Consider the following 115343-nt stretch of genomic DNA (forward strand, 5'->3'; position numbering starts at 1 on the left):
GCTGGCCTCCGGCATGGCCAAACCAGCCGGGGTCTTCCGGTTGGACGTCGCCAACTGGGTCGAGGTGATGTCCGAGCTGCCCACCGACGCGCTCTGGGGAGTCGGCGGCAAGACCGCCAAGAAGCTGGCCGCTCGCGGGATCGCGACCGTCGCCGAGCTGGCGCGCACCCCGATGGACGACCTGGCCGGGGAGTTCGGTCCGAACATCGGCCCGTGGCTGGTCGCCCTCGCCCACGGCTACGACTCCAGCCCGGTCACCGACGAACCGTTCCGCGCTCGTTCGCACGGCAGGGAGGTCACCTTCCAGCGCGATCTCCACGAGAAGGAGCCGATGCGCGCCGAGGTCACCCGCCTTGCCCGGCAGGTGTGCGACGACCTCGCGGCCGACGAAACCCTCGCCCGCAGGGTGGTGGTCAAGGTCCGGGACTCCCGCTTCGGGACGCACACCCACGGCGTCACGCTCGGCGAGCCGACCCGGGACTTCGAGCCGATCGAAACTGCGGCGCAGCAGGCGCTCGGGCGGTTCCCGCTGGACCGCCCGGTCCGGCTGCTCGGCGTGCGCGCGGAGCTCACTCGGGACTGAGGGTGCTTGCAGTGGCTGCTCAAGTCGCGGATCCCACAGCCCGACGGCGTCCGAGGTTCCGCTCCCGGCGCTGCCCGCAACCCCAAACTGAAGTCACCCCTAAGGAGATACTCCTGTTTGGAGCTTGCGTGGCGGTGCGGGTTCTGACCGCCGCGTAGCTGCGGGATCCGCTCCTTGAGCAGTGGCACGCGGCTCCGACGCGTACTGCAAGGACCCCTAGGCGTCCTCGACCGCCCGGCGCATCAGCGGGGTGAGGCGGAAGTCGACGAGGGTGTGCATGGACAGCGAGAAGTGGGTGCGCTCCACGCCCGGGGTGTTCAGGATCTGACCCGCGATCCGGTAGAGGTCGTCGGCGTCCACCGCGACCACCCGGACCAGCAGGTCCGACTCGCCGGTGAGGCCGAAGACCTCCACGACCTCCGGAATCTCGGCCATCGAGTCGGCCAGCGCGTCGAGCATCTGCTGGGTGACCCGCACGGTGATGAACGCCGACAGCGGGTAGCCCAGGCTCGCCGGGTCGATGCGGCGCTCGAAGGAACCGAGGCGCGGCTCCAGCTTCGCGAGCCTGGACTGAACGGTGTTCCGCGACAGGCCCACCTTCTCGGCCAGGGCCACCACGGTGGCCCGCGGGTCCTCGCGCAGCGCGAGCAGCAGCCGCACATCGACGTCGTCGAGGGCCTGCGCACTGGGCAATTTGTCCACCTCCGCGCGGCGCATCGGCACCGCTAGTGTGCAGATTGCGCAAATCCGCATCCGGTACTTGTGCAGACATTGTCTTCTTGGTCTTCTGCTTGGCGCAATGTGGCAACGCGAGGAGGCGTGATGACGAGCGTGGTGCCTGCGCGCACGGAGCAAGCGGATCTGCGCGAGGTCGAGCAGCGGGTGCTGTGGCTGTCGACCGCGATGATCGACCACGCGAACCGGGTGCGGCCGAACAACTCCGGGCTCAAGGTCGGTGGGCACCAGGCGTCCTGCGCCTCGTTGGTGTCGATCATGACTGCGCTGTACTTCGAACATCTCACCGCTGCGGACCGGGTCTCGGTCAAACCGCACGCCTCCCCGGTCTGGCACGCGATCAACTACCTGCTGGGCAGCCTCGACGAGCAGCACCTGACCACGTTGCGCGAGTTCGGCGGCCTGCAGAGCTATCCGAGCCGCACCAAGGACCCGGACCCGGCCGACTACTCGACGGGCTCGGTGGGCATCGGCGCGACCGCCCCGATCTGGGGCGCCATCGCCCGCCGCTACGTCGACACGCACGGCGGTGGAGCGGGCACCGGACGCCAGTACTCGCTGCTCGGTGACGCCGAGCTCGACGAAGGCGCCTGCTGGGAGGCGATCCTCGATCCCACCGTCGCCGACCTCGGTGAGGTGGTGTGGATCGTCGACCTCAACCGGCAGTCGCTGGACCGCGTGGTTCCCGGCATCGCCGCGCACCGGCTGCAGGGCATGTTCGAATCCGCGGGCTGGCAGGTGCTGACCCTCAAGTACGGGCAGCTGCTCGAGGAGCTGTTCTCCCGTCCCGGCGGGCAGGCGCTGCGCGAGCGCATCGACTCGATGAGCAATCCCGAGTATCAGCGGCTGCTGCGCTGCGGTGCCTCCGAACTGCGCGAACGGCTTCCGGGGGACAGCGCCGAGCTGGCCGGGCTGGTGTCCGATCTGGACGACGAGACCCTGGTCGCGGCCATCCGCAACCTCGGCGGGCACGACCTGGGTGCGCTGGACGGGGCGTTCAAGGCCATCGACGACACCCGGCCCACGGTCGTCTTCGCCTACACGATCAAGGGCTACGGCCTGGCCACCGAAGGCCACCCGCAGAACCACGGATCGTTGCTGAGCGGCGAGCAGATGCAGCAGCTGGCCGCGGGCGTCGGTGCCGATCCGGCGGACCCGTGGCGCAAGTTCGCCCCCGGGAGCGCAGCCGCGCGCCGCTGCTCCGACGCGGCCTCGCGGTTGCGCCGCCGCGAGCGCGCGCGGGTCAAGCCGCCCCGGCTGCCGGCCGATGTCGGCCGCACGCCCACCGGCACCACGACGACGCAGGCCGCGCTCGGACGCACCCTGCTGGACTTGACCCGCTCCGCGCCGGAGGCCGCCGAGCGGGTCGTGACGCTGTGCCCGGACGTGAGCTCCACGACCAACCTCGGCGGCTGGCTGAACAAGGTCGGCGTGTGGTCGCCGACCGAGCGGCCCGACTGGTTCGCCGACGACGCCGAGACGATCCTGCACTGGAAGGAACGCCCGGCGGGCCAGCACATCGAGCTGGGCATCGCGGAGACGAACCTGGTCGGCCTGCTCGGCGAGCTGGGCTCCACCTGGAGCCGCTGGGGCCAGCCGCTGCTGCCGATCGGCGTGGTCTACGACTGCTTCCTGGGACGTGCGCTGGAGCCTTGGTCGTTCGGGGTCTACGGCGGCGGTCAATCGATCCTGGTGGGCACTCCTTCCGGTGTGAGCCTGGCCCCGGAGGGCGGCGCGCACCAGTCCGTGCACACGCCGTCGATCGGTCTGGAACAGCCCGGCGTGACCACCTACGAACCCGCCTTCGCCCAGGACACCGAGTGGTGCCTGCTGGCATCGATGGCCCAGCTCGGCAAGCCGGGCGGCTCTTCGGCCTACCTGCGGCTGTCCACCCGGCCGGTGGAGCAGTCGCTGGCCGAGGTGCCCACCGACCCGGCTGCCAGGGAACGCCGCCGCAACCAGGTGATCGGTGGCGCTTACCCGCTGCGCAGGCACGACGAGCCGCAGGTGACGCTGGCGGCGATGGGCGCGGTGGTGCCGGAAGCGGTCGCGGCCGCGCATCGCCTGGCCGAGCAGGGCATCGGCGCCGACGTGGTGTGCGTGACCAGTCCGGACCTGCTCTTCCGCGCGGTGCGGGCCAGGCAGGGCGCCGGGGGAGACGCGGGTGTGCTGGATCAGGTGTTCCCGGCGCACCGGGCGACGCCGCTGGTCACCGTCCTCGACGGCCACCCGCACACGTTGGCCTTCCTGGCGGGCATCAACGGCGTGCGCGCGAGTCACCTCGGGGTCACCGGATTCGGGCAGTCCGGTTCGCTGGAGGATGTCTACCGCCATCACGGCATCGACGCCGACGCCATCGTCGGTGCGGCCCTGGACGTGACCGACTCCTGATCTCCGGCTGTTGTCGTCCGTTCGCCCGCTGGTCACCCGAATCGAGGTGTGCGGCCTCCGGAAAACATGAAAAGGTTTCTGATCGACTGATCGGAAATCGAAACCGGGGCGGACATGGCGGGTATCAGCAGGCGCGGCTTCCTGGCCGCGGCGGGGCTCACCGGAACGGCCATCGGCAGCGGGTTGCTCGGTGGCGCGGCGTGGGCGCGCTCGGCGCGGTTCGACGCGGCGGGCACGACGCTGGAGGCGGCGGCCCGGCCCGCCGCGGGCGACGGGTACCGGCGGCTGACGGCCGGTGCCGGCTGGCCGCAGGTGGTGCGCACCGAACTGGCCCGGGCCGCGGCCGGGCGCGCGGACCGCAGGCGCTCGCTCGCGGCGTTCACCCAGTTCACCGACCTGCACCTGACCGATGCGCAGAGCCCGGCCCGGTTCGAGTACCTGCACCCGTTGGCCGGCGGCGCCTTCCGCCCGCAGGAGGCGCTCGGCGGGCTGGCCGCCGCGCACCTGGTGCGACGGGTCAACGCGCTGCGCAGGGCCCCGGTCACCGGACGCCCGATGGACTTCGCGATCACCACCGGGGACAGCACCGACAACCACGAGCTCGCCGAGCTGGACTGGTACTTCTCCGTCCTCAACGGCGGCCGGTTCACCCAGAACACCGGCGATCCGAGCGCCTACGAAGGCGTGCAGAACTCCGGCGACCCGTTGTACTGGCATCCCGAGGGCGGCGTCGCGGACGACTTCCGCGGGCGGGGATTCCCGGTGCTGGACGGCTTCTTCGCCGACGCGCTGCGACCGGTCGACAGCCCTGGGCTGCAGATCCCCTGGTACGCGGTGTTCGGCAACCACGACAACAGCGTCATGGGGACCATCGCCGACGAGGCGATCCCGCGCCTCGCCGATTGGTACACCGGCGATCGCAAGATCATGGGCCGCGACGAGCGGGAGTCCCGGGCGGTCGCCGAGATGCTCGACGGGCGGCGCGAGGTATCACCCGCGCTGCTGCTGGGCGGCAACGGCATCGGGCGCACCGTGACCCCGGACGAGCGCCGTCATCCGTTCACCACCGAGGAGTTCATCCGAGCGCACCTCGACCCGGACAACACCGGTCCGGGGCCGGCCGGGCACGGCTTCGACGCCGACGACCCCGCGCCGCACTACACCTTCGGCATCGCGCCGGGCGTGACCGGCATCGCGCTGGACAGCACCAACACGGCGGGCTTCGCCGAGGGGTCGCTGGGGCTGCGGCAGTACGAGTGGTTGAAGCGGGTGCTCACCCGCGGCAGCTCGCGCTACTACGACCTGGTGGGACGAGAGCAGCGCCGATCGGTCGACGACGAGCTGTTCGTGCTGTTCAGCCACCACACCAGCGGGACCATGACCGCCCTGCTGCCGGACTTCCGCGATCCGGGCGAGCCGCGGGTCGACGGCGCGGCGGTGGTGCGGCTGCTCAACCGCTTCCCGAACGTGCTGGCCTGGGTCAACGGCCACACGCACAGCAACGCCATCACCCCGCATCCGGCGAACGACCCGGCCTGCGGCTTCTGGGAGATCAACACCGCCTCGCACGTGGACTTCCCGCAACTGGCCAGGGTGATCGAGGTCGCGGACAACCGCGACGGCACGTTGTCCCTGCTGACCACCCTGATCGAGGCGGACAGCCCGTACCGGGCGGACTACGACGATCGTTCCCCGGAGGCGCTGGCCGCCCTCTACCGCGAGTTGTCCTTCAACGACCCGCACACCGACCTCGCCCAGCTCGGCGGCTACCCGGACCGCAACGCCGAACTGCTGGTCCCGGGCCGCCTGCCCGGCTAGGCGCGGACTCCTCCGGGGAGCGGGCCGAGCTCCGGCCGCGCGAGCACGCCGCGCGTCGACGACCCTGGTGGGGTGGCGACCACACCGGGAGGTTCGGGCATGAGCGGCGTCGTGGTGGGCATCGACGGATCCGCGGTCGCGCGCAACGCCGCGGCGTGGGCGGCGGGGGAGGCCGCGCGCCGCGGCTGCGAGCTGCGGATCGTCTACGCCGATCAGACCGCGCAACCGGTGCTGACCGGTATCACGGGGTTGCACTGGCCGCAGGAGAACGCGAATCGGGTTCGCGAGCAGGTGCGCAGCTGGCTGGACCAGGCCGAAGCCGCAGCCCGCGAGTTCGCCGGGGTGCGGGTGGTCACGGCCTCGCAGCCGGGAACGCCGGAGAAGGTGCTCATCGACGAGTCCGCCGAGGCGGACCTGCTGGTGGTCGGCGACCGCGGCTTCGGCGGATTCGCGGGCCTGCTCGCCGGTTCGGTGGCGGTCAAGGTGGTCGCGCACGCCTGGTCATCGGTGGTCGTGGTGCCCGACGTCGGCGATCCGCCGCGGTTTCCGATCTCCGGCCCGGTGGTGGCGGGTGTCGACGATCCGTTCTCGGCCGTCCCGGTGCTCGACCGGGCGTTCGCCATCGCCGACGGTCTCGGCGTGACGCTGCGCGCCGTGCACGCCTGGGAGATCGTCGGGCTGGATCTGAAGTGGTTGCGCTCGCGGCTCCCCGAGGGGGAACTCGCGGAGGTCGAGCAGCGCTTCCTCGCCGATGCTCTCGCGGGCGGGGCCGAACGGTTCCCGGACGTGACGGTCGAGCGGGTCGTGCGCCGCGGCGCGGCCGTTCCCGAGCTCCTCGCGCAGGCCGCGGACGCCCAGCTCGTGGTCGTCGGCGCGCACGGCAGGGGCGGAGTCGCGGGCGCCCACCTCGGCTCGACCAGTCACAAGCTCATCCACCACGCGCCGTGCCCGCTGCTCATCGTGCGCCGGTAGAGCCTTGCCCCGATCGTGCCCGCTTCCTTGACTTCGATGTGAGCGGCTTCTCATGCTCAGCTGGCGATGCGTTCTTCCCCATTCAGCGAGGAGTGGCAATGAAGACGAAGGCCGCGATTCTGCACGGGCCCGGCGAGGACTGGGAGATCGAAGAAGTCGACCTGGGCGATCCGATCGCCGGGGAAGTGCAAGTCAAGCTCGCGGCCTCCGGCCTGTGCCACTCCGACGAACATCTGCGCACAGGGGCCACGCCGATCGCTCTCTACCCCGCTCTCGGTGGTCACGAGGGTGCCGGGGTGGTCACCAAGGTCGGGCCCGGTGTCTCCGGGATCGAAGAGGGCGACCACGTGGTGCTGGCATTCATCCCCGGTTGCGGTACCTGCCGGGCGTGCGCGCGGGGGCAGCAGAACCTCTGCGATGCCGGTGCGAACCTGCTGACCGGCCAGTCCATCTCGGGCGGCGACTACCGGATCACGACCTCGGGTGGGGACCCGGTCGCCCCGATGTGCCTGCTGGGGACCTTCGCGCCGCACGTGACGGTCAACCAGGCATCGGTGATCAAGATCGAGCACGACATCCCGCTCGACAAGGCCGCGCTGCTGGGCTGCGGGGTCTCCACCGGCTGGGGTTCGGCCACCGAGATCGGCGGGGTCAAGGCGGGCTCCACCGTCGTCGTGGTGGGCATCGGCGGCGTGGGGATCAACTCCGTGCAGGGCGCGGCGGCGGCGGGCGCGCGCTACGTGGTGGCCATCGATCCGGTCGAGTTCAAGCGGGACAAGGCCGTGGAGTTCGGAGCCACCCACACCTTCGCCTCGATGGAGGAGGCGCAGGAAACCGTCGCGGAGCTGACCTGGGGTCAGTTGGCAGATCCGGTCATCATCACCGTCGGCGACACGACCGGTGAGCACCTGCAGCCGGCGTTGTCGATGACCGCCAAGGGCGGCCAGACCGTGGTCACCGGAATGGGCCACTTCGAACAGGTCGACGCGAAGGTGGCCTTGTTCGAGCTGACCCTGCTGCAGAAGCGGCTGCAGGGAGCCATCTTCGGCGGGATCAGCCCGCGCACCCAGATCCCGCGGCTGCTCGAGCTCTACCGCCACGGCGTGCTCAAGCTCGACGAACTCGTGACCACGACCTACAAGCTCGAGGACATCAACCAGGGCTACCAGGACATGCGGGACGGCAAGAACCTGCGCGGGCTGATCGTCTACGGCGACCAGGACTACTGACCGTTCGGCGGCGATGCGTGGGCTGCGAGCTCGCGCATCGCCGTGTCCAGCAGCTGCGAGAGCTCCAGCTCGGGCCGGGCGAGCCACTGGTGGTAGGCCGCCACCGCCACGCCCAGGGTCGCGTGCGCGATCGTCTGCGGTGTCAGCGAATCCTGCGGCACGTTCAGCCGGTCGGCCACGAACTCGGCCACCACCTCCCGCCACGACTGGAACCGCAGCGTCGAATGCGCCTGCAGCGCGGGCACTCCCAGGATCAGACGCATCCTCCTGCGGTGCCCCGCCAGCTGCTCGTCCGGCACCCGGTTGAACTCGACCACGCAGTGCCGCACCGCGTCCAGCAGCGGCAGGTCGCGCGGCAGCGCGCGGAATTCGGCGCGCATCCGCTCCAGTCCCGCGTCGAAATCGCCCCACGGGATGTCGTTCTTGGACGGGAAGTAGTGGAAGAACGTGCGGCGCGCGATGCCGGCCGCCGCGGTGATGTCGGCGATCGTGGTGTGCTCGAAGCCGTGCTCGTCGAACAGTTCGAAGGCGGTCTCCTCCAGCTCGGCCGCGCTGGTGATGTTGCGCCGACCTGCGCGCGGCATTGGTCCGGATGTGTCACTTCGCAACGGGTTTCGCTCCAGGTCTTTAAAAATGCACTCGGTGCAAATACTGTGTCGAGGGTAGCTCGAACTGTGAGGAGCATCGCATGGCTGACGAACAGAACGAACTGAGCACCACCACCGAACCCGCCGTCGAGGAGGAGCTCCTCGTCGAAGAGGTCTCCATCGACGGGATGTGCGGGGTCTACTGATCGTGGCCGCACCGGTGGAATTCGACGCGAGCGTCGGCTACCGGCTCAACCCGCAGGTGGCGCTGCGCCCCGAGCCCTTCGGGGCGCTCGCCTACCACTTCGGGAACCGGAAGCTGTCGTTCCTCAAAGTGCCCGAACTGGTGGAACTCGTGCGCGAGCTGGAGGACCACCCCAGTGTCGAGGACGCCCTGCAGGGCTTTCCCGAACAGCGACGTCCGCAGTTCCGGAACGCGTTGGCGTCCCTGGCCGCCTCCGACATGATCCGGCCGCAGGCGGAGTGACCGTCTCCGGCTTCCGCTCGCCCGGCCGATTCCGCCGGGCGGTTCCGAAGCACCGCGCGGCCGCAGGATCCGAAACTCGAACAAGGGGACACCAGTGCGGGCTTTGATCCGCGATTTGAGCAGCGGCCCGCGCGGCGCTGCGGCTGTCCTCGCCCGGCGACGCCTGAAAGCCCGCGGCGGTGCAGGCTGAATCCCGCACCGCGTGCGGCGGGCGCCGCATCCTGAAAGGACCCCTGAGGCACCTAGCTGACAACGACGTCCCGTGGAGCCGAAATGACCAGCACAGCACCGGTACCTTCGCTGGTGGAGCAATTCAAGGGCGGCCTGGACGCCCCCATCTGCCTGACCTGGGAATGGACCTACGCCTGCAACCTGGCCTGCGAGCACTGCCTGTCCTCGTCCGGTCGGCGCGACCCGGACGAGCTGTCCACCGCGGAGATGAAGGCGGTCATCGACGAGCTGCAGCGGATGCAGGTCTTCTACGTCAACGTCGGCGGCGGCGAACCGACCGTGCGCCCGGACTTCTGGGAACTGCTGGACTACGCCATCGACCACCAGGTCGGCGTGAAGTTCTCCACCAACGGTTTCCGCATCGACGCCGAGAACGCCCGCAGGCTGGCCGCGACGGACTACGTCGACGTGCAGATCTCGCTGGACGGCGCCACGCGCGAGGTCAACGACGCGGTGCGCGGGCCCGGTTCCTACGACATGGCGATGAGCGCGCTGCGGAACCTCGCGGACGCGGGCATGCCGGAGATCAAGATCTCGGTGGTGATGACCAGCCAGAACGTCGACCAGCTGGACGACTTCAAGGCCATCGCGGATCACTTCGGCGCGCAGCTGCGAATCACCCGGTTGCGGCCCTCCGGGCGCGGCGCTGACGTGTGGGACGAGCTGCACCCCAGCGACGAGCAGCAGCGCCAGATCTACGACTGGTTGGTGCGGCACGGCGATCAGGTGCTGACGGGCGACTCGTTCTTCCACCTCAACGCGCTGGGCTCCACACCGCTGCAGGGGCTGAACCTCTGCGGCGCGGGCCGGGTGGTGTGCCTGATCGATCCGGTCGGCGACGTCTACGCCTGCCCGTTCGCGATCCACGACGTGTTCAAGGGCGGAAACGTCCGCGAGGAGGGCGGTTTCACCCACGTGTGGCAGGAGTCCGAGCTGTTCACCGAACTGCGGGAACCGCAGTCGGCCGGGGCGTGCGCCTCCTGCTCGGCCTTCGACGCGTGCCAGGGCGGGTGCATGGCGGCCAAGTTCTTCACCGGCCTTCCGCTCGACGGCCCGGATCCCGAGTGCGTGAAGGGCCACGGGCAAACCGCTCTGTCCCTCGTGGACAAGGGCGACCTGCCCAAGGCGGGGCAGGACCACTCGCGCGGCTCGCAGAAGCGCCAGGTCGGGCTCGGAATGCCGACCGTTCCGGCGAAGCCGTGCGACTCCAGCCCGCTGGTGGGTTGACCGTGGCCCTGACCGAGGGCATCGGGATCGGTACGAGTCGCGCACCGTCGCGCGTCCTCTTCGGGCCGCACGAGACGAATCTCGCGCGCGAACGCGACATCTCGGACCGGCACGTCGCCTACTACGCCGCGCGCGCGGCGGGTGGCGCGGGCGTGCTGGTCACCGAGACCGCGAGCGTGCACGATTCCGACCGCCCCTACGAACGCGCACCGCTGGCCCGCGACTGCGGCCCGGGCTGGGCCGCGGTCGCCGAGGCCTGCCGGCCGCACGGGACCGTGGTGCTCGCCGGGCTCGGGCATTCCGGTTCGCAGGGATCCTCGGCGTTCTCCCAGCGCGCGCTGTGGGCACCTTCGAGGGTGCCGGACGTGGCCTCGCGGGAACTGCCGATGGAGATGGACCAGCGGCACGTCGACGCGCTGGTCGCGGGCTTCGGCGCCGGTGCGGAGGCGGCGATGCGCAGCGGCCTGCACGGCGTCGAGGTGCAGGCGGGGCAGTTCTCGCTGGTGCGGCAGTTCCTGTCCGGGCTGACCAACCAGCGCGGCGACGAGTACGGCAGCGACCGCACGCGGCTGCTGCGCGAGGTGCTGGCCGCGGTTCGCGAGGCCGCGGGAACCGGGATCGTGGGACTGCGCCTGTCCTGCGATGAGCTCGCCCCCTGGGCGGGCATCACCCCGGAGGCCGCGCCGGAGATCGTGGAAGCCGCTGTCGAGTGGATCGACTACCTGGTCGTGGTCCGCGGCTCGGCGATGGGCGCTTCGGCGACCCACCCCGACCTGCACACCGAACCGGGCTTCAACATCGACCTGTGCCGGGACGTGCGGGCGGCGGTCGCCGGCCGGGTCCCGGTGGTCCTGCAGGGCAGCGTGGTCGACCCGGACCAGGCCCAACGGGTCCTGGACGACGGGGCCGCCGACCTCGTCGAGATGACCCGGGCGCAGATCGCCGAACCGGACCTGGTCGCCCTGCTGCGCGCGGGCGAGCGCGAGCGCATCCGCCCCTGCGTGCTGTGCAATCAGAAGTGCCGCGTCCGGGACAACCGGAATCCGCTGGTCAGCTGCGTGGCGAATCCGGTAGCGGGGCACGAGACCGAAGAACCCCCGATGATCGGGCTTCCGGACTCGCGGAGCCCGGCCGAAGCCGACCCGGTGCTGGTGGTCGGGGGAGGCCCCGCCGGTATGGAGGCCGCCCGGGTGCTGGCCTCGCAGGGGCGGCCGGTCGAGCTCGTCGAGCGCGCGGATCGGCTCGGCGGCATGGCGTCGCGCGCCGCCGAGGTCGGCGGCCGGGGAAGGCTCCGGGAACTGGTCGACTGGCAGAGCGCCGAACTGCGGCGGCTCGGCGTGCGGGTCCGCCTCGGCGTCGAGGCGGGCGAGAACGACCTCACCGACCGCGAGGTGCTGGTGGCGACCGGTTCGGCACCCGGGCCGCGAAGCTACGAGATCCGCGGCGGCACCGTCCTCGACGTCACCGAACTGCTCGACGGCGCGGAGACCGCCGATCCGGTGCTCGTGTTCGACCCGGTCGGCGACGCCGTCGGCGTGGGGATCGCCGAGCTGCTGGCCGGACGGGGTTCCGCGACCGCGATCGTCACCCAGGACCAGGTCGTGGGAACGCAGCTGGCCATCACCGGCGATCTGGCCGATGCCAACGCGCGGTTGCAGCGGGCGGGCGTCGCCCTGCAGAAGCGCTCGCTGCTGCGCGAGGTGCACGCCGACCACGTGGTGCTGGAGGACGTGTTCACCGCGGAACGCCGCGAGGTGCCCGCCGCCACCGTCGTCCACTGCGGACACCGGCTGCCGGACACGAGCCTGCCGGCGGAGCGACGCGCGGGCGACAACGTGGCGCCGCGGACCGTGCACGAGGCGATCCTGGAAGGTCGGCGCGCCGCGCAGCGGATGTCGGTACCGGTGGGAGGGCCGCGATGACGCGCTACCTGTTCTCCCCGTTGCGCCTGGGCCCGGTGACCGTGCCCAACCGGATCGTCTTCTCGGCGCACCTGACCAACTACGCCCGCGACGGCCACCCGACCGAACAGCACGCGGCCTACTACGCCGCTCGCGCCGAGGGCGGGTCCGGTCTGGTGATCACCGAGGAGCACTCCACCCACCCCACGGACTGGCCCTACGAGAAGCTCATCCACGGGTTCCAGCCGAGCGTGGTCGCCGGCTACCGGCGCATCACCGAGGCGGTGCACGCGCACGGCGTGCCGGTCTTCGCGCAGCTCAACCACAACGGCGGCCAGGCCTCGTCGATGTACTCGCGGCTGCCGGTGTGGGCGCCCTCGCCGGTGCCGGACCCGATGTTCCGCGAGGTGCCCAAGGCCATCGACGCCCGCGAGATCGCCGAGGTGGTGGCCGGTTACGGCACGGTCGCCGGGCACTGCGCCGAGGGCGGTTTCGACGGCGTGGAGCTGCAGTGCTCGCACTCGTCGATCGTGCGCGGTTTCCTCTCCCCGGCCACGAACCTGCGCACCGACGAGTACGGCGGTTCGCTGCGCAATCGCGCGCGCGTCCTGCTGGAGATCGTCGACGCGGTCCGCGAGGCCATCGGGCCGGACCGGGCGCTGGGCGTGCGGATCTGCGGGGACGAGCTCATCGAGGGCGGTACCACCATCGACGAGGCGGTCGAGGTTGCCCGCATGGCCGAGGCCACCGGCGAGGTCGACTACATCAACACCTCGATCGGCGTGGCCACCTCCACGCTCTACATGATCGAGGCGTCGATGGCGATCCCGCCCGGATACGCCCTTTTCATCTCCAACGCGATCCGGCGCGCCGTGGACCTCCCGGTCGTCGGCGTCGGCCGCATCAAGGACCCGCTGCAGGCCGAACGCGCCCTGGAGGAGGGGCACTGCGACCTGGTGGGGGTGGTGCGCGGCCAGATCGCCGACGCCGACTTCGCGGCCAAGGCCCGCTCCGGGCACTCCACCGACATCCGCACCTGCCTGTCCTGCAACCAGGAGTGCGTCGGCCGGATGGGGCTCAACCGCTGGCTCGGCTGCATCGAGAACCCCCGCACCGGAAAGGAATCCGTTCCGCTGCCCGCACCGAGGGCGCGCAAGCGGGTGCTGGTCGTCGGTGGCGGGCCCGCCGGGTTGCAGGCGGCCTCCACGGCCGCCGAGCGCGGGCATCACGTGACCTTGTTCGAGCGGAGCCCGCACACCGGCGGGCAGGTCGCGCAGGCCGCGAGCGTGCCGAGCCGGGCGGAGTTCCTCGACGTGGTGCGCAATCTGCGCGCCGAATGCGAGCGCTACGGCGTGGATCTCAAGACCGGCACCGAGGCGACGGCGCGGCTGCTCCGCGACGAGCGCCCGGACGCGGTGGTGCTGGCCACCGGCGCACGTCCGCAATCGCCCTGGTGGGCGGGGGACCTGGAGCGCGTCGTCGACGTCCGCGAGGTGCTCGCCGGAGACGCCGAACCCAGCGGACGGGTGCTGGTGGTCGACGAGCTCGGTTTTCACCAGGCCACCTCGGTCGCCGAACTGCTCGCCGACCGGGGCTGCTCGGTGTCGATCAGCACCCCGGGGATGGTGGTCGGCCAGGACCTCGGCATCACGCTGGACCTGGAGACCTTCAACGTTCGTGCGCACGCCAGGGAAATCGGGCAGCGCACGGACGAGGTCGTCCTGGGAGCCGCGGCCGACGGCGGCGGGGTCTCGGTGCAGATCCTCAAGCACACCACCGGCGAGCACACCGAGGAGACCTTCGACTGGGTGGTGTGCGCGGTGCACCAGAGCCCCGTCGAGGAGCTCTGGCACGAACTGGCCGAGGCGCCGTTCCCGGTGCACCGGGTCGGCGACTGCCTCACGCCCCGCCGCGCGCACGCCGCTGTGATCGAGGGGCATCGAGCGGCGGTGGAACTATGACCGAGCACCCCGAGCTGCCCGAGCTGCTGGCCGTGGTCGTGGTCCGCGACGGAACGCTGCCGCGGGGCGCCGACGAAGCGGTCGCCGAGGCCCGCGGGGCGGTCCTGCTCGCGGGCACCGGAACCACCGCCGCCGCGGGCGAGCTGATCGCGGCCACCAGCACCTGGACGCTCGAGGCACCGGTCGCACCGGGATCGCTGGCGGCGACGCTCGCGCCGCTGCTGGAGCGGGTGCGGGTCGTGCTGCTGCCGGCAACACCCGATGGCCGCGACCTGGCCCCCAGACTGGCCTTCGCCGCGGGGCGGGAGCTGTACGCGAGCGCCACCCGCTGCGACGCCGGCACGGCCGACCTCGCCAGGCTCGACGACGCGCTGGAAATCCGCGTCCGCCTCCCCGCGGCGGCAGTGGTCACCCTGATCCCGGGGTTGCGGGGCGTGGAGCACTCCCGGCAGCCACCCGAACCCGTGGCGCTGACCGGAGCGCACGAGGGCCCCGCTCCGCCACGGGTGCACGACGCCGAGGTCGTGGAGGTCGTCGCCGCCGAGCCCGAGAGCGTCGAGCTCGAGGAGGCCGAGCGCATCTTCGGCGGGGGCGCTGGTCTGGTGGGCGCCGACGCGGACGGCGCCGCCGCGCTGCGGACCTTGACCGAGGTGGCCGCCGCTCTCGGGGCATCCGCCGGGGCGACCCGAGTGGTCACCGACGCGGGCTGGGCCGGGCACGACCGCCAGATCGGCACCACCGGTGCGATGGTCGAGCCCCGGTTGTACGTGGCGTTCGGCGTCTCCGGGGCGACCCAGCACACCGGTGGCCTCGGCAGACCGGAGCACGTGGTCAGTATCAACACCGATCCGTCCTGCCCGATGACCGCGATGGCCGACCTCGGGATCGTCGCCGATGCGCCCGAGGTGCTGGCCGAGCTGGCACGCCGATTGCTACGGAGCCGAGATGGCTGAACGCACCGACGCCGTGGTGGTCGGCGCCGGCCCCGCCGGATCCGCCGCCGCGCTCGAACTCGCCCGCGCGGGGCGCGAGGTGATCCTGCTCGAACGCGGCCCGTTCCCGGGATCGAAGAACGTCTACGGCGGCGTGGTCTACGGGCGGGTGCTCGACGACGTCCTGCCCGAGTGGTGGCGCGAGGTCCCGGTGCAGCGCTGGGTCACGCGCCGCAGCACCATGATGCTCACCGACAAGCAGGCGCTCACAGTCGATTTCCGCACCGAGGACTGGGGATCGGCCCCGTACAACGGGATGACGACCTACCGCGCCGAGTTCGACTCCTGGCTGGCGGGCAAGGCCGTCCAGGCCGGGGCGAAGCTGGTGACCTCCACGGTGGCCACCGAGCTCATCCGGGAGAGCGGGCGAGTGGTCGGGGTGCGCACCGATCGGCCGGATGGCGACATCCGGGCCGACGTGGTCATCGCCTGCGACGGGGTGAACTCGTTCCTGGCCAAGCAGGCCGGACTGCTGCCGGAAACCGACCCGGGAAACCAGACGCTGGGGGTCAAGGAAACCCTCGCGCTGCCGCGCACGACGATCGAGGAGCGCTTCGGGCTCACCGGCGCGCACGGAGCCGATTTCGAGATCCTCGGCTGCACCGGCGACATCCCGGGAGGCGGGTTCCTCTACACCAACCGGGAGACGATCAGCGTCGGCGTCGTGCTCTCGCTGACCGGTCTGACCGAATCGGGGCGGCGTCCCGAGGAGGTGCTGGCCGGGCTCAAGGAACACCCGGCCATCGCGCCCTACCTGCGCGGTGCCGAGCTCAAGGAGTACTCCGCGCATCTCATCCCTGAAGGCGGATACCGCAGCATGCCGAAGCTCTCCGCGCCGGGACTGCTCATCGCGGGTGATGCGGCGAGCATGTGCCTGGCCGCCGGGATCTGGCTGGAGGGGGTCAACTTCGCCATCGGCTCGGGCCTCGCCGCGGGACGCGCGGTGGCCGAGGGGCGTCCCGACGGCTACCGCGAGCGCCTGGAGAACGACTTCGTGCTCATCGACCACAAGAACCTGCAGCGCGCACCGCACCTGGTGCTGTCCGACCGCGTCCAGCAGCAGTACCCCAAGTTGCTGTGCGACTTCGCCCAGGGCGTGTTCACCGTCGGCAACCCGAAACCGAAACCCGGTATGCGCAAGCTTTTCCGCGACACCGCAGCCCGCCACGGGGTGAAGCTGCGGCAGCTGGCCGCGGACGCCTGGGCGGGACTGCGCACCTTCGGCTGAGGAGCGAACATGACCTACCGCGACATCGCCTTCGACGACCGGATGGACACCGTCGACTTCGACGTCGGCGACCGCCCGCACATCACCGTCGACACCGACATCTGCCGCTCCTGCACCACCAAGGCGTGCGTGCCGGCGTGCCCGGCGAAGCTGTTCATCCCCACCGGGGACGGCGGCATCCTGTTCAACTACGAGCAGTGCTTCGAGTGCGGGACGTGCTACCAGGTGTGCAACTCCGAAGGGGCCATCAGCTGGACCTACCCCGATGGCGGGCACGGCGTGGTGTTCCGGAAGGGCTGACATGGGACCGCAGATAGTCGTGGCGCTGAGCCACTCCCACCGCCGGGTCGAGGTCGACCCGCTGACGGCGCAGCTCGAGGGCGGCCACCGAGGCGCTGGCGCTGCCGAACTCGCCGCGCTGGAGCACGCCCTGCGCCTCGCCGAGCACTTCGACGGCCGCGTGCTCGCGATCACCGCGGGTCCACCGGAAGCGGAGCAGGGTCTGCGGGAGGCGCTGGCGGCCGGTGCCGACCGGGCGATCCGGGTGGATCACGATCCGCCGCTGGATCCGAACTCGTTGGCGCGCAACGGTTCCGAGACGGCACGAGCGCTGCTGACGGCCCTCCCGCAACGACCGGACCTGGTGCTGTGCGGCGATCGTTCCGCCGATGGCGGGACGGGCAGCACACCGGCCTTCCTGGCAGCGGAACTCGGCGCGGCGCAAGCTCTCGGCGCGGTCCGGCTGGACGCCGACGGGGAGGCACTGCTCGCTCAGCGCCGCCTCGACGGCGGATCCCGCGAGGTCCTCCGCCTGCGCTGGCCCGCGGTCGTGTCCGTCGAAGGCGGCCTCCGGCCACGGCGCGCGAGCCTGCCCGCGGTCCTGGCCGCCCGGGAAGCGGACATCCCCGTCGTGCGGCACCGCGCGAGCACTTCCTCGCCCGCTGTCATGTCGACGCGCCCGCGCCGCCCGCGCCCCCGCGCGCTGCCGCCGCCGGCCGGGGCGGCTCCGCACCAGCGCGTCCTCGAGCTCACCGGCGCGCTGGCGAACCGCACCCCGGCCAAGGTGGTCGGACCGCTGTCCGCGTCCGAGGCCGCCGACGAGCTCCTCGGCTACCTCGAGACTCGCGGCTATCGGACGGAACACCGATGACCACCGGCGGTGCCATACTCGTGGTCGCCGCCGGGGCCAGCACCCGGCGGGATGTGCCAAGTGTTCCCATCGATGACGCGGAGGCGGTGCGATGAGCCGGGTTGCGGTGGTCACCGGGGCCGCTCGCGGGGTCGGGGCTGCTGCGGTGCGGCAGCTCGCAGCGGACGGCTGGCGGGTCGTCGCCGCGGACATCTGCGCCGACGATCCCGGGGTCGGATATCCGCTCGGCACCCGCGAGCAGCTGCGGCAGCTGGCGGGCGAGTGGCCGGACTCGGTGCGCGACGTGGTGGCCGACGTCCGCGACCAGGCTCAGCTGCGGAACGCGGTCGAGACAGCCGAGCGGGAGTTCGGGGGAGTGGACGCGGCGGTCGCGGCCGCCGCGGTGATGGCGGGCGGGCGCCCGCTGTGGCAGACCACCGACGCGGAGCTGGACGCGTTGTTCGACACCGGTTTTCGCGGCGTGGCGAACCTCGCGCGGACCGCGGTGCCCGCGATGCTGCGGAGAGCGGAACCGCGGTCCGGCCGGTTCGTGGCGCTGGCCTCGGCGGCCGGGCACACCGGCCTCTACCACCTGGCGGGCTACAACGCGGCCAAGCACGCCGTGGTCGGGCTGATCAAGGGCCTGGCCACCGACCTGCGCGGTACCGGCGTCAACGCCACGGCCGTGTCGCCCGGCTCGACCCGCACCGAGATGCTCGCCGCCACGGCCGCCTACTACGACCTCGACGACGTCGATCAGTTCGGGCCGCACCAGTTGCTGGACCGGATCCTGGAGCCGGAAGAGGTCGCCGCGGCCGTGTGCTGGCTCTGCGACGAGCGCTCCTCGGCGGTGACCGGGACCGTGGTGCACGCCGATGGGGGGTTCACGGCGTGAGCCTGCACCTGGAACCGGACCCCGGCCTGCAGCGCTGGGACGAGGGCCGCACCGTCGCGGGCGGCTCCCCGTTCCGCATCTCGCGCCTGAGCCCGAAGGGCAGCGAACTCCTCGACCGCTGGATCGCGGGCGAGGCCGTGACCGAGGGGCACTCCCTGGCGAGCAGGCTCGTCCGGTCCGGTGCGCTGCATCCCCGCTACGACCGCAGCCCGTTCGGCCCCGCGGACGTCACGGTCGTGATCCCCGTCCACGGCCCGGACCCCGCCGAGCTGCGCAGCGCGCTGGAAGGCCTCCGGGTGATCGTCGTCGACGACGGTTCGCCGGAACCGATCCCCGGCGCCGTGCGCCACGAGACACCCCGCGGACCGGGCGCGGCCCGCAACACCGGCTGGCGGTTGGCCGAAACCCCGCTGGTGTGCTTCCTCGATGCGGACACCGCGCCGCAACCCGGCTGGCTCGACCCGCTGCTGAAGCACTTTGCCGACCCCGAGGTCGCCGCCGCGGCCCCGCGGGTCCGCAGCGCCCCCGGTACTTCGACGCAGGCGAGCTACGAGGCCACCGAGTCCCCGCTGGATCTGGGTCCGCAGCCCGGACCGGTGCGGCCCGGTTGCCGGATCGCCTACGTGCCCACGGCCGCGCTGCTGGTCCGCACCGAGACGCTTTCCGAACTGGGCGGTTTCGACGAGAGCATGCGCTTCGGCGAGGACGTCGACCTGGTGTGGCGGCTCACCGAATCCCACCAGGCCCGCTACGAACCCGAAGCCGTGGTCCGGCACGCCCCGAGAACCGGTTGGCCGGCCCTGCTGCGGCAGCGGTTCGGCTACGGCTCCTCGGCGGGGCCGCTGGGCAGCAGGCACGGCGAACGCGTCGCACCGGTGCGGATGTCGCTGTGGAGCGTGGTGACCTGGCTGCTGGTCCTGCTCGGCCGCACCCGGCTCGCCGCCGTCGTCACCGGCGCTGCCGCGTTCCTGCTGGCCCGCAAGCTGGACGCGGTCGGTGCGCCGGTCACCGCCTCCCTGAAGCTGGCCGTGCACGGCAACCTCGGTGCCGTCCGGTTGCTGCTCCAGGTCTGCGGTCGTGATTGGGCGCCCCTGGCCGTCCCGCTCCTGCTGTGCACCCGCCGCGGCCGCCGGGTGCTCGCCCTGGTGGCCGCGCGCCACCTGCTGGACTGGCACCACCGGCGCCCGGCGCTGGATCCGCTGCGGTTCGCGCTGGCGCGCATCGCCGAGGACGCGGCCTACGGCTGCGGCGTGCTGCGCGGTGCGATCGCCGCGCGCGACGGGTCGGCGCTGCTGCCGGTGCTCACCGACTTCGGCGGTCGCAGCAGCGTCCCGGTGGGCGATCGAACGTGAACCTGGCCGGACTCGCCTGGACCGACCTGCGGGAGCCGCGGCTGCTGGCGGTCCCGGTCGGTGCCACCGAGCAGCACGGCCCGCACCTGCCGTGCACCGTCGACACCGATATCGCGGTGGCGCTGTGCGAGCGGCTGGCGCAGCGGCGCGACGTGGTGGTCGCCCCGCCGGTGGCCTACGGCTCCAGCGGCGAGCACGCGGGTTTCCCCGGGACGCTGTCCATCGGGCAGCGGGCGGTGGAACTCCTGCTCACCGAGCTCGGTCGTTCGGCCGACGCCTTCGCGGGCGTGGTGCTGGTGTCCTGCCACGGCGGCAACGCGGGCCCGGTTCGCCGCGCGGTCGCCACGCTGCGCGCGGAGAGCCGCCGGGTGCTGGCCTGGTCGCCGAGCGGGCCACCGGACGACAGCCACGCCGGACGCACCGAAACGGCGGCCATGCTGGCCCTGCGCCCGGAGGCGGTCCGGCCGGAACGCGCCGAGCGCGGCAACACCGAGCCGCTGCCCGAGCTCGTCGATCGACTACGGGCCGGGGGCGTGGCCGCCGTCAGCGGCAACGGCGTGCTCGGAGATCCCGTACCGGCGACCGCCGAGGAGGGCCACCTCGTCCTCGAGTCCTGGACCGGTTCGCTCGTCGCGGCCGTCGACGGCTGGGCCTGAGCGGAGTTCACGTCAGGCGCCGACGGATTCATGCCTTCGGTGCGATCCCCGCGCCACGAGATGCCGCGGGCGTCCGATTTCTCCATGATGACCACTGCTGGCAACGCGGGCCGGGGCGCGAGCGTGTCTGAACCGGGGGCCGCGCGGGCTCCGCCTGGGGAGATCGTCGAAGGGACTTCCGGTGGCCGTCGAGCTGGAGATGACCAGGACCGAAGCCGGTGACGAGCGCACCGAGCCGGGGCGGCGCGCCGACGTCGTCGCATGGCTGGTCGCGGCAGCGGCCTTGGTGGGCGGGCTGTGCTTCGTGCTGGTCAACGCGTACTACAACGGCGGCCGCCTCATCCCGGCGCTCGACGACGCCTACATCCACATGCAGTACGGCGCGCAGATCGGGCGCGGCGAGTTCCTGCGGTTCAACGATGGCGACCCGATCAGCACCGGCGCGAGCAGCCTGCTCTACGTCACGATCCTCGGCGCGATGTACTTCCTGGGTGCGCAGGGCGGCCTGCTGTTGCCCGCGGCGGTGCTGCTGAACATCATCTGCCACGCGCTGACGGCGGTCGGCGTCGTGCTGCTCGGCAGGCGACTGTCCGGCCCGGTCGCCGGAGCGTGGGCCGGGGCGCTGGTCGCGCTCAGCGGCCCGCTGCTGTGGTCGGCGACCACCGGGATGGAAGTCTCGCTCATCGCCTTCCTGCTGGTAGCGACGCTGCTGGTGTTCGTCCGCGAGAGCGAGCGCGGCAGCTTCCCGATCACCCCGGTGCTGGTCTCGCTGGCTGCCCTGGGCCGCCTGGAAGCGCTGATCTTCTTCCTCCTGCTCCCGCCGCTGATGATCCGCCGGATCTGGCGGCGCCCCGGCAAGACGGCGGCGCGGCTCGGCGCCACGGCCTGGAGCCTGCTGCCGTTCGCGCTGATCGCCGCGCAGCTGGTGTTCTACAAGATCGTCACCGGCAGCGCCTCGCCGAACGGTTCGCAGGCCAAGTCGCACCTGAACATGCCGAACTTCAACCTCGGTGAACTGCTCGGCGGGATGGCGGACAACTACGCGGCGCTGCTGGAGATCCTCGCCGGGATCTCCAGGCAGGACTTCACCTTCCCCGGAGCCCTGCTGTTCGCGGGCATCGGCGTGGTCTACCTGGTCGGCGAGCCGGGAGTGCACCGCCAGGTCGGTCTGATCATCGGCGCGGGCACCGTGCTCGCCCTCGGAGCGGTGTCCACGATGGCCACCGCGCTGTGGCAGCAGGTCCGCTACCTGCACCCGTTCCTGCCGCTGTTCCTGCTGCTCGTCGTGCTCGGCGTCGGGGCGGTGGTCGGGTGGCTGCGCCTGCCCGCCCGAGCGGCGACCGCGTTGCTGGTGGTGGCCGCGCTGTTCACCGCGGTGTCCGTTCCGCTGTGGGCGCACGTGGCCATCCAGGACTCGGCGAGCATCCGGGCACGCCTGGTCAAGGTCGCCACCTGGGCGAACGGGAACCTGCCCGCCGATGCGCGTCTCGGCGTGCACGACGTCGGCGCGGCCGCTTACCTCGGCGACAACAAGACCGTCGACCTCATCGGGCTGACCACCAACGGATTGGCCGAGCCCGCGATCAACGGGATGGGAAGCCTCTACGAGGCGCTGCGCGAGATGGCGCCCGAGCAGCGGCCCGACTACATCGCCACGTACAACTCGATGCCCAACGGCGTCGACCTGGCCCGGCTCGCGAACGCCTCGATCTACGCCGAGCCGATGCTCAGCACCCCGCAGATGACTGTGTGGCGCTGCGACTGGAGCCTGCTGAACAGCGGCGACCGGCCCACCATCCCGGTGGACGGGCAGGTCCGCGACCACTTCGACATCGCCTCGATGCGCTCGGAGGAGGCGCACGACCACGAGTTCCGCGCGGCTCGCTCGGACTTCCAGCCGATGACCGAAGTGCGCACCGTGGAGACGGGCGGCCGCGAGGTCGTCGACAGCGCCCGGCACATCTGGGGCGAGCAGGAGTTCACCCTGCACGACCTGGAGCCCGGCCGAGACCTGCGGCTGGTCGCCCGCTACGACTCCCGGGGCCCGGTTCCCGGTCGCTACACCGGCACGCGGCAGGTGCGGGTCTACGCCGATGGTCACGAGATCGGCAAGCACCGGTTGGCCCCGGACCCCAAGGGCTGGTCGGAGTCGGTGATCGAGATCCCGGCGGAGCGGGTCACCGGTTCGGAACTGACCGTCCGGCTGGCCGCCACCCAGGAGTTCGTCGGTCCCTACCCGGACTACAAGTCCTTCGGGTTCTGGGCCGTGCAATAGCTGTGACCTGCTCGTTGCTGCGGTGCGACTCGGGCGGGCAGGCGCATTTGCCCCATTCGTCTTGGATATAGTCGCCCGGTCCGGGGCCTCGTCCTCGATGGACGGCGGATCCGGAGTCGCAGCGCGGTGCGGGGGACCGGCAGGCGACGTTCCCCCGGTAGTAGCGGCCACACCGTTGCCGGAACGAGCGAGGGCCGAACGCGGCGCACCCGCGCGCGTCGGCTGCAGGAAAGGACCCGCTGGGTGACTGTGACGAAGGATGTCGCCGAGGTTCGCCTCGACGACGAGGTGGTGCCGGTTTCCGAACCCGCGAGACCGCGCGAGCGGCGCTGGACGGCATGGCTCGTCGGCGCCGGGGCGCTGCTGGCCGGACTGTGCTTCGTGCTGGTCGACATCTACTACAACCACGGCCGCTACGTCCCGCCGCTCGACGACGCCTACATCCACATGCAGTACGGCGCGCAGATCGGGCGCGGCGAGTTCTTGCGCTACAACGACGGCGACCCGATCAGCACCGGCGCGAGCAGCCTGCTCTACGTCCTGCTGCTCGGCTCGTTCTACGCGGTCGGGTTCAACGGGCCGCTGCTGCTGCCGGCCGCGGTGATCTTCGGCGTGGTCTGCCACGCGCTGACCGCGGCGGGAGTCGTGGTGCTCGGCCGGCGTCTCGCCGGCCCGGTGGTGGGCGCGTGGTCCGGTGCGCTCACCGCGTTCAGCGGACCGCTGCTGTGGGGCGCCGCCAGCGGTATGGAGATCTCGGCCACCGCGTTGCTGCTGGTCTCGACGCTGCTCGTGCTCACTCGCGAAGTACCGCACGGCGTGTTCCGGTTCACCCCGGTGCTGGTCGCGCTGGCCGCGCTCGCCCGGATCGAGGCGATGGTCTTCCTGGTGGCGGTACCGGTGCTGATGATCTGCAGCATCTGGCGTCGCCCGGGCCGCAAGGTGGCCGCCAGGATCGGTGCGACCGCCTGGAGCGCGCTGCCGTTCGTGGTCGTCGCCGCGCAGCTGCTGTTCTACAAGATCGCCACCGGCAGCGCCTCGCCGAACGGCTCGCAGGCCAAGTCCCACCTGAACATGCCGAACCTGACCATCAGCGAGCTGGCGGGCGAGGTCTCGGACAACTTCGCCGCCTTCATGCAGATCCTCTCGGGCATCGAGCGGCAGGACTTCACCTTCCCGGGGGCGTTGTTGCTGGCCGCGGTCGGTGCGGCGGTGCTGGCGCGCGACCGCGGCCCGCGCCGCTGGGTCGGCTGGACTCTGGGCGTCGGCACCGTGCTGGCGCTCGGTGCGATCTCCACGCTGGGCACCGCGCTGTGGCAGGAGGTCCGCTACCTGCAGCCGTTCCTGCCGCTGTTCACGCTGGTCGCCGTGATCGGCCTGGCCGATCTCGGCGGGCGGCTGCGGGCCGGGTCCCGCGGCCCGGTCGCCCTGCTGGCGGTCGCGGCGCTGTTCACCGCGCTGTCGGTGCCGCAGTGGGTGCACCGCACCGTGCAGGACTCCGGCGGCATCCGCGAACGCGTCGTGGCGCTGGCGAGCTGGATGAACGGCGCGCTGCCGCCGGGCACCCGGGTCGGGGTGCACGACGTCGGCGCGGCCGCCTACCTCAGCGATCACCCCACCGTCGACCTGGTCGGCCTGACCACCAACGGCCTGGCCAAGCCCGCGCTCAACGGCATGGGCGCGCTCTACGAGGAGCTGCGCGAGATGCCGGTCGATCAGCGCCCGGAGTACGTCGCCATCTACGACCGGATGCCCGAGGGCGTGCAGCTCGACCAGCTGGCCGACGCCCAGCTGTTCGGCGTTCCGGTGCTGGCGCTGCCCACGATGACGGTCTACGAGGCCGACTGGAGCCTGATCGACACCGGCGACCGGCCGATGTCGCCGGTGCGCGGTGAGATCCGCGACTACGTCAACGTCGGGTCGATGGCCTCCGAGGAGGCCCACGACCACGACGTCGCCCCGGCGGACGCCTCCTTCCAGCCGTTGACCGCGGTCCGCACCGTCGAGGAGGGCGGTCACCAGGTCGTGGACAGCTCCCGGCACGTGCGCGGCGAGGAGGAGTTCGTCCTGCACGACCTCGTGCCGGGCGAGTCGGTGCGCCTGGTGGCGCGCACCGACTCGTCCTCGCCCAAGCCGGGGATGTACACCGGCGCGCGGCTGGTCCGGGTCTTCGCCGACGACACCGAGGTGACCACGCACTACCTCGAGCCCGACCCGAAGGGCTGGTCGGAGACCACCATCACGATCCCCGCCGAGCTGGTCACGGACTCGGAGCTGACCATCCGGATGGGCTCCGCGCAGGGCTACGGCGGTCCGTACCCGGACTACCAATCCTTCGGCTACTGGGCGATCCAGTAACGACGAGTCGCGCAGCGCAGGCGAACGATATCGGCCCGGGGTTCGGGGCACCGGTGGGTGCTCGGAACCCCGGGCCTTCTCGTCCGGGACCCGGCCGGAAGAGGTCTGCGGGCAACGCTTCCGGGCAACCGCAGCGGCACCGCGCTCCCGTCGGTCACCGCACGAGTGGCCGGTTCCGCCCGGCCCGCGGCGCATCGGCATCGCCTCCGGACGACGAGCGGCCCCCTCCCGAACGGGAAGGGGCCGCGCATCGTCCTTCGAGTCGCCCGCCGTCGCGGATCGTCAGTCCGCTACTTCCTCCGGAATGGTGGCGTAGACCATCCGCTTCGTCGGGTGCTCGGCGACCGTCCACATGGTGCCGAGGTTGGTGCCGCCACGTCCGTTCTCCCAGTGCGAGAGGTCTTCCGGACCGATGGCGGCGTTCTGGGACGTCGCACTTCGCAGCATCTCGGTCGAGGAGGACGCCTTCGCGGTCTGGTACAGCGTGCCGTTGTTGTTCTGCCCGTGGCTCTGGCTCAGGTACCAGCGATCGTTGAACCGGGCAGCTCCCTGGACGTTGCTGACCGGGAGCTTGTGCGCGACGTCGGCCTGCCAGCGGTACCCGGTGTCGGTGATCTGCTCACCGTCGGCGTCGACGGCGCCGGCCATCGGCCAAGCGGCCACCCGGCCCCATCGCGTGACCTGGTCGTTCGCCTTGTTGCAGTACTCGCCGGCGAGCATGTGGTCGAGGCCGCTGCGATCCAGCCCCGCGTACGAGAACTTCAGACCCGCGGCGTTCGGCGTGCAGCGGTCCTCCGCGTTCGAGGTGGTCAGGGTCCAGGAGGCGACCTGCGGCATGACGTAGCGGTAGCCGTGCCCGTAGTAGGTCCCGCTCCGCCTGCCGATCTCCTGCGGGTCCTGGGTGGTGCCGTTGGAGGCGGCGCCCAGGTCGTAGATGTGCCTCATGTCGAACACCCGGAACCCGCGCCCGGTGTCGGCGACGTACAGGAAGTTGCCGTACCAGACCATCCCGCCCGCGTGCAGCGAGCAGTTGTCGTCCCTGCTGTCCCCGCCCACCTGCGTGCTGCGCACGCTCATGTAGCTCGGGTTGTCGTAGGAGTTGATGGTCGGATAGACGAGCAGGACGTGGCGGTACTCGCCGGTGTGCGGATCCATGAAGGACACTCGGACGCCCTTCTCGGGATCTTGGTCCTCGTCCTTGTCTTCGCACGCGATGTCGTCCGCGTCGCCGGGGCCCCGCTTCCTGGTGTGGTCGTACCAGGAGACCAGAACGGGCTGGTTGTTCTTCGCCGGATCGCCCCAGTACTTGTCGTCCTGCGCATCGGCGACCGTGGTCACGCCCTGCGGGTACCAGAGACGAGTGTCGTTGTCACCGTCGTTGAAGCAGACGTTGTCGGACACCCTGTCCAGGCGAGTTCCCACGGCCTCGTCGTTGCACGGGTCGTAGGCGTTGCCCACCTGGCCGGTGCGGTTGGCGTCGGCCAGGATCCTGCCCACCCCGGCGTTGGGCAGCTGCTCGTCGAGCTTGGCGACCCTGTTGCTGAGCTCGTCTCCCATGTTGTTGGGGCGAAGTTCGAAGTTGGCCAGGTTCAAGGTGGGGTCGTCGGCCGGGCTCGGTGCCGTGTGCGCCGGCACTGACGTTGCCAGCAGCCCGAGCGTGACCAGACCGGCCACGGCCATGCCGCGCGGTCGTGTGCGCATCGAGATTCCCTCCGGTGTTCTGTTGTGCTCCGGGCCGTCCCCTCCAGCCGGAGATCTCACGAGGCTCAGTCTGGCCGCGATCGCGCTACCGCGATGCGAAACCGGTGGAACTCACCTGAACGGCCCAGTTCGACGTCGTCCCGGCGCACCTCGACGGACGGCGCCGGCCCTCTTGCCGACCTCGTGCGAAGCGGAATCCCGTTCGCGCTCAGCCCAGTTCGATGGCAAGACCGAGGTGCGAAGCGGAATCGCTCCGCACCTCGGCCCGCTCGGTCGTGCTGCCGAACGACGAGCGCTCGCGAGGAGCGCGCCTGCTACTCGGTGGTGCTGGTCTTCCAAGCGGAGCGGCGCAGCAGCCGAAGTCCGTTGAGCGCGACCAGGATCGTCGAGCCCTCGTGCCCCGCAACGCCCAGCGGCAGCGGGAGATGGCCGAACAGGTCCCAGCACACCAGCACGGCGATGAACGTTCCCGCGATGACCAGGTTGGCCATCATCACCCGGCGGGCGCGCTGTGCCAGGGCCAGCGTCCCGGGAATGGTGCCCAGGTCGTCGCGCACGACGACCGCGTCGGCGGTCTGCAAGGTCAGGTCTGCGCCGGCGACGCCCATTCCGATACCGACGTTGGAGGCGGCCAGGGCGGGTGCGTCGTTGATCCCGTCGCCGACCGCGGCCACGCGCTTGCCCTCGGCCTGCAGCTCCTGCACGGCTTCGAGCTTCTGGTCCGGCAGCAGTCCGGCGCGCACGTCGCTGATCCCGACGCGCTCGGCCAGCTGCATCGCGCTGGAGTGGTTGTCCCCGGTGAGCAGGATCGGATCGTTGCCGGTCAGCGCTCCGGTGGCTGCCACCGCGCTGGCAGCTTCCGGGCGCGGTTGGTCGGTGATGCCCAGCAGCCCGATCGGCCTGCCGTCGCAGAGCACGGCAACCGGGGTGTGCCCGTGCGGGGCGTCCGGCAGCCACGAGGTGTCGCCGACCAGCGAGGTGGGCGAGCCCAGTTGCACGTGGTACCCGTCGACCTTCGCCGACACGCCGCGCCCCGGCAACGCCGAGAACTCCTCGGCTGCCGACAGGCTCAGCCCGCGCTCGCGCGCCTTGCGCACCACCGCGCGCGCCAGCGGGTGTTCGCTCGGGTGCTCCGCCGCTGCGGCCAGTTGCAGCAACCGCTGCTCGGTGTAGCCGGACAGCGGGCGGATCTCGGCGAGCTCCGGGGTGCCGCGGGTCAGCGTGCCGGTCTTGTCGAAGGCCACCTGGTCGGCCGAGCCCAGCTGCTCCATCACGACCGCCGACTTCACCAGCACGCCGTGGCGACCGGCGTTGGCGATGGCGGCCAGCAGCGGCGGCATCGTGGCCAGCACCACCGCGCACGGCGAGGCCACGATCATGAACGTCATCGCGCGCAGCAGCGACTCGTGCAGGTCCGCGCCCCACAGCAGCGGGACCGCGAACAGCAGCACGGTGCACGCGACCATGCCGACCGAGTAGCGCTGCTCGACCTTCTCGATGAAGAGCTGGGTGCGCGCCTTGGTCTGACCGGCCTGCTCGACCAGCGAGGCGATCCGCGCCACGACCGAATCCTCGGCGCGCCGGGCCACCCGCACGCGCAGCGATCCGACGCCGTTGAGCGTCCCCGCGAACACCTCGTCGCCCTCGGACTTGTCCGCCGGGATGGACTCGCCGGTGATGGTGGCCTGATCGACATCGCTGGCCCCGGTCAGGACCACGCCGTCGGCCGCGACCCGTTCGCCCGGGCGGACCTGCACCACGTCGCCGACCTGCAGCGCGGAGGCGGCCACCGCGCGCTCCCCGCCGTCCTCGGTGAGCACCGTCGCGGTCACCGGGGCGAGGTCCAGCAGGCCGCGCACCGAGTCCTCGGTCCGCGCGGTGGCGAGCGCTTCGAGCGCGCCCGAGGTGGCGAAGATGACGATCAGCAGCGCGCCGTCGGTGATCTCGCCGATGGATGCCGCACCGATCGCGGCGAGCACCATCAGCAGGTCCACGTCCAGGGTCTTCTCGCGCAGCGCGCGCAGTCCTGTGAGCCCGGGTTCCCAGCCGCCGGTGACGTAGCAGGCGAGGTAGAGGGCCCACCAGCTCCAGGGCGGTGCGCCGAGCAGCTGCAGGGCGAGCCCGGCCAGGAAGAGCACCAGAGCGGCGGCGGCCCACCGGACCTCGGGCAGCGCGAACAGCCGCTTCCGCCCAGGTGACGCTTGCTGCGTCGGACGGCTCGGCGGGGCAGTGGACGTGACCACGGGAAACAACCTCCGCAGGGAGTGGCGGGCTAACCGAAAGATAGCAGAACACGTGAAGAGGTGTTCATGCAAACAACGGACTAGAATGTGCTGCATGGGACACGGGGTGCAGGGACGCGACCGGCAGGTGACCAGCCTCGACGCGGAAGCCGCCGCGCACGTGGCGACCACGCTGCAGGCCCTGGCCACGCCGAGCCGGTTGCTGATCCTCGCCGAGCTCCGGCAGGGGCCGTTGCCGGTCACCGAGCTGGCCGAAGCGGTGGGCATGGAGCAGTCCGCCGTGTCCCACCAGCTGCGCCTGCTGCGCAACCTCGGCTTGGTGAGCGGTTCGCGGTCCGGGCGCAGCATCGTCTACAGCCTCTACGACAACCACGTGGCCCAGCTGCTCGACGAGGCCGTCTACCACAGCGAGCACCTCCGGCTCGGGTTGGTGGACCGCTCCGGCGACTGACGTCCGGGTTCGCGCCGCGTGGAACGTCCGAGGGGTGGACGGCCGCGGGCTCGCGCTCGCGATGCGTCTCATGGCGCCGGGTGCCGGTCAGCTCGTCCGGGGCGGGCGCAATCCGAGGGCGCTCAGCCGCAGCCCGGCCAGCTTCGCGATCACTTCGGAATCGCCGGCGCGCCAAGCCGCCGCGGGATCGCTGCTCGCCGTCTTGAGCTCGCGGTGCGGGAGTTCGGCGAGCGCGCGCAGCGCCAGCACGTCGACGGCGTGCTCGCGCATGTTCACCGCACGGGAGGCGGTGCGGGCGTAGCGGATTCGTCGCGGCAGCCACAGCGCCAGCAGCGGGAGCAGCGCGAGCGCGCCGACCAGGACGGCCGTCGCGGAAGCCGACAGCTCGACGATCTCCAGCATGCGGTGGCCGCTGTCGGTGAGCACGTCGCCCGCTGCGGTTCCGCGGCCGAGGACGTCGGCGAGCCGATCACCGGCGAAGGGCACGGTCGAGGCGGTGCGGGAGGCGTCGGCGAAGGTGCCGCCGAGTTGCGCGCCCGCGTCGATCATCCGGTACCCGGGGGAGCGCAGTTCGAGCACGGCGGCCTCGGTTCGAACTGAGAGCTGATATCCGAGGTAGATCCAGGCCAACGCGGCGAGGTCGAACAGCACCTGAGCGGTTAAGCGAACGGGGCGTTCGGCGTATAAGCGCATGCCGGATTCTTGCATCGGCGCGCGCGGCCGATCACCCGGGTGCTATGAGTCCAGTGTGGACGCCATGCGGTGGTTGTTCGGTAATCGCACGGTATTTCGCCGTTCATCCGGCCGTCTTCCGCTGCACTCGGAGCAGCGGGTCGAGGACGTCGGGAGATGCTCAACACCCGGTGTCCGGCGCGGTCGGACACAGAAGTGCCCGCCCGGCGCGCCGCACCGGGCGGGCACCGCACCCCCCGTTCCCCCGTCCACCCGGGGGTCTCATCAGCCCGACAGTTCGGGCGGCTCCTGCGCGTGGCTGAGCGCGAGTCCGGTGCCCCAGCAGTTCGGGCACAACCTGCGCGAGGTGGTGATCTGCGGGCCGTCCGACTCGTCGCGGTGCACCTGCTTGGCGGCGACCTCGCGCGCGCCCTCGCAGTGCGCGCACTGGGCGCGCGGTAGCTGCTCCGCGGGCAGATCCTCGGCCTGCCCGATGAGCTGCGCCCGCAGCCTGCGAAGCTCCTGCGGTTCGTCGGCCGGGTGCGAGTGCCTGCCGAGGAGTCCCGCCTCGGCCAGCGCCGTCTCGTACTCGAGCAGCAGCCGTTCCACTTCGTCGCCGAGGCTTCCCTGGCGGGAGTTCGCCTGCATCACCCGGCTCGCAATCCGCGCGCCGGGTTCGCGGCCAGTCGTCGGGGAATCATCGCGCCATCCGAATTGTAGTGCAACAGGATCCGGCCGGGATAATACATTGGCTTGAACGGATAGATCCAGGTCGTTTTCCGTAGGGATGTCATCCGGAAAATGGGCGTGGAAAGCGGATCTGTCAATTCCGGTTGTCCGTCGGAAGATTTCGGGGCTGGGCGGAACTCGCAGAGGGGGGATTAGCGGTTCCGCCCAGCCGACCGCGAGACGACAAGGGGGATGTCGACGCTCGCGGCGGCGGCGCAGGGGAATAGAGGGGGCGCCGCCGCGAAAGTGATCATAGGCGCGAAAGATGGTGGCGGTCAACGAAAATCCGGCGGATTTCGATTGCGCGAACAACCACGCGCGCGAATTGTCAGGCGGAGGCCGCTCATCCGCAAATACCATTTCGGTCAGCGGATTCCCGCGCCCTGCGGTGTTCGCGCAGGGCGCGGAGCGCGAGGGCGTCGCCGAACGAGCGCCGTCGCACGCGAAAGGTGGAATCCGGTGCCGCGACGTCGAACCGCCCGCGAAAGCGGATGTTCAACGGCGTCGCGGCGCTCAGCGCACCGGGCGCAGTGCGTCCCGGGTGAGTTCGGCCGGTGTCGAGTAGCCGTCGACGGCCATCAGCAGGTCGGTCTCGGCCAGGATGCTGCGCAGCACGTGCACCACGCCGTCGGTGCCGCCGAGCGCGAGGCCGTAGGAGTAGGGGCGGCCGATGCCGACCGCGCTGGCGCCCAAGGCCAGGGCCTTGACCACGTCCGAGCCGCTGCGGACCCCGGAGTCGAACAGCACCGGCAGGTCACCGGCAGCCTCGACGACCTCGGGCAGCATGTCCAGCGCGGGCAGACCTCCGTCGGCCTGGCGGCCGCCGTGGTTGGAGCAGTAGATGCCGTCGACGCCGAGGTCCTTGGCCTGCCGGGCGTCGTCGGGGTGGCAGATGCCCTTGACGATCAGCGGCAGGTCCGTCAGCGATCGCAACCACGGCAGGTCGTCCCAGGTCAAGGAGTTTCCGAAGATCCGCACCCAGTTCAGCACCGCGGAGTTGAGGTCCTCCTCCGGCGACTTTTCCAAGCTCGCCCGGAAAACCGGGTCGCTGGTGTAGTTGCTCAGGCAGTGACCGCGCAGCTGCGGGAAGTTCGACGTGGCCAGGTCGCGCGGCCGCCAGCCGGGAATCCAGGTGTCCAGGGTGACGACGATGCCCCGGTAGCCCGCCTTCTCCGCGCGGTGCACCAGGCTCTCGGCCAGGTCGCGGTCGGTGGGCGTGTAGAGCTGGAAGAATCCCGGGGTCTCGCCGAACTCGCCCGCCACGTCCTCCAACGGGTCGTTCGACAGCGTCGAGGCGACCATCGGCACCCCGGTGCGCGCCGCCGCGCGGGCGGTGGCGAGATCACCGCGGTCGTCCTGCGCGCAGATGCCGAGGACCCCGATCGGCGCCATGAACACCGGGGAGGGGAAGCGCATCCCGAACATCTCGACCGAGAGGTCGCGGTCGGTGGCACCGCGGAACATGCGGGGGAGCAGGCCCCAGCCGTCGAAGGCCTCGACGTTGGCGCGCTGGGTGCGCTCGGATCCGGCACCTCCGCGCACGTAGGACCACACCGACGGCGGGAGCGCCTGCTCCGCACGACGTTCCAGCTCCTGGAACTCCATCGGGAGGTCGGGGACGACCCCGGACAGACCGTTCAGGTAGATCTCGAGCTGGTAATCACCGTAGGACATCATCGGCCTCCCCGGGTCGTGCGGTTGTGCCCGGCACCGTAGTTCACCGCACGCGCTCGCGGGCCGCGGGTCAGACGAGGGCGGCGAAGCGCTCGTCGACCTGCTCGTCGGACAGGCCGAAATCGGCCAGGCTGTAGCGGTGCGCGGGCTTGGCGACTCCGGTGGTGCTCCGCTGCTGCAGCTCGTGCATCGCCGAGCGAGCCGCGTCGTCCAGCGGCAGCCCGAAGTGCTCGTAGATGCGCTCGACGGTGCCCACCGGCTCGGCCACGAAGTCGTCGTAGTGCACGTCGTAGAACCGCGCGCCGGGGTGGCGGTCGCGGGCCGCGTTGAACTTCCGCAGGCCGCGCGACCACAGATCCAGCTGGTCGGTGCCGAGCGTGCGGCCCTGGAAGGTCGTGGACCAGCCCTCGGTCGCCTTGGCAGCGAGACTGCACATGGAGGCCATGGCGGTCTTGGGGTCCCGATGGGTCTGGATCACGATGGCGTCCGGGTAGACCTCGAGCAGGGCGTCCAGCGCGAACAGGTGGCTCGGGTTCTTCAGCACCCAGCGCCGGTTCCGATCCGGCATGCCGATCAGCTGCAGGTTCCGCTTGTGCCTGCGGTAGGCGGGCGTCCAGTCCTGACCGGCCAGCCAGCTCGAGTAGCTGGGGATGTGGGCCAGGCACTCGTAGGAGACCGACCGGATCGACTGGCGGAGCAGCTGCCAGCACTCCTCGACCTGCTCGGCGGACATGTAGTGCAGGCCCATGAACTCCGGGCGCTCGACGTGCTGCTGCGCGTAGGCCTCCTGGATCGCCCGGAACACCGGGTCGTCGGCCCAGGCATCCCGCGGCGGGCGCGGTTGCGGGACCTCGGTGAGCCAGACCTCCAGCCCCTGGTGCGCGGGGTCGGCGGTGAGCAACCGGTGCAGCGCGGTGGTGCCGGTGCGGGGCAGGCCGGTCACGAAGATCGGCTGCTCGATCGGCACGTCGGCGTGCTCCGGGTGCTGCTTCCAGGCCTGTTCGCTCAGCAGCCGCGCGGTGAGCGCGCCGCGGAGGAAGGTGCGCTTCATCTTGTTGCCGTGCGGCGTCAGGTTCGCCTCGCGCCGGTAGGACTCCAGCAGCATGGCGAGGCCTTCGCGGTGATCGTCCGGGCCGAAGTCCTCCAGACCGGTGATCCGGGTCGCCGAGGCGTGCAGGTCCTCGACCGTTCCCACGGTGTCGCGTCCGTTGCTCATCCAGTCCCCTCAGTGGTGGAACTCGCCGGCGTTGACGTCCAGGCATTGACCGGTGACCGCGCGGGCCAGCGTCGAGAGCAGGAACACCGCCGAGTCGGCGATGTCGTCCGGCTCCGGGAGCCTGCGCAAGTCGGTGCTCTCGGCGGTCTCGGCGTAGACCTCGTCGCGGGTGACGCCGCGCTGCTCGGCGAGGTGGCCCAGGTACCACTTCAGCGCATCCGCCCAGATGTAGCCGGGGGCGAGGGTGTTGACCCGAACACCTCGCGGACCCAGCTCGCTGGAGAGGCTCTGCGCCATCGACAGCAGCGCCGACTTGGTCATCTTGTAGGCCCCGTAGGGCTGCCGGGAGTGCCGCAGCACCGCCGAATTGATCATGACCACAGAGCCTCCGGAATCGACCAGCGCCGGGGTCAGCGATCGGGTCAGCCGCAGCGTGCCGAGCACCGTGGTCTCGAAACCCGCGCGGATGCCGGCCAGGTCCGCGTCGGACAGGTCGGCCAGCGGCGGCAGCGCGAACGCGTTGTTCACCAGCCCGTCCACCCGGCCGAAGGTCTCCGCGCACCGGGAGGCCAGCTCGTCGGCCGCCGCCTCGTCGCTGATGTCGGTGGGCACCACCAGGGCCTCGCGTCCGAGCTCGGCGACCTCGTCGGCCACCGCGCGCAGCCGCTTCTCGGTTCGAGCGGCCAGCACCACGTCGGCGCCCGCCGCGGCGCAGCGCAGCGCCAGGGAACGTCCCAGTCCCGGCCCGACGCCGGAGACCACGACGACCTTGTCCCGCAACAGCATCCCGCTCACCCCAGCATCCGGTCGCCGATCGCGGCCTGGCGCGCGGCGATGCGTTCCCGCCACCGCTCGGGGCCGATGCGCGCTTGCTCGTAGTAGGGGAGCCGCTGCGGCAGCTGGTCGAAGTTCACGACCTCGACCTCGGGTCCGTCGGCCGCGGTGAGCTCGCGGGAGAGGCGTTGCCAGCGGAACTGCATGTAGCCGCGCCGATGTCCGGTCAGCTCCATCCAATTGGCGAGGCCGGGATCGCGCTCTGCCAGCACCAGCCGGATTCGACCGTCCGGGTCGTGCTGCGCCTGGTCGGTGGTGAGGCTGGTCTGGTGGTTGATGTAGTCGGTGGAGATGTACCACATGCTGCCGAGCTGGAAGCCCTGGTACGGCGCCTCCGAGACCGGCACGCTGAGGATCAGCGCTTGGTCGTCGGTCAGCTCGTAGTGCCCGGCCGAGGAGAACTGCGTGCTCAGACCACCCGGTGTGCTGCGGGGTTCGGTCATCGTGTTGACCGGCAGGTTGAGGTAGAACCACTCCGGGAACGCCAGGAAGGTGCGCAGCCGCGACAGCAGGATCTTTCCGGCCACTCCGTAGCGCTTGGTCACCAGATCCATGGTGTGCGGCGGCGGGGCGCCGCCCGCGGTGTCGGCGCGGCGGATGCGGATCAGCCCGCGCCGCTCGGAGTTCCAGTCGCTGTAGACCTCGCGCACCACCAGGATCGCGGAACCGGGTGCGAGCGTGAAGTAACCAGGTCCGCGGGCCGGTCCGGGCCCGAAGCGCACCTCGAAACAACCGTTCTCGTCGATCTCCAGCTCGCGGTCGTCGAACGCGGCGAGGCTGTCCGGCACCTCGACAGGGGAGTAGTCGCCGTTGAGCACCTGGAAGCTCAGGTCCGCGGTGCTGCCGCGGCGGCCGGAGACCACGTACTCGGCGTCATCGCGGATGTAGGAGTGGAAGTACACCGCGTCCGGGTTGTCCAGGCCCATCTTGGTGAAGGGGCCGGTGGACTGCACGAAGTGGGGGAAGTCCCGCTCGTAGGCCCGGGCCAGCATGATCGACGCCTGGATGCCGCCCGCGAGGTAGTCGTGGCCCTCGGCGAGGTCCTGTTCATCTCGGATGTGCGGCGCGTCGGCGATGACCTTCTCGGCTTCCTGCACCGCCTCCGCGAACGGCTGCGTCAGCATGGAAAGACTCCTAGAACGTGTTATAGGTCGTTGGCCCAGCGGTTGGCGGTGAGCGTGAACCCCGGCAGCGAATCGAAGGTGTAGAGGAACTCGTAGGTGCGGATGTAGCCGGTCTTCGAGATCCGCCACCGCCCGTCGTCCTCCCGGCGGTACTCGTCCTCGTAGAACGCCGCGCCCTGCACGATGGTGCTGAACTCGGTGGCGATCACCATGTCCTGGAAACCCCAGGTGCCGGTCGCCGCGTCGCCGTCGATCTCGATCTCCGGCTGGCCCGCGGCGTGCGTGGTGATGATCCCGGGGCCGAGGTTGTCCCGCATGAACGCCAGAATCGCCTCGCGCCCCTCGAGTTTCAGCGGTGCTCCGGTGGCCTCGGTGCCGTAGTCGGCCACCGCGTCCGCGGTCACGGTGTCCGCGAGTTCGTGCCAGAGCTTCAAGTCGACCGCGCGCAGGTAGCGGTACTTGAGCTGCTTGATGTCCTCCAGTGCGGCCAGGTCCACGACGCCTCCTCGCCTCTCGACTGTCCCCAGCTTTCCGCTTGCCTTGACCGAGCGCAATAACTTGTTCTACTTTTTTCTGAAACGCGTTCTAGTGAAGGTGGGGACGGACGTGTTGCCGAACCTGGAGTGGCACGCGAGCGCGGTTCGCCGCGAGCAACGGGTCGGCCGCGGGTCAACCGTGTGGCTCACCGGGTTGTCCGCGTCCGGCAAGTCCAGCGTGGCGGCGGAACTCGAGCGCAGGCTGATCGCGGGCGGCAGGCCCGCCTATCGGCTCGACGGCGACAACCTGCGGCACGGGCTCAACTCCGACCTCGGCTTCGCCGCCGACGACCGGACCGAGAACGTGCGCCGGGTCGGGGAAGTGGCGTGCCTGTTCGCCGATGCGGGCCTGGTCGCCGTGGTGTCGCTGATCAGCCCGTACCGCGCGGATCGCGCCCGCGCGCGGGAACGTCACCGCGCGACCGGGCTGCGCTTCGTCGAGGTCTTCGTCGACACCCCGCTGGAGATCTGCGAGTCACGCGATCCCAAGGGCATGTACGCCAAGGCCCGCGCGGGAGAGCTGACCGGATTCACCGGCGTCGACGCTCCCTACGAGCCACCGCTCTCGGCGGAGCTGGTGCTGCGGCCGGGCATGGGCGACTCGGCGGCCATGGCCGGGCTCATCGAGGAGGCGCTGGGACGGGCGTAGTGCTCACACCGGATGCGCGGCCGTGAGCGGGGTTTCACGCCGGGCCGGTGGCGGCGTCTTGCGCGACACCAACGGGTGGTGGGGATACGGTCCGCCAGTACCGGAACCGCAGTGCACCTGGAGCCACCCGTGTCCTACGTCAGTCCGCCGGAGTTCGTCACCAAGATGATCGACGCCGGCGAATCGAAGATCTTCATGTCCGCCAGGGACGCTCTGATCCGCGCCTACATGGCCGGTGCCATCCTGGCGCTGGCCGCAGCCTTCGCCGTGACCGTCACCGTGCAGACCGGTAGTGCGCTGGTCGGGGCATTGCTGTTCCCGGTCGGCTTCTGCATGCTCTACCTGCTCGGTTTCGACCTGCTCACCGGTGTGTTCACCTTGACCCCGCTGGCCTGGCTGGACAAGCGGCCGGGTGTGCGGCTCAGCGGTGTGCTGCGCAACTGGGGCCTCGTGTTCATCGGCAACTTCGCGGGCGCGCTGACCGTGGCGGTGCTGATGGCGATCACGTTCACCTTCGCCTTCTCGGTCGACCCGAACGAGGTCGGCCAGAAGATCGGCACCATCGGCACCGGCCGTACCGTCGGCTACGCCGAGCACGGTGCCGCCGGGATGCTGACGTTGTTCGTGCGCGCCGTGCTGTGCAACTGGATGGTCTCCACCGGTGTGGTCGCCGCGATGATGTCGAACTCGGTCTCCGGCAAAGTGATCGGTATGTGGATGCCCATCCTGGTGTTCTTCTACATGGGCTTCGAGCACTCCGTGGTCAACATGTTCCTCTTCCCGTCCGGGCTCATGCTCGGCGGGGACTTCACCTTCGGCGACTACCTGCTGTGGAACGAGCTCCCGACGGTGGTGGGCAACCTCGTCGGCGGGGTCACCTTCGTCGGTCTGACCCTCTACGCCACCCACAACCGCACCAAGACGCCGCACGCGCTCCAGCGGGAGCCCGGTGATCCGGTGGGCGCGAGCTAGCCGGTCCCACGAAAGCGCCCTTGCCGTCGCCCGGTGACGGCAAGGGCGCTCGTCGCCGATGCGGTTGCGATCGCTGTGCTCTCGCTGATCAGCCCGATTCGGTTCGGATGGCGGCGCGGGTCGGGGAACTGCTCGGATGATCGGCCCGCGCTAGGTCTTGCGGCCGACGCCCGCCCAGCAGCCCGAGTCCGAAGGGTCGGTGAAGTCGACCTTCGGCGAGCTCGGGGCGTCGTCCTCCGGGTGCCACAACGAGGTCCAGGTCATGCCGGGATCGAGCAGCTCGAAGTCGCCGAAGAGCGCGGCGGTCTCCTCCTTGCTGCGCCAGGTCAGCTTGCTGGCCCAGTCGTCGTACATCTGCTTGACCTTGGTGACGCCCTCTCGGGTCGGTTCGCCGATCCCGTCATCGGTGGCGTGCGAGATTGCCAGGTAGGAGCCCGCGGGCAGGAGCTCGCGGTAGTGGTGGAGCGCCTGCGGCGTGAGATCGGTGCCGTCCGGCCCTTCCTGCCGGATGTGCAGCACGGCGAGGAACAGCAGCGCGATCGGTCTGGTCGGGTCGAGCACTCCGCTGCCCACGACCTGCTTCCAGAGCCCGCCGGGATCGCGCAGATCGGCTTGCAGGACCGCGTGGCGCTCGAGATCGCCGTGCTCCTCCAGCAGCATGCGCAGGTGCGCGACCGCCACCGGTTCGTGGTCGATGTAGACGACCCGCGAGCCGGGATCGACCTCGTCGGCGATGGCGTGCGTGTTGCCCGGGGAGGGCACGCCGGCGCCGACGTCGACGAACTGGTCGATGCCGAGTTTGGACAGCCGCCGCACCACCCGGTGCAGGAATCTCCGGTTGCTCATGGCCATCGCGCGGACCAGCGGAGTCTCCCGGAGCACGCGCTGGCCGAATCGGCGGTCGATCGCCCAGTTCGTGCTGCCGCCGAGATACCAGTCGTAGACCCGTGCGATGTTCGGCCTGCCCAGCTCGACCCTCATCGGCGGAAACGGGTTCTCCTCGCTCATCGGCGCGCGGGCCTCCCGGATGGATGGACTAGCGGTTCGACCGGATTGTAGTCATCCAATTCCGCTGGGTGATCGACCAACGGTGTTAATCCAAGGCCGAGGCGTATTGCGGAGGCTTCTCGGTTCGGGGTTTGCGCGGCGGTGCGGCCGCGAAACCTCAGAAATCGATCTGCTCGCGGTACTTCTCACCCAGCTTGCGCAGGAAGTCCGCGGTGTCGTGCTGCTCGAGGGCGGCACCGCGGATGCGGTCCCAGGCGTCGTTGAACACGTTGAAGTCCTCTTCGTCGTCCAGGTAGAGGCCGCCCGCGACGTGCTCGACGAACACGAAGTCCCTGGTGCCGTCGTTGAACTTCATCATCGTGAAGTCGTTCGGGACGTAGGGCAGCCGGACCTCGAACGGCAGGACGTGGATGTAGACCTTGTTGTAGCGCTGCTGCAGGTCCAGCAGGTGCTCCACCTGGTCCAGCGCCACCGACGGGTTCGCTCCGCCGGGCATCCGGTGAAAGGCCGCTTCGCTGAGCACGAACCGGTAGTAGGGCGGCCGCGGCAGGTCGAAGACCTGCTTGCGGTCCAGCCGGTTGCGCACCAGCGCGGTCACGTCCGGAACCCGGTCCTCGGAGAACTGGGTGAGCATGTAGTGCTCGGACTGCAGCGGGCCGGGAATCCGCTCGCCGTGCCAGCTGAGGATCTCGGTGGCGGCGGGCTCGAGGTCGGTGAAGGTCCGGAACCACTGCGGCACCGCCGAGCGGTACCCGGACCACTGGCCGCGCGCGGCCGTACCGGAGCGCGCCAGATCCAGCATCAGGTCGGATTCGGACTTGCCGGTGTTGAACGCCTCCAGCATCTTCTGCAGCTCGGCGTTCTTGACCGCCACGGTGCCGGTCTCGATCTTGTTGATCTTGCCTTGGCTGCACCCGAGCAATTCCGCGACCTCTTGCTGGGTCAGCCGTGCGGCTGTCCGTGCGCGGCGGATCTCGTTCCCGAGTTGCCTGCGTCGCGAGGTTACCGTGCTCGGCACCAGTTCTCCGCTCGTTTCCCTGCTTCGCCGTACCGCGTCTGACGGGCCCAAACGCTGCTGTCAAGACCAACACTGTAATGCACTCGGCGGGGTGAGTGCTGCTGCTGGTCCGGCCGAGTCGGCCGCAAAGCGTTACGGATTATTCCAAGACGCGGTGTGCGCAGCGGAAACCTACTCCCGGTCGAACGTTCCAGCGCGCATGCCGGTCAGGAAGCGCGTCCAGGCCGACGCGTCGAACTGGAGGATGACCTCGCCGGTGAGCCGCTTGCTGTCGCGGACACCCACGTATCCGGGGTTTTTCGCGTTCACCTCGACGCAGTTTCCTCCGTTCGGGCCGCATAACGAGGCCCTCCGCCAGCCCGTTGCGCCGAAGACCTGCTGGCTTGCCGGGTTCTCGTGTCGCATCTCGATGCTTCCCCTTCTGGACGTCTCGACTCCGGGTTGGGCGTACTCTAAGATTAATCGAAGGGTATCCGCGAAGGGGGTCGTTGGTGAGGGATGCCAGCCGATCGAGCGAATATCGAGGTTACGCAGGGCGTTCCGCGATGGTTTGCGCAGCTCTTGCGTCCGCTTCCGCGTGTTACTCCTTGCAAGGGCCAGGTAATCTCTATGCTGCGCCTGGGCAGGAAGGCCGGTGCGCACGACTCGCGAGTCGGCGCGTCGGGGGAGTGAATCAGGAATATTCCTGAAGGGCGGCGCGGCACCCGCGTGCGCTGACCGGCCTCGAACCTGGCTACGCAGGCGTGGGGTTCGCGCTGATGCACTGAGTTCGTACCGAGAGAGGAGACTGCGGATGCATCCGTTCCATTGGGTCCCCGCCCAAGAGGAGCGTCATGCCAGCGCCGACCCTCGGCCTTCCGGGGGGTATCCGGCGGGGTTGACCGTCAAGACTCTGTGCGATCAGGAGGTCTCCGCCGAGGTCGGTGAAGTCGCTTGGCTGTGGACCACCTGCATGGCGTGCAACGCCGAAGCGCGTCGCCTCGTGGGCGCCGCCTGACGGCAGCCCCCGAAGCGCTTCACGCCTGGGCTTCGTTGAGCTCCCCGGTCGAGGGGCCGTCCTCGACCGGTGCCAGCGGGCTGCGCCTGCGCGGAATCCGCTCGTCGGCATCGTCCAGCGGGTGATACCGGTAGGTGCCGGCCCGGGATGACTTCGCCCGGTACATCGCCTTGTCCGCGGCGGTGAGCAGGTGGTGCATCCGGTGCGCCGGCATCGCCGCGACGCCGGCGCTGGCGGTGCACCGGATCGGCATCCCCGAGACGAGCTCGGATCGCGCGATTCTCGCGCACATCCGCTCGGCGAGGAGCTCGGCGTCCCGCGTCGCCTTGACGTTGCTGGTCTCGGCGTGCAGCAGGACGACGAACTCGTCGCCGCCGAGCCGCGCGGTGCAGGCCGCGTGCCCGGCGACCCGTTCGATGCGCTGCGAGACCTCGACGATCACGCTGTCGCCGAAGTCGTGGCCGTAGCGGTCGTTGGTCCGCTTGAGTCCGTCGAGGTCGAGCAGGATCACCGCGATGTGGTCGCCGGGGCGCGCCAGTTCGCGCTGCTTTTCCAACTCCCTGTGGAGTCCGGCGCGGTTGGACATTCCGGTCAGGGGATCGGTGTGCGCCGCGCGTTCGGCTTCCGCCAGCCGCTCTTCCAGTTGGCGTCTCTTGCGCTGCGCGTTCAGGTTGGTGGTCAATAACGCCACCGCGAGCACGACCGAGGTGGCCAGCGCCGCGGCTGTGACCAGCCCGCTCACCGTAGCCTGCTCCATTCGTGCGAGTCCGGGAGCGTGCCCGGACGAACGCCGACGCGGCGCACCGGTTCTCGCCGCGGTAAGCCGTTCATCCCCCAGGCCTCCTCCCGATGCCGGGTCCGCCACGGCCGTTTGACCACGCAACGGTTCGTGATCATGGGCTCGACCGCTGCTGCTACTGTCCCGAAACGGATGTACAGATGCAAGAACGTTTGCAAGAACGCTTGCGAGGACGGGCGGTATTTCGCCCGAATGATGGAGGGCGTCGATGCCGGAGGTCGTGGCGGCCGAGACCGCGGGCAACGTTGATCTGCGCTGGCGCAAGAGCGAGCGCAGCAACCCCAGCGGGAACTGCGTGGAGCTGGCGGAGCTGGATCGCGGCTCGATCGCGGTGCGCAACTCCCGGTTCCTGGACGGGCCGGTGCTGGTTTACACACGCGAAGAACTGGCCGCTTTTCTCGAAGGGGTCAAAGCGGGAGACTTCGATGATCTAATCTGCTGAGGACCGTTCGCCAGGTCGAAGTCGTGCTGCTCCGGACAGGGGTACCCATCATGATGAGCATTGAGCCGGAAAGACCCGGGAACCAAACCGGGGGGTCGCGCGCGGGCAAGTCGAGCGGGCCGACAGCCGGCCCGACGGTGCGCCGCATCGCGCTCGGCGGGCAGCTGCGGCGGTTGCGCGAGAGCTGCGGCATCAGCAGGGAAGCCGCCGGGGACGCGATCCGGGGCTCGCACGCCAAGATCAGCAGACTGGAGCTGGGCCGGGTCAGCTTCCGCGAGCGCGACATCAGCGACCTGCTGACCTTCTACGGCGTGCAGGACCCGCAGGAGCGGGAGCAGTTCTTATCGCTGGCCAGGCAGGCCAACGAGCCGGGATGGTGGCATCAGTACGGCGATCTGCTGCCGTCCTGGTTCGAGACGTACCTGGGCCTGGAGCAGGCCGCCGCGATCATCCGCACCTACGAGGCGCAGTTCGTTCCGGGGCTGGTGCAGACCCCCGACTACGCTCGTGCGGTCATCAATCTGGGGCACGGCCACGAGGAGGCCGCCGAAGTCGATCGGCGGGTCGCGTTGCGGACCCGCCGCCAGGACATCCTCACCCGCTCCGAGCCCTCGACGCTGTGGGCCGTGGTCGACGAAGCCGCGCTGCGCCGCCCGATCGGGGGTGACGAGGTGATGCGAGGGCAGATCGAGCACCTCATCCGCGTCACCGAACTTCCCAACGTCACGGTCCAGGTGCTGCCCTACAGCGCGGGCGGGCACGCCGCGGCGGGCGGACCGTTCTCGATCCTGCGCTTCCCCGAGTCGGATCTGCCCGACGTCGTCTACCTCGAGCAGCTCACCAGCGCGCTCTACCTGGACAAGCGGCACGACCTGGACCAGTACCAGGCGGTCATGGACAAGCTCAGCGTCCAGGCGGTGACCCCGGGCGACACTCCTGAGCTGCTCCGCGAGATCGCCGAGACCTACTAGCTTTCCCGCGCGCGGCGCGCGAGGCCGAATCCGCGGTCGTCCGGCTGCTCGAGCGGTTCCCGATGTTCCCGGCGCGATCTCGCCGGGATCGGCCCCGGCCGCGCCACTCGCGCCGGAGCCGATCGACGTTCCCGCACCACCCGTCAAGATTCCCGTCGCGGAGAGGAACGAGCATGCCCGAGAACCGGCCGCTGTCGGCGGAGATCGACACGACCGTCGCGCACGAGGCCCGCGTCTACGACTACTGGCTCGGCGGCAAGGACCACTACGAGGCGGATCGGGCGCTGGGCGATGCCATCGCCGAGCAGATCCCGACGGTCGCCACGATGGCGCGCGCCAACCGGGCCTTCGTCGGCCGCGCGGTGCGGTACCTGGTCAAGGAGGCCGGGATCCGGCAGTTCCTGGACATCGGCACCGGCATTCCCACCAGCGGCAACGTGCACGAGGTGGCGCAGCTCGAGGATCCCTCGGTCCGCGTGGTCTACGTCGACAACGATCCGATCGTCCTCGCGCACGCCCGCGCGCTGATGACCAGCACGCCGGAAGGGGCCACCAGGTTCGTCTTCGCCGATCTGCGCGAACCGGACGCGATCCTGTCCGAGCAGGCGGTGTCCGAGACCTTGGACCTGACGCAGCCGGTCGCGGTCATGCTCGTCGCGGTGCTGATGTACTTCCGCGAGGAGTCCGAGGTGCGCCGGGTGCTGTCCGCGCTCGTGGACGCGGTGCCCGCGGGCAGCTATCTGACGCTGACCCACCCCACGGCGGACTTCGATCCGGAGGCCGTGGCCGGGGTGGTCGCGGCCGCCGAGCGATCCGGGATCGCCTTCCAGCCGCGCAGCCGCACCGAGGTGGCGAACCTGTTCGCCGGCATGGACCTGGTCGAGCCGGGCATCGTGCCCGTCATGGCCTGGCGGCCCGACGAACCCGGTGCGGACGCGGCCCGGCTGCACCCGGGAATCGAGCCGGATCCCGCGAGTGCCTACTACTGGGCGGGCATGGCGCGCAAGCGCTGAGCCGCGCTCGGGCGCGCGGTCGACGAAGCAAGAGATCGCCGCGAACCGGACGTGGCGGTGGCGGGGCGATCCCCGGCCGTGCCGGACGTCCGATCCGCGGCGATCTCTCGAGCGGCCGGTGGTTATGGGGCTGTTTCAGCGCGGGGTTCGCGCGGCGGTGCGGGCTGAGTCCCGCACTTGAACCAGCGGCTCCCGCTGCACGCTGAAACGACCCCCGATGTCAGGACAGGTCGGGCGGGTTGTCCTCGCTGACCAGCTGGGCGATCACGTCGAACTCGTTGAACAGCGACCACTCCTCGACGATCCGCCCGCCCACGACGTAGATCTGGGACATGCCCCAGAGGTGCGCGCGCTTGCCGGTGGGCTTGCCGTAGAGGCCGTAGCCGCGGTGGGTGCCCATGCCGGACCAGCGAGCCGAGATGCTGTACCCGTCGGCGTCGTTGCCCATCCAGTACACCTCGTCGACCTGCACGCCCAGGTCCGGGAAGGTGGCCAGCAGGCTGCGGGCCATCGCGCGCACGTCGGAGCGGCCGTAGCCGGTCCGGTTGGTGGCACCGTGCCAGCGGACGTTCTCCGCGTAGACCCGGTCGATGGTGCTCAGATCGCGCCGGTTGTAGACGTTGTGGAACAGCGCCCGGACGGTGCCCTCCACGTCGAACCCGGCGGTGTTGTCCGGTTCGGGCAGCGCCACGGGCTTGCGCCCGCCGGACAGCCGCAGCGCCTCCGACGAGGGACGTTCGGTCACCGGGGTCACGCCGCCCTCGCGGGCGTAGGTGCGCGCGGCGTCGGCAACGTCGATGCCCAGCTGCTGGAGCTTGGCGGCGGTGTTGTAGAGGACCCACTCCTCGTAGATCTCGTTCTGCCACACCACGCAGTTGGCCATCACCCAGGTCTCGAGCTTGCGGCCGGTGGGCGGGCCCCAGCGCCAGGGCCCGGTGTGGTGGCCGATGTTGATGGCGCGGTGCGAGGTGACGAAGCCTTCGGTGTCGGAACCGGCCCAGATCACGTCGTCGGCGTAGTGGCGGCAGTCCGGCAGCGCGTTGATGCTCTGCATCGTGCCGTCGACCAGGCGCTCGACGCCGAACTTCACACCGCTGTCGTCGTAGAGGCGGCAACCCTGCGCGTAGGTGTCGTAGATGTAGCCGACGTCCTGGTCCTCCCAGATGCGGTGGGTGATCCGGACGATGTAGTCGACGATGTCGGTGTAGGTGTCCTCGAACCCCTCCATCGACTGCCTGCGCTCCCCGCCGTAGTTCGCCTCGGCCAGCGTGACGCCCGCGCCTGGCCGGACCGCGATGGAGAAGTCCGGCGGCATGGTGCGCTTGCCCGACGTCATGGTGCCGCCCGGTGAACCCGCGGGCTGTGCCGAGATCTCGCTCAACGGTTCTCTCCTTCGCGCAGGCGCTGCAGTCGCATGGTGGCGGTGGCCTCGTGCGCCGCCATGCCTTCGTAGTCGGAAATGGTCTCCACGGCCTCGGCCAGCAGCGGTGTGGCATCCCGGGAGACCCGCTGGTAGGTCAGCGGCTTGAGGAATCGCGAGACCGACAGCCCGGCGCTGTGCCGGGCGCCCCCGGCGGTGGGCAGCACGTGGTTCGTGCCCGCCATGCCCTTGTCCGAGTAGGCCACCGTGCTCCACTGGCCGAGGAAGATGGACCCGTAGTTGCGCAGCGCCGAGTGGTAGTGCTCGTCGTCCGCGGTGTGCACCTCCAGGTGCTCGGGCGCGAGGTCGTCCATCAAGGCGACCGCGGTCTCGGCGTCCTGGGCCCAGGTGACGCTGCCGAAGTCGTGCCAGGCGGGGCCCGCGATGTCCGAGGTGGACAGGTTCGCCAGCTGCTTGTCGGCCGCCTCGATGACGGCTTCGCCGAGAGCGCGGGAGGTGGTGACCAGCGCGGCGGGGGAGTTGACGCCGTGCTCGGCCTGGCCGAGCAGGTCGGCCGCGACCAGTTCCGGGTCGGCGGTCTCGTCGGCGAGCACCGCGACCTCGGAAGGACCGGCCATCAGGTCGATGGCCACCCGGCCGAACAGCTGGCGCTTGGCCTCGGCGACGAACGCGTTGCCCGCGCCGACGATCATGTCCACGGGTTCCTCGCCGAGCAGCCCGAACGCCATTCCGGCCAGCGCCTGCACCCCGCCGAGCACGAACACCCGGTCCGCACCGGACAGGTAGGCCGAGTGCAGAACGGCCGGGTCGGGGCCGTTCTTGCCCGGGGGCAGGCAGCACACCACGGTGTCCACGCCTGCGGCCTTGGCCACGCCGACGGTCATGAACGCGCCTGCCGTAAGCGGGAACTTCCCGGCCGGCAGGTAGGCGCCGACTCGCTGCACCGGAACGTAGCGGTACCCGGTGGTCAACCCGGGGGCGAGCTCGATCTCGGCGTCCTGCAGGCCGGCGCGCTGCAGCTCGGCGAAGCGCCGGGTGCGTTCCGCGCCGAGTTCCAGCGCCTGGCGGTGCTCGGGCGTGAGGGCGTCCCCGGCGGTGCGGATGTCGGCCGCGCCGAGTTCGACGTCCGGCCGGTCCCAGCCGTCGAGCTCGCGGGCGTAGCGCAGGATCGCGTCGCTGCCGTCGCGCTCGATCTCGAGCAGCATCTCCGAGACGCGCTCGACCACGCGCGGATCCTGCTGGGCGGCAGGTGCATCCGATCCCGGTGATTTGAGGTGTGCGTAGCGCCCGGACAGTGCGCCGAGTCGCCGAGGGGTGAATCGCATGCCGGCAAGTTAAGCCCGCCGAAACCTGAAGGACAAGGGTGGAGTTTCTTGTGGAAACCATCGGAAGATCCTATATCTGCTCGGGCAGCCATGCGTATGCACATAAGGAGGTGGTCAGCCGAGATGCGCGTCCATCACAATTTCATCCGTATGCATCTCGGGGTTGACACCCCGAACAGCCCGCTGCAACTCTCTTGCCCGGCGTCGGCCCGACACGGTGATTCGGCGACGCGGTTCTCCGGCGATGCCGACGCGGTGCGCGGCCGGTCCGCCGGACTCACCCGGTAATTCCCTCAGCAGCGCATTCGCGGACAACGATGTTCGCCCGGACCACGGAGCAGCCTTTGACCACCACATCCACGGCGCCGGAAGGCCAGGGGCCGGAGCAGGTACCGATGCGCAGAGCCGTAACGGCGGGCGTGATCGGCAATTTCGTCGAGCAGTTCGACTTCGGTATCTACGGATACCTGGCGCCGGTGATGGCGCCCGTCTTCTTCCCCTCGCAAGATCCGCTCGTCGCGGTGCTTTCCACCTACGCGATCCTCGCGATCGGCACGATCATCCGCCCGCTGGGCGGGATGATCCTCGGTCGCTGGGGCGACAGGTGGGGGCGGCGCACGGTCCTGCTCTGGACGATCCTGATGATGGGCGTGGGCACCGCCCTGATCGGGATGCTGCCCACTTATCAGCAGGTCGGGGTGCTTGCTCCGTGCCTGCTGCTGTTGCTGCGCTGCGCGCAGAGCTTGATCTCCGGCGGTGAGTACGTCGGCGCGATCGCCTTCGTGGTCGAGTGGGCCGAACCCACCCGGCGCGCGTATCGAACCTCGTTCGTCTCGATGAGCGTGTTCTTCGGGATCCTCGGCGGTGCGGGCATCTCCGCGCTGACCGCCACGCTGTTCGACCCGGCCGCGATGCAGAGCTACGGCTGGCGCATCCCGTTCCTGCTCGCCCTGCCGCTGTCCCTGGTCGGCCTGTGGGTGCGCAGCCGGGTCGGGGAGACCCCGGAGTTCCAGCGGGCCACCAACGAGGGAGCCGAGGTCACCAAGGCGCCGCTGACCGAGGCCTTCAAGTCGCAGTGGCAGTCGATGCTGGTCTTCTGCGGGGCCTCGATCACGCTGGCGATCCTCTCCTACACCTGGGTCACCTATCTGCCGGAGTACCTCAGCACCAACATCGGGCTCTCCCGAGCCGAAGCCCTCGGTTCGAACGCGATCTCGGTCGCGGCGATCATCCCGCTGCTCCCGCTGGCCGGAGCGCTGTCGGATCGCATCGGCAGGCGTCCGATGCTCATCACCGGTTACGCCTCGGCGATCGCGTTCGTGCCGCTGGCGTTCGCGGTGGCGCAGTGGGGGACGTTCACCGGTGCGGTCATCGCGCAGCTGATCTACGTGATCCCGGAGTTCTTCCTGACCGGCATCGTCACGGTCTGCGTCTCGGAGATGTTCGCGACCAAGACCCGGTTCAGCGCGGGCGGCGTCGCCTACAACTGCTCCTTCGCGGTGTTCGCGGGGATCACGCCCTTCGTCTCCACGCTGCTGGTCAGCCAGACCGGAACCATCTACGCGGTCTGGGCGTTCCTGGCCACGGCCGCGGTGATCTCCTTGGTGGTCGTCGCGAAGTGGATGACCGAGACCTATCGCGTGGACCTGTCGACGGGAAGGCCCGCCGAGCCAGCGGAGCAACCCGTGCGGGTGTGACCGCTCGGTAGTGCGTGGTGGCGGCCCCCGCGGTCGTCACCGCGCGCTCGTCGGTCACTCGCAGGGCGTCGCGGGTCCGGATCGGGTCGTGCTCAGCAGCGCGTTCTGCGCGAGCCGGGCCAGCTCCGTGGTGGCCGGTGACAGCGGGCGGTCCCGGCGGCGGATCAGCGCGATCGTGTCGTGCAGCGGTGGTGCGAACGGTGTCGTCCGCAGGCCTCGCGGAAATCGGGGGCTCTGGACCACCGCTCGGCAGGCGATGCTGTCGCCGATCCCGTCCGCGGCCAGGCGCAGGGCCGATTCGACGTGCTCCACCTCGATGCGCGGGTCGAGGGTGACGCCCGCCAGCTGCGCCCGTTCGGCCAGCTGCCTGCGCGTGGGATCGGTCCAGCCGTAGCGGGCGTCGTAGAGGATCAGGGAAGCGGCGGCGACGTCCTCGATCGCGATCGGCTCGCGGGTCCGCTGCGGGTCGGCGCTGATGTAGTGCACCTCGTCGCGGATCAGCGGGGTGACCGCGAGCCCTTCGTCGTCGATGGGCAGCACGACCAGCCCGGCTTCCAGATCGCCGTCGCGGACCGCGGCGGCGGTCTCGGCGGAGTTCTGGCCGACCAGCCGGACCCGGACGTCCGGGTAGCGGTCGTGGAACTGCCGGACGAGGTCGGAGAGCAGGTAGTAGTCGGCGTTGCGCAGCAGGCCGAAGGTGGCGGTGCCCCCGCGCAGCGAGTTCAGCGCGCGCACCGCGGCGCCGCCGTGGTCGGCGGCGGCCAGGGCCTGCTCGGCGTAGGGGAGCAGCTCGTACCCCGCGGCCGACAGGGTCAGCCGCCTGCTGCCGCGAACGAACAGCGCGGCGTCCAGCTCTTCCTCGAGCCGGCGGACCAGTTCGGATACCGAGGGTTGGGCCATGTCCAGTTCGGCGGCCACCGCGGTGAACGTGCCGAGCCGGTGCGCCAGCGCGAAGGCGCGGAGTTGGTTGAGGGTCACGGGGGCAGCGTAGGCAACCCGCTCCCGACCGCGAAAGCGGTTGCCCGAATGGTCTTGACACCGGTGCTCGGCAACGGTTTCTATCGTGACATACGTATTCACAAGCGGAGGGAAGTGCAAATGTCCTCGGATCAGGTCACCCGCGAGGAGCTCGACCGCCGGACGATCCGCCGGGGCGACTTCGTGTCGTGCAACAAGGCGTTCATCGACTGCCGCACGCCTGGCTCGGACCAGAAGGAGAACTACTCCATGATCGGCCCGGGCGTGACCCAGAGCGCCGATCAAGTGGTCAACCTTCGCGAGGCGCACGGCTACAACATCGGTGCCGCCGCGATGCCCCACGGCATCACCAACAACCTGCACCTGCACTACACCGCCGAGGTCTTCCTGTGCTTCCGCGGTGAGTTCCTGCTCCGCTGGGGCGCGGACGGCCAGGAGGGCGAGCTGGTGCTGCGGGAGGGCGACATCGCCTCCATCCCGACCTGGATCTTCCGCGGTTTCGACAACATCGGCCCGGACGACGGCTGGCTGTTCACCGTTCTCGGTCATGACGAGACCGGTGGGATCATCTGGGGCCCGAACGTGCTGCGCGAGGCGGAGGGACACGGGCTGTTCCTCACCGAGGACAACCGGCTCGTCGACACCGTCGCAGGTGACTCGCCCCCGCAGGACGTCGAGCTCAAGCGCCCGATGGCGCCGGAGGACATCGGAGCGCTGCCCTCCTACCCGGTGGAGAAGATGCGCGGGCGCATCGCCAAGCCCGAGGACCTGGAGTGGTCGGATCACGCCCTGCTCGGCTCGGTGCTGCCCGGCGGGCGCGCGGAGCTGGCGCTGGTCATCGGGTTCGGCATGACCGAGGACCGCATGCAGGAACCGCGGGTGTGCAACCCGCACGGGCACAACATCGCCTGGCTGCGCGCGGCTCCCGGCGAGGGCATGCTCACCCACCGGCACGCCGAGACGCAGGTGCTGATGGTCAAGGACGGCGAGTGGGAGGTCACGCTCAACCGCCACGACGAGGTCTCGGTGCGCCTCGGGCCGGACGACATGGTCTCGATCCCGCGCAACGCCTGGCGCTCGGTGCGCAACGTCTCCGAGGAGACCGGCAACCTGCTGGTGGTCAACAGCGGCGATGGGCGGGTGCGCCTGGAGTGGGACGACGAGGTCGCCAAGGCCGCTGCGGACGCCGGTGTCGGCACGGATCACAACGGTTACCTGGCGCCGTTCCACCTGATCCCGAGGCCGGTGGGCCAATGATCGTCCTGGTGCCCGGAATGCTCTGCGACGCGGACCTGTGGACCGACCTCGTCGCGGGGCTGCCCGGCCCGGTGGTGCACGCCGAGATCACCGCCGACAGCATCGGTGGCATGGCCGAGCAGGTGCTGTCCGCTGTGGAGGGAGAGTTCGCCCTGGTCGGCCTGAGCCTGGGCGCCATCGTGGGTTTCGAGGTGGCCCGCCGCGCGCCGGAACGGCTGAACGCGCTGTGCGCGCTGTCGACCAACGCCGGCGCGCCGAGTCCCGAGCAGCTGGCCGGTTGGGCGGACCTCGGTGAGCGCACCCGCGCGGGGGGATTCGAAGAGATCGTCGGCGAGCTCCTGCCGACCATGTTCGCCGGGTCGGCACCGCATGCGATGCGCGACCGGTTCGTCCGGATGGCCCACCGGGTCGGTCCCGAGGTCTTCCAGGCGCAGCTGACCGCGCAGGCCACCCGCGTCGAAGCCTTCGACGCCATCGGCGCGCTACCGGCGCCCGTCCAGGCGATCTGCGGTGACCGGGACGCGTTGTGCCCGCCTCGGTTCCACGAGGACATCGTCCGGCACGCGGCCCCGGGCAGCAGCAGGCACGTGCTGGACGGGGCCGGTCACCTGCTGACCATCGAACGCCCGGGGGTGGTCGGCGCCCTGCTGCGCAACAGGCTGAGTTCGCCGGGCGCCGAATCACCGGTCGAGCGCACCGCTCCGATCGCGCGCGAGAAATCGAGCACTCGAGGAGAGAGATGACCGAATCGCTCGTCGGCCGGACGGCCGTGGTGACCGGGGGCGGCAACGGACTCGGGCGCGCGATGTGCCGCTCGTTGTCCGTCGCGGGCGCCCGGGTCATCGCCGTCGGCCGCAAGAAGTCCACTGTGGAGGAAACGCTGGCCGGGTTGCAGGGGCCGGGGCGGGCGGCCGTCTGCGACGTCGCCGACCCGGACTCGGTGCGTGCGCTCGTCGAAGAGCTCGTCGGCGAGGACGTCTCGATCCTGGTCAACAACGCGGGCGTCGCCGGGCCGGTGAAGCCGCTGATCGATGTCGAACCCGGCGAGTGGGACGGGGTCTTCGACATCAACGTGCGCGGCGTCTACCAGATGTGCCGGGCGTTCCTGCCCGCGATGATCGAGCGCGGCAGCGGCGATGTCGTCAACCTGGCCTCGGTCTCCGGCAAGCGCCCGCTGCTGAACCGGACTCCCTACACCGCCTCGAAGATGGCCGTGATCGGTCTGACCACGACGCTGGCGGGCGAGGTCGGGCCTGCCGGTGTCGCGGTGAACTCGTTGTCGCCCGGACCGGTGGCCGGGCCGCGGATGCAGCGCAACTTCCGGTTGGAAGCCGAGCGCACCGGCACCACCGAGGCCGAGGCCGAGCGGGAGTTCGTGTCGAGGTCCCTGATGAAGCGAATGGTCACCGAGGAAGAGGTCGGGGACGCGCTGGTGCGGATGCTGGGAATGTCGGGACTGTGCGGAGCCGATATCGACCTGTCGGCGGGAATGGTGGCGCGATGACGCTGAAAGAACGCTTGCACGCGGGGGAGCGAATCCAGGGATGCCTGCTGCGGTTGCCCTCGGAGACGCTGCTCGAGATGACCGCCGTCGCCGGATTCGACTACGCCGTCGTCGACTGCGAGCACGGACCCGCCGATCTGGTGTCCCTGCAACAGCACGTCCGTGCTGCGGACGCGTACGGGATGCCGGTGCTCGTGCGAGTCGGCGAGAACGAGCCCGCGCTGATCCTGCGAGTGCTGGACCTGGGGGCCGAGGGCGTCATCGTGCCGCACGTCGACACCGCCGAGCAGGCTCGCGCCGTGGTCGCCGCCGCGCACTACCCGCCCACCGGTGAGCGCGGTTTCGCCACCTACAGCCGGGCGGGTCGGTTCGGCCGCGGCATCGCCGAACACCTCGCCGACGCCGAGCGCACGACGCTGGTGATCCCGATGCTGGAAACGGCGCGGGCGTGCGACAACGCGGCCGATATCCTCGCGGTGTCCGGTGTGGACAGCGTGCTGGTCGGGCCCGCGGACCTGTCGGTCGCCATGAACAGGTCCGGCCCCGCGGATCCGGAGGTCGTCGAGCGCATCGGCGGCGTGGTGCGCGCGGCCGCATCCGGCGGGCACCCGATGACGACCATCGTCGGATCTGCTGACAAGGCCGCCGAGGCGCCGGCCGGAGCAGTGCTCTACAACCTCACGCACGTCCTGATGGAGACGCTGCGCGGTTTGGCGAAGTGACTCAGCGGCCGGGGGAGGCGTGCGTGCTGCGCAGGACGAGCGAGGGCTCGAAGAGCGTGCGCCGCGCCTCCGCCCGGCCGTCGGACTCGATGCGCTCCACCAGCAGTCGAGCGGAGGTCTGCGCCAGCGCCGCCAGGTCGTAGTGCACGGTCGTCAGGTCGAAGGTCTCCCAGGACGCCATCGGGATGTCGTCGAACCCGATCAACGTCAGGTCCTCCGGGATGCGCACCCCGAGTCTGCGCGCCGCGTTGAACGCCCCGATGGCGATCACGTCGTTGCCGCAGAACACTGCGGTCGGGCGGGCTTCGAGGAGTTCTTCGAGCGCGCGGTAGCCGGTGTCGAAGTCGAACGGGCCGCGTCGCACCGAGGTCTCCGGCAGCGCGATCCCGGCCTCGGACAGTCCCAGGCGGAAGCCCATCTCCCGGTCCCGTCCGGTGGTGGTCTCCGATGGGCCACCGATGCAGGCGATGTCGCGATGTCCCAGGCGTGCCAGCTCCTGGGCCACCAGGCGTCCGCCGAGCTCGTTGTCCACCACGGCGGCATCGCCGCTCTGCCCGCCGCCCTCCCGGTTGAGGAACACGAACGGGAGCTCGCGGCGCTGCAGTTCCTCCGGGAGCCGGGAGCTCACGGTCGCGGTCGCCAGCACCACCCCGTCGATCGAGCGGTCCAGCAGCCGCTGGCTGGTCACCGCGGTCTCGTCCCGCTCGGTGAACAGCATCATCCGGTAGCCGTGCCGCTCCAGCTCGTCGTGCAGCGGCCCGATCAGGTGCGGGTAGAACGGGTTGGTGAGGTCGGTGACGACGACCCCGATGCGGTTGGTCGTCCTGGTAGACAGACTGCGGCCGGTCTCGCTGGGCACGTAGCTCAGCGCTTCGGCCGCGCGCCGCACCTTCTCCCGGGTATCCTCGGACACGCGCTGATCGCCCCGCAGCGCGCGGGAGACGGTCGGCTGCGACACTCCCGCGAGCCGCGCCACGTCACGACTGGTGATCAACGCATCCTCCCTCCATTGCCTGCATGCGGATGGTACAGCAGGACACTTTTCGCTGTGGCCGGACTTGATTCGTCGCTGAATACGTATGATCAACTCGACTGCGGACCGGCTGCTGCCGCGGCCGGAGTCGCGGTCGACGCGGCCCGCCGATAAGCCCGGTGCGGCAACGCTTCCCAGCCTTCCCGAAGTGATTCCGCCCCGTTCCGCACGCCTGGTGGACTGCTTGACACCCGGCGTTTCGGACAGCTAGAAAGCGCTTACCACAACATTTGCTCGACGCTTCTTGCCCGGCCCCAACGGCATCACAACGAGGTGAGTTCGTTGCCCGTCACGTTCGAGTCGAAAGCCCCATCGTCAGCCCGAGGAAAGCCGTTGCGCAGGGCCGGAGCGCTGGCCGCCGCGCTCATGCTGCTGGTCGCCGGATGCGGGGGTTCCGCCGGCGATGACGGGAAGGTCGCGCTGCGCGTGCTGTGGTGGGGCAGCGACACCCGCCACCGGATGACGCAGGAGATGATCGCCGAGTTCGAGAAGACCCACCCGAACATCGATGTCCAGCCGGAGTTCACCGGCTGGAACGACTACTGGGATCGGCTGGCCACCAACACCGCGGGCGGGGACATGCCCGACATCGTTCAGCACGATGCGGACTACCTGCGCGAGTACGCCGAGCGAGGTGCGCTGCTGGACCTGGGCGAGTACATGCCGGGTGTCATCGACCCGTCGAAGCTGGACGAGTCGGTGCTGCGCACCGGCGAGGTGGAGGGCAAGACCTACGCGATTCCCACCGGGGTGAACGCCTATTCGATCGTGGCCGACCCGGCGGTGTTCCAGCAGGCCGGCGTTGCGATGCCGGACGACCGGACGTGGACCTGGCAGCAGTTCATCGACACCGCTGCGCAGATCACCCGGAACACACCGGACGGCGTCTACGGGTTGCAGGACGTCGGGTTCGTCGACGCGGGAATCAAGGTCTTCGCCCGTCAGCGCGGGGAGTCGCTCTACGGCGAGGAGGGCGAGCTCGGCGTCTCGGACAAGACGCTGCGCGACTGGTTCCAGCTGATCGTCAACGCGCGGGACAGCGGTGCCGAGCCACCGCCCTCGCGCAGCGTCGAGGTGCACGCGGGCAACGTGGACCAGTCGCTGACGGCGACCCGCTCCGGCGCGCTGGGGGCGTGGTGGACCAACCAGTTCCCCACTCTCGCCGAGCTGAACGGGCGCGACCTGCGGCTCCTGCGCTTCCCTGGTGAATCGGAACGACCGGGGATGTATCTCAAGCCCGGGATGTTCTGGACGGTCTCGGCCGAGACCGAACATCCGGAGGCGGCGGCCGAATTCATCAACTGGATGGTGAACGACCCGCGTCCGGCCGAGATTCAGCTCACCGACCGGGGCCTACCGATCAACACCGAGGTCCGGGAGCACATCGTCTCCCAGCTCTCGCCCGCGGACCAGCAGGCCCGCAGGTTCCTGGAGGAGGTCACCCCCGATCTGTCCCAGCCGCCGAAGCTCCCGCCCCCGGGCTCCCCGGAGGTCCAGGACATCCTCGTCCAGATCAACCAGGCGGTCCTCTTCAACCGGATGACCCCGGCCCAAGCCGCCGAGAACTTCCGAACCCAAGCCAACAGCGCCATCAACTAACCCCCGAATTCCCTGGAAATCAGGGTCACGTTTTCGAGGGTTTTCCAGCCCAGTAACCGAACAGGTGACACCAACACCGGCGCGTCGACCTCGCATGTTGCCAACCAACCCCAACCTCGCGCATCCCGTTGGTTCCCCACCCGGAAATTCCAGGGAATTCGGTACCCCGATTTCCCTGGAATTCCGGGTGGGGGTGGGGAGGGGTCAGGATTCGGTGAGGCCTGGTTTGGCGTTCTGGATGGTGAAGGTCTTGCGGTTGGAGATGCCGGCCCCGGGGCTGGTGACGTAGTCGACCACGCGGTAGTCCGCGGTCCACTCGTCCGGCGTGATGGTGTTGCGAACGTAGCCGCGCTGCCGGTTGAGGAACTTGATGTGCGGGTTCTCCTGCAACTGGACGAGGTCGTCCGGGTTCTGGTCGCGCCCGTCCCCACCCGAGGCGATCGAGGTGCCGACCAGCTCGGTGGCGACCGTCTCGGACTCGGGGCGGTCGAAGTCGGCCTTGACCTCGGCCGCGTAGTTGGCGTGCACGTCACCGGTGATCACGACCGGGTTGGACGCGGTCTTGAGGTGGTCGCGCACCAGATCGCGTTCGACGGGGTAGTTGTCCCAGGCGTCATCGCTGAACGACTCGTCATCACCCGCGGCGAAGTCCCGCTGGCTGAAGAACACCTGCTGCGCCAGGACGTTCCAGCGCGCGGTCGGACCGGCGAGGTTGTTGAGCAGCCAGTTGCGCTGGTCGGCGCCCAGCATCGTGCGTTTCGGGTCCTGGACCACCTCCGGCGGCACCTCCTGGTCGTCCCGGTACTGCCGGGTGTCGAGCAGGTGGACGTCGACCAGATCACCGAAGGTCAACCTGCGGTGGATGCGGATGTCCGGTCCGCTCGGACGTTGCGCGCGACGCAGCGGCATGTGCTCCCAGTAGGCCTGGAACGCCTGCGCGCGTCGCTTCCGGAACACCTCCCGGTCCTGGTCGGGCTCGTCGTCCGGCTGCGAGATGTCGCTCGCCCAGTTGTTCTCGACCTCGTGGTCGTCGAAGACCACGGCCCAGGGGAACGCGGCGTGCGCGGCTTGCAGGTGCTCGTCGGCCTTGTACTGGCCGAGCCGGGTGCGGTAGTCCGCCAGGTCGGTGATCTCGCGCGCGGGCACGTGCGGGCGCCCGATCGAGCCCGCGGCGCCGCTCTCGTAGATGTAATCGCCGAGGAACGCCACCAGGTCGAGGTCCTCCTCGGCCATGTGCCGGTAGGCGGTGTAGTGCCCGGACGCGTAGTGCTGGCAGCTCGCGAAGGCGAATGCGAACCGGTCCAGCCGCGATCCGGGTGCCGGCGCGGTCTTGGTGCGGCCCGCCGGACTGATCTGGCCGTCGACGCGGAAGCGGTAGAAGTACTGGGCGCCGGGCCGCAGGCCGGAGACCTCGACGTGCACCGAGTGCGCGGACTCGCGCGCGGCGTGCTCGGTTCCCTCCGCCACGACGTCGGTGAACTTCTCATCGGTGGCGACCTGCCACTGCACCGGCACGATCCGGTCCGGCATCCCGCCGAAACCGTCCTCGGTCAGCGGCTCCGGGGCTAATCGGGTCCACAGCACCACACCGTCGGGCAGCGGGTCGCCGGAAGCCACGCCCAGCTGGAAGGGCTCGCGGATGACGCCGCGACCGGCTCCGGCGGCCTGCGCCGCAGTGCCGCCGACCGCCGCCGCGCCGATCGCCGCGGTTCCGGCCAGCAGCACTTGGCGGCGAGTGGGTTTGAAGGGGTTCTCCGACATGCTTCACCTCTCGGCAGTGCTCGCGAGCTCGGTCAGGATCGGTGCGCGCGAGCGGTTCGGGGGAAATGCCGGTTGACCCTATGCCGGGGAGGTGAAGGGCGGGAGAACCCGCGTTGAGGCCCGACCATCGGCGAAACGAATCAGAACGGGCTGAGCCGCTCGCCGAAGTGGATCTCGGCGAGCCGCTGCGCGGTCCAGCGGTACTGCGCGGCGACGTGCCCGCGATACATCGACACGTCCCGGAAGTAGCGCTCCATCGGATGTCCGCGCTTGCCCGCCGATGACCCGGCGGAGCGGTAGAGCATGCCGACGGCCTCGCTGGCCATCTCGCCGGCGCGCTGGATCATGCCGTACATTCGCACGTCCTTCTCCATGGTGAACGGGATGCCGCGCTCGGTCAGGTCCGCGCAGTGCTCCAGGTACTGCTCGCAGACGCGCACCACGATGGCTTCCGCGGTGTCGGCCATGGTCATCGCCATGCCGAGATCGGCCTTGTGGTGCGGGTCTGCGCGGCGCAACGCGAACGGCGGGAACGTCGTGGGCCGGGTGGTGATGATCTCCTCGTACTGGTCGATCGCGGCCTTGGCCGCCCCGACCATCGGAGTCACCAGCGCGAGGTGGAAGAAGCTCGCGACCGGGCCCAGGTACATCGGGTTCCCGTGCAGCAGGTTTCCCACCGACGGCTCGGTGTAGTCGTGGTCGGTCCAGTCGAACGCGCAGGTTCGGTGCGCGGGAACGAACACATCGGACAGCGCGACGGTGCTCGATCCGCTGGCCCGCAATCCGAGCACGCCGTCGCCGTGCCAGTCGTCGAGCACCTCGACCTCGTCCTTCGGCACGATCGCGGCGATGCGCACCGGCGCGCCGTCCGGTCCTTCGCTGCCCGCGACCACCGCGTTGACCGTGGCGAACACCGAATAGGGAATGCCCGACTGGTACGGCGAGGTGCCGGTGAGCCGGTAACCTCCGTCGACCCCGATGGCCTCGATGGCGCCCGCGACGCTGTGCGAGGCGCGGAAGTACCCGGTGTCGTTGTTGAAGACCTCGTCCTGCGCGGCCGTCGAGAAGTGCGCCGCGGTGGTGAGGTTGTGGTTGTGCCCGAGGCTGTAGCACCAGCCGGTCGCGGGGTCGCCGCGGGAGATCTCCATGACCACCTTCGCGTAGGCGTCGAGGTCGAACTCCAGGCCGCCGTAGCGCTTCGGCGTGAGCACGCGGTACAGATCGGCCTCGATCAGGGCCCGGTGCACGTCTTCGCCGTAGTGCCCGCGGGCCTCGGCCGCGTCCTGCTCGGCGCGCAGCACGGGGCGCAGCTCTTCGGCCCGCCGGATTAGTTCGCTCGGAGTCGGGTCGGTACGGGCGGCCTGCTCTGTCACGTCCACGGTGGCTCACCTTCGACGTCGTCGTCCCCGCGAGGGGCTGCGGCGGCGGTGAGGTCGCGCCGGACCGAAGGTCCCTCGCCGCCAGCCTTCCCGTGGTATCACCGCGAAGACATCGGTCGATAGACGACTTCCGCCAGGTGACGATCGCCAGGTCGGGCTCGCGGGGAAGGCGGCGCGCGCCGCATCAGGCCATCCACGCGTCGCGGCCGCGCAGCTTCGGGCCGCGGCCGGACGCGGCGGCGCTGGGACGTCCGGACGGCGGAGTCGGGGCCGAAGAGCTACAGCCCGGCGACCGAGCCCGCGTCGACGGGCATCGCCGCGCCGGTGACGAAGGAGGATCCCGCCGAGCACAGCCAGGCGACCGCGGCTGCCACGTCCGTGGGCTCGCCGACGCGCTTGATGGCCTGCGGCGCGCAAATCTCGGCTTGGCGTTCTTCGCTGAGCCGGGTGGTCAGCGGCGTCCGGATCACGCCGGGGCAGACCGCGTTGACGCGGATGCCCTGCTCGCCGTACTCGACGGCGGCGGTGCTGGTCAGTCCGATGACGCCGTGCTTGGTGGCCGCGTAGGCACCGATCTGGGGTGCGCCGCGCAGGCACGCGTTGGACGAGGTGTTGACGATGGATCCGCCGCCGTCGCGCAGCATCTGCCGGAACTGGTGCTTCATGACCAGGAAGGTGCCGCGGAGGTTGACCCGGACGGTCCGGTCGAAGTCCTCGGCGGAGGTGTCGGCGAGCAGCGCGTGCGGCCCGATCCCGGCGTTGTTGTGCGCGAAGTCGAGGCGGCCGTAGGTGCGCACGACGTGATCGACCAGGTCCTGCTGCTCCTGCTCGTCGGCGACGTCGCAGGCGACGAACTCGGCGGGCCCGCCGGCCTGGGCGATCTCGCGCGCGGTCTGCTGACAGCGATCGCGGGCGGATTCGAGGTCGGAGACGACCACGGCAGCGTCCTCGGTGGCGAGGCGGAGCGCGCAGGCCCGCCCGATCCCGCTGGCGGCTCCGGTCACGAGTCCTGCCTTGTCGCGCAACATGGATCCGGACTCTAGGCGCGTTGCTACCGGCCCGTCGCGCCGGTAGCGTCGGGAAAACCCAATCAGGCCAACGATTTTGGTGTTCCGTCTCATGAAAGGGGATGGCGTTGCGTGCTGGTGTGTTTCGCGGTGCCGGACGGATGCCGATCGAGCGAGTGCCCGATCCGGAGGCCGGACCGGCCGATGTCGTGGTCGATGTGCACGCCTGCGGGGTGTGCGGGTCGGACCTGCACGCCTTCACCGAGGGCATGTTCGCCGCCCCGGGGCAGGTCATGGGACACGAGTTCGCGGGCGAGATCGCGAAGGTCGGCGCGGAGGTCACCGGATTGACGGTGGGCGACCGGGTGACCGGGGTGCCGATCCAGCCTTGCGGGCGCTGCAGGCGCTGCGCCGAATCCTGCGGTCACCTCTGCGAGGTGTGGGGGACCCGCAGCATCGCGTTCGGGTTGCCCGGTGCGTTCGCCGAGCGGGTGCGCATCCCGGACGCCGTCGCGGGGCGCAACGTGCACCGACTGCCGGAATCGCTGAGCTGCGAGGACGGTGCGCTGGTGGAACCGCTGTCGGTGGCGGTGCACGCGGTGCGGAGGGCAGACCCGCTGCCCGGTCAGCAGGCGGTGGTGCTCGGGCTCGGGACGATCGGGCTGCACGTCGCGCAAGTGCTGTTGGCGCAGGGGATTTCGGTGCTCGGGGTGGATCGCTCGCCGCTGCGCCGGGCGATCGCGGGCGAGCTCGGTGTGGCCGCGTCGTCCTGTGTCGCCGAGGTGAGCGGCGAAACCGAGGTGGATCTGGTCTTCGAGGCCACCGGGGTTAGCGGGCTCGTCGCGCAGGCCGCCGAGGTGGTCCGGCCGCGCGGCACCGTCCTCGTGCTTGCCTTGTACGAGAGCCCTGCGGAGCTCGATCCCACTCGGTGGGTGCACAAGGAGATCACCTTGCGGGGCAGCGCGATGGTCACCCCGGAGGACTTCCACTACGCGATAGAGCTGTTGTCCAGCGGGCGCGCGAAGGCACAACCTCTGATCACGCACCGCATGCCGCTGGCCGAGCTGGGCGCGGCGTTCGAGACGCAGCGCGATGCCGAACACGCGGTCAAAGTCCTGGTGGTGCGCGACTGAACGGGGGCCGGGATTGGACGTTTCCTTCGGCACGATCTGGGAAGCAGTAGCCGAACGCCTCCCGCACGCGGTCGCGGTGTCCGAACCCGGTGTCGAGCGCGACTACGCCGAGTTCGAACGCCGCTCGGCCAAGCTGGCCTGCGCCCTGGAACGGGCCGGGATACGCGCGGGCGATCGAGTGGGCTGCTACCTCTACAACGGTTCCGCCTACCTGGAGACCGTCTTCGCCGCGTTCAAGATCGGTGCCGTCCCGGTCAACGTCAACTACCGCTACACCCGCGCCGAACTCACCGGGCTGCTGGCCGATGCCGAGGCGTCCGCGCTGGTGTTCAGCAGCGCGCTCGGCGACCAGGTGACCCACGCCGCCGCGCACCTGCCCGCACTGCGGTTGCTGGTGCGGGTCGGGCCGGGTGCCGGCGGACCGGACGCACCGGAGCTCGAGGAGCTGCTGGCCCGCACCCCAGCGCGCCCGGCCGGACCGCGCCCGGGAACCGATCGGCTGTTCATGTACACCGGCGGGACGACCGGCAAGCCCAAGGGCGTGATCTGGCGGCTCTCGGATCTGCTGAACTCGTTGCTGGTGCCGGTTTTCCGGCCGCTCGGGGTGCCGGAGCCGCCGAAGACGCTGGAGGAGGCGGTCGGGATCGCCGCGCGGGTGCAGGACCGCGCGCCACGGATCATGCCGGTGGTGCCGTTGATGCACGGAACCGGGTTGTTCAACTCGATGGGCGCGCTGCTGGTCGGTGGTCGGGTGGTCACCGCCCGGGTGGGTGGTCTGGACGCCGGGCACGTGTGGCGCCGGGTGGCCGAGCAGCGCGTGAGCACCGTGGTCGTCGCGGGCACCGCGACGACCCGGCCGCTGGTGGACGAGCTGCGCGCCGCGGAATGCGCTGGAACGCCGCACGATCTGCGCACGCTGCGTTCGATGATCTCCTCCGGTACGGCATTCGACGACGAGTTGAAGCGAGCGCTGCACGAGCGGGCCGAGGTGAACATCTTCGACGCGATCGCCTCGAGCGAAGGCGGCCCGTTCGCCTTCGCGGTCACCGCCGCGGCCGAGGACCTGCCGTCGAGGTTCTTCCCGGTCCCGGGCACCGAGGTGCGCACCGCGGACGGCACCGCGGTGGCGGAGGTCGGGGAGACCGGTGTGCTGGCCTACTCCGGCCCGATGCCGCTCGGTTACCACGACGACCCGGCGAAGACGGCGGAAACGTTCCGCGAGGTCCGCGGACGCCGCTACGCGATCCCGGGGGACCTGGCCCGGCTGGAACCCGACGGGTCGATCAGCTTCCTGGGCAGGAGCTCGACGGTGATCAACACCGGCGGGGAGAAGGTGCACCCGCCGGAGGTGGAGGAGGCGCTGCTCGGCCATCCCGATGTCACCGACTGCGCCGTCGTCGGGCTGCCGGACGAGCGTTGGGGCGAGGTGGTCGCGGCTCTCGTCGCCACCACCGCCGAGATCACCGAGACCGACCTCCAGGACTGGGCCCGCCGCGCCCTCGCCGGGTACAAGATCCCCCGCCGGATCTCGCTGCGCGGCCAACTCCCCAGAAGTCCAACGGGAAAGATCGAGCTCGCACGGGTTCGCGAACTGCTCGACCGCCCGCCGCGCGAGTAGCCCGGAGTTCCACCGAACCCGCTTCGGACCGGCGGATTCGGTGGAACCGCTCGAGCGCTAGCGATGCGGGAAGAGCCGCGACTCGGCCCGGTCCCAGGCGGCCGTGGTACCGCGCGGGGTGTAGTGAGCGAGGTCGTGCGAGGCGGCCACCACCTCGCGCAGCTGTTCCAGATCGCCCAGCTGCCCCGCTGCTCTGGCCTGCACGAGCAGGTTGCCGATGGCGGTCGCCTCGGTGGGGCCCGCGACGACCGGAGCACCCAGCGCGTCCGCCGTGAGCTGGCAGAGCAGTTCGTTGTGCGCACCGCCGCCGACCAGGTGGACCACCTCGACGTCCCGCCCCGACAGCTCGGCCGCCGCGCGAATGGCCCTGCGGTGGGCGAGGGCGAGGCTCTCCAGGACGCAGCGGACCACCGCCCCACGGTTCTCCGGCACGGGCTGCGCGGTCTCCCGGCAGCTCTCGGCGATCCGGGTGGGCATGTCGCCGGGCGCGAAGAAGCGGGTGTCCTCGGCGTCGACCACCGCGGCCAGCGGTTCGGCCCGCGCCGCCTCGGCCAGCAACGCGGGCAGGTCCTGCGGGCCCAGACCCCAGGTCCGCAGGCTCTCCTGCAACAACCACAGGCCCATGATGTTGCGCAGGAACCGCACCGTGCCGTCGACGCCGACCTCGTTGGTGAAGTTCGCCGCCCGCGCCTCCTCGGTCAGCACCGGCCCGGGCAGCTCCACGCCGGTCAACGACCACGTCCCGGTGCACACGTAGGCGAAGTTCGGTGAGCGCGCCGGCACCCCGACCACCGCCGATGCGGTGTCGTGCGAACCGACCGCCACCACCGAGGTCTCCGCCAGCCCGGTCTCCTCGGTCACGTGCGGCAGCAGCTTGCCGAGCACCGCGCCGGGCCGATGCAGCGGGGGCAGCAGGGACGGATCGAACCCGACCGCCCGCGCCAGCTCCGGGCACCACTCGTGGGTGCGCGCGTCCAGCAGGCCGGTGGTCGAGGCGTTGGTCAGTTCGGCGCCCTGCCGCCCCGTCAGCCAGTAGCCCATCAGGTCCGGCATCAGCAGCAACGACCGCGCCGCGGCCAGTCGCGCACCACCCGCCGCTGCCGCCAGCTGGAAGATGGTGTTGAACTGCAGGAACTGCAGGCCGTTTCGCGCGAACAGCTCGGCGGAACCGATGGATTCCACGACCTGCCGGGCTGCGGAGTCGGTGCGCGAGTCCCGGTAGCAGAACGGCTCACCAAGCAAACCACCGCTCTCGTCGAGCAGCCCGTAGTCCACCGCCCAGGAATCCACCCCGACGGAGACCGGCGCGTCCGGCGCGGCCAGCCGCAGCCCGGTAAGGATCTCCCGGAACAACCCGACCGCGTCCCAGTGCAACCCGTCGGTCAGCCGCACGGCGCCGTTGCCGAAGCGGTGGACCTCCCGGGTCCGCAGCCGCCCGTCGGCGATGTGCCCGAGAACCACCCGGCCGCTGGACGCACCGAGGTCCACCGCGGCGAACGACATCTCCATCCCTCCTCAGCGCAGGAACGCCGCGGGCACGCCCGCGTCGACCGGCACGTGCGTGCCCGTGGTGTGGGTCAGATCCCCGCCGCAGAGCGCGAAGACCGCGTTGGCGACGTTCTCCGGCAGCACCTCGCGCTTGAGCAGGGTGCGCTGCGCGTAGAACTCGCCCAGCTTCTCCTCCTCAACGCCGTAGACCTTGGCGCGCTGCGCGCCCCAGCCGCCCGCGAAGATCCCGGATCCGCGCACCACGCCGTCGGGGTTGACGCCGTTGACCCGGATCCCGTGCTCGCCGAGCTCGGCGGCCAGCAACCGCACCTGGTGGGCCTGATCTGCCTTGGTGGCGCCGTAGGCGACGTTGTTCGGGCCGGCGAACACCGCGTTCTTGCTGGCGATGTAGACGATGTCACCGCCCATGCCCTGCGCGGTCATCACCCGCGCGGCCTCCCGCGAGGTCAGGAAGGAGCCGCGCGCCATCACGTCGTGCTGCAGGTCCCAGTCCGCGGCGCTGGTCTCCAGCAGCGGCTTGGAGACCGACAGGCCAGCGTTGTTGACCACCAGGTCCACGCCGCCGAAGGCCAGTGCGGCGCTTCGGAAGGCCTCCGCGATCTGCTCCTCCTCGGTGACGTCCACCTGCGCGGCCACGGCCTTGTCCGGCCCGCCCAGCTCGTCGGCGACCTGCTGCGCGTCGTCGATGTTGCGGTCGGCGACCACCACGCAGGCGCCCTCGGCCGAAAGCCGTTGCGCGGTGGCCTTGCCGATGCCCGAGGCGGCTCCGGTCACCAGTGCCACCCGGGTTGCCAGCGGCTTGGGCCGGGGCATCCGCGCCAGCTTGGCCTCTTCCAGCGCCCAGTACTCGATGCGGAACTTCTCCGACTCGTCGATGGGCGAGTAGGACGAGACGGCCTCGGCGCCGCGCATCACGTTGATGGCGTTGCGGTAGAACTCGGCGGCCACCCGCGCGGTCTGCTTGTCCTTGCCGAAGGAGAACATGCCGATGCCCGGTACCAGCACGATCGCCGGGTCGGCCCCGCGCATGGCCGGGGAGTCGGCGGTGGCGTGGCGCTCGTAGTAGGCGCGGTAGTCCTCGCGGTAGGACGCGTGCAGCTCCCGGAGCCGTGCCACCACGTCGTCGAGCTCGGCGTTGGGCGGCAGGTCGAGGACCAGCGGCCGCACCTTGGTGCGCAGGAAGTGGTCCGGGCACGAGGTGCCCAGCGCGGCCAGCCGCGGGTGCTCGGCGCGGGACAGGAACTCCAGCACCTCGGGGGCGTCGTCGAAGTGCCCGACCTGCGTCCTGTCGGTGGAGGCCAGCCCGCGGATCACCGGTGCCAGCTCGGCGGCCCGCAGGCGCCGCTGCCGCTCCGGCAGCGGTTGGTACCCGTCGACGACCGGGCCGAACGGCTCGGCCTTGCCGCGCTCGGCCAGGAACTTCTCGGCGGTGCGAATGATGTGCAGCGAGTTGGCTTGGCACTCCTCGCTCGTCGCACCCCAGGCGGTGATCCCGTGCCCACCGAGGATGACTCCGATGGCTCGCGGGTTCCGCTGCTTGATCGCGGCGATGTCGAGACCGAGCTGGAAGCCGGGGCGCCGCCAGGGCACCCACGCGACGTCGTCGCCGAAGCATTCCGCGGTCAGCTCCGCGCCGTCGGCGGCCGTGGCCAGCGAGATCCCGGCATCCGGGTGCAGGTGGTCGATGTGCGCTGCTTCGACGAGACCGTGCATGGCGGTGTCGATCGACGGTGCCGCACCGCCCTTGCCGTGCAGGCAGTAGTCGAAGGCCTCGACCATCTCATCCTCGCGCTCGACGCCGGGGTAGACGTCGACCAGGGCGCGCAGCCGGTCGATCCGCAGCACGGCCAGTCCGGACTCGGTCAGCGTGCCCAGGTCTCCGCCGGAACCCTTCACCCACATTAGGGGTACCGGCGAGCCGGTGACGGGATCGGTGTCGTCGGCCTTGGCCGAGGCGTTCCCCCCGGCGTAGTTGGTGTTGCGCGGGTCGGACCCCAGTTCGTGCGAACGCGCCAACAGCGCCTCGACCTCGGCGTGCGTCATGACCGTCGGTTCCTTTCCCAGATGTCTCTGCGCTCGTGTTGCTTCGCGGTGGATGGGCGAATCCGACACGTCGTCGGCTGCGGCGCCGGTGCCCGCCGCCAGCCGATCGCCCGGCGCTGCCGGACGACGTGTCGTGATCCCCGGGATGCGTGTTGCCGGCCGAGAAGCCGTTGGCAGCGGGTTGATCCGGGCCGGTCCGCCAACAGCGGTGCGGATCAGCCCCAGCCGGCCGGGGTTCCGTCCTTGCGGCCCTCGATGATCTTCTGGGCGTAGCCGGAGCGGTGGTAGGCCGCGATGGGATCGGGGTCGATTCCCATGTCCTCGCGGAGTTCGGCCAGCAGCGGGCGAACATCGGTGTTGTAGGCGTCCATCAGGACCGCGTTGGCGGTGAGGACGTCACCCTCGCGCTGCGCCTCGGCCAGGGCCTCGGAGTCGACCAGCAGCGCCTTGGCGGTGGCCTCCTGGACGTTGAGCACCGAGCGGATCAGGGCCGGGATCTTGGGTTCGAGGTTGTGGCACTGGTCGAGCATGAAGGCCACGTTCGCCGAGGCGTCCAGCGCTCCGGCGGCCACGATCTCGTGCATGATCCGGAACAGCTGGAACGGGTCGGCCGCACCGACCATCAGGTCGTCATCGGCGTAGAAGCGGCTGTTGAAGTGGAAACCGCCGAGGCGGCCGCGGCCGAGCAGGAAGGCCACGATGAACTCGATGTTCGTCCCCGGCGCGTGGTGCCCGGTGTCGACCAGCACCTGCGCCTTGTCGCCGAGGTCCACGCAGTGCGCGTACGAGGTGCCCCAGTCGGGCACGTCGGTGGAGTAGAACGCGGGCTCGAAGAACTTGTACTCCAGCAGCATCCGCTGGTCCGGGCCGAGGCGGTCGTAGGCCCTGCGCAGCGCTTCGGAAAGCCGCTGCTGACGCTCGGCCAGCGAGTCCTGGCCCGGGTAGTTCAGGCCGTCGGCGAACCACAGGCTCAGGATGTCCGAGCCGGTCGCGTCCATGATGTCGACGCACTCGAGCAGGTGCCCCACCGCCTTCTCGCGCACGGCCGGGTCGGGGTTGCAGATGCTGCCGAGCTTGTACTCGGGTTCCTGGAAGGTGTTCGGGTTGATGGCCCCGAGGCGCAGTCCCACCGAGCGGGCGTGCTCGTCGAGCGCGGAGTAGTCCTCGACCCGGTCCCACGGGATGTGCAGCGCGACGCTCGGCGCGACACCGGTGAAAGCGTGCACCTGGGCGGCGTCATCGAGCTTCTCGAACGGGTCGCGCGGGATTCCGTCCTGCAGAAAGGTCTTGAACCGGGTTCCGGAGTTTCCGTACGCCCACGAGGGCGTTTCGATCTGCTGCTTGCGCAGGGCGTCTTTGACGGTCTGCTGGTCGGGCATCGCTGGCTCCAGTGGACGCGTTGGAACGGTGGATCTTTGAAACGTTTAAACAGTTTGCGCTGAAGCCTAGGTCGTCGAAGAGCGACGAGTCAACGTTTCCGGTTCTTGACGGTGATGTCGCACCTGACTAATGTGCTCGCCACATTAAACGTTTCAGGACCGCACGAGCATGAAGGACGACGATGACTTCATCCGCGGCCGAGGTCGGGCAGGGCGCGTCGCCCGAGCAGCACTGGAAATGGTCGTTCGTAGCGGCGATGGCCTGCTACACGCCGTACCTGCTGCAGGCCATCGGAAGTCAGAGCCGGGTTCCAGAACCTGGCCTACATCCTCACCGCGTTCATCGTGATCAGCGGCGTGCTCGGGGTGATCTGGGGGCCGCGTACCGAGGGGCTGCCGCTGGAGGAGATCGAGCAGAAACAAGGCTGGGCCGAGACCGCGAAGTGAGGCGAGAATGCGGCGAATTTGCTTCATCCTGCACGTCAAACCCGACCGGGTCGAGGAGTACAAGGCCAGGCACCGCGACGTTTGGCCGGAGATGCGCCGGGCCTTGCAGGACGCGGGCTGGCGGAACTACTCGTTGTTCCTGCGTCCCGACGGCACGCTGGTGGGCTACCTGGAGTGCGAGGACTTCGACGCCTGCCGCGCGGCGATGGCCGAGAAGGGCGTCAACGCGCGCTGGCAAGCGGAGATGGGCGATCTCTTCGCCGACGACGGCCTCGCCCCGGACGAGGCGATGCAACCGATCGAAGAGGTCTTCCACCTGGACTAGCAAGGGTGCCGCCCGGAATTCCCTTCGCAGCGCCAGTAGCGGCAGCCGTGACAGTTTTGCCTAAAACTGCAAGCCCCGTCGTGCCCGAAATGTCCGGACAGTTTTGGGAGATGTTTCAGTTTTGCCGTGTGCGTGGCGGTGCGGGTGGCGGAACCTGACGCGTCGTGTGGCTGCGGGATCCGCTCCTTGAGTAGCGGCCTACGCGGCGTCGCGACTGTCCTCGCCGCACGGCGCGTCAGAACCTGCGGCGGCACGGGTTGAGTCCCGCACCTGAAACAGCGGCTCCGCCGCACACTGCAAGGATCGGGGCAGGTCTGTCAATCGGAGGGTCTGGCGGGGAGACTGTGCGGGTGAGTTCTGGGTTGCAGCGGGGTGCGATCGCCCTGGTTCAGGTCTTCGGGCTGGCGGTGTGGTTCTCGGTCTCGGCGGTGGTGCCGACCTTGCGCGAGGAATGGGGGATCAGCTCCGCGGCGGCGGTGTGGCTGACCGGATCGGTGCAGCTGGGATTCGTCGCGGGCGCGATCACTTCCGCCGCGTTCAACCTGCCCGATCGCATCCGCCCGCACGTCCTGCTCGCGGCGAGCGCGACGCTCGCGGCCGGGTGGACGCTGCTGCTGGCCGGTTTCGTCGACGGCATGACCGCGGCGATCCCGCTGCGCTTCCTCACCGGGGTGTGCTTGGCCGGGGTGTACCCCGTCGGGATGAAGCTGATGGCTTCCTGGTCGCAGAGCCGCGGGCGCGGCATGGCCATGGGGGTGCTCATCGCCGCTCTCACCCTCGGATCCACGCTCCCGCACCTCATCGGCGGGCTCGGCGCGCTGCCGTGGCGGGAGGTCCTGGTGACGGCGGCGTGCCTCGGCCTGCTCGGTTCGGTGATCGCCTTCTCCCTGGTCCGCCCGGGGCCGCACCTGGCAGCGGGCGCGCCCGCGCGCAATCCGCGCTACGCGCTGACCATGTTCGCCGAACGTGGGCCGCGGTTGGCCAACCTCGGCTACTTCGGGCACATGTGGGAGCTCTACGCGCTGTGGACGTGGATCCCGCTGTTCCTGCTGGCCACGCCCACCGGCGAGACGCTTCCCGGCACGACCGGGATCGTGGTGTTCGCGACCATCGGGATCGCCGGTGCCATCGGCTGCCTGCTCGGTGGCTGGGGTGCGGATCGCTACGGACGCTCGCCCGCCGCCGTGACCGCCATGGTGATCAGCGGCGCGTGCTGCGCTCTCTCACCGCTCGCCTTCGACGCGGGGCCGTGGCTGCTCATCGGGTTCTGCGTGATCTGGGGTGCCTCGGTCATCGCCGACTCCGGGGTGTTCTCCACCGCGCTGAGCGAGACCGCCGATCCCCGCTACATCGGCACCGCGCTGACCGCGCAGACCGCGATCGGTTTCGGCCTGACGGTGGTGAGCATCCAGCTCGTGCCGCTGCTCGCCGCCGGTGTGGGCTGGCGCTTCGCGTTCCTGCTGCTGGCCCCGGGGCCGCTCATCGGCGCGGTGGCGATGAAGTCCCTCGGCGCCAAGCGGGCTTAGGGGACGGTTCTCAGACGCCGTCGGGCGAGGACAGCGTCGCTGCTGGAGCCGGGTATCCCCCAACCCGACGACGTCCGAGGCTCCGCTACCCGCACCGCCACGTCCACCGCGAACTGAAAGATCTCCCTAGGAGCGGCTACCGCGCGACGGCGCGGTAGCCGGAATTCCAGCGGCCCGGAGCGCGTCGATGCGCGGTGCCGCTGCGCACTCGCCGTGCGGTCCGCGACCGCAGGATCGTCGAACACCCCCTAGGACGGATGTCCTAGCCGCTGCGGGTCGTCGCTCCGAGGCCCGGTGGCAGGCGCTGATGTTTTGATCGTCGAGCGGACAAGCGCTCCGGCCTGGCCGGACGAATCGACCGAGATGGGAAACATCGTGACACGACCGGATGCACCGGACGCCAAGCCACCCTTCCGCGCCGATCACGTCGGCAGCCTGCTGCGCCCGCAGCGGTTGCACCAGGCCAGGCAGGACCGCAGCGACGGCGAGATCACCGCTGCGGAGCTGCAGCAGATCGAGGACGAGGCGATCGCCGAGGTGGTGCGAGCGCAGCAGCAGGCCGGGTTGCGGTCTGCCACCGACGGCGAGTTCCGCCGCGCGTACTGGCACCAGGACTTCATCCTTCAGCTCGAGGGCATCGAGCCGGGGGAGGGGACCACGACGGTGCAGTTCCAGAACGCCGACGGGGTGGTCGAGTGGAAACCGGCCGGGATGAAGATCACCGACAAGGTGCGGCTCGGTGAACCGATCTTCCTGGACGCCTTCAACTACCTCAAATCCGTTGCGGGCGAGGGCATCACGCCGAAGCTGACGATTCCGTCGCCGAGCATGGTGCACTACCGGGGCGGTAGCACCGCGCTGGACCCGCAGATCTACCCGGACGTCGAGGAGTTCTGGAGCGATCTGTCCGCGGCCTACGCCGACGAGGTCAATGCGCTGACCGGAGCCGGTTGCCGCTACCTGCAGCTCGACGACACCAGCCTCGCCTACCTCAACGACGAGAAGCAGCGCGCGGCGATCGCGGCGCGCGGTGAGGACGCCGAGCACCAGCACCTGCGCTACATCAAGCAGATCAACGCCGCACTGGCCGACCGGCCCGCCGACCTGTCGGTGACCACCCACCTGTGCCGCGGGAACTACCGCTCCTCCTGGGTGGCCGAGGGTGGTTACGACTTCGTGGCCGAGGCGCTGTTCGGCGAGCTCGACGTGGACGGGTTCTTCCTGGAGTTCGACGACGAGCGTTCCGGCGGCTTCGAACCGCTGCGCTTCGTGCCGAAGGGCAAGCGGGTGGTGCTGGGCCTGGTCACCACCAAGCGCGGCGAGCTCGAGTCCAAGGATCGGCTCAAGCGCCGCATCGAGGAAGCCACCGAGTACATCGACCTCGATCAGCTGTGCCTGTCCCCGCAGTGCGGCTTCTCGTCCACAGTGGAGGGAAACGCGCTCACCCACGACGATCAGATGGCCAAGCTCGACCTCGTCGTCGAAACCGCCGCCGAGGTCTGGGGATAGCCGTTCCGGTGCACGCCGCTCCGGCGGTTTCTCGCCGGGGCGGGTCGTGCGGCGCGGTCCGTCAGCGGCGCTTCGAAACCGGGACCACGGGTACCGCCAGCAGCGCGCACAGCCCGGAGACAGCGAAAGCCGCCGGGTAGCCCGCCACCGCGATCAGGGCGCCGATTACCGGTGGGACCGAGGTGGCGGTGAGGAACTGCCCGGTGTTCTGCGTGCCCATGGCTCGGCCGCTCCAGTGCGGCCCCGCGATCTCGGCGACGGCGGTGAACGCGAGCCCGTTGTGTGCCACCGCCACGATCGAGGCGACGACCATGAAGGTGACCGCCAGCGGCGTTCCCGCCAGCACGGCGAGTCCGCCCATGGCGATCGCCGAGCCGAGCGCGATGTAGCGGATCGGTCGAAGCCTGCTGCCGATGCGGTCCGACCACGCACCCGCGCCGACGCGAGCGAGCGCGCTGCAGACCTGGGACCCGCCGACCAGTCCGCTCGCCGCGGCGGTGCTCCAGTGCTGTTCGGCGATGAGCCAGACCAGCATGAAGGTCCAGGCCGTCTGCTGCGGCACGGTCAGCGCGATGGACACGCCGTGAATGCGCAGCAGCCTGCGGTCGCCGCGGTAGGGGTTGTCGGTGTGTCCCGCGAGCCGCGATTCGGCCTTGGACGGCCGCGGTGGGTCCACGATCAGCGCCGCCACGAGGACGGCGGCCGCGGCGCAGATGCTCGCCACCGCCAGCAGCGTGATCAGCAAACCCTGCGCCTTGGCGAGGTTGGGCACCAGCAACGCGGTCGCGCCCACGCCCAGGGGCTGCGCCGCCTGCCGGATGCCCATCGCGATGCCGCGCCGGTGCGGCGGGAACCAGCCGGAGACGACCCGGCCGCTGGCGGAGTTCGTGCTGGCGCCGGCCGCGCCGCCGAGGAACAGGAAGACCGCCAGCAGCACCAGCGAACCCGATACGGCTGCGGCCGCCGCGCTCAGCGCGAGCATGCTCAGCCCGATGATCAGCGATACGCGCTCGCCGATGCGGTCGACGATCGCGCCCCAGATGATCAGCGTGCAGAGCGTGCCCGCCAGCGGCGCCGCGGCGATCAGGCCGGCCTGCGACAGCGCGAGCCCGTACTGGAAGTGCAGGTTCGGGATCAGCGCGGGGCCCGAGTTGACGAACACCGTCGCCGCGAGTTGCGCGAACAGCGACAGGGCCAGCATCAGCCAGCGATTCGGCTGGTGCACCCGAGCGGTCGGCGGAGAGGTCACGGCTGAACGGTAAACGATCAGAAGATGTTCCAGATCGCGGTTGGCTTGGTGCTGCTGCTGTCCTCGCCCGGCGACGTCCGAGGACCCCGCGGCGGTGCCTGCTGAGCCCCGCACCGCACGCGGCCACCTCCGCACGCCGAGAGGGCCCCTCAGGCGGGGAGGCGAGAGGTGCTGCGGGCTAGGTCACAGCACCCCGGGACGTCGCATATCAGTCAGTTGCTTTAAAGTTGCTTTCGGCAACTTTTATTTCTAGGAGGTTCCCTGGGATGAGCACGACACCCGACGCGGCGGAGCATCCCGCCAAGGCGGCGAGCCTCGTGGTCGCCGTGCTCGCCTTCGCGGGCATCACCGTCTCGCTGACGCAGACCGTGGTGATCCCGCTGGTGCCGATGCTGCCCCGGGCGCTGGGCGCCTCCGCGGCGGACACCGCGTGGGCGGTCACCGCCACCCTGCTCGCCGGAGCCGTCGCCACCCCGGTGATGGGCAGGCTCGGCGACATGTTCGGCAAGCGTCGGATGCTGCTCATCTGCACCGGTTCCCTGGTGGTGGGATCGGTGATCTGCGCGCTGAGCTTCTCGCTGCCGCTGCTGGTAGTCGGCCGCATCCTGCAGGGCCTGGCCGCAGGCGTCATCGCGCTGGGCATCAGCATCATGCGCGACGAAGTCCCGGCCGACCGACTGCCCGGAGCGACCGCGCTGATGAGCGCCTCGCTCGGCGTCGGCGGCGCGCTGGGGCTGCCCGCGGCGGCCTTCCTCGCCGAGCGCACCGATTGGCACGTGCTGTTCTGGGCCTCGGCCGGGATGGGCGCGCTGACGACGCTGCTCGTGGTCGGGTTCGTGCCGGAATCGGCGGTGCGCTCGGGCGGGCGTTTCGACCCGGTCGGCGCGGTGGGGTTGTCGGCGGGGTTGCTGTCCCTGCTGCTGGTGATCTCCAAGGGCGCCGACTGGGGCTGGAGCAGCGCCACCACGCTGAGCCTGCTGGTCGCTGCCGTCGTGGTGCTCGCGGTCTGGGGCCGCTGGGAGCTGCGCATCGAGCACCCGCTGGTCGACCTGCGCACCACCGTGCGGCGCCAGGTGCTGCTGACCAACATCGCCTCCGTGATGTTCGGCTTCGCCATGTTCGCCCAGTCCCTGGTGTTCCCGCAGGTGCTGCAGCTGCCGACCGCCACCGGTTACGGCCTCGGTCAGTCCCTGCTGGTCGTCGGTCTGGTGATGGCGCCGTCCGGTCTGGTGATGATGGCGATGTCGCCGGTGTCGGCGCGGATCTCGAAGGCCAAGGGGCCCAAGGTGACCCTGATGGTCGGCGCGATCGTGGTCGCCTCGGGCTACGGTCTCGGAGTCGTGCTGCTGTCGGCGATCTGGCAGCTGGTGCTGGTCTCCTGCGTCATCGGTGCGGGCATCGGCCTGTCCTACGGCGCGATGCCCGCCCTGATCATGGCGGCGGTCCCGCGCTCGGAGACCGCGGCGGCCAACAGCCTCAACACGCTGATGCGCTCGGTCGGCACCTCCACCTCGAGCGCGGTCTCCGGTGCGGTGCTGGCGCAGCTGACGCTGCAGTTCGCCGGGCGGGCGGTACCCGCGCACGGTGGATTCCAGGTGATCATGGGCATCGCCTGCGCGGCGGCTCTGGTCGCGCTGTCCATCGCGGCGTTCCTGCCCGCGCGCGCCAAGCCCGGGCACGAGCCCGCCGCAGCACCGGCCACCGCCACGCGCTGAGGCGCGGCGGTGTCTCCGCGCGGACGAATTCCGCAAGATCCTCGGAGGGTTTCGAGGCGACGCGCCGGTGCCGTTCGATGCGGATTTCGCGTCCGTGCTGGAGGGGTTCCCGCAGAGCTTCGGACGGGGCGCCGAACTGTCCGGCCGCGTTGCGAGGCGCGAAGCGGCCACCACCGGGCCCTCCGATGAGACGCTGCGCGCGGCCGGATTCACCGTGGAGCAGACGAAGCGCCCGGTCCCAACGACGCGCCGAACGTGCCGCTGCTGATCGTGCGGCCCGCCGAACTGGAAGGCCGGCTGCCGGTGATCTAGGCCGATGAAGTCGTGATCGAACGTCGCGAACGAGCCGTGGTCCAGCTCCCAGGGGTTGCGGTAGTAGTCCTCGATGGACGGTGAGACGAAGCTGCCCGCGAGCGCGTTGGCGGCCTCGTAGCTGTTCGCTCCGCGCCGCTCGCGATAGCCGCGCAGTTCGGCGCCGGTGTGCACGGCGGGCAGCGGGGGAGGGGAGCCCGACTCCAGGGTGTGGGAGGCGTACGCGCGGGAACCGCAGGGTTCCAGCCCGACCTCCGCGACGACCGGGTGATCCGGGACGGAGCCACCACGGTGGTGTTCCTTGCGCGCTGCTGGCCGAGCGCTGTCGTGTCCGTTTTCTGGCGAATTCGGTTCCTGTGGCGGAAAGTTGGTTCCGAGCGGGTTCAACGGTCTTGCAGCGACGGGTAGTTTGGGCCAATGGCGGGACGGGATTCCTTCAACGCTTGGAAGGTGGACGTGCCAGAGGTGGACTCGAAAACACCCAACGCGGCTCGGATCTACGATTACGACCTGGGTGGGGACCACAACTTCGAGGTGGACCGCGCGGCTTCCGAGGAGATCCAGCGCAGCGTGGCTCCGACGGGTCCGTTCATCGCGCGCGCCAACCGCGCCTTCCTGCAGCGCGCGGTGCGCTACTGCCTGGACCAGGGCATCGACCAGTTCCTCGACCTGGGGTCGGGCATTCCCACCAAGGGGAACGTGCACGAGATCGCTCAGGAGCGCGACCCGAGCGCTCGGGTGCTCTACGTCGACGTCGAACCCGTCGCGGTCGCGCACACTCGTCAGCTGCTGGCGGGCAACGAGAGGGCCGACATCGTGCACGCCGATGTTCGGGAACCGGAGAAGGTGCTCGAATCCCGGCAAGCCCAGCAGTTGCTGGACTTCTCGCGGCCGGTGGCGCTGCTGATGGTTGCGGTCCTGCACTACGTGGATCCCGCCGAGATGCCCGCGCTGCGCCGCTACCGGGACGAGCTCGTCGCGGGCAGTCCGGTGGTGATCTCCACCCTCACCGCCGACGAGCGCGCCGAGGAGGCGCAGCGAGTCGAGCGGTTCTTCGCCGAGAACGCGGGCACCTCTATCACGTTCCGCACCAAGGAGGAGGTCCGCAGCCTGTTCGACGGCGCCGATCTCGTCGATCCGGGCGTGGTGTGGACACCGCAGTGGCGCCCCGATCCGGGTGCGACGACCGGCGAGTGGGACGTCTCGCGCGCCGGTTGCTGGTGCGGCGTCGCGATCACCCGCTGAGGAGCCGGGGCCACCGGCCCGCTCGACGATCGGCCAGCGGTTCGGCGAGCGCGCGGCGGGCTCGGCGATCGGCCGGGTGTTCGAGGATCGCCCGGGTGCTCGGAGGGTCGCGACTGGCGCGACCACCTGCCCACCGCGGTCCGGGCAGCGCCGCACGCGGTGCCGGTCCGGTGCTCGGCAGCGTCCAGCCCGATGCCCGTCATGCCTGATCGCGCGGCCCCGGGAGATCGCTCCGCCCTTGGCACCAACCCCACGAGGTCGTGCCGTAGCGCCAGCAGTCGTCCGGCGGCGGGTACCGGCCGTGCAGCACCCAGGTATCGCCCTGCCACGACCAGTGCAGCACCGATTCCTCCCACGGTCGCTGCAGCAGCTGCCTGCGCTCTTCGGCTTCGACGCAGACTTCCCACGTCCGGACGGCACCGCGCAGCAGGCGCAGCATCCATCTGCTGAGTCCGGCTGTTCCCACGACATCCTCCGAGGCCGGGCCGAGGCCATGCCGCCAGCCTCGGCACACCTCGATGATGTGCCGCCCCGCCACCGAACCTAAAGCTCCACTCCGGTACTCCTGGACCTCCTCCCACGCGCACAACGCACCCGAACCACGCCCGTCCCCCCGAAAACCCTCGAAAACGAACCCCCGATTTCCAGGGAATTCGGGGATGTCGGGTGGTCGGGGTGCGTTCGGGGTTCTAGGTTCGGGTGGGTTCTGCGGTGCGGAGGAAGGAGTCGGGATGGATCTCGGCGGGAAGCGTGCCCTGGTCACGGCGGGAGCGCGAGGGATCGGCCGGGCCATCGCGGAGCGGTTCCGGGAGATGGGCGCGAGGGTTCTGGTGACCGACGTCGACCCGGCGGCCGTGGCCGAGGCCGAAGGGGCCGGGTTGCTCGCGCGGGTGTCCGACGCCTCCGACGAGGGCCAGGTGCGCGAACTCGTCGGCGAGGTCGACGCGGAGCTCGGCGGGCTGGACGTCCTGGTGAACAACGCCGGGATCGCCGGGCCGACCGGACCGGTCGAGGAGATCGACGGCGCCGAGTGGGCCAGGACCTTCGAGGTCAACGCGCACAGCCAGTTCTACTGCGTCAAGCACGCGCTGAGCCTGCTGCGCGCCGGCTCGGAACCCTCGATCATCAACCTGTCCTCGGCAGCGGGCCGGCTCGGCATGGCCGGGCGCAGCGCCTACTCGTCGTCGAAGTGGGCGGTCGTCGGGTTCACCAAGACGCTCGCGATCGAACTCGGCCCGGAGGGCATCCGGGCCAACGCGATCTGCCCCGGCGCGGTGGACGGGCCCCGCATCCGCGCGGTCATCGAGGCCAAGGCGCGAATGCTGCAACGCCCGGTGGAGGAGGTCACCGCGCTCTACGAGGACCAGTCCTCGCTGCGGCGCATGGTCGAACCCGGCGACATCGCGGACATGGCGGCGTTCCTCGCCGGTCCGATGTCGCGCAACGTCAACGGCCAGGTGATGGCCGTCGACGGCAACACCGAGAAGCTCTACTAGGAGGTTCGAACGTGGCTCGCAAGGTCATCATCACCTGCGCCGTCACCGGCGCCATCCACACGCCGTCGATGTCCGAGCACCTCCCGGTCTCCCCGGAGGAGATCACCGAGGCCGCGCTGGGAGCCGCCGAGGCCGGAGCCGCGGTGGTGCACCTGCACGCCCGGGACCCGCGGGACGGCAGGCCGTCGCAGAACCCGGACCACTTCGCGCCGATCCTCTCCGGGCTCAAGGGCCGCACGGACGCGATCATCAACATCACCACTGGCGGGTCACCGCACATGAGCGTGCGCGAGCGCATGAAGCCCGCAGAGGTGTTCCAGCCGGAGCTGGCCTCGTTGAACATGGGCTCGATGAACTTCGGGCTCTACCCGATGCTGGACCGCTTCCAGGAGTTCGAGCACGACTGGGAGCGCGAGGCCCTGGTCAACAGCCGCGACCTGGTCTTCAAGAACACCTTCGCCGACATCGAGACGATCCTGGGAATCGGCGCGCAGAACGACACCCGGTTCGAGTTCGAGTGCTACGACATCGCGCACCTGAACAACCTCGCGCACTTCCGCGACCGGGGGCTGGTGCACGGCCCGATGTTCGTGCAGTCGGTCTTCGGCCTGCTCGGCGGCATCGGAGCCGACCCCGAAGACCTCATGCACATGCGTCGCACGGCCAACCGGCTGCTCGGCCACGACTACGAGTGGTCCATCCTCGGAGCCGGGCGCAACCAGATCCCGCTGGCCACCATCGGAGCGGCCCAGGGCTCGCACGTGCGGGTGGGGCTGGAGGACTCGCTCTGGATCGGACCGGGCGAGCTGGCCAAGACCAACGCCGACCAGGTCACCCGGATCCGCACCGTGCTCGAGGCCCTCAACCTCGAGATCGCCACGCCCGCCGAGGCCCGCGAGGTCCTCCGGCTCAAGGGCGGCGACCGGGTCGGCTTCTGAGGAGATGCTTCAGTTCGTGGTTTCGTGGGGAACCTCGGACGCCGCCGGGTTGCGGGATCCGCGAGTCGAGCAGCGGCCTGCGCGGCGCCGCGGCTGTCCTCGCCCGGAGGTGTCCGAGAACCCGCGGCGCGGGCTGAGTCGCCCACCGCACCCGGCTAAGCCGCATATCGGGGCCTTCCCAAACGGATGCATCTCCCAACGCGACGTGCCACCGGGTGACGGCGCCCCGCGGCGACCGTCACCCGGTCTCGCTCAGAGCGACTGGACCGTGTCGGTGTACATCCGGGCCACGGCGTCGCCGTGGTTCTCCGCGACGGCCTTTCGCTTGATCTTGAGGCTCGGCGTGACCTCGTTGTTCTCCACAGTGAGGTCGCGGCCGAGGATGGTGAACCGCTTGATGGTCTCGTGGCGGTCCAGGCCTCGGTTGAGCACGTCGATCGCCTCGCCGATCAGCTCGGTCACCTTGGGGTGCGCGGTCAGCTCCTCGTAGGTCAGCTCACCGAGCTCGTTCTCCCGCGCCCACGGGACGATGGCCTCCTCGTCCAGGGTGATCAGCGCCGTGCAGTAGGGCCGCTGGTCGCCGAAGACCACCACGTTGCCCACGTACGGGGTCAGCGCCTTGAGCTTGCCCTCCACCGACTGCGGGGCGACGTACTTGCCCCCGGAGGTCTTGATCAGGTCCTTCTTGCGGTCGGTGATGCGCAGGAAGTCGCCGTCGAGCTCACCGATGTCGCCGGTGTGCAACCAGCCCTCGTCGTCGATCGTCTCGGCCGTCTCCTCCGGCAGGTTGTGATACCCCCGCATGACGCCACCGCCGCGAAGCAGGACTTCTCCGTCGGAGGCGATCCGGACCTCGGTGCCGGGGAACGGTTTTCCGACCGTTCCGAGCCGGTAGTCGTCGTGCCGGTTGACGAAGCTGGCCGCGCTGGTCTCGGTGAGCCCGTAGCCCTCGACGATGAGAATGCCCGCGGCGTGGAAGAACTCGGCGATGTCCGGGGCGAGCGCGGCGCTGCCGGAGATGAAGTAGCGGAGCCTGCCGCCGAACTTCTCGCGCAGCTGCCGGAAGACCAGCTTGTCGGCGATCGCGTACTGCACCTTCAGCGCGATGCCGGGCCGCTTGCCCGCTCGCTGCAGGCGAGACGCCTGGAGGCCGACGTCGCAGGCCCAGCGGAAGATCCGGTACTTCGCCGCGCCGCCTTCCTTGGCCTGCAGGACGACCTTGTTGTAGACCTTCTCGAAGATCCGCGGCGCCCCGGCGACGAACGTCGGGCGCACGGCCGCCAGGTTCTCCACGATCTTCTCGACGCGCCCGTCGACCGCGGTCGGGAAGCCCTCCCGCAGCTGCCCGACCTGCAGCACCTTGCCGAACACGTGGGACAGCGGTAGCCACAGGTACTGCACGTCGTCGATGGTGAGCTCGCCGACCTGGTGGATCGCCTCGGCCTCGTACAGCCAGTTGGCGTGCACCAGGCGGACGCCCTTGGGGTTTCCGGTGGTACCGGAGGTGTAGATCAGGGTGGCCAGCTGTTCGGGTTCGACCCGATCGATGATCCGCTCGAACAGCTCCGCTTCGGATGCGGCCAGCCTGCGACCGCGTTCCTCGAGCTCGTCCAGGGTGATGACCCAGTTGCCGTCGGAGGTTCCGTCGAAGGTGACGACCTTGCGCAGGTTCGGGAGCTGGTCGCGCATCGAGCGCAGCTTCTCGACCTGCTCGTCGTTCTCGGCGAAGACCACGGTCGAATCGGAGTCGGCGACGATGTAGGCGCAGCCCTCGGCCGTGGTGGTCGGATAGATCGTGGTCGTGGCCCCGCCAGCGCACAGGATGCCCAGGTCGGCGAGGATCCAGTCGACCCTGGTGCTCGCGAGTATTCCGCACGGCTGCTCGGCCTCCACGCCGAGCGAGTGCAGGCCGAGCGCGATCGCTCGTGCCCGTTCCCACACCTGGCCCCAGGTCAGCGTGTGCCATTGGCCGTCGACGGGGAAGCGAAATGCCTCGCCGGCTTCCGATTGCCGGACGCGATACCGGAGGAGGTCGGGGATCGAGCGGAATTCGGAACTGATTTCGGCACCCATGGCGGGAAGTTAACCGAGCCGGTGTGCAGGTGCAACGGCGACGAGACGATTTCCGGTCCGGAGTTGAAAACGTAATCTGCCCGTTCGGGCCAACGCTTTCATCCAGTGGGAGCCGGTGGGTGGCCGGGGCACCTCCCTGCGGCGCCGTCCTGGCCCGTGACCAGCGCGCGCAAGGATCGAGCGCGAGCTGGAGCGGCTTCGGGCGAGTGGCTGAATCCGGCCTCAGCGGTTTCGGCGGAACGGGTGGATTTCTGGCGCTTCATCGACGGTGGGCCGACCCGCACCGCGACCGGCGAGCTCGCCAAGCAGGCGATGCCGTCCACCGCTTCGATCGAGGACCGACTACGAGCAATGGCCGGGTCCGAGATGAGACCGTCCGCGGGGGCGAATCCCGCGAGATCGCGGGCGACCGCCCGAAACCGCTCGAACCGGTGTTCCACGACCGGATCCTGATCGAGGACGTCGGCATGGCGGCGCCGATCTCGAATCCGAACGAATCCGCCGCACCCGGCCATCTGCGGCGGTGTGCTCACCTGCGGCTGGGCGTCGCGCGGCGGCCGACCGATCCGAGCACGTCACTGGCCGGCTCGCGGAAGCGGTGAACTGCGGCTCGGTGCTGCGGATTCCGCTGATCAACCAGACCGCCGGCACCCCCGATCTGCAGGACCCGGCCGCGTGGTCGCACGAGCGGCGTCCGGTCACCTGGTGTCACGGCTGGCGATCGGCGTGTAGCGGGGGCGGTGATCGACTCGGTGCGCCGGTTTCTAGACTTGGCGCGGTCAGTAGCCGGGGTGTGAGGGAGCAGCTTTGCAGACGGAGCGCGTGAACATCGCGGAGTCGGCGTGGATCGCCTCCACGGCCAGGGTGGGCGAGCCGTTCCGGCCAGGCCGCGAGTGGGACCGCCTCGACCGGCTGGCCGCGGTCGGTGAGCGCTGCGAGGTCGCGCACTTCAGCCTCATCGGGGAGGAATCGCGGCTCGGCGACGACAGCACCCTCGACGCCTACTGCTGGATCGAGGACGGCGCGACCGTGGGCGAGCGCGTCGTGCTCACCCACCGCGCCTCGGTCGGCGCCAACGCCGTCATCGGCGACGATTGCGCGATCAGCGCGGCCACGATCGCCGCGCGCAGCAAGATCGGTTCGAACTGCCAGGTCTACGGCGACCTGGTGCACCGGCGACTGGAGCCGGGCGTGCCGCTGGCGCAGGACGCCGCGCCGGTGCTCGAGGACCACGTGTTCGTCGGCTGGGGCGCGAAGGTCATCGGCGGGGTCACCGTCGGCCGCGGCAGCTACGTCTGCGCCGGTGCGACCGTGACCAAGGACGTCGCTCCCGGCGTGATCGTCACCGGTATCAACGAATTCCGGGAGCCGGCCGCCTGGCGGGGCGCCCTGGCGAAGTCCGATTTCTTCGGTGCGGCCGATGCGCCCGAGGTCGTGGCGGAGCCCGCGGCCGCGCGCGGGCCCGAGCAGGCGGGCGGACTCGATCAGACGGGCGAGACCGGTGCTCATCAATCCGCGCCCGCGCCCGAGGAGACCGGGCTCGTCGAGATGCCCAAGACTTCGGCGGCCGCCGCGCGAGCCCGGGAGCGCAGCCGGCTCGGGGACTGATTATCCGGCGACTGTCGGTGCGCATGACTACCGTCCCAGGTGAGAGCAACCAAGGGGGTACGTCATGCCAGAACTGAGCCAGGCACAACCCGAAGGCACGCCGACCTGGATCGATCTCGCGATCCCGGACCTGGACCGGGCGATCGACTTCTACGGGACCGTCTTCGGCTGGGAGTTCGCCAGGGGGTCCGCCGAGGTGGGCTACTACACGATGTGCCTGCTGCGCGGCAAGCCGGTCGCGGCGCTGATGCAGAACGTCGAACCCGATCCGGTGGACTACTGGTGGAATCTGTTCTTCGCCGTCGACGACTGCGAGGCCACCGCGAACACGGCCAAGTCCGCCGGCGGCGAGGTGCTGCAGGACACCATGCAGGTGATGGAGCACGGCCGGATGGCCGTGTTCAAGGACCCGACCGGCGGCCACTTCGCGCTCTGGGAAGCGGGCGAGCACATCGGCGCCGAGATCGTCAACGAGCCGAACGCCATGCTGCGCAACGACCTGGTGACGGCGCAGCCGGGGCGGGCGCGCGAGTTCTACGCGGAGGTCTTCGGCTTCACCCTGGACGGCGATTCGCAGCTCGAGGGCGCCGATTTCACCTTCCTGCGGCGTCCGGACGGTCACGAGATCGGCGGAATCCTCGGCGATCCGTCGGCGCAGAAGTCGGAGTGGGGCGTGCTGTTCATGGTCGACGACGCCGACGCGACCGTCGCCCGCATCCGCGAGGCGGGTGGCAGTGCCGACGACGCCTTCGACATGGCCTACGGCCGGTTGGCCAACGCGCGCGATCCGTTCGGCGCGCGATTCAGCGTGGGATCCGGCCCGGCCTCCGGGTGATCGAGATCCCCGCCGCGGGGGACTGTTCGGGACCGGCCTGCCGGGTTAGCCTGGCGCCGCTGGTGGTTCACCGGGACGCACGAGACGCGGCCCGGTGAGGCAAGAGGGAACCTGGTGCGAGTCCAGGACTGCCCCGCAGCGGTGAGCGGGAACGAAAGCCGTCATGAGCACTGGACACCACGTCCGGGAAGCGACGGCCGGTAGGAGAACCGGCGATGGCCGGACGAGCCCGCGAGTCCGAAGACCTGCCACCGGTACGCACACCGCCGGTGTGCGTGGTCCGAGGTCTCGCGGGAGGACCTGGCGGACGTTCCAGCGGCCTGCGTCGCTGGTCCGCGCCCTCGCGATGCCTCGGCTGACGTCTAGCTCGCGAGGAGAGAGCGTTGACCTTCATCGGATCCACCGTGCTCGGATTTCCCCGGATCGGCCCCGACCGGGAGCTCAAACGAGCCCTGGAGAGCTACTGGGCAGGCCGAAGCGCGGAAGCGGACCTGCGCGAGGTGGCCCGGCGGTTGCGCGCGGACACCTGGCGCGATCTCGCCGCCGCCGGGCTCGACTCGGTCCCCGGCAACACGTTTTCCTACTACGACCAGGTGCTCGACACCGCGGTCACCTTCGGCGCCGTCCCGTCCCGGCACGCCGAGCTGGGGCTGAGCCCGATGGACACCTACTTCGCCATGGCCCGCGGGACGGCCTCCGCGCCGCCGCTGGAGATGACGAAGTGGTTCGACACCAACTACCACTACCTCGTCCCCGAGATCGGCCCGGAGACGCGGTTCGCGCTGTCCGACCGGACCGCTGTCGAGGACTTCCGGGAGGCCCGCAAGCTCGGCGTGGAAACCCGGCCGGTGCTGATCGGACCGCTGACGTTCCTGCTGCTGGCCAAGCCCGCCGATGGAGCGCCGGACGATTTCCGGCCGATCGACAAGCTCCCGGAGCTGCTCGACGCCTACGAGGAGCTGCTGGCCGAGCTGCGCAAGGCCGGTGCCGAGTGGGTCCAGCTCGACGAGCCCGCGCTGGCGGCCGACCGCGCGCCCGCCGAGCTGGAGGCGCTGCGCAACACCTACCGCAGGCTCGGTGATCGTTCCGACCGCCCGAAAATGCTGGTCGCGGGCTACTTCGGCGATCTCGGTGACGCGCTGCCGATCTTGGCGGCGGCGCAGATCGAGGCCGTCGGCGTCGACCTCGTCGCCGGAGCCTCGGCGATCGACCGGCTGCCTGCGCTGAGCGGATTGCGGGACAAGACGCTCGTCGCGGGACTCGTGGACGGCCGCAACGTCTGGCGCACCGACCTGGACCGGGCGTTGACCACCGCGGCCACCCTGCTCGGACTGGCCGGCGACGTCGCCGTGTCGACCTCGTGCTCGCTGCTGCACGTGCCCTACGACGTGGACGCCGAGAACGACCTGGACCCGCAGGTCAGGCAGTGGCTGGCGTTCGCGCGCCAGAAGGTCGGCGAGGTCGTGGCGCTCGGCCGGGCGCTGCGCGTGGGTCGCGAGAGCGTGCGCGGGGAACTGGAGAACGCTCGCGCGGCGGTGGCCTCCCGGGCGAGCGCGAACCGGGACCAGCGCGTGCGGGCGCGCGTGGACTCGCTGCGTCCCGAGCACTCCCGTCGCGGCGACTACCGGGAGCGGGCTGAGGCGCAGCAGAAGTCGTTGCGGCTGCCGCCGCTGCCGACCACCACGATCGGTTCGTTCCCGCAGACCACCGACGTGCGCAAGGCCCGCGCAGCGCACCGCGCGGGCCGCATCGGCCTGGCCGAGTACCAGCGGCGGATGCGCGACGAGATCGAACGGGTGGTGCGGCTGCAGGAGAAGCTGGGGCTGGACGTGCTGGTGCACGGCGAACCCGAGCGCAACGACATGGTCCAGTACTTCGCCGAGCAGCTGGCCGGTTTCGCCACCACCGAGCACGGCTGGGTGCAGTCCTACGGTTCGCGCTGCGTGCGCCCGCCGATCCTGTTCGGCGACGTGCACCGGCCGGAGTCGATGACCGTCGAGTGGGCCCGGTGCGCGCAGCGGCTGACCGACAAGCCGGTCAAGGGCATGTTGACCGGTCCGGTGACGATGCTGTCCTGGTCGTTCGTCCGCGACGACCAGCCCGAGGCCGACACCGCTCGGCAGGTCGCGCTGGCCATCCGCGACGAGGTCCGCGACCTGGAGGCGGCAGGCATCCGCGTGGTGCAGGTCGACGAGCCGGCGCTGCGCGAGCTGCTGCCGCTGCGCGCGGCGGACCGGCCTGCGTACCTGGAGTGGGCGGTGGAGTCGTTCCGCCTGGCCACCTCCGGGATCTCCGACGGCACGCAGATCCACACCCACCTGTGCTACTCGGAGTTCGGTGATGTCATCGACGCGATCGTGGCTCTCGACGCGGACGTGACCAGCATCGAGGCGGCCCGCTCGCGGATGGAGGTGCTCGACGACCTCAACGCGGTCGGCTACGCGCGCGGCGTCGGCCCGGGTGTTTACGACATCCACTCGCCGCGCGTGCCCCAGCCGGACGAGGTGGCCGACCTGCTGCGCGCCGCCTTGGCGGCGGTTCCCGCGGAACGGCTGTGGGTCAACCCGGATTGCGGGCTCAAGACCCGCGACTACCCGGAGACCGAAGCGGCGCTGAGCAACCTCGTCGCCGCCACGCAGCGGCTGCGCGACGGGCTCTGAGAAGACCGCGGAGCTGTCCCGCAGGGCGCGCTGCGGGACAGCTCCGCGCGAGCCGCGCTCAGTCCCACGTCAGCGCGGCTCCGGTCTGGTACTCGGTGACCCGGGTTTCGAAGAAGTTCTTCTCCTTCTTCAGATCCATCGCCTCGGACATCCACGGGAACGGGTTCTCGGTGGGCTCGAAGACCGGCTCCAGGCCGAGCTGGGTGCAGCGGCGGTTGGTGATGAACCGCATGTACTGCTCGCACAGCTCGGCATTGAGCCCGAGCATCCCGCGCGGCAACGTGTCCCGCCCGTAGGCGGTCTCCAGTTCGCAGGCTTCGCGCAGCATGGTGCGGGCCTCCTGCTGGAACTCCGGGCTCCACAGGTGCGGGTTCTCCAGCTTGATCTGGTTGACGCAGTCGATGCCGAAGTTCAGGTGGATCGACTCGTCGCGCAGGATGTACTGGTACTGCTCGGCGATGCCGACCATCTTGTTGCGCCTGCCGAGCGAGAGGATCTGCGCGAAACCGGTGTAGAACCACATCCCCTCGAAGATCACGTAGAAGGCGATGAGGTCGCGCAGGAACGCCTGGTCGGCTTCCGGGGTTCCGGTGGCGAAGTCCGGATCCTCCAGGTTCTGCGTGTAGCGCAGCGCCCACGCGTCCTTGTCCGCGATCGACGGGATCTCCCGGTAGGCGTTGAACAGCTCGCCCTCGTCGAGCCCGAGACTCTCGCAGATGTACTGGAAGGTGTGCGTGTGCACCGCTTCCTCGAACGCCTGCCGCAGCAGGTACTGCCTGCACTCCGGGTTGGTGAGGTGGCGGTAGACGGCGAGCACGATGTTGTTGGCCACCAGCGATTCCGCGGTGGCGAAGAATCCCAGGTTGCGCTTGAGCATGGTGCGCTCGTCGTCGGTGAGGCCGTCGCGGGACTTCCACAGCGCGATGTCGGCCTGCATGGACACCTCGGTGGGCATCCAGTGGTTGTTGCAGCCGTTGAGGTACTTGTCCCAGGCCCACCCGTACTTCAGCGGCAGCAGCTGGTTGACGTCGGCGCGGGAGTTGATCATCGCCTTGTCGGCGACGTCGACGCGACCGGCCCCGCGGTCGATCTCGCCGAGTCCGGTCGTGGCGTTCGGCGGGTTGGTCTCCGCAGTCACTGGCAGGCTTCGCAATCGGTGTCGTCGACGGAACAGGAGGCGGCGGGCACGGCGTTGAGCTTGCCGTCGGTGCCGCGCAGCGTGCTCTTCTCCACGTGCGTGGCGCTGGAGGAGCGCAGGTAGTAGGTGGTCTTGAGGCCCTTGCGCCAGGCCAGCCGGTAGAGCTCGTCGAGCTTGCGGCCGCTGGGCGTGGCCAGGTACAGGTTCAGCGACTGGGCCTGGTCGATCCACTTCTGCCTGCGCGCGGCGGCCTCGACCAGCCATTGCGGTTCGATCTCGAAAGCCGTGGCGTAGCGGGTCTTCAACTCGTCGGGCACCCGGTCGATGGGGCCGAGGGAACCGTCGAAGAACTTCAGCTCGGCGACCATCGCCTCGTCCCAGAGCCCGGCGCGCTTGAGGTCCTCGACCAGGTACGGGTTCACCACGGTGAAATCGCCGGACATGTTCGACTTCACGTACAGGTTGCGGTACAGCGGTTCGATGGATTGGCCGACGCCGCAGATGTTGGCGATGGTCGCGGTCGGGGCGATCGCCATCACGTTCGAGTTGCGCATCCCGTTGGCGCGCAACGATTCTCGCAGCGGATCCCAGTCCAACGCGGTCGATCGGTCGAACTCGTCACCGCCCCGCGAACGACCGAGCAGGTCCAGCGAGTCGATGGGCAGCACGCCCCGGCTCCACAGCGACCCCTCGAAGGACTCGTAGCTCCCCCGCTCCTCGGCGAGCGCGGACGACGCCGAGATCGCGTGGTAGGAGATCTCCTCCATGCTGCGGTCGGCGAACTCCACCGCCTGCGGCGAGGCCATCGCGATGCCCTGGCGCAGCAGCGCATCGGAGAAGCCCATCAAGCCGAGACCCACCGGGCGGTGCCGCAGGTTGGAATCGCGGGCCTCGTCGATGGTGTAGAGGTTGATGTCGATGACGTTGTCGAGCATGCGCACCGCGGTGCGCGTGGTGGCGGCCAGGCGCTCGCGATCCAGGCCGTCGGGGGTGACGTGCCGGGCGAGGTTGATCGAGCCCAGGTTGCACACCGCGACCTCGTCGGCGCTGGTGTTGAGCGTGATCTCGGTGCACAGGTTCGACGAGTGCACCACGCCCGCGTGCTGCTGCGGGGAACGCAGGTTGCACGGGTCCTTGAAGGTGATCCACGGGTGCCCGGTCTCGAAGAGCAGGGTCAGCATCCGCCGCCACAGGTCCACGGCCCGCACCTGCTTGTGCACGCGGATCTCGCCGCGCTCGGCGGCTGCCTCGTACTCGCGGTAGCGCTCGGCGAACGCGCTGCCGTACAGATCGTGCAGGTCAGGCGTCTCGTCGGGGGAGAACAGGGTCCACTGCTCGTCGGCCTCGACTCGGCGCACGAACTCGTCGGGAACCCAGTTGGCGGTGTTCATGTCGTGCGTGCGACGCCGGTCGTCACCGGTGTTCTTGCGCAGGTCGAGGAACTCCTCGACGTCGATGTGCCAGGTCTCCAGGTACGCGCACACGGCCCCCTTGCGCTTGCCGCCCTGGTTGACCGCCACCGCGGTGTCGTTGGCGATCTTGAGGAACGGCACGACGCCCTGCGATTCGCCGTTGGTGCCGCGGATGTGCGCACCGATTCCCCGCACGGGGGTCCAGTCGTTGCCCAGGCCGCCGGAGTACTTGGCCAGCAGCGCGTTGTTCTGGTAGGAGCGGAAGATCGCTCCGAGATCATCGTCCACAGTGGTCAGGAAGCACGAGGACAGCTGGGAGCGAGTGGTTCCCGCGTTGAACAGCGTCGGGGTCGAGCACATGAAGTCGAACGACGAGAGCAGCCGGTAGAACTCGATGGCGCGACCCTCGCGGTCGTCCTCGCGCAGCGCGAGCCCCATCGCGACTCGCAGGAAGAACGCCTGCGGCAGTTCGTAGCGGATGCCGTCGTGGTGCAGCAGGTACCGGTCGTAGAGCGTCTGCAGGCCCAGGAAGTCGAACGCCAGATCGCGGTCGGGTTCGATCTCCGCACCGATCCTGGTGAGGTCGAAAGCGGCCAGTTCGGGGTCCAGCTGCCCCAGCTCGACCCCGCGACGCACGTAATCGGCGAAGTACTCCGCATAGCGCGTGCGCATCTGATCCTGATCGGCTTCCTGCTGCCTGCCCGCCAGCGAGGTCAGCGCCTCGCCGCGCAGGTTGTCCAGCAGAAGCCGTGCGGTGACCTGCGAGTAGTTCGGCTCGGTCTCGACCAGCGTGCGCGCCGACAACGTCAGCGCCTCGGCGAGCTCCGCACGAGCGATGCCGTCGTAGATGTTGCGGCGCACCTCGGCCAGCACGGATTCGGGGCGCACGTCCGCGAGGCCTGCGCAGGCCTGCTCGACCACTGTGGACACCCGATGCCAGTCCAGCGGGGCGAACTCGCCGCCGGGGTATCGGACGGTGATCGGGGGAGCGGTTGGTGTTGCGGTGGGCGACTCGGTCACCGGGACTCTCTCCTCGCGAGCTCGGAAGGCACGCCCGGAACCGGCGGCGAGCACGCGAGCACGACGGCGCGATCCGCCGTCGTGCGTCCGCGCGGACCCTCCCGCGAGGTCCCGGACTGGCGCGCACCTCTCGTGCGCGCGCCGGTGGCAGGTCTTCGGACTCACGGGCGGCCGGCCGAATGGCCGGTCCTACTGGCCGTCGCTTCCCAGGCGCATCGCGCCCAGTGCCGTTGACGGCGGTCGTTCCCGTTCACCGCTGCGGGGCAGTCCCGGAATCGCACCGGGTTCCCTGTTGCCACACCGAGCCCGTTCGGCCCGGTGAACCACCAGCACGCATCACTCTACATGTTGGGGGTAGAGATGCCCCGGATGCCTATATGCGCGTGTCGCGATGCGGCATTGGTGAGTTCCCGAGTGCCGGGCGGGGGCGGAGATGGCGGCCCCGCATCGTCGTCAAGGCGGCGCGTTTCGACGCATGCCGTGTTGGATGCTCGGGTGAATCGACGCTCCAGGGCGAAGAGGAGCCCACCGCCCGCGCCGCTCTTGCGGGCTGTGCTCTTGCAGCTACTCGTTACAACGACCGTCCCCGTCGCCGTCGATGTCATTTGGGGCCGCAGAATGACCGGCCGTGGTGTCGGATGTACCGGCTCGTCGCGGGAGGTCGGCATCCCGAGGTGGAGCCGGATGAAGCCAGCGCGTGGTGGTCTTTCGGACCGCTGAGCGCCGAACACGACGCGTGCTCGGCGGGATGGGTGCGCGTTCAGCTCCGGGCGCTCTGGTGGAGCTGTGCGGTTCGCTCCTCGGCGGCGCGGTCGTGGCCGACGAACGGGGCGATGGCGCAGTAGAGCAGGTCGGGGAGCAGTTCGGGGAGCTGCCGGGCCTCGCCGCGGCGCACGCGGTTGTACAGCACCTCGAGGACCGCGCCCACCACGACTTCGGCCGTGAAGTTCGGGCCGGGCGCGGATTCCGGCAGATCTTTGGTCTGCTCGGTCATCAGGTCGGTCAGGCGGCCGAGGATCTCGCTGCGCCGCTCCAGCGCCTTGGGGCCTGCGGCGAAGACCTCGACGATGCCGAGCACGGCCGCGTCGGGGTCCGCCGCGAGTTCGCGCAGCGTGCACTCGAGGGCGGCGCGAGCGCTGGCCACCAGATCGTCCTGGGCGGAGTAGGCCTTCTGCGCGGCCGAGGTGACCCGCTCGGCCACTTCGTCGTAGGCGGCGAGGAAGGCCGCTTCCCTGTTGGCGAAGTGCTGGTAGAAGGTCTTCCGCGAAACGCCGGCGCGGCCGATGAAGTCCTCGACGGTGGCCTTGGCGTAACCGGACTCGCCGACGCAGGAGACGACCGCGGCGAGTATTCGTCCCCGCTGGTCGCCCGCGACCTCGTCCGCCGGGATCCCGTGCCTGCCCGGCGGCAACTTCCGCGGCTCCCGCGGAACCCTGGCGCTCACCTGCCTGCTACCTCGCTCGTCATCGAAGGGCAAGTCCTTTCGACGAGGCTACCGGCCCGCTACCGTGCCCGCGTGCACCTTCCGGAAAGCGAACGCGATCACTCGATTTCGGATTCCTCGACCTCGTTTCGCTCGGCGATCGAGGAGTGGTATCGAGCCTGCAGCCGGGCGTGTTCGGAGAATCGCGATTGCGCGGATCGGTACGCGGCCGTCGTCGAGGCGCTAATCACCTGGCTGGCCGAGAATCCGGCAGCGGCGCGGATCTACTTCGGCGGCGGGGAGAACTGCGCCCATCCCGAGTTGGAAAGCCTTGCCTTGGCCGCCAGGCAGCGGATGACCAGCACCATCACCGAGCTCATCGTGGTCTGCGGCGAGCCGGAACATCGCACCAAGATCGAATTCGTGGTCGGCGCCGTGCGCGAGATCATTCGCGAGGAGCTACGCAGGGAAACCGTCGACCACACTCGTTTGGCCCATAAGCTCACTCGCTTGACCCCGCTTTTGTCCGCAGCCGCTCGCGCACGGCACGCATAGCCGGCTCGAGGCTTCGTTGCGCTTTGGAAACATACGTGTTTCTATAACTTTCACCCGGCGCGGCCTCGAATCGGCGACGAACACCGAAACCATTCCGCGGCAGGCGCGAATTGCGCTGCCGCCGGGCGAGGCGTGCCTCGACGACAGGAGGACGGGATGAACACCGGTCGATACAGGACCCTCGGCGCGGCGATGATCGCGGCGTTTGCCCTCGCGGGCGGCTCGGTCGCGCAGGCCGCGACGACCCAGGCCGTGCAGTGGAATCCGCAGGACACCGTGGAGCCGGTCGCGTTGGCGAGCGGATCGGAACTGGTCATGCGCTCGAACAGCGGCACCGAGGTCAGATGCGGCACCGTCGACGGAAACGTCCTCGCGCCCACCGGTGGTGACCCGGCGGTCGCGGGCACGGTGGACTCCGCGGGCAACCCGGCACCGCCGACCATCACCAACTGCACCAACACGCTGATGCCCTCGGCCACCACCACGGTCACCGCGTCCGGTCAGTGGCTGGCGGCGGCGACCGGCACCACCAGCGTGGACATCAGCCAGGCCAGCGCGACCGTCGACATCGGCGGGGTCTGCGAGATCACGGTGGACAACGTCGCGGTGCCCGGCAACGGCTGGGACAACGGGACGCATCAGCTGACCGCCAACTCGAACGAGTCGTTCCCGATCAGCGAGAGCGGTTTCTGCGATGGCGGCACCAGCGCGACGCTCAGCGGCACGCTGCAACTGCCCAGCGAGGTGACCATCTCCTGATCCGGCGTCCAGTGGCCCGGTCGCTTCCCGGAAGCGACCGGGCCACTCCTTTTTGGGGCCGCGAAGGCGTCGACTTGCGCCGCTTGACGTGCAGCCGGAAGGCTGCCTATATTTAGGCAGCCGGATGGTTGCATATTGGAGTTGTCGCGTGGACGAGGTGTTCAAGGCGCTGGCTGATCCGAACCGGAGGCGGTTGCTCGACAGCCTGAACGCCCGGAACGGGCAGACCCTGCGCGAGTTGTGCCAGGAGCTGGACATGGCCAGGCAATCGGTCAGCAAGCACCTCGCGGTGCTGGAGGCGGCGAACCTGGTGACCACGCGGTGGCGGGGCAGGGAGAAGCTGCACCACCTCAACGCCGTGCCGATCAACGCCATCGCCGACCGCTGGATCAGTCGATACGACCGCGCGCGGGCGGGAGCGCTCGCCGACCTCAAGACGGCATTGGAGCAGCAGCCGATGAGCGAGGAATTCGTCTACACGACCTACATCAAGACCACCCCGGAGCGCCTCTGGCAGGCGTTGACCGACCCGGCCTTCACCGAGCGGTACTGGGGCGTGACCTTCGAGACCGACTGGGCGGTGGGCTCGGAGATGAGCTGGAAGATGTTCGGGCTGACCGTCGCCGACCCGAAGCAGGTCGTGCTGGAGGCCGATCCGCCCCGCAGGCTCTCCTACACCTGGCACCTGATGACCGCCGAGTTCGGCGAGGCCGCGGGGTTGCCCGCCGAGACGATGGCCAAGGCGGCCGAGGAACCGCTGTCCAAGGTCACCTACGAGATCGAACAGCTCGGGGAACTGGTCAAGCTCACCGTGGTCCACGACGGCTTCGAACCGGGCAGCGCCGTGCGCGCGTCCGTCAGCGAGGGCTGGCCCGCCCTGCTCGCCAGCCTCAAGACCCTGCTCGAGACCGGCGAGGCGCTCCCGGAACCCGAGTGAGGTCCGGGCTCGAGGCCGGGTTTCTCCTGCGAGGGCTGGACGTTCGCACTACGCGCTTCCGCGCGAGGGACCCGGCGGCGCGGGAGCGCGGCCGGGCCGTGCGAACGTGCGGCGCCGCGGGGTCCTTCGGGCCCGGGAACATCGGCCACGAAGGACCCGCGGCACCTATGCGGCGGTCGCGGCGCAGGTCCGACACCGATCGCGACCGCTGAGACCGGCCTTGCGGGGGCGAGCCTCAGTCACCCCGGTGCAGGTAGCCGGTCGCTTCGGCGCAGGTCTCGATCACGGTGTAGTCGGGCGTTTCCCAGCGCATAGTTTCCTCCAAGCGAAACCATCGGGCGAATGGATCGGTTCGCCGAGCTGTCGGAAGCGGTGTTCGGCCGTGCTGATCGCACAACCGCTCCACCGAATCCCATCGGCGGGAAACGAATCCCGAATTCGCCGCGTCCAGTTTGGCCCTCGCCGGGATCGGTGGCAAGGCCGCGGGGACGACCGAACTCCGATTCCGCACGAGCGGTGCGGCACCGAGGACCGGTGGGGGCCGGTCGTCAGCGCCGCGCGGTGTACGGCGGATGGCTGAAACAAGGTCATCGCGGTCTGGCCCGATCATCCGTCGTTCCACCGGGCGCCGTGGGCGCTGCACAGGCACTATGGGTTGTGAAGGGTACGGTGGGCGGCCTTCGATACGCGCTGCTTATCGCTGCATAAACAGTCCTGCATTGAAGTATCGCTCCGCTGGCGCGACCGTAGAGCCAATCTACGACGGAGTGGAGTACGCGGATGACGAATGCGGAACGCGTGCGCGGCGTGGTCCAAGCACATCGCGGTGAACGAGGCGCATTGCTACCCATCCTGCATCAATTGCAGGAGGAGTTCGGCTGGATCGATCCACAGGTCGTTCCGGTGCTCGCCGAGGAACTCAACATCTCGCGGGCCGATGTGCACGGTGTCGTCAGCTTCTACACCGATTTCCGCTCCGAACCCGCAGGAACCACCACGGTGCGCCTGTGCCGGGCCGAGGCCTGCCAGTCGGTCGGCGCCGAACAGGTCGTCGCCGACGCCGAGCAGGTCTTCGGCGTCAAGTGCGGGCAAACGACCCCGGATCGTTCGGTGACGCTCGACCAGGTGTTCTGCCTGGGGAACTGCGCGTTGGGACCGTCGGCGCAGATCAACGGCAAGATGTACGGCCGGGTGGACCGCAGCCGGCTCGTCGAGATCCTCGCGGAGCGTCGCGCATGATCACCATTTACGTTCCCCAGGACTCCTCGGCGGTCTCGGTCGGGGCCGACGAGGTCGCCGCCGCCATCGAGGCCGAGGCCGGCGAGCGGATCCGGTTGGTGCGCAACGGCACTCGCGGAATGCTGTGGCTCGAACCGCTGGTCGAGGTCGAGACCGAGCGGGGACGGATCGGCTACGGCCCGGTGACTCCCGGGGCGGTCCCCGAGCTGGTGGCCGCCGGGATGCTCGAGGGGGCCGATCACGAGCTGCGCCAGGGGCCGGTGGAGGAGCTGCCGTGGATGCGCGATCAGCAGCGGTTGTGCTTCGCGCGCGTCGGCGTCATCGACCCGGTGGACCCGGCGGACTACGAGAACCACGGCGGTCTCAGCGGGTTGCGCAAGGCGCTCGAGATGACGCCTGCCGCGGTGGTCGAGGAGGTCACCTCCTCGGGGCTGCGCGGGCGTGGCGGAGCCGGGTTCCCAGCGGGCATCAAGTGGAACACGGTGCTGCAGACCGAGGGACCGACGAAGTTCGTGTGCTGCAACGCCGATGAGGGGGATTCCGGCACCTTCGCCGACCGGATGCTGATGGAGGGCGATCCGTTCTGCCTGATCGAGGGCATGCTCATCGCCGCCCACGCGGTCCAGGCCACCGAGGGCTACATCTACGTCCGCTCCGAGTACCCGGACGCGGTGCGCACCTTGCGCCGCGCGATCGACGCCGCTTATAGCGCCGGTTGGCTCGGCGAGCGGGTCCTGGGCACTGAGCTGAAGTTCGACCTCCACGTGCGGGTCGGTGCGGGCGCCTACATCTGCGGTGAGGAGACCTCCATGCTGGAGAGCTTGGAGGGCAACCGCGGGATGGTCCGCCCGAAGCCGCCGATCCCGGCGATCAACGGACTGTTCGGCAAGCCGACCGCGGTCAACAACGTGCTCACGCTGGCCAGCGTTCCGACGATCCTCGCCGACGGGGCCCAGTCCTACGCCGAGCTCGGGGTGGGACGTTCGCTGGGCACGCAGGTGTTCCAGCTGGCGGGCAACATCGCGCGCGGCGGTGCGTTCGAGACCGCGTTCGGCTTGAGCATCGACGAGCTGGTCAACGGCTACGGCGGCGGCACGCGATCCGGCCGCCCGGTGCGCGCGGTGCAGATCGGCGGTCCGCTGGGCTCGTACGTGCCACCCGAGAAGTTCGGCCTGCCGATGGACTACGAGGCGCTCGCCGAGGCCGAGGCGATGGTCGGGCACGGGGGCATCGTCGTCTTCGACGACACCGCCGACATGGCCGCGATGGCTCGCTTCGCCTTCGAGTTCTGCGCCGAGGAGTCCTGCGGCAAGTGCACTCCGTGCCGGGTCGGCGCCGTTCGCGGCGTGGAGACCATCGACAAGATCACCGGTGGTCAGGACCGCGACGGCAATCTCGGCGTGCTCAACGATCTGTGCGAACTGATGACCGACGGCTCGCTGTGCGCGATGGGCGGCCTCACTCCCAACCCGGTGCGAAGTGCGCTCGCGCACTTCCCCGAGGACTTCCAGAAGGAGGCGAAGTAGACGATGGGCTTGCTGAAGGAACCCGACTACGGCACTCCCGCACGGCCCGGCGAAGCCACCGTCCACCTCGAGATCGACGGCGCGCCGATCACCGTGCCGGAGGGCACGTCGGTGATGCGCGCCGCGGCCGAATCCGGCACCGACATCCCCAAGCTCTGCGCCACCGACAGCCTGGAGGCCTTCGGATCCTGCAGGCTCTGCCTGGTCGAGATCGACGGCAAGCGGGGCACGCCGGCCTCCTGCACCACGCCCGTGGCCGAAGGCATGAAGGTGCGCACGCAGACGCCGCGGCTGGAGAAGCTCCGCCAGGGCGTCATGGAGCTCTACATCTCGGATCACCCGCTGGACTGCCTGACCTGCTCGGCCAACGGGGACTGCGAGCTGCAGGACATGTCCGGCGTGGTCGGGCTGCGCCAGGTCCGCTACGGCTACGAGGGGGAGAACCACCTCGACGCGCCGACGGATTCCAGCAACCCGTACTTCGACTTCGACGCCTCCAAGTGCATCGTGTGCTCGCGCTGCGTGCGCGCCTGCGACGAGGTGCAGGGCACGTTCGCGCTGACGATCTCCGGGCGCGGCTTCGACTCCAAGGTCGTCGCGGGCAACGACGAGGCCTTCATGGACTCCGACTGCGTGTCCTGCGGGGCCTGCGTGCAGGCCTGCCCGACCGCCACCTTGCAGGAGAAGTCGGTGGTCGACCTGGGCATGCCGAACCGCTCGGTGCTGACGACCTGCGCCTACTGCGGGGTGGGTTGCTCGTTCAAGGCCGAGCTGCGGGGTGACGAGCTGGTGCGCATGGTGCCCTACAAGGACGGCGGCGCCAACGAGGGCCACTCCTGCGTGAAGGGGCGTTTCGCCTTCGGCTACGCCACTCACCCGGACCGGCGGACCAAGCCGATGGTCCGGGAGAAGATCACCGACGAGTGGCGCGAAACCGACTGGGACACCGCGATCTCGTACGTCGCCGAGAAGTTCTCGGACATCCAGGCCCGCAAGGGCGGCGGTGCGATCGGCGGCATCACCTCCTCGCGCTGCACCAACGAAGAGGTCTTCGCGGTGCAGAAGATGGTGCGCGCCGCCTTCGGCAACAACAACGTCGACACCTGCGCGCGGGTGTGCCACTCGCCGACCGGGTACGGGCTCAAGCAGACCTTCGGCACCTCCGCGGGCACGCAGGACTTCCGCTCCGTCGCCGAGTCCGACGTGATCGTGGTGATCGGGGCCAACCCGACCGACGGGCACCCGGTGTTCGCCTCCCGGATGAAGCGGCGGTTGCGGGAGGGCGCGAAGCTGATCGTGATCGACCCGCGTCGCATCGATCTGGTGCGCAGCCCGCACATCGAGGCCAGTCACCACCTGCAGCTCGCGCCCGGGACGAACGTGGCGATGGTCAACGCCATGGCGCACACGGTGGTCACCGAAGGGCTGGTCGACCGGTCCTTCGTCGACGAGCGGTGCGAGGAGTTCGACGAGTGGGCCGATTTCATCGCCCGCGAGGAGAACAGCCCGGAATCCGTCGAGGACATCACCGGGGTTCCGGCCGAGGACGTCCGGGCCGCCGCCCGGCTCTACGCCACCGGCGGCAACGGCGCGATCTACTACGGGCTGGGCGTCACCGAGCACAGCCAGGGCTCGACGATGGTGATGGGCATGGCCAACCTCGCGATGGCCACCGGGAACATCGGCCGCGAGGGCGTCGGGGTCAACCCGCTGCGCGGTCAGAACAACGTGCAGGGCTCCTGCGACATGGGCTCGTTCCCGCACGAGCTGTCCGGGTACCGGCACGTCGCCGATGACGCGGTCCGCGAGGTGTTCGAGAAGCTCTGGGACACAACGATCCTCGACGAGCCGGGGCTGCGGATCCCGAACATGTTCGACGCCGCGGTCGCGGGCAGCTTCCACGGCCTGTTCGTGCAGGGCGAGGACATCGCCCAGTCCGACCCGAACGTCCAGCACGTGCACGCCGCGCTGGAGGCCATGGAACTCGTGGTGGTGCAGGACCTGTTCCTCAACGAGACGGCCAAGTTCGCGCACGTGTTCCTGCCCGGTACCTCGTTCTTGGAGAAGGACGGCACCTTCACCAACGCCGAGCGGCGGATCAACCGGGTCCGCCCGGTGATGGCGGCCAAGCCCGGCAAGGACGAGTGGCAGGTGGCCTGCGAGATCGCGCAGGCGATGGGCTACGACATGCACTACGACAGCTCGAGCCAGATCATGGACGAGATCGCCTCGGTGACACCGACCTTCGCCGGCGTGTCGTTCGAAAAGCTGGACAAGCTGGGCAGCGTGCAGTGGCCGTGCAACGACAACGCGCCCGAGGGCACCCCGGTGATGCACATGGACGAGTTCGTCCGCGGCAAGGGCAAGTTCGTGCCCACCCCGTTCGTGGCCACCCGCGAGCGCAGCACGCGTCGCTACCCGCTGGTGCTGACCACGGGCCGGATCCTGTCGCAGTACAACGTCGGCGCCCAGACCCGGCGCACCGCGAACGTGGCCTGGCACCCGGAGGACGTGCTGGAGATCCACCCGCACGACGCCGAGGAGCGCGGCATCTCCACCGGCGATCTGGTGGCGATGTCCAGCCGGGTCGGCACCACGAGGCTCAAGGCCGAAATCTCCGACCGGATGCCGGTGGGCGTGGTCTACACGACGTTCCACCACCCGACCACCGGTGCCAACGTGGTCACCACGGAGAGCTCGGACTGGGCCACCAACTGCCCGGAGTACAAGGTCACGGCGGTGCAGGTCGGGCACGCGGTGGTGCCCGAGCAGACCGGCACCGAGGAGCGGCAGGCGGTGCTGAGCGAATGACGAGCGATACCGAGATCTCCCCGCAGGCCCGGATGGCCAACGACATCGCGGTGCAGTTCACGCACAAGTCGGCTCGGGAGGCCGCCGGTGCGATCGCCAACCACATCAAGATGTTCTGGGATCCGCGGATGAAGTCCGAACTGGACCAGATCCTCGACGACAACCCGCAGGACCTGCACCCGCTGGCCCGCGAAGCGGCCCAGAAGCTCCGCGACAGCCGCTGAGGACGGCCCGCGCGGCTCCGGTCGAGCGCCGTCCACCGGTTGCGGTGGGCGGCGCTCGCGCGCGGAGCTCAGTGGCCGGTCGGTTCCGCGGCGTCCGTGCTGGCCTTTTTTAGGTGGGGCGGTCCCGGGTGTTCTTCGGCGTCCACCCAAGATCGGCTCCTATATATTGACGTGTTAGTTCGTGAGGTGTGGGTAGGACGCAGGTGAAGCGGGCGTTTAGGTACCGCTTCTATCCGACCGATGCGCAGCGTAGTGAGCTGCTGCGCACCTTCGGTTGTGTCCGCAGGGTCTACAATCTCGCTCTGGATGCGAGGACTCGCGCGTGGTTTGCCGAGCAGCGTCGGGTGAACCCGGTGGGAATCCCCCGCCTTTAGGCAGGGGAGCAAGTCAAGCAGCAGGCTTTCACCCCGGGCACGGCACGGCACGGCACCCGGCAGCCCCTCACCGGCTACGTCGATCAGATGGGCCCGACGCTGCGCGACGGGGTCGCGGCGTGGGGAGATCAGGACAGGCCGCGGCTGTACTGGCTGCTCAAGCAGCTGACCCTGGACGTGGCGACGCGCGTGTTCATGGACCGGCGCAGCGGCCCCGAGGCCGACCGGGTCAACCGCGCGTTCGTGGACTCGGTGCGCGCGCCCACGGCCGTGGTGCGTTTCCCGATCCCCGGTGGTCGCTGGGCCGCGGGGCTGGCGGGACGGAAGCTGCTGGAGCGCTACTTCGCCGACAACATCGACTCCGCGCGTGCCGCCGAGGGCGACGACCTGTTCTCGGCGTTGTGCCACGCGCAGCGAGGACGGCGAGCGCTTCGGCGACCAGGACGTCATCAACCACATGATCTTCCTGGTGATGGCCGCGCACGACACCTCGACCATCACCAGTACGGCGGTGGCCCACTACCTCGCCAAGCACCCCGAGTGACAGGAGCGCGCCAGGGCGGAATCCCTCGCGCTCGGCGAGGACCTCCCGGATGTCGAGGCGCTGGAGAGCCTGCGATCCCTCGACCTGATCATCAAGGAGGCGTTGCGGTTGGTCGCTCCGGTGCCGTCGATGGTCCGCACGGCCGTCCGCGACACCGCTGTGCTCGGTCATCACATTCCGGCGGGCACGATGGTCAGCGTCTCGCCGCACCTCAACCACTTCTCCGCCGAGCACTGGACGGACCCGTTCGCCTTCGACCCGGAGCGCTTCGCCGAGCCCCGCCGCGAGTACAAATCGCACCGGCTGGCCTGGATTCCCTTCGGCGGTGGTGCGCACAAGTGCATCGGACTGCACTTCGGCACCCTCGAGGTGAAGCTCCTGCTGCACGAGATGCTCCGCAACTACACGTGGACGGTCGCACCCGGCTACGAGGTCAAGTGGGACTACGTCTCCCTGCCGGTCCCGGTGGACGGCCTCCCGGTCCACCTCCGGCGGAGGTGAGGAGAGCGAAGCCCCGTCGGGGTGGGTTTGGCCGGTGGTGCGATCGGGGAATTCCCGTACCGGCGTTGCCGAGCGCCGCGAGTTCGTGACACCTGGGACGGGAGGCCGTGATGCCGCAGAGCGCCTGGAACGAGAAGCAGGAACGGCAGTACGAGCACATCGAGGAGCAGGTCGAGGAGCGCGGTTCCAGCAAGAGCAGGGCCAAGGAGATCGCGGCCCGCACGGTGAACAAGAACCGCGCCCAGCAGGGCAGCGCGAAGCAGCGCAGCAAGGTCTCCACGGAGGACATCCCGCCGCAGCGGCGCGGTGGTCTGCGGTCGGGCAATCGGAGCGGGCCGGGTGGGCGCACCAAGCAGCAGCTCTACGAGGACGCCCGGCGCCAGAACATCAAGGGCCGCTCGAAGATGACCAAGAAGGAACTGGAGAAGGCCCTGGCGCGCAGCTGATCACGTGTAGGCCGTGGGCGCGGGCAGTTCGCCCAGCAGGGCGTAGCGGCCCACTTCGGTGCGCTTGTAGGCGATCGGGTCGTGCAGGCTGTGGGTGCGCAGGTTGCGCCAGTGGATGTCCAGGCCGACCGAGTTGGCGGTGGCGCGGGCTCCGGTGAGCTCGTAGATGCGGTTGGCCACCTCGAGACCCACTTCGATGGCGCGCTGCTTGGCCGCGGCGATGAGCACGGCGGCGCGGCCGCGCTGCTCGGCGGTGACCGCGTTCCGCTCGGAATGCAGCAGCTGGGCGAGGTTCACGCCGGCCGCGTCGGCGAGGGTCTCCGCCGCCCACAGCTTGGACTGCAGATCACCGTAGCCCTCGAGGACGTAGAACTCCTCGGCCCCGGACCGCTTGCCCTCCCCGCCGTAGGGCCAGGCGCGGGTGTGCCCGCGCGTGTAGGCCAGCCCGGCGCGCATCGCGCTCTGGGCGATGCCCAGGTAGAAGTTGGTGAACACCAGCTGGAAGGTCGGCGCGTTGAGCGTGCCGTAGGCCGTCTGCTCGAACTGCTTGTCGACGTAGCCCGCCGCCGCCGACCAGGGGACCCGCACGTCGTTGATCTCGACGCTGCCGGATTCGGTGAGCCGCTGGCCGAGGTTGTCCCAGTCGTCGCCGAAGACGATCCCCTCGTGCGCGGACGGGACGACGGCGAACACGTGCCGGCCGGTGTCGGCGAACGCTCCTTCCAGCAGCGTCAGGTCCGAGACCTTGCTGCCGGTGGAGAAGAATTTCTTGCCGCGGAAGACGAGCGCATCGCCGTCATCGGTGACCAGCAGGTCCGCGTCCCTCGGGTTGACCACGCCGCCGAAGAAGAAGTTGTTGGTGGTGTAGTGCTCCTCGGTTTCGGCGATCTGCTCCGGGGTGCCGACCAGCCGCATCGCCCAGGCCCAGGCGTAGTGGTGCCCGAGCAGCTGTCCGATGGAGCCGTCCCCGGAGGCGACCTCGCGCACCACGCGGTAGGCGGTGATCCAGTTCTGCCCGGCGCCGCCGTGCTCGACCGGTCCCATCAGCGTGACCAGTCCCGCCTCCTTGAGCAGCGCCACCTCCTGGTGCGGGGGCAGGCCCGCGCGGTCGCGGGCGACGGCGTCCTCGCCGAGGATCCCGGCGACCTCCCGCGCGCGCTTGATCCACTCGTCGGCGGTCTCCGGTGGTCGCTGGTCGCTCCAGCGGGAGGCGGGATTCTCGGTGCGGCTCAAGCTGACTCCCTTCATCGGGTGAGACCGGGAACCTGAAGATCATCGTTGAACCGCCCCGCCTGTCAAGCGGTTTCGCGGTATCGCCGAAAAGCCCGGAGCGGTCGTGCGATTCACCGCTGGTCCGCCGCTCGCCGACGCTCGTGCGCGCCTCGCACCTCCCGAGCGGCCGGGCCGTCGGTGCGCCGAGGGGCGGTCCGCGGTGAATGCCGAGTGGACGGTGCGCGACGTTCTGATGACACTACGTGGCGAATGCAGCATTCTCTTGATTAATTCCAGAAAGTGCGGCAGACTTCGGGCATGCCTGGGACAGCGGACTACGAGCGCATGCTGCGCGAGGTCGAGCTGCGCGTGACGCGGCCTCGGCTCGCGGTGCTGTCCGCGGTGCACGAACACGCGCACGCCGACACGGATTCGATCATCGGGCTGGTCCGCGAGGACCTGCCCAAGGTGTCGCACCAGGCCGTCTACGACGTCCTGCGCGCGCTCACCACGGCTGGCCTGGTGCGCCGGATCCAGCCGATGGGGACCGTGGCCCGCTACGAGGCGCGGGTCGGGGACAACCACCACCACGTCGTGTGCCGGTCGTGCGGCGTGATCCACGATGTCGATTGCTCCGTCGGCACAGCGCCATGCCTGACGGCGTCCGACTCCAACGGTTTCGTCATCGACGAGGCCGAGGTCATCTACTGGGGGGTCTGCCCGACGTGCGCCCCCGGTGCAACACCCGAACAAGAAGATGATCCGGAAGGGATTTCCCGTGACTGACAGCCCTGACGCTCAAGAGACGAACCAAACTGGGGGTTGCCCGGTCGCGCACGGAGGCCTCACCCACCCCACGCAGGGCGACGCCAACCGCGACTGGTGGCCGAACCGCCTGAACGTGAAGATCCTGGCCAAGCACCACCCGGCCGGGAACCCGCTGAGCGAGGACTTCGACTACGCCGCGGCGTTCAACTCGCTGGACCTGCCCGCGGTCAAGCGGGACATCGAAGAGGTGCTGACCACCTCGCAGGACTGGTGGCCCGCGGACTTCGGCCACTACGGACCGCTGATCATCCGGATGGCCTGGCACTCCGCCGGCACCTACCGGATCAGCGACGGCCGCGGCGGTGGTGGCCACGGCCAGCAGCGCTTCGCGCCGCTGAACTCCTGGCCGGACAACGTCAGCCTGGACAAGGCGCGCCGTCTGCTGTGGCCCGTCAAGCAGAAGTACGGCCAGAGCCTGTCCTGGGGCGACCTGATGATCCTGGCGGGCAACGTCGCGCTGGAGTCGATGGGCTTCGAGACCTTCGGCTTCGGCGGTGGCCGCGTCGACCAGTGGGAGCCCGAGGACGACGTCTACTGGGGCTCGGAGACCACCTGGCTGGGCAGCGACAAGCGCATCTCGACCGAGTCGGGCGAGCGCGAGCTGGAGCCCTCGCTGGGCGCGACCCACATGGGTCTGATCTACGTCAACCCGGAGGGGCCGGAGGGCCACCCGGACCCGCTGGCCGCCGCGCGGGACATCCGCGAGACCTTCGGCCGGATGGCGATGAACGACGAGGAGACCGTCGCGCTGATCGCCGGTGGTCACACCTTCGGCAAGACCCACGGCGCGGCCCCGGACTCCAACCTCGAGGCCGACCCGGAAGGCGCCGACCTCGAGCTGCAGGGCCTGGGCTGGAAGAACAACTACGGAACCGGTAAGGGCGCCGACACCATCACCAGCGGTCTGGAGGTCACCTGGACCACCACGCCGACCCGGTGGAGCACCAACTTCCTCTGGAACCTCTTCAGCTTCGAGTGGGAGGTCTTCGAGGGCCCGGGTGGCGCCTGGCAGTGGCGTCCGAAGGGCGGTGCCGGCGAAGGCACGGTCCCGGACGCGCACGACCCGTCCAAGAAGATCGCGCCGAACATGCTGACCACGGACGTGTCGCTGAAGGTCGACCCGATCTACGAGCCGATCGCGCGCCGGTTCATGGAGAACCCGGAGCAGTTCGCCGACGCGTTCGCCCGCGCCTGGTTCAAGCTGACCCACCGCGACATGGGCCCGAAGTCGCTGTACCTCGGCCCGGAGGTCCCGGAAGAGGACCTGATCTGGCAGGACCCGCTGCCGGCCGGCGACTACGACCAGCTGTCCGATGAGGACGTCAAGGCGCTCAAGGCCAAGATCCTCGACTCGGGTCTGACCGTCTCGCAGCTGGTTTCCACCGCCTGGGCCGCGGCCTCGACCTTCCGCGGCAGCGACAAGCGGGGCGGCGCCAACGGTGCTCGCATCCGCCTGCAGCCGCAGAAGGACTGGGAGGTCAACAACCCCGCGCAGCTGGCCACCGTGCTGTCCACCCTGGAGGGCGTGCAGCAGGCCTTCGGCAAGAAGGTCTCGCTGGCCGACCTGATCGTGCTGGGTGGCTCCGCCGCGGTCGAGAAGGCCGCCGCCGACGCCGGTACCGACGTCGAGGTGCCCTTCACCCCGGGTCGCGTGGACGCCGGTGAGGAGCACACCGACGCGGACTCGTTCAACGCGCTGGAGCCGATCGCCGACGGCTTCCGCAACTACGCCAGCAAGGCCGCCACGCTGCCTGCCGAGTACAACCTCATCGACCGGGCGAACCTGCTGACCCTGTCGGCTCCGGAGATGACGGTGCTGGTCGGCGGTCTGCGCGTGCTGGGCGCCAACTACGACGCTTCCAAGCACGGCGTGTTCACCGACAAGCCGGGCGTGCTGACCAACGACTTCTTCGTGAACCTGCTCGACATGGCCTACACGTGGAAGTCGACCTCGGAGGACAAGTCGACCTTCGAGGCCACCGACGCCTCCGGCGAGGTCGTCTGGACCGGTACCCGCGCCGACCTGGTCTTCGGTTCGAACTCCGAGCTGCGCGCGATCGCCGAGGTCTACGCCTCGAACGACGCCAAGCAGAAGTTCGTCCAGGACTTCGTCAAGGCCTGGGTCAAGGTCATGAACCTCGACCGCTACGACCTGGTCTGATCCAGATCTAGCGACATCGAACCGGGGCCTCGTCCGCACTGGACGGGGCCCCGGTTTGCGTCTGAGGAGATATCTCAGCTCGGGGTTTGCGTCGCGGTGCGGGTAGGGGAACCTGACGCGCCGTGTGGCTGCGGGATCCGCTCCTTGAGTAGTGGCTACGCGGCGTCGCGGCTGTCCTCGCCACACGACACGTCAGAACCCCCGGCGGTGCGGGCTGAGTCCCACACTTGAAACAGCTACTGTCGCCGCAAACCCCGAACTGAAGTAGCTCCTAGGTGTGCGTGGTGGGTCCCAGGTTGGGCGCGACGGCGACGGCCGTCTGCTGCAGGTGGTCGGTCAGCTCCGGCAGGCGGGCCTCGGTGATCCGGACCGTCGGGCCCTGGACCGCGATCGCCGCGATGGCGGTGCGCTGGTGCAGCACCGGGACGGCGATCGCGCGCACGCCGGGATTCCGCTCCTCGTCGTTGAGCGCCCAGCCGCGCTCCCTGACGTGCTCGAGCTCGGCCTTGAGCTGCTCGCGTTCGGTGATCGACCGATCGGTGACTCGCGCGAGCTGGCCGAGCCCGTCGATCTGGGCATCGATGTCGTCGGCGTATGCGAGCAGGCACTTGCCCATGGCCGACAGGTGCAGCGGGATGGCGGTACCAGCGGGCTGGTCGAAGCGCAGCGGCTGCGGGGACGGGACGCGCAGCACGACGTGGACGTCGTTGCCCGCGCGGATGCCCAGGTTGATGGACTCGCCGGTGGTGTTCGCCAGCTCGCGCAGCGCGGGCAGCGCCCGTTCGTAGCCGAGCCGGTCGGCGGCCTTCTCGCCCAGCACGACCAGCGCCGGACCGAGCTGGTAGCGCTCGGTGAGCGCGTCCTGGGTCAGGATCCCGTTGTCGGCCAGCGTTCGCGCCAGCCGGTGTGCCGTGCTGACGGTGAGTTCGGTGCGCTGGGCGAGTTGGGTAATGCCGAGCGGGTCCTCGCTCTCCTCGAGCGCGCGCAGCACGGACAGCGCGCGTTCGACGGCCTGCGCCCCGGGTCGGGTCGGAGTAGATGCCTCGTCGGTCACGCTCAGCATCCTGGCACACCCGGTGCGGGGCGAGTCGTCAGCGCACCGCACACCCCGGTCGAGGGGTGCGAGGCCCCGCGGCGCGGGCACCCGTTCGCGCCTGCGGTGCGGCGCCGCGGACCGGCCGTTGCGAACGACCGGTCCCGGCGGTCACCCCTTGCGCGGGGTGACCCAGATGGTGATGGTCGCGCGCACGACGACCTTGTCCTGCTTGTCGTAGACGTTGACCGGCACGTCGAGCTCCCGGCCCTCTTCGGCGAACTCCGGGATCCGATCCAGCTCGGCGACCGCGCGCAGGCTGGTTCCGGCCTTGGCGGGGTATTCGACCTGCATCTTCTTCGGCAGCCAGCGGTGCGAGGTGGGCACGGTCGCCTCGGCGAGCATGCCCATCGCGACCTCGGCGAGGTTGCAGGCGGCGATGGCGTGGTAGGTGCCGATGTGGTTGTGCACACCCCACCACTTCGGCGAGGTGACCACGCACCTGCCGGGCGCCATCTCCCGCACGGTCGGCAGCACGGTCCGGAAGTAGGGGGCCTTGAGGGACACGCCCAGCGAGAACAGGCCGCGGCCGCCGAAGACCTTGGACAGCTTGTTCCAGAGCGCGAAGGTCGGAGTCTGGGAGCTCATACCGGTGAGCCTATATTACCCGCTGGTAACTTCGCTCCGCGGTGTCTCCCGGGTTGCCGTATTGCCCGGTCAGGACAGGAACTTGCGGGCGAGCTCGGTCGCGGCCCGCAGCGCGCTGCCCGCGCCGCCCGCCGACGGCGGCGCGGGCGGGGCGAGCGGCTCGTCTCCGGCCCGGGGGACTCGCCCGGCGAACTGCATGGACTTGTAGGGCCAGTTGTGCTCGGTGTTCCACTGGCTGACCACCAGGTGCAGATCGTCCAGAGTGGACCCCGGGACGATGTAGCCGCCGTAGAGCTGCGCGGCGTGGCCGCTTTCGTGGTCCTCGCAGCCCCAGGCGCAGCCGTGCAGGACCGTGCCGCGCACCGACTCGTAGAGGTTCGCGGTCGGCCCGTCCAGGTTCAGCACGTCGATCCGGTAGTTGCCCGCGTCGAACAGCGCCAGCAGCCAACGGCCCTCGACCCGGCGCATGCACAGCTCGCCGTAGGCGCCGGTGAGCGCGATCGTCGGCGGGTTGTGCCAGGCCCACTGCCCGTCGCGGAAGCCCCAGCCCTGCCAGGCCGCCGGTTCGGTGATCCGGTCCGCGGGGACCCGCTGGAGGATCAGCCCCTTGTCCCGCTGGAAGCCGGTGGAGAAGGCGTAGACGTAGCCGTCGTCGCCGAGCTCCCAGGTCAGCATCTGGAAGAGCCCGCCGTGGGCATCGCCGGGCCACGTGGCTCCGGTGTGCTGCCAGGTCTCCCCGTTGTCGCCGGACCGGTGGATCTCGGTCCAGTGCACGTTGCCCAGCCCCTCGCACACCATGACGTGCAGGAACATCTCGTTGCCGATGGTGATCACATCGGTCGGCAGCACGGTGCTGACCTTGCGCCCGTGGATCACCGAGTCGTGCGCGTACGGCAGCGCCTGGTCGGCGTAGTCCTTGCGCGGTCCCACCGACCCGGTCCAGCGGATTCCGCGCGCGGTCTCGGTGGGATCGCCGAAGACCACGACCGGCGACCGCCATCCGGAGCCGCCGACGCCCGCCCGCTCGAACGTGTCGCCGAACACCGCCACCAGCCGGCCGTCCGGGGCCAGCGCGCACACCCCGAGGTCGGTGCCGCCGATCCCCAGGTGGTCCGTGATGCCGGGCCCGGTGAGGTCCTTGACCTTGCGCAAACCGCTCGTCTCGCCTTCTGTCGCTTGCAACGCCAGGGTGCGCCACCCACACCGACCGTACGTGCTCGTGCTCGCGGAAGCTTTCGGCTGCGGCGGGGAAAGCGTCGGGGGTGGTCGCGTCGGCCGTGATTCGTACCGTGGCCGCATGGAGATCGACGAGTTGACCGAGCGGGTCGAAGGTGTTTCGGCGCGGTACGCGGCTTCGCTCGGGTTCGAGCGGACCGACGAGTGGTACGTGCTCAAGCTGCAGGAGGAAGTCGGCGAACTGGCGCAGGCGTTCCTGATGCGGCAGGGGCGGGCGCGCGCGAAGGGCCGCGACGACGCGCAGCTGGACGCCGAGTTCCGCGCCGAGATCGCCGACGTGCTGTGCCAGACGTTGTTGCTCGCCCGGCATCACGGGGTCGATCTGCCTTCCGCGGTGGCGGAGAAGTGGCTCGTCTGGGAATCCGAGCGGTGTTGACCGCTCGTGTCGAATCTGCGTAGCCGTTGCGCTGAACGGATGACGAAATTCCGTTTCGCGCTCGCGGTGCGTCTTTCCGGATGGTGTTGATCCGATTCTCAGGCGTTGTCGACCCTCTTTCGGATGAATTGTTTCCAGTTGTTCGGTCGGATCGTTCGTGCGCTGGAACTTCCCTCTTCCCAAGAGGTTTCGGGCGGGGTCGGCCGCGCGGATTTTTGCGGTGAATGTCCTGCTCGAACGGGCGGGAACGGCTATTTGTGCGATGGGTCTCCCGAATGCAGTCTATTAAGTAAGCCTTACCTTTGTTAGCGTCTCGGCTGTCGCCCTGCTTGATCAGGTCGTCGAGCTGAGGAGAAACGTGGCTATCGACACCCTGGCCGAATCCGTTGCCGAATCCGTCGCCGGATCGGTCCTCGAGTGCGTGGGAGATACCCCCGCAGTCGCGCTGAACCGGCTGTTCCCCGAAACCGACGTGGAGGTGATCGCGAAGCTGGAGCTGATGAACCCCGGCGGGAGCATGAAGGACCGCTCGGCGCAGCACATCGTCGAATGTGGACTGCGGCAGGGCACCATCCGGCCGGGTAGTCACCTGGTCGAGAGCAGTTCCGGCAACTTCGGGATCGCGGTCGCCATCGCGGCGCGCGTTCACGGACTGCGGTTCACCTGCGTGCTGGACCCGAAAGCGGCCTCCGCCAACGTCGCCATCCTGCGCCGCATCGGGGCCGAGGTCGACATCGTCGACGAGCCGGACGAGACCGGCGGTTACCTGCACACCCGCGTCCGCCGCGTGCAGGAGATCGTCGCGAACTCGCCGAACGCGGTGTGGCTCAACCAGTACGCCAACGACTGCAACTGGCAGGCGCACTACTACGGGACCGGGGCCGAGCTGTGCCGTCAGCTGGTCACCGCGCCGTCCTACCTGTTCGGTGCGGTCAGCACCACCGGCAGCCTGCTGGGATGTTCGCGGCGGATGCGGGAGAGCTTCCCGGACCTGCGCGCGGTGGCCGTCGACGCGGTCGGTTCGGTGATCTTCGGTGGTGCGCCCGGGAAGCGGGACGTGCCAGGGCTCGGTGCCAGTCGCGTCCCGGAGCTGCTGAGTCCCGATGAGATCGATGAGGTCGTGCACGTGAACGATCTGGAGTCCGCCGAGGCCTGCCGGGATCTCCTGGCCACCGAGGGAATCTTCGCGGGCGGCTCGACCGGTGCGGTGATCGCCGCGATCCGGCGCGCGCTGCCGGAACTTCCGCGTCCCTGCCGGGTGGTGGCGGTGTTCCCGGATCGCGGCGACCGCTACCTGGACCTGATCTACGACGACGAGTGGCTCGCGGCCGCTCGAGAGCGCTGCGCGGGTTAGCAGCTGCTCCGGAAACGGCCCGCGCGTGCGCACCGGTGGCAGCGCGAGCGCGCTCGGGGCCGCATTCCGGTCGTGGCCGTGCCCGCTGAAGACCCGATGAGAGCCCGAGGGCATTCCCCGCACCCGCCCGTCCCGCCTCCATCGCGGAGCGCGATCCGGTGCTGAAACACCCCACCGAACCCCAACATCGAGGAGTACCGCATGTCCGCCGAGCCTTCCCCCAAGATGCTCTACCTCAGCCGCAGCGACATCACCGCGGTCGGTGGCGCCGAGGCCGAGCTGTACGTGTCCGCGTTGCGCGCGGGCCTGATCGAGCACGCCGCGGGCAACAGCGTGCAGCCGCTCAAGCCGTACCTGCGCACGGCGGGCAAGCAGGGGCACATCGCCGACCGGATCATCGCGATGCCCGCGCATGTCGGCGACCCGGGACTGTCCGGGATCAAGTGGATCGGCAGCAAGCACGACAACCCGGCAACCCGCGGCGTGGAGCGGGCCAGCGCGGTCATCGTGCTCAACGACCCGGAGAGCAACTACCCCGTCGCGGTCCTGGAGGGCAGCCAGATCAGCGCCTGGCGCACCGCGGGGGTGACCTGCCTGGCCGCCGAGCACCTTGCGCGGGACGGGTTCACCGACGTGTCGCTGGTCGGGTGCGGGCTCATCGGCGGTACCCAGATCACCGCGCTGCTGCAGCGATTCGGCGACATCCGGGCGGTGCACCTCTACGACGCGAATCCGGAGACCGCGCGGGCGCTCGCCGATCGGATCGGTGCCGAGCACCCGTCGGTGCGGGCGCGGGTGGCCGAGTCCGCCGAGGACGCGGTGCGCGCCGGTGACCTCGTGGTGCCGTGCACCGTGACCAGCGAGCCCTACCTCGAGTTCGACTGGCTCAAGCCGGGTTCGCTGCTGTGCAACGTGTCCATCATGGACACGCACAAGGAGGCGTTCCTCAAGGCCGACAAGGTGGTCGTCGACGACTGGGAGCAGAGCAACCGGGAGAAGAAGATCATCAACCAGCTGGTGCTGGAGGGCTCGTTCTCCCGTGAGCAGCTGCACGCCGAGCTGGGCGAGATCCTGGCGGGCACCCGGCCCGGGCGCACCGACGACGACGAGATCATCCTGCTCAACCCGATGGGGATGGCCGTGGAGGACATCGCCTGCGCGGGCGCGGTCTACGAGCGGGCACGCGCGCAGGGCGTCGGAACGTGGCTGGAGCTGTACTGATGCGGGCGGCAGCGACGGAAACGGTGCTGCGCGACCTCGTCGACACCCTGGTGCAGGAGGACCTGGCGGGATTCGGCACCAGGGCCGAGGCCCGCGGGCCGTGGTGCCGGGTGAAGCTTCCCATCGGCGAGGTGTCCTTCCGCCTGCGGGACGGGGGAGCGCTGCAGGAGCACCGCTACGCCGGCGGGGACGTGTGGTTCCACGCCGAGGGCGCCGAGCCGGTGGCGGTGCGACCCGCGGAGCTGCTCGAGCTGATCTGCGGCGACTTCGCCGGGTCCTGCGAGGTCGCCAATGATCTGCGGGCGGCGGTGTCGCACACCGAAGTGCTCGCGGTGCAGCGGGCGGAGCTGGACCTCGCTCCGCGACCCGGCGTGCTGCTCGCGGGGGAGCGGTTGGCGGCGACCCGCAACCGACCGTTCCACCCGACCGCGCGGGCGGCCTCGGGCTGGAGCCCGGCCGAACTGATCGAGCACGGTCCGATGCGCGCCGAACCGCTGGGCCTGGACTGGGTCGCGCTGCGCGCCGACCGGGTGCGCAGCGGAGGCGACCCCGACCGCCTGCCCGAGCTGGTGCTCGCGCCGGGCGAGCTGCGGGAGCTGACCGAGGCGCGGCAGGCTGCCGGGGTGGCTGCCGACCACGTGGTGATCCCGGTGCATCCCTGGCAGTTCGAGCACGCGCTGCCGAGCTGGTTCGGCGACGAGCTCGCCGACGGATCGGTGGTTCCGGTGGCCCGCGGTCTGGGCCGGTTCCACCCCACGGCTTCGATCCGCACTCTGGTCACCGATCCGGAGTCCGAGCACCACGTCAAGCTGCCGCTGGGGATGGCGACCCTCGGTGCCACCCGGCTGCTCCCGCCGCGCTACCTGGCCAACTCGGCGCGGGCCGAGGACAGCGTGCGCGAGCTCGTCGAGCGCGATCCGGTGCTGCGCGAGCGCGTCGAGCTGTGCGACGAGCGGACCTGGTGCGGGTGGCACGATCCCGACGACGAGTTCGGCGACCGACCCGGCCACCTCGCCGCCCAGCTGCGGACCTACCCGCGCGCGGACGGTCTGGTGCTGCCGATGGCCGCGCTCGCCGCGCACGAGTGGGACGTGCTGGCGCCCGCCATCGGGCAGGTCTTCGACCCGCTGCTGTTCTTCGCCGAGCTCGCCAGGGAGTTCTGCACGACCGCGGTCGGCTTCCTCCGCCACGGCGTGCTTCCCGAGCTGCACGGGCAGAACGTGGTGGTCCAGCTCGAAGAGGGACGGGTGCGGAGGTTCGTGCTCCGCGATCACGACACGGTGCGGCTGCATCCCGACTGGATGCGCCGGGCGGGCGCGCGCGATCCCGAGTACCTGATCAAACCCGGTGCGCCGCAATCGCTCTGCCTGGATTCCGCCGAGGAACTCGTCGGTTACCTGCAGACGCTCGGTTTCCAGGTCAACCTCTACGGCATCGCGGACGCGCTGTGCGCGCACTTCGGCCTCGACGAGCGCGACCTGTGGGCGCAGTTGCGCGACGCGGTGCGGGACTGCCTGGCCGCGCAGCCCGCCGAACTCCGCGAGGTGCTGCGGGACCGGTTTTTCGACGCCGAGACCTGGCCGAGCCGACAGGTGCTGGGCCCGCTCCTGCGGCGCGGCAGGTCCAGCGGGGTCAGCATGCCGGCGTCCACGGGAACGGTGCCGAACCCGCTGCGGGCGGAGGAACAGACGTGACGCGGTCGTCCGGCCGCACGTTCGCGGTGCTGTGCCTGGGGCAGTTCGCGGCCACCGCGGGACTGACCCTCGTGGTGCCGCTGCTGCCGTTCTACCTGCGCGGCCTGGGCACGCCGCAGGCGGAGATACCGTGGTGGACCGCGATGTCGCTGGCGGCCCCCGCGGTGGTGCAGCTGGGCAGCGCGCCGTTGTGGGGCTGGGTGGGAGACCGGTTCGGCCGCAAGGCGATGGTCGTGCGCGCCCACGTCGGCCTGGGCGTGGCCATCGCGTTGATGGCGCTGGCGGATACCGCGGCGCTGTTCCTGGCCTGCCGGGTGCTGCAGGGCGCGTGCGGTGGGGTGGTCAGCGCCACGGCCGCCTACGCCAGCACCGCCGCACCGACCGATCGGCGCGGCCGGGCGCTCGGCTCGCTCTTCGGCGCGACGGCGGCGGGTTCGCTGCTCGGGCCGCTCCTCGGCGGTCTGCTCGGCGACCGGATCGGCTTCGGCGCGCTGTTCGCGATGGTCGCGGGGATGTTGCTGGTGTCCAGCGTGCTGGCCGCCGCGTTGCTGGTCGAACCGCCGAGGCGGACGGAGCGACGCGGCTCTCCCCGCGCGGTCGCGGCCCTGCTGCTGCGCGGACCGCAGAGCCGCCTGATGCTCGCCGCCGGATTGGCCGCGCAGACCTCCATCTTCGCGCTGCTGGTGGTCTTCGCTCCGCACGTGGAGCGCGTCACCGGATCGCCTGCGGCGGCAGCAGGCTGGGTGGGAGTGCTGCAGGCGGTGACCTGGCTGGCCTCCTGCGGCGGTAGCCCCTGGTGGGGCCGCCGCAACGACCGCAGGCCGGCGCAGCTCGGGTTCGCGGTGGCCGCGGCCGGATGCGGGGTGGCGGTCGGACTGCAGTCGGTCGCCGGTGTCGAACTTCTGGTGCCGCTGCGCGTGGTGCAGGGCTTCTGCTTCGCTGCACTGGTGCAGTCGGTGCTGCACGTGACCGCGCGCCAGGTGCCGGACCGGGAATCCGGCACCGCGTTCGGATTCGGCACGGGTGTCCTCGACCTGGGGCAGGTGTTCGGGCCGCTGGTGGGTGCCGCGCTGGCGGTGCTGTTGCCGCCTGCGGCGGTGTTCGCCGCGATCGGGGCCTTGCTGCTGGTGGCGGCGTCGCTGGCGGTGCTGGCCCGGCCGCAGGCCGTCGACCGGCCGGAAGTGAATCGGGAGAAGGTGTTGCGGTGAAGGAAGTCCAGGCACGCGCTGCGGCGCGGCAGCGATTGCTCAACGCGCTGGTGCGCGAGACCGACGCGGAGGTCGCGGCGGGCGAACTGCGGATGACGTTGCGCGGTGCGCACGGGACGCTGGTGGCCGAGGTGTGCCGGGAATCCGAGGTGGGCCACCACGTCTACGGCGATGGGTTGTTCCGGGAGAGCGGCGGAAGCCGCGCACGCCTCGAGCACGACGAGTTCGTGGCGCTGGTCGCGGAGGAGCTGCAGCGGCGCGGGGCACCGACCCCACCGGGTTCGGCCGAGCGGTTCCGCCGCCAGGTCGCCAACAGCGAGGCCCGCAGCGCCCGCTACCTCGCGCGCCGAGCCGGCCCGCCACCGGCCGCACCGACCGAGATCACCCGGCACGCCGAGCAGTCCCTGCTGCTCGGCCACCCGTTCCACCCGACGCCCAAGAGCGCCGAGGGCATCGCCGATGACGATCTCGAGCGCTACGCGCCGGAGTTGGAGGCCCGCTTCCGCCTGCATTACTGGGCGGTGGCGCCGGAGGTCCTGCTGGAAGAACGGATCGGTTGCGGACGATGGATCCCCGAACGGGTCGAGCGGGAGGCGCGCACCCTTCTCGGTGCCGCGCGGGAGCACTTCGAGCTGTTGCCGGTGCACCCGTGGCAGGCCGACTACCTGCGCTCCAGGGCCGCCGAGCTGATCGCGGAGGGCGAGCTCGTGCCGCTCGGGCCGCTCGGCGACGAGGTGTACGCGACGTCCTCGGTGCGCACGGTGTGCGATCCGGCGTTCGGCACGGCCTGGAAGCTGCCGCTGCACGTGCGCATCACCAACTTCGTCCGCAACAACCCGCTCGAACACCTTCGCCGCGCCGTGGACGCCGGCCGGTTGGTCGCCGCCGCCGATTGGGACCACGACGGGTTCCGGGTGCTGCCCGAGACCGGTTACCGCGCCATCGCCCCCGGGGCCTCCGGTGAACTGGCCGCCGATTTCGCGGTCCTGTTCCGGCACAACCCGTTTCCCGGTTCGACGACGGCCCCGCGGGTGCTGGCCGCGCTGCTGGAGGACCGGCTCGACGGGACCCCGCCGCCGCTGATCGAGGAGATCGCCCGCGCGGGACCGCTCGTGCCGGAGCACGTCGTCGAGTGGCTGCGCTGCTACCTGCGCATCTCGCTCGGGCCGCTGCTGTCGGTGTTCACCGAACAGGGCATCAGCTTCGAGGCGCACGTGCAGAACAGCCTGCTGCACACCGAGGACGGCTGGCCCCGCACCTTCTACGTGCGCGACATGGAGGGCACCAGCGCCTCCGGCGAGCGCATCCCCGCCGGCGTGCTGCCCACCGACAGCCCGGTGCGCTACGACGACGTCGAGGCCTGGCTGCGGCTGCGCTACCACTTCGTCACCAATCACCTGGGACACCTGGTGGCCGTGCTCGGCCGGTTCACCCCGGCGGGAGAACGGCTGCTGTGGTCGGCAGTGCACGACTTCCTCGCGCACTGCCCCGGCCGCTACGCCGAACGGCTGCGGCGCGATCCCGCGCTGCCCGCCAAGGCGAACCTGATCAGCCGGTTCGCCGAGCACGGCGAGAGTCCGCTCTACGTCGACATCCCCAACCCGATTCGCGAGGTGAACCGATGACCGCCGAACTGGTGCAGGCCGCGCTCACCGGACCGGCGCACCGCCGGGTGCGGCGCCGCGTGTTCCGCCAGCTGGTGGAGTCCCTGGTCTACGAGGGCGCGCTGAAGACCCGGCAGGAAGGAGCGCAGCACCACGTCGACGGCGTGGACGGCGCGGGCGAACCGGTGCGCTACTCGTTCACCGCGGTGCGGCGCTTCGGCTTCGGCCGCGTCGGGCTGACCTCGCCGGTGTGGCGAAACGAGGCCGAGGCCGATTCGGTGCCCCGCTTCCTTTCCGAGGTGCGCGATTCGCTCGACGCCGACCCCGAGCTGCTGCCCGGTTTCGCCCGCGAGCTCGAGGAGACCCTGTTCAAGGACACCCTGGCCGAACACCTGCGCGCGTTGCCGGAGCCGACGCTGGAATACGACGAGCTCGAGGCCGCCATCACCGAAGGGCACCGGTACCACCCGACCTACAAGTCCCGGATCGGATTCGACACCGAGGACAACATCGCCTACGGCCCGGAGTTCGGCAACGGTGTTC

General features: G+C 70.0%; 97 protein-coding genes, 2 pseudogenes and 2 riboswitches (2 of these 101 cut by a window edge). Of the genes and pseudogenes, 64 read left to right on the top strand and 35 right to left on the bottom strand.

The features are described 5' to 3' along the window. A protein-coding gene (locus ABD289_RS21490; RefSeq protein WP_486374884.1) for a DNA polymerase IV crosses the window boundary here: on the top strand, positions 1–583 show its 3' portion. The gene continues 443 nt to the left of window position 1, outside the view; the window shows 583 of its 1026 coding nt (coding positions 444–1026); its start codon lies beyond the left edge, outside the window; the stop codon is at positions 581–583. A 216-nt stretch (positions 584–799) separates the two neighbouring features. Here the strand turns inward: ABD289_RS21490 and ABD289_RS21495 are convergent, their stop codons facing one another. Next, on the bottom strand, positions 800–1276 hold the full coding sequence (locus ABD289_RS21495) for an Lrp/AsnC family transcriptional regulator (RefSeq protein ID WP_344135926.1): 477 nt from the start codon (positions 1274–1276) through the stop codon (positions 800–802). A 129-nt stretch (positions 1277–1405) separates the two neighbouring features. On the opposite strand from ABD289_RS21495, the gene ABD289_RS21500 reads away from it, so the two are divergent. The 4 genes from ABD289_RS21500 (at position 1406) to ABD289_RS21515 (ending at position 7728) form a co-directional block, all read left to right on the top strand. Then, a complete protein-coding gene (locus ABD289_RS21500; RefSeq protein WP_344135929.1) occupies positions 1406–3709 on the top strand; it encodes a transketolase-like TK C-terminal-containing protein in 2304 nt (767 codons plus the stop codon). 114 nt (positions 3710–3823) lie between these two features. Continuing rightward, entirely contained in the window at positions 3824–5527 is a 1704-nt protein-coding gene (locus ABD289_RS21505; protein WP_344135932.1) for a TIGR03767 family metallophosphoesterase, read from the top strand. Between the two features lie 99 nt (positions 5528–5626). Beyond that, positions 5627–6499, top strand: coding sequence for a universal stress protein (locus tag ABD289_RS21510; RefSeq protein WP_344135935.1), 873 nt, complete (start codon positions 5627–5629; stop codon positions 6497–6499). 98 nt (positions 6500–6597) lie between these two features. Further along, positions 6598–7728 carry an NDMA-dependent alcohol dehydrogenase gene (locus tag ABD289_RS21515; protein WP_344135938.1) on the top strand — a complete coding sequence of 377 codons (1131 nt, stop codon included), beginning with the start codon at positions 6598–6600 and terminating at the stop codon, positions 7726–7728. On the opposite strand, the gene mftR is transcribed toward ABD289_RS21515, so the two are convergent. After that, complete coding sequence (mftR, locus tag ABD289_RS21520; protein ID WP_344135941.1) at positions 7722–8312, bottom strand: mycofactocin system transcriptional regulator; 591 nt, start codon at positions 8310–8312, stop codon at positions 7722–7724. The genes ABD289_RS21515 and mftR overlap by 7 nt on opposite strands. A 104-nt stretch (positions 8313–8416) precedes the next feature. Between mftR and mftA the strand changes: the two genes are divergently transcribed. The 14 genes from mftA to ABD289_RS21590 all read left to right on the top strand — a co-directional run bounded on the left by mftA (position 8417) and on the right by ABD289_RS21590 (position 25004). Next, entirely contained in the window at positions 8417–8521 is a 105-nt protein-coding gene (gene mftA / locus ABD289_RS21525; protein ID WP_344135944.1) for a mycofactocin precursor MftA, read from the top strand. Continuing rightward, positions 8506–8802, top strand: coding sequence for a mycofactocin biosynthesis chaperone MftB (gene mftB / locus ABD289_RS21530; protein ID WP_344135947.1), 297 nt, complete (start codon positions 8506–8508; stop codon positions 8800–8802). The genes mftA and mftB overlap by 16 nt, the downstream gene beginning before the upstream one ends. Before the next feature lie 273 nt (positions 8803–9075). Next, positions 9076–10260 carry a mycofactocin radical SAM maturase gene (gene mftC, locus ABD289_RS21535; protein WP_344135950.1) on the top strand — a complete coding sequence of 395 codons (1185 nt, stop codon included), beginning with the start codon at positions 9076–9078 and terminating at the stop codon, positions 10258–10260. Positions 10261–10262: 2 nt separating this feature from the next. Continuing rightward, positions 10263–12182 carry a mycofactocin system FadH/OYE family oxidoreductase 1 gene (locus tag ABD289_RS21540; RefSeq protein ID WP_344136746.1) on the top strand — a complete coding sequence of 640 codons (1920 nt, stop codon included), beginning with the start codon at positions 10263–10265 and terminating at the stop codon, positions 12180–12182. Next, positions 12179–14122, top strand: coding sequence for a mycofactocin system FadH/OYE family oxidoreductase 2 (locus tag ABD289_RS21545; protein WP_344135952.1), 1944 nt, complete (start codon positions 12179–12181; stop codon positions 14120–14122). Before ABD289_RS21540 ends, ABD289_RS21545 begins: the two co-directional genes overlap by 4 nt. Further along, positions 14119–15075 (top strand): mycofactocin-associated electron transfer flavoprotein alpha subunit, encoded by a 957-nt coding sequence (locus tag ABD289_RS21550; protein WP_344135954.1) that lies wholly within the window; start codon positions 14119–14121, stop codon positions 15073–15075. The genes ABD289_RS21545 and ABD289_RS21550 overlap by 4 nt, the downstream gene beginning before the upstream one ends. Next, positions 15068–16342, top strand: coding sequence for an FAD-dependent oxidoreductase (locus tag ABD289_RS21555; RefSeq protein WP_344135956.1), 1275 nt, complete (start codon positions 15068–15070; stop codon positions 16340–16342). Before ABD289_RS21550 ends, ABD289_RS21555 begins: the two co-directional genes overlap by 8 nt. 9 nt (positions 16343–16351) lie before the next feature. Beyond that, positions 16352–16642: a ferredoxin family protein gene (locus ABD289_RS21560; protein ID WP_344135959.1), complete on the top strand. Its 291-nt coding sequence runs from the start codon at positions 16352–16354 to the stop codon at positions 16640–16642. A 1-nt stretch (position 16643) separates the two neighbouring features. Then, positions 16644–17492 carry a mycofactocin-associated electron transfer flavoprotein beta subunit gene (locus ABD289_RS21565; protein ID WP_344135962.1) on the top strand — a complete coding sequence of 283 codons (849 nt, stop codon included), beginning with the start codon at positions 16644–16646 and terminating at the stop codon, positions 17490–17492. A 91-nt stretch (positions 17493–17583) separates the two neighbouring features. Continuing rightward, the gene (locus ABD289_RS21570) at positions 17584–18366 is read left to right on the top strand and encodes a mycofactocin-coupled SDR family oxidoreductase (protein WP_344135965.1); all 783 of its coding nucleotides are present in this window, start codon (positions 17584–17586) and stop codon (positions 18364–18366) included. Continuing rightward, positions 18363–19718, top strand: a complete 1356-nt coding sequence (gene mftF, locus ABD289_RS21575; protein WP_344135968.1) for a mycofactocin biosynthesis glycosyltransferase MftF — start codon at positions 18363–18365, stop codon at positions 19716–19718. The genes ABD289_RS21570 and mftF overlap by 4 nt, the downstream gene beginning before the upstream one ends. Further along, a complete protein-coding gene (gene mftE / locus ABD289_RS21580; protein WP_344135971.1) occupies positions 19715–20374 on the top strand; it encodes a mycofactocin biosynthesis peptidyl-dipeptidase MftE in 660 nt (219 codons plus the stop codon). The genes mftF and mftE overlap by 4 nt, the downstream gene beginning before the upstream one ends. 181 nt (positions 20375–20555) lie before the next feature. After that, the gene (locus tag ABD289_RS21585; RefSeq protein ID WP_344135974.1) at positions 20556–22649 is read left to right on the top strand and encodes an ArnT family glycosyltransferase; all 2094 of its coding nucleotides are present in this window, start codon (positions 20556–20558) and stop codon (positions 22647–22649) included. A gap of 243 nt (positions 22650–22892) precedes the next feature. Beyond that, positions 22893–25004 (top strand): hypothetical protein, encoded by a 2112-nt coding sequence (locus tag ABD289_RS21590; RefSeq protein WP_344135977.1) that lies wholly within the window; start codon positions 22893–22895, stop codon positions 25002–25004. A 282-nt stretch (positions 25005–25286) separates the two neighbouring features. Here ABD289_RS21590 and ABD289_RS21595 read toward each other — a convergent pair whose 3' ends face one another. Next, positions 25287–26705 carry a hypothetical protein gene (locus ABD289_RS21595; protein ID WP_344135980.1) on the bottom strand — a complete coding sequence of 473 codons (1419 nt, stop codon included), beginning with the start codon at positions 26703–26705 and terminating at the stop codon, positions 25287–25289. Between the two features lie 314 nt (positions 26706–27019). Continuing rightward, positions 27020–28948, bottom strand: coding sequence for a heavy metal translocating P-type ATPase (locus ABD289_RS21600; protein ID WP_344135983.1), 1929 nt, complete (start codon positions 28946–28948; stop codon positions 27020–27022). Between the two features lie 94 nt (positions 28949–29042). On the opposite strand from ABD289_RS21600, the gene ABD289_RS21605 reads away from it, so the two are divergent. Next, positions 29043–29399: an ArsR/SmtB family transcription factor gene (locus ABD289_RS21605; protein WP_344135986.1), complete on the top strand. Its 357-nt coding sequence runs from the start codon at positions 29043–29045 to the stop codon at positions 29397–29399. Between the two features lie 87 nt (positions 29400–29486). Here the strand turns inward: ABD289_RS21605 and ABD289_RS21610 are convergent, their stop codons facing one another. From ABD289_RS21610 to ABD289_RS21640, 7 genes are all read right to left on the bottom strand, one after another. Beyond that, positions 29487–30092 carry a hypothetical protein gene (locus tag ABD289_RS21610; protein ID WP_344135989.1) on the bottom strand — a complete coding sequence of 202 codons (606 nt, stop codon included), beginning with the start codon at positions 30090–30092 and terminating at the stop codon, positions 29487–29489. Positions 30093–30356: 264 nt separating this feature from the next. Further along, on the bottom strand, positions 30357–30719 hold the full coding sequence (locus tag ABD289_RS21615; RefSeq protein WP_344135993.1) for a hypothetical protein: 363 nt from the start codon (positions 30717–30719) through the stop codon (positions 30357–30359). Positions 30720–31313: 594 nt separating this feature from the next. Further along, positions 31314–32477 carry a lactate 2-monooxygenase gene (locus ABD289_RS21620; RefSeq protein WP_344135996.1) on the bottom strand — a complete coding sequence of 388 codons (1164 nt, stop codon included), beginning with the start codon at positions 32475–32477 and terminating at the stop codon, positions 31314–31316. Positions 32478–32544: 67 nt separating this feature from the next. Further along, positions 32545–33690, bottom strand: a complete 1146-nt coding sequence (locus tag ABD289_RS21625) for a sulfotransferase family protein (RefSeq protein ID WP_344135999.1) — start codon at positions 33688–33690, stop codon at positions 32545–32547. A gap of 9 nt (positions 33691–33699) precedes the next feature. Then, positions 33700–34476 carry an SDR family oxidoreductase gene (locus ABD289_RS21630; RefSeq protein WP_344136749.1) on the bottom strand — a complete coding sequence of 259 codons (777 nt, stop codon included), beginning with the start codon at positions 34474–34476 and terminating at the stop codon, positions 33700–33702. A gap of 5 nt (positions 34477–34481) precedes the next feature. Continuing rightward, entirely contained in the window at positions 34482–35648 is a 1167-nt protein-coding gene (locus ABD289_RS21635; RefSeq protein ID WP_344136002.1) for a hypothetical protein, read from the bottom strand. 20 nt (positions 35649–35668) lie between these two features. Next, complete coding sequence (locus ABD289_RS21640) at positions 35669–36145, bottom strand: nuclear transport factor 2 family protein (RefSeq protein WP_344136005.1); 477 nt, start codon at positions 36143–36145, stop codon at positions 35669–35671. A 127-nt stretch (positions 36146–36272) separates the two neighbouring features. Between ABD289_RS21640 and cysC the strand changes: the two are divergent. Both cysC and ABD289_RS21650 read left to right on the top strand, forming a co-directional pair. Beyond that, positions 36273–36833 (top strand): annotated as a pseudogene (gene cysC, locus ABD289_RS21645) (adenylyl-sulfate kinase); the annotation flags it as partial. 129 nt (positions 36834–36962) lie between these two features. After that, positions 36963–37805 carry a formate/nitrite transporter family protein gene (locus tag ABD289_RS21650; protein WP_344136008.1) on the top strand — a complete coding sequence of 281 codons (843 nt, stop codon included), beginning with the start codon at positions 36963–36965 and terminating at the stop codon, positions 37803–37805. Between the two features lie 150 nt (positions 37806–37955). Here ABD289_RS21650 and ABD289_RS21655 read toward each other — a convergent pair whose 3' ends face one another. The 3 genes from ABD289_RS21655 to ABD289_RS21665 all read right to left on the bottom strand — a co-directional run bounded on the left by ABD289_RS21655 (position 37956) and on the right by ABD289_RS21665 (position 40236). After that, complete coding sequence (locus tag ABD289_RS21655) at positions 37956–38813, bottom strand: SAM-dependent methyltransferase (RefSeq protein ID WP_344136011.1); 858 nt, start codon at positions 38811–38813, stop codon at positions 37956–37958. Positions 38814–38970: 157 nt separating this feature from the next. Further along, positions 38971–39831, bottom strand: a complete 861-nt coding sequence (locus tag ABD289_RS21660; protein WP_344136014.1) for a helix-turn-helix domain-containing protein — start codon at positions 39829–39831, stop codon at positions 38971–38973. 171 nt (positions 39832–40002) lie between these two features. Then, the gene (locus ABD289_RS21665; protein WP_344136017.1) at positions 40003–40236 is read right to left on the bottom strand and encodes a DUF397 domain-containing protein; all 234 of its coding nucleotides are present in this window, start codon (positions 40234–40236) and stop codon (positions 40003–40005) included. 388 nt (positions 40237–40624) lie between these two features. Between ABD289_RS21665 and ABD289_RS21670 the strand changes: the two genes are divergently transcribed. Continuing rightward, the gene (locus ABD289_RS21670) at positions 40625–40828 is read left to right on the top strand and encodes an HC3 family zinc finger protein (protein ID WP_344136020.1); all 204 of its coding nucleotides are present in this window, start codon (positions 40625–40627) and stop codon (positions 40826–40828) included. A 19-nt stretch (positions 40829–40847) separates the two neighbouring features. Here the strand turns inward: ABD289_RS21670 and ABD289_RS21675 are convergent, their stop codons facing one another. Then, positions 40848–41570 (bottom strand): GGDEF domain-containing protein, encoded by a 723-nt coding sequence (locus ABD289_RS21675; RefSeq protein WP_344136023.1) that lies wholly within the window; start codon positions 41568–41570, stop codon positions 40848–40850. Between the two features lie 265 nt (positions 41571–41835). Here ABD289_RS21675 and ABD289_RS21680 point away from each other — a divergent pair, with 265 nt between their 5' ends. The 3 genes from ABD289_RS21680 to ABD289_RS21690 all read left to right on the top strand — a co-directional run bounded on the left by ABD289_RS21680 (position 41836) and on the right by ABD289_RS21690 (position 44053). Then, the gene (locus tag ABD289_RS21680; RefSeq protein ID WP_344136026.1) at positions 41836–42069 is read left to right on the top strand and encodes a DUF397 domain-containing protein; all 234 of its coding nucleotides are present in this window, start codon (positions 41836–41838) and stop codon (positions 42067–42069) included. Between the two features lie 146 nt (positions 42070–42215). Further along, positions 42216–43040 carry a helix-turn-helix domain-containing protein gene (locus tag ABD289_RS21685; RefSeq protein ID WP_425564761.1) on the top strand — a complete coding sequence of 275 codons (825 nt, stop codon included), beginning with the start codon at positions 42216–42218 and terminating at the stop codon, positions 43038–43040. Between the two features lie 173 nt (positions 43041–43213). After that, on the top strand, positions 43214–44053 hold the full coding sequence (locus tag ABD289_RS21690; protein WP_344136032.1) for an SAM-dependent methyltransferase: 840 nt from the start codon (positions 43214–43216) through the stop codon (positions 44051–44053). Positions 44054–44273: 220 nt separating this feature from the next. On the opposite strand, the gene ABD289_RS21695 is transcribed toward ABD289_RS21690, so the two are convergent. Further along, positions 44274–45434 (bottom strand): ester cyclase, encoded by a 1161-nt coding sequence (locus ABD289_RS21695; RefSeq protein ID WP_344136035.1) that lies wholly within the window; start codon positions 45432–45434, stop codon positions 44274–44276. Next, complete coding sequence (hisD, locus tag ABD289_RS21700; RefSeq protein ID WP_425564759.1) at positions 45431–46759, bottom strand: histidinol dehydrogenase; 1329 nt, start codon at positions 46757–46759, stop codon at positions 45431–45433. The genes ABD289_RS21695 and hisD overlap by 4 nt, the downstream gene beginning before the upstream one ends. A gap of 395 nt (positions 46760–47154) precedes the next feature. On the opposite strand from hisD, the gene ABD289_RS21705 reads away from it, so the two are divergent. After that, positions 47155–48456, top strand: a complete 1302-nt coding sequence (locus tag ABD289_RS21705) for an MFS transporter (RefSeq protein WP_344136041.1) — start codon at positions 47155–47157, stop codon at positions 48454–48456. Positions 48457–48510: 54 nt separating this feature from the next. Here the strand turns inward: ABD289_RS21705 and ABD289_RS21710 are convergent, their stop codons facing one another. Then, positions 48511–49434, bottom strand: a complete 924-nt coding sequence (locus ABD289_RS21710) for a LysR family transcriptional regulator (protein ID WP_344136043.1) — start codon at positions 49432–49434, stop codon at positions 48511–48513. 120 nt (positions 49435–49554) lie between these two features. Between ABD289_RS21710 and ABD289_RS21715 the strand changes: the two genes are divergently transcribed. The 4 genes from ABD289_RS21715 to ABD289_RS21730 are packed head-to-tail and all read left to right on the top strand — an operon-like array spanning position 49555 to position 52917. Beyond that, a complete protein-coding gene (locus ABD289_RS21715; RefSeq protein ID WP_344136046.1) occupies positions 49555–50691 on the top strand; it encodes a cupin domain-containing protein in 1137 nt (378 codons plus the stop codon). Then, positions 50688–51434 carry an alpha/beta fold hydrolase gene (locus ABD289_RS21720; RefSeq protein WP_344136049.1) on the top strand — a complete coding sequence of 249 codons (747 nt, stop codon included), beginning with the start codon at positions 50688–50690 and terminating at the stop codon, positions 51432–51434. The genes ABD289_RS21715 and ABD289_RS21720 overlap by 4 nt, the downstream gene beginning before the upstream one ends. Then, positions 51431–52195 (top strand): SDR family NAD(P)-dependent oxidoreductase, encoded by a 765-nt coding sequence (locus ABD289_RS21725; RefSeq protein WP_344136052.1) that lies wholly within the window; start codon positions 51431–51433, stop codon positions 52193–52195. The genes ABD289_RS21720 and ABD289_RS21725 overlap by 4 nt, the downstream gene beginning before the upstream one ends. Continuing rightward, a complete protein-coding gene (locus tag ABD289_RS21730) occupies positions 52192–52917 on the top strand; it encodes an HpcH/HpaI aldolase family protein (protein ID WP_344136055.1) in 726 nt (241 codons plus the stop codon). The genes ABD289_RS21725 and ABD289_RS21730 overlap by 4 nt, the downstream gene beginning before the upstream one ends. A 1-nt stretch (position 52918) precedes the next feature. Here ABD289_RS21730 and ABD289_RS21735 read toward each other — a convergent pair whose 3' ends face one another. Next, complete coding sequence (locus ABD289_RS21735; RefSeq protein ID WP_344136058.1) at positions 52919–53911, bottom strand: LacI family DNA-binding transcriptional regulator; 993 nt, start codon at positions 53909–53911, stop codon at positions 52919–52921. A 372-nt stretch (positions 53912–54283) separates the two neighbouring features. Between ABD289_RS21735 and ABD289_RS21740 the strand changes: the two genes are divergently transcribed. Next, positions 54284–55549 (top strand): ABC transporter substrate-binding protein, encoded by a 1266-nt coding sequence (locus ABD289_RS21740; protein ID WP_344136061.1) that lies wholly within the window; start codon positions 54284–54286, stop codon positions 55547–55549. 204 nt (positions 55550–55753) lie between these two features. On the opposite strand, the gene ABD289_RS21745 is transcribed toward ABD289_RS21740, so the two are convergent. The 3 genes from ABD289_RS21745 to ABD289_RS21755 form a co-directional block, all read right to left on the bottom strand. Beyond that, positions 55754–57310, bottom strand: a complete 1557-nt coding sequence (locus tag ABD289_RS21745) for an alkaline phosphatase D family protein (protein WP_344136064.1) — start codon at positions 57308–57310, stop codon at positions 55754–55756. Positions 57311–57450: 140 nt separating this feature from the next. Next, entirely contained in the window at positions 57451–58689 is a 1239-nt protein-coding gene (locus ABD289_RS21750) for an acyl-CoA dehydrogenase family protein (RefSeq protein WP_344136067.1), read from the bottom strand. 278 nt (positions 58690–58967) lie between these two features. Then, positions 58968–59717, bottom strand: coding sequence for an SDR family NAD(P)-dependent oxidoreductase (locus ABD289_RS21755; RefSeq protein WP_344136070.1), 750 nt, complete (start codon positions 59715–59717; stop codon positions 58968–58970). Positions 59718–59857: 140 nt separating this feature from the next. On the opposite strand from ABD289_RS21755, the gene ABD289_RS21760 reads away from it, so the two are divergent. Both ABD289_RS21760 and ABD289_RS21765 read left to right on the top strand, forming a co-directional pair. After that, positions 59858–60829, top strand: a complete 972-nt coding sequence (locus ABD289_RS21760) for a zinc-dependent alcohol dehydrogenase (RefSeq protein WP_344136073.1) — start codon at positions 59858–59860, stop codon at positions 60827–60829. Between the two features lie 13 nt (positions 60830–60842). Further along, positions 60843–62447, top strand: a complete 1605-nt coding sequence (locus ABD289_RS21765) for an AMP-binding protein (protein WP_344136076.1) — start codon at positions 60843–60845, stop codon at positions 62445–62447. A 57-nt stretch (positions 62448–62504) separates the two neighbouring features. Here ABD289_RS21765 and ABD289_RS21770 read toward each other — a convergent pair whose 3' ends face one another. From ABD289_RS21770 to rhaI, 3 genes are all read right to left on the bottom strand, one after another. After that, a complete protein-coding gene (locus ABD289_RS21770; protein ID WP_425564762.1) occupies positions 62505–63950 on the bottom strand; it encodes a rhamnulokinase in 1446 nt (481 codons plus the stop codon). A gap of 12 nt (positions 63951–63962) precedes the next feature. Beyond that, complete coding sequence (locus ABD289_RS21775) at positions 63963–65999, bottom strand: bifunctional aldolase/short-chain dehydrogenase (protein WP_344136082.1); 2037 nt, start codon at positions 65997–65999, stop codon at positions 63963–63965. A gap of 215 nt (positions 66000–66214) precedes the next feature. Beyond that, positions 66215–67378, bottom strand: coding sequence for an L-rhamnose isomerase (gene rhaI / locus ABD289_RS21780; RefSeq protein ID WP_344136085.1), 1164 nt, complete (start codon positions 67376–67378; stop codon positions 66215–66217). 454 nt (positions 67379–67832) lie between these two features. On the opposite strand from rhaI, the gene ABD289_RS21785 reads away from it, so the two are divergent. From ABD289_RS21785 to ABD289_RS21795, 3 genes are all read left to right on the top strand, one after another. Then, the gene (locus ABD289_RS21785; protein ID WP_344136088.1) at positions 67833–68150 is read left to right on the top strand and encodes an L-rhamnose mutarotase; all 318 of its coding nucleotides are present in this window, start codon (positions 67833–67835) and stop codon (positions 68148–68150) included. Positions 68151–68500: 350 nt separating this feature from the next. Continuing rightward, positions 68501–69676, top strand: a complete 1176-nt coding sequence (locus ABD289_RS21790; protein ID WP_344136091.1) for an MFS transporter — start codon at positions 68501–68503, stop codon at positions 69674–69676. A gap of 375 nt (positions 69677–70051) precedes the next feature. After that, entirely contained in the window at positions 70052–71185 is a 1134-nt protein-coding gene (locus ABD289_RS21795) for a 5-methyltetrahydropteroyltriglutamate--homocysteine S-methyltransferase (protein ID WP_344136094.1), read from the top strand. A 61-nt stretch (positions 71186–71246) separates the two neighbouring features. Here the strand turns inward: ABD289_RS21795 and ABD289_RS21800 are convergent, their stop codons facing one another. Further along, the gene (locus ABD289_RS21800; protein WP_344136097.1) at positions 71247–72434 is read right to left on the bottom strand and encodes an MFS transporter; all 1188 of its coding nucleotides are present in this window, start codon (positions 72432–72434) and stop codon (positions 71247–71249) included. Between the two features lie 266 nt (positions 72435–72700). Between ABD289_RS21800 and ABD289_RS21805 the strand changes: the two genes are divergently transcribed. Together ABD289_RS21805 and ABD289_RS21810 are read left to right on the top strand one after the other, a co-directional pair. Further along, complete coding sequence (locus tag ABD289_RS21805; protein WP_344136100.1) at positions 72701–74149, top strand: MFS transporter; 1449 nt, start codon at positions 72701–72703, stop codon at positions 74147–74149. 729 nt (positions 74150–74878) lie between these two features. Beyond that, positions 74879–75706, top strand: coding sequence for an SAM-dependent methyltransferase (locus ABD289_RS21810; RefSeq protein WP_344136103.1), 828 nt, complete (start codon positions 74879–74881; stop codon positions 75704–75706). Positions 75707–75905: 199 nt separating this feature from the next. Here the strand turns inward: ABD289_RS21810 and ABD289_RS21815 are convergent, their stop codons facing one another. Then, positions 75906–76172 carry a hypothetical protein gene (locus ABD289_RS21815; protein ID WP_344136106.1) on the bottom strand — a complete coding sequence of 89 codons (267 nt, stop codon included), beginning with the start codon at positions 76170–76172 and terminating at the stop codon, positions 75906–75908. Between the two features lie 265 nt (positions 76173–76437). Between ABD289_RS21815 and ABD289_RS21820 the strand changes: the two genes are divergently transcribed. Both ABD289_RS21820 and kce read left to right on the top strand, forming a co-directional pair. After that, positions 76438–77202 carry an SDR family oxidoreductase gene (locus ABD289_RS21820; protein ID WP_344136109.1) on the top strand — a complete coding sequence of 255 codons (765 nt, stop codon included), beginning with the start codon at positions 76438–76440 and terminating at the stop codon, positions 77200–77202. A gap of 11 nt (positions 77203–77213) precedes the next feature. Further along, complete coding sequence (kce, locus tag ABD289_RS21825) at positions 77214–78140, top strand: 3,5-dioxohexanoate:acetyl-CoA acetone transferase (RefSeq protein WP_344136112.1); 927 nt, start codon at positions 77214–77216, stop codon at positions 78138–78140. Between the two features lie 252 nt (positions 78141–78392). On the opposite strand, the gene ABD289_RS21830 is transcribed toward kce, so the two are convergent. Beyond that, complete coding sequence (locus ABD289_RS21830; protein ID WP_344136115.1) at positions 78393–80213, bottom strand: AMP-dependent synthetase/ligase; 1821 nt, start codon at positions 80211–80213, stop codon at positions 78393–78395. A 23-nt stretch (positions 80214–80236) separates the two neighbouring features. On the opposite strand from ABD289_RS21830, the gene ABD289_RS21835 reads away from it, so the two are divergent. From ABD289_RS21835 to metE, 4 genes are all read left to right on the top strand, one after another. Beyond that, positions 80237–80815, top strand: coding sequence for a hypothetical protein (locus ABD289_RS21835; RefSeq protein ID WP_344136118.1), 579 nt, complete (start codon positions 80237–80239; stop codon positions 80813–80815). A gap of 205 nt (positions 80816–81020) precedes the next feature. Continuing rightward, positions 81021–81821, top strand: coding sequence for an acyltransferase (locus tag ABD289_RS21840; protein WP_344136121.1), 801 nt, complete (start codon positions 81021–81023; stop codon positions 81819–81821). Positions 81822–81885: 64 nt separating this feature from the next. Continuing rightward, positions 81886–82656 (top strand): VOC family protein, encoded by a 771-nt coding sequence (locus ABD289_RS21845; RefSeq protein WP_344136124.1) that lies wholly within the window; start codon positions 81886–81888, stop codon positions 82654–82656. 45 nt (positions 82657–82701) lie between these two features. After that, positions 82702–82923, top strand: a riboswitch (cobalamin riboswitch). Between the two features lie 116 nt (positions 82924–83039). Then, positions 83040–85316: a 5-methyltetrahydropteroyltriglutamate--homocysteine S-methyltransferase gene (gene metE, locus ABD289_RS21850; protein ID WP_344136127.1), complete on the top strand. Its 2277-nt coding sequence runs from the start codon at positions 83040–83042 to the stop codon at positions 85314–85316. 58 nt (positions 85317–85374) lie between these two features. Here the strand turns inward: metE and ABD289_RS21855 are convergent, their stop codons facing one another. The 3 genes from ABD289_RS21855 to ABD289_RS21865 all read right to left on the bottom strand — a co-directional run bounded on the left by ABD289_RS21855 (position 85375) and on the right by ABD289_RS21865 (position 90330). After that, the gene (locus ABD289_RS21855; RefSeq protein ID WP_344136130.1) at positions 85375–86454 is read right to left on the bottom strand and encodes a ribonucleotide-diphosphate reductase subunit beta; all 1080 of its coding nucleotides are present in this window, start codon (positions 86452–86454) and stop codon (positions 85375–85377) included. Beyond that, positions 86451–88886, bottom strand: coding sequence for a ribonucleoside-diphosphate reductase subunit alpha (locus ABD289_RS21860; protein ID WP_344136134.1), 2436 nt, complete (start codon positions 88884–88886; stop codon positions 86451–86453). Before ABD289_RS21860 ends, ABD289_RS21855 begins: the two co-directional genes overlap by 4 nt. Before the next feature lie 129 nt (positions 88887–89015). After that, positions 89016–89229: riboswitch (cobalamin riboswitch) on the bottom strand. A 417-nt stretch (positions 89230–89646) separates the two neighbouring features. Beyond that, positions 89647–90330 (bottom strand): TetR/AcrR family transcriptional regulator, encoded by a 684-nt coding sequence (locus tag ABD289_RS21865; protein ID WP_344136137.1) that lies wholly within the window; start codon positions 90328–90330, stop codon positions 89647–89649. A gap of 72 nt (positions 90331–90402) precedes the next feature. Here ABD289_RS21865 and ABD289_RS21870 point away from each other — a divergent pair, with 72 nt between their 5' ends. From ABD289_RS21870 to ABD289_RS21915, 10 genes and pseudogenes are all read left to right on the top strand, one after another. Further along, positions 90403–90864, top strand: coding sequence for a hypothetical protein (locus tag ABD289_RS21870; RefSeq protein ID WP_344136140.1), 462 nt, complete (start codon positions 90403–90405; stop codon positions 90862–90864). Between the two features lie 156 nt (positions 90865–91020). Continuing rightward, the gene (locus tag ABD289_RS21875; RefSeq protein WP_344136143.1) at positions 91021–91623 is read left to right on the top strand and encodes a hypothetical protein; all 603 of its coding nucleotides are present in this window, start codon (positions 91021–91023) and stop codon (positions 91621–91623) included. Between the two features lie 148 nt (positions 91624–91771). Beyond that, positions 91772–92560 (top strand): ArsR/SmtB family transcription factor, encoded by a 789-nt coding sequence (locus ABD289_RS21880; protein WP_344136146.1) that lies wholly within the window; start codon positions 91772–91774, stop codon positions 92558–92560. A 780-nt stretch (positions 92561–93340) separates the two neighbouring features. Continuing rightward, positions 93341–93799, top strand: a complete 459-nt coding sequence (locus tag ABD289_RS21885; RefSeq protein WP_344136149.1) for an NADH-quinone oxidoreductase subunit NuoE family protein — start codon at positions 93341–93343, stop codon at positions 93797–93799. Then, positions 93796–95325, top strand: a complete 1530-nt coding sequence (locus tag ABD289_RS21890) for a formate dehydrogenase beta subunit (protein ID WP_344136152.1) — start codon at positions 93796–93798, stop codon at positions 95323–95325. Before ABD289_RS21885 ends, ABD289_RS21890 begins: the two co-directional genes overlap by 4 nt. A gap of 3 nt (positions 95326–95328) precedes the next feature. Beyond that, positions 95329–98136, top strand: a complete 2808-nt coding sequence (gene fdhF / locus ABD289_RS21895; protein WP_344136156.1) for a formate dehydrogenase subunit alpha — start codon at positions 95329–95331, stop codon at positions 98134–98136. Next, a complete protein-coding gene (locus ABD289_RS21900) occupies positions 98133–98360 on the top strand; it encodes a formate dehydrogenase subunit delta (protein ID WP_344136159.1) in 228 nt (75 codons plus the stop codon). The genes fdhF and ABD289_RS21900 overlap by 4 nt, the downstream gene beginning before the upstream one ends. Before the next feature lie 203 nt (positions 98361–98563). After that, positions 98564–98734: a helix-turn-helix domain-containing protein gene (locus ABD289_RS21905; RefSeq protein ID WP_344136162.1), complete on the top strand. Its 171-nt coding sequence runs from the start codon at positions 98564–98566 to the stop codon at positions 98732–98734. A gap of 9 nt (positions 98735–98743) precedes the next feature. Then, positions 98744–99779: pseudogene (locus ABD289_RS21910) on the top strand (cytochrome P450); the annotation flags it as partial. Positions 99780–99889: 110 nt separating this feature from the next. Then, the gene (locus ABD289_RS21915) at positions 99890–100225 is read left to right on the top strand and encodes a plasmid stabilization protein (RefSeq protein ID WP_344136165.1); all 336 of its coding nucleotides are present in this window, start codon (positions 99890–99892) and stop codon (positions 100223–100225) included. Here the strand turns inward: ABD289_RS21915 and ABD289_RS21920 are convergent, their stop codons facing one another. Next, positions 100226–101458 (bottom strand): acyl-CoA dehydrogenase family protein, encoded by a 1233-nt coding sequence (locus ABD289_RS21920; RefSeq protein ID WP_344136168.1) that lies wholly within the window; start codon positions 101456–101458, stop codon positions 100226–100228. A 297-nt stretch (positions 101459–101755) separates the two neighbouring features. Between ABD289_RS21920 and ABD289_RS21925 the strand changes: the two genes are divergently transcribed. Together ABD289_RS21925 and katG are read left to right on the top strand one after the other, a co-directional pair. Next, positions 101756–102223 carry a Fur family transcriptional regulator gene (locus tag ABD289_RS21925; protein WP_344136171.1) on the top strand — a complete coding sequence of 156 codons (468 nt, stop codon included), beginning with the start codon at positions 101756–101758 and terminating at the stop codon, positions 102221–102223. Beyond that, positions 102216–104426, top strand: coding sequence for a catalase/peroxidase HPI (gene katG / locus ABD289_RS21930; RefSeq protein WP_344136174.1), 2211 nt, complete (start codon positions 102216–102218; stop codon positions 104424–104426). The genes ABD289_RS21925 and katG overlap by 8 nt, the downstream gene beginning before the upstream one ends. Before the next feature lie 271 nt (positions 104427–104697). On the opposite strand, the gene ABD289_RS21935 is transcribed toward katG, so the two are convergent. The 3 genes from ABD289_RS21935 to ABD289_RS21945 all read right to left on the bottom strand — a co-directional run bounded on the left by ABD289_RS21935 (position 104698) and on the right by ABD289_RS21945 (position 107289). Next, complete coding sequence (locus tag ABD289_RS21935; RefSeq protein WP_344136177.1) at positions 104698–105489, bottom strand: IclR family transcriptional regulator; 792 nt, start codon at positions 105487–105489, stop codon at positions 104698–104700. Positions 105490–105630: 141 nt separating this feature from the next. Next, the gene (locus ABD289_RS21940) at positions 105631–106107 is read right to left on the bottom strand and encodes a hotdog fold domain-containing protein (RefSeq protein ID WP_344136180.1); all 477 of its coding nucleotides are present in this window, start codon (positions 106105–106107) and stop codon (positions 105631–105633) included. Between the two features lie 69 nt (positions 106108–106176). Then, entirely contained in the window at positions 106177–107289 is a 1113-nt protein-coding gene (locus ABD289_RS21945; protein WP_344136183.1) for a glycoside hydrolase family 183 protein, read from the bottom strand. Between the two features lie 115 nt (positions 107290–107404). Between ABD289_RS21945 and ABD289_RS21950 the strand changes: the two genes are divergently transcribed. From ABD289_RS21950 to ABD289_RS21980, 7 genes are all read left to right on the top strand, one after another. Next, positions 107405–107719: a MazG nucleotide pyrophosphohydrolase domain-containing protein gene (locus ABD289_RS21950; protein WP_344136186.1), complete on the top strand. Its 315-nt coding sequence runs from the start codon at positions 107405–107407 to the stop codon at positions 107717–107719. A gap of 358 nt (positions 107720–108077) precedes the next feature. Next, positions 108078–109073 (top strand): 2,3-diaminopropionate biosynthesis protein SbnA, encoded by a 996-nt coding sequence (gene sbnA, locus ABD289_RS21955; protein WP_344136189.1) that lies wholly within the window; start codon positions 108078–108080, stop codon positions 109071–109073. Positions 109074–109274: 201 nt separating this feature from the next. Continuing rightward, positions 109275–110294, top strand: a complete 1020-nt coding sequence (gene sbnB, locus ABD289_RS21960) for a 2,3-diaminopropionate biosynthesis protein SbnB (protein ID WP_344136192.1) — start codon at positions 109275–109277, stop codon at positions 110292–110294. After that, entirely contained in the window at positions 110294–111988 is a 1695-nt protein-coding gene (locus ABD289_RS21965; protein ID WP_344136194.1) for an IucA/IucC family protein, read from the top strand. The genes sbnB and ABD289_RS21965 overlap by 1 nt, the downstream gene beginning before the upstream one ends. Next, the gene (locus ABD289_RS21970) at positions 111985–113196 is read left to right on the top strand and encodes an MFS transporter (protein ID WP_344136196.1); all 1212 of its coding nucleotides are present in this window, start codon (positions 111985–111987) and stop codon (positions 113194–113196) included. The genes ABD289_RS21965 and ABD289_RS21970 overlap by 4 nt, the downstream gene beginning before the upstream one ends. Continuing rightward, positions 113193–114821: an IucA/IucC family protein gene (locus ABD289_RS21975; protein ID WP_344136198.1), complete on the top strand. Its 1629-nt coding sequence runs from the start codon at positions 113193–113195 to the stop codon at positions 114819–114821. The genes ABD289_RS21970 and ABD289_RS21975 overlap by 4 nt, the downstream gene beginning before the upstream one ends. After that, a protein-coding gene (locus tag ABD289_RS21980) for an IucA/IucC family protein (protein ID WP_344136200.1) crosses the window boundary here: on the top strand, positions 114818–115343 show its start. The gene runs 1220 nt beyond the window's last position; 526 of the gene's 1746 nt are visible here — the first part of the coding sequence; its start codon is at positions 114818–114820; its stop codon lies off the right edge, out of view. The genes ABD289_RS21975 and ABD289_RS21980 overlap by 4 nt, the downstream gene beginning before the upstream one ends.

Origin of the sequence: Saccharopolyspora halophila, assembly GCF_039531955.1 — a bacterium.
GTDB classification, from domain to species: Bacteria; Actinomycetota; Actinomycetes; order Mycobacteriales; family Pseudonocardiaceae; genus Saccharopolyspora; species Saccharopolyspora halophila.

Excerpts from the sequence above, each read along its gene's own strand:
- ABD289_RS21760 (WP_344136073.1), top strand. The coding sequence starts at position 59,858 with ATGCCGATCGAGCGAGTGCCCGATCCGGAGGCCGGACCGGCCGATGTC.
- ABD289_RS21805 (WP_344136100.1), top strand. The coding sequence starts at position 72,701 with ATGAGCACGACACCCGACGCGGCGGAGCATCCCGCCAAGGCGGCGAGC.
- ABD289_RS21670 (WP_344136020.1), top strand. The coding sequence starts at position 40,625 with ATGCATCCGTTCCATTGGGTCCCCGCCCAAGAGGAGCGTCATGCCAGC.
- ABD289_RS21545 (WP_344135952.1), top strand. The coding sequence starts at position 12,179 with ATGACGCGCTACCTGTTCTCCCCGTTGCGCCTGGGCCCGGTGACCGTG.
- mftC (WP_344135950.1), top strand. The coding sequence starts at position 9,076 with ATGACCAGCACAGCACCGGTACCTTCGCTGGTGGAGCAATTCAAGGGC.
- ABD289_RS21950 (WP_344136186.1), top strand. The coding sequence starts at position 107,405 with ATGGAGATCGACGAGTTGACCGAGCGGGTCGAAGGTGTTTCGGCGCGG.
- ABD289_RS21720 (WP_344136049.1), top strand. The coding sequence starts at position 50,688 with ATGATCGTCCTGGTGCCCGGAATGCTCTGCGACGCGGACCTGTGGACC.
- ABD289_RS21785 (WP_344136088.1), top strand. The coding sequence starts at position 67,833 with ATGCGGCGAATTTGCTTCATCCTGCACGTCAAACCCGACCGGGTCGAG.
- mftR (WP_344135941.1), bottom strand. The coding sequence starts at position 8,312 with ATGCCGCGCGCAGGTCGGCGCAACATCACCAGCGCGGCCGAGCTGGAG.
- ABD289_RS21500 (WP_344135929.1), top strand. The coding sequence starts at position 1,406 with ATGACGAGCGTGGTGCCTGCGCGCACGGAGCAAGCGGATCTGCGCGAG.
- rhaI (WP_344136085.1), bottom strand. The coding sequence starts at position 67,378 with ATGCCCGACCAGCAGACCGTCAAAGACGCCCTGCGCAAGCAGCAGATC.
- ABD289_RS21845 (WP_344136124.1), top strand. The coding sequence starts at position 81,886 with ATGCCAGAACTGAGCCAGGCACAACCCGAAGGCACGCCGACCTGGATC.
- ABD289_RS21505 (WP_344135932.1), top strand. The coding sequence starts at position 3,824 with ATGGCGGGTATCAGCAGGCGCGGCTTCCTGGCCGCGGCGGGGCTCACC.
- ABD289_RS21725 (WP_344136052.1), top strand. The coding sequence starts at position 51,431 with ATGACCGAATCGCTCGTCGGCCGGACGGCCGTGGTGACCGGGGGCGGC.
- ABD289_RS21890 (WP_344136152.1), top strand. The coding sequence starts at position 93,796 with ATGATCACCATTTACGTTCCCCAGGACTCCTCGGCGGTCTCGGTCGGG.
- ABD289_RS21885 (WP_344136149.1), top strand. The coding sequence starts at position 93,341 with ATGACGAATGCGGAACGCGTGCGCGGCGTGGTCCAAGCACATCGCGGT.
- ABD289_RS21900 (WP_344136159.1), top strand. The coding sequence starts at position 98,133 with ATGACGAGCGATACCGAGATCTCCCCGCAGGCCCGGATGGCCAACGAC.
- ABD289_RS21615 (WP_344135993.1), bottom strand. The coding sequence starts at position 30,719 with ATGCAGGCGAACTCCCGCCAGGGAAGCCTCGGCGACGAAGTGGAACGG.
- ABD289_RS21755 (WP_344136070.1), bottom strand. The coding sequence starts at position 59,717 with ATGTTGCGCGACAAGGCAGGACTCGTGACCGGAGCCGCCAGCGGGATC.
- ABD289_RS21940 (WP_344136180.1), bottom strand. The coding sequence starts at position 106,107 with ATGAGCTCCCAGACTCCGACCTTCGCGCTCTGGAACAAGCTGTCCAAG.
- ABD289_RS21775 (WP_344136082.1), bottom strand. The coding sequence starts at position 65,999 with ATGACGCACGCCGAGGTCGAGGCGCTGTTGGCGCGTTCGCACGAACTG.
- ABD289_RS21635 (WP_344136002.1), bottom strand. The coding sequence starts at position 35,648 with ATGCTGACGCAGCCGTTCGCGGAGGCGGTGCAGGAAGCCGAGAAGGTC.
- ABD289_RS21510 (WP_344135935.1), top strand. The coding sequence starts at position 5,627 with ATGAGCGGCGTCGTGGTGGGCATCGACGGATCCGCGGTCGCGCGCAAC.
- ABD289_RS21965 (WP_344136194.1), top strand. The coding sequence starts at position 110,294 with ATGCGGGCGGCAGCGACGGAAACGGTGCTGCGCGACCTCGTCGACACC.
- ABD289_RS21935 (WP_344136177.1), bottom strand. The coding sequence starts at position 105,489 with ATGCTGAGCGTGACCGACGAGGCATCTACTCCGACCCGACCCGGGGCG.
- ABD289_RS21770 (WP_425564762.1), bottom strand. The coding sequence starts at position 63,950 with ATGTCGTTCGCCGCGGTGGACCTCGGTGCGTCCAGCGGCCGGGTGGTT.
- ABD289_RS21515 (WP_344135938.1), top strand. The coding sequence starts at position 6,598 with ATGAAGACGAAGGCCGCGATTCTGCACGGGCCCGGCGAGGACTGGGAG.
- ABD289_RS21565 (WP_344135962.1), top strand. The coding sequence starts at position 16,644 with ATGGGACCGCAGATAGTCGTGGCGCTGAGCCACTCCCACCGCCGGGTC.
- ABD289_RS21665 (WP_344136017.1), bottom strand. The coding sequence starts at position 40,236 with ATGCGACACGAGAACCCGGCAAGCCAGCAGGTCTTCGGCGCAACGGGC.
- fdhF (WP_344136156.1), top strand. The coding sequence starts at position 95,329 with ATGGGCTTGCTGAAGGAACCCGACTACGGCACTCCCGCACGGCCCGGC.
- mftA (WP_344135944.1), top strand. The coding sequence starts at position 8,417 with ATGGCTGACGAACAGAACGAACTGAGCACCACCACCGAACCCGCCGTC.
- ABD289_RS21820 (WP_344136109.1), top strand. The coding sequence starts at position 76,438 with ATGGATCTCGGCGGGAAGCGTGCCCTGGTCACGGCGGGAGCGCGAGGG.
- ABD289_RS21830 (WP_344136115.1), bottom strand. The coding sequence starts at position 80,213 with ATGGGTGCCGAAATCAGTTCCGAATTCCGCTCGATCCCCGACCTCCTC.
- ABD289_RS21715 (WP_344136046.1), top strand. The coding sequence starts at position 49,555 with ATGTCCTCGGATCAGGTCACCCGCGAGGAGCTCGACCGCCGGACGATC.
- ABD289_RS21655 (WP_344136011.1), bottom strand. The coding sequence starts at position 38,813 with ATGAGCGAGGAGAACCCGTTTCCGCCGATGAGGGTCGAGCTGGGCAGG.
- ABD289_RS21595 (WP_344135980.1), bottom strand. The coding sequence starts at position 26,705 with ATGCGCACACGACCGCGCGGCATGGCCGTGGCCGGTCTGGTCACGCTC.
- ABD289_RS21745 (WP_344136064.1), bottom strand. The coding sequence starts at position 57,310 with ATGTCGGAGAACCCCTTCAAACCCACTCGCCGCCAAGTGCTGCTGGCC.
- ABD289_RS21690 (WP_344136032.1), top strand. The coding sequence starts at position 43,214 with ATGCCCGAGAACCGGCCGCTGTCGGCGGAGATCGACACGACCGTCGCG.
- ABD289_RS21620 (WP_344135996.1), bottom strand. The coding sequence starts at position 32,477 with ATGATGTCCTACGGTGATTACCAGCTCGAGATCTACCTGAACGGTCTG.
- ABD289_RS21555 (WP_344135956.1), top strand. The coding sequence starts at position 15,068 with ATGGCTGAACGCACCGACGCCGTGGTGGTCGGCGCCGGCCCCGCCGGA.
- ABD289_RS21570 (WP_344135965.1), top strand. The coding sequence starts at position 17,584 with ATGAGCCGGGTTGCGGTGGTCACCGGGGCCGCTCGCGGGGTCGGGGCT.
- ABD289_RS21730 (WP_344136055.1), top strand. The coding sequence starts at position 52,192 with ATGACGCTGAAAGAACGCTTGCACGCGGGGGAGCGAATCCAGGGATGC.
- ABD289_RS21550 (WP_344135954.1), top strand. The coding sequence starts at position 14,119 with ATGACCGAGCACCCCGAGCTGCCCGAGCTGCTGGCCGTGGTCGTGGTC.
- ABD289_RS21915 (WP_344136165.1), top strand. The coding sequence starts at position 99,890 with ATGCCGCAGAGCGCCTGGAACGAGAAGCAGGAACGGCAGTACGAGCAC.
- ABD289_RS21705 (WP_344136041.1), top strand. The coding sequence starts at position 47,155 with ATGCGCAGAGCCGTAACGGCGGGCGTGATCGGCAATTTCGTCGAGCAG.
- ABD289_RS21610 (WP_344135989.1), bottom strand. The coding sequence starts at position 30,092 with ATGCGCTTATACGCCGAACGCCCCGTTCGCTTAACCGCTCAGGTGCTG.
- ABD289_RS21605 (WP_344135986.1), top strand. The coding sequence starts at position 29,043 with ATGGGACACGGGGTGCAGGGACGCGACCGGCAGGTGACCAGCCTCGAC.
- ABD289_RS21630 (WP_344136749.1), bottom strand. The coding sequence starts at position 34,476 with ATGCTGTTGCGGGACAAGGTCGTCGTGGTCTCCGGCGTCGGGCCGGGA.
- sbnB (WP_344136192.1), top strand. The coding sequence starts at position 109,275 with ATGTCCGCCGAGCCTTCCCCCAAGATGCTCTACCTCAGCCGCAGCGAC.
- hisD (WP_425564759.1), bottom strand. The coding sequence starts at position 46,759 with ATGCGATTCACCCCTCGGCGACTCGGCGCACTGTCCGGGCGCTACGCA.
- ABD289_RS21810 (WP_344136103.1), top strand. The coding sequence starts at position 74,879 with ATGGCGGGACGGGATTCCTTCAACGCTTGGAAGGTGGACGTGCCAGAG.
- ABD289_RS21625 (WP_344135999.1), bottom strand. The coding sequence starts at position 33,690 with ATGAGCAACGGACGCGACACCGTGGGAACGGTCGAGGACCTGCACGCC.
- ABD289_RS21680 (WP_344136026.1), top strand. The coding sequence starts at position 41,836 with ATGCCGGAGGTCGTGGCGGCCGAGACCGCGGGCAACGTTGATCTGCGC.
- ABD289_RS21560 (WP_344135959.1), top strand. The coding sequence starts at position 16,352 with ATGACCTACCGCGACATCGCCTTCGACGACCGGATGGACACCGTCGAC.
- ABD289_RS21925 (WP_344136171.1), top strand. The coding sequence starts at position 101,756 with ATGCCTGGGACAGCGGACTACGAGCGCATGCTGCGCGAGGTCGAGCTG.
- ABD289_RS21875 (WP_344136143.1), top strand. The coding sequence starts at position 91,021 with ATGAACACCGGTCGATACAGGACCCTCGGCGCGGCGATGATCGCGGCG.